This is a genomic window from Brucella intermedia LMG 3301 (assembly GCF_000182645.1).
In the GTDB taxonomy this organism is placed as follows: Bacteria; Pseudomonadota; Alphaproteobacteria; order Rhizobiales; family Rhizobiaceae; genus Brucella; species Brucella intermedia.
The window spans coordinates 1718213-1830554 of the sequence record NZ_ACQA01000001.1; the positions used below are offsets into that span (position 1 = coordinate 1718213).

The window sequence follows — 112342 nt, forward strand, 5'->3', positions numbered from 1 at the left end:
GCCTTCCGTCACGCGCAAAATGTCGAGCTGTCGATCTCGCATGTCGAAGGCTGGCTGAAAGTCGTTGTGGACGATGACGGACCCGGCATTCCGGAAGACCGGCGGGAAGATGTCTTCAAGCCATTCGTCCGGCTGGATGAAGCGCGAACGCAGGATTCAGGCGGCACGGGCGGGCTGGGGCTTGCCATTGCACGCGACATCGCGCGCAGTCACGGTGGCGACATTTCGCTGGAAGATTCGCCTCTGGGCGGCCTCCGCGCCATCATCCATATTCCGGCTTAGAGCGGTTCCTGTTCTAACGCAATCGCCGGAACTGCTCTAACTATTTGTTTTATCGCATTATCCAACGCATCGAAGCGGGATAAGAAATCAGTCCGGTGAACTGATTTCCCCGCCTAGACGTTACACACTTTTGCTGGAAATTCTCCAGGCGTTCTGGCTTGGGGCCGGGGAAAAAAACTTCAGAGCAAAGCGATAAGCAGGAGTTTTCACGCTTCTTTTCCCTCATCCTGAGGAGCCGTTGAAAACGGCGTCTCGAAGGGCTGAGGGAAAACGCCCAATGCCTGCCACAGTGCCTGCCCTCGTCCTTCGAGACGGCTCCTTCGCAAGCTCAGGAGCCTCCTCAGGATGAGGGGTTAAACGCGGTTGCAGAATGCTCTCAATAAAGCTTGCCGCCGTTCGGCACCGGCTTGTCGATTGCCGCGAGAACCACTTCGCCGTCCTCGTCCGGCATGCCGAGCGTCAGCACTTCCGACATGAAGGGGCCGATCTGCCGCGGCGGGAAATTCACCACAGCCATGACCTGCTTGCCGATGAGTTGCTCGGGCGTGTAGTGCTTCGTGATCTGGGCCGACGACTTCCTGACGCCGATCTTTTCGCCGAAATCGATCTTCAGCTTGTAGGCGGGCTTGCGCGCTTCGGGAAATGGCACGGCTTCCACGATGGTTCCGCTGCGGATATCGACCTTTTCGAAATCTGCCCAGCTGATGGTGGTTGCTTCGCTCATTCTTTCACTCCCCGGCCCGCGCTCCCGGCCTCGCAGAAAACCCGGCGCGAGCGCCGGGCCAAAATTAAACTGATTTATAGTCAGGCGCGACCGACTGTCTCGAACACCACACTTTCCAGCGCCTCGCGGGCCGTGACGCCCGACCAGACCACGAACTGGAAAGCCTGGAAATAGGCCTCGCAGGCTTCCAGCGCCGCCGACAGCAGCACTTCCACCTGACGGCTCGTCGGTTCCGCGCCGCCCGCCAGCAAAAGCGACTGGCGATACATGATCGCCCCTTCCTGCTGCCAGAGGTCGAAATGGCCCATCAGCAGTTTTTCGTTGATGAGCGAAAGCAGGCGCATCACTTCGTTGACGCGCGGCTCGGCCACCTTGATGTCGAATGCGCAGGCCAGATGCAGTGCCTCGAAATCCTCCATCCAGGAAAACGAGATGTGATAGTCAGTCCAGTTGCCCGCAACCGAGATTGCGATTTCGTCGTCGCCAGTCCGCTCGAACGTCCAGTCGTTTGAATGCGCGACCTGTTCGATCACATCCACCGGATGCGCCTCACGTGCGAATTCAAGCTCAAGAAGGCTCATGTCCGTTTCCTGTTCTGGGAACCATCTGCCCCCAGATGTTTCCTAATTCCCGGCGTGCAGATAACTGCCCGCCCGCGCCGGTCACCGCGCAAGAACAAGCGCAGGAAAACAGGCACGAATTGATCGGTCGAGGAACCGGCATGCACGGTGGCATGCAAGCGCCCCAATGGCACACGCACATACGCAACTGATACTGGAAAGCAGCCTGAAAGACGCGAAACCTGACACACAGCCCCTCGCCGCCGCCTACATGACCACATTACGAATCATGTAGTGTTTTCAGTCTATTGATGCTGAATCTGAACGCCAGCCCCTTTTCAAAAAAGAGACATGAAAGCATGTGGAAATATATGAAGGGCGGGCCGCACCCCTTGCCTTAACCGACTCTAAGACAAGGGTTTTTGCCACTTGCGGCCTGTTAATAAATATTCAGGGATTATTTTTGGATTTAGCCGAAGTTGAAGCCGATTTTGCCGATTTGGCATCGGAATCGACTTCGAATTTCGCAAGACGCGCTTCGAGAGCTTCGATTCTTGCCAGCAGGGCGCTGTTTTCGGCACGCGCCTTGATCGCCATTTCACGAACGGCTTCGAAGTCTTCGCGCTGCACCACGTCGAGCGTGTTCAGCACCCGTTCGCCCTGAGAACGCAACGCCGTTTCCACTTCGCGGCGCACGCCCTGCGCAGCGCCTGCCGCATCCGTCACAAGCTTGGCGAGTTCATCGAGAACCCGGTTCTGTCCGCTGGTCATGGCAATCATTCCTTACTTCCAGGAGAGACCTGTTGAAAACATAAATTTGAAATAGGGCCGTCTCGGGTCCGATGCAAGCTCGGCTATGGAAAGTGATCGGCTTCGGCGCAACGAAAGCAAAATCAGGGGCTCCTGCGGGATCGGAAAACCCGAGGCGAATGTACTTAAGGCTGCCTTAAGGGTAGATGAGCACCGCAAGCACCGCAAAACGCGATTTGCAGCACGGCGGGAACGGCTTGACCGGCAAGGGCTGGTCCAGCATGTTCCCTCACAAAACGGAGTGATTTCATGATTGAGACGTTGCTGCCCGTATCGGCGCTCGCCTTCCCCAATATCGATCCGGTGATTTTCCGGATCGGGCCGCTGGCAGTGCACTGGTACGGCCTCGGCTATGTGGTCGGCATCATGTTCGCCTGGTGGTATGGCAAGAAGCTCCTGCGAAGCCACCGCCTGTGGGCGAACAACCAGCCGCCCATGGCCCCGGAAGCGCTCGACGACTTCGTCATCTGGGCCGCGCTTGGCGTCGTGCTTGGCGGGCGCATCGGCTATGTGCTTTTCTATAATTTCTCCTTTTACATTTCCAACCCGCTCGCCATTCCGGCGGTCTGGGATGGCGGCATGTCGTTCCACGGCGGCATTCTGGGCACCACGCTCGCCATGATCCTGTTTGCCCGCTCACGCGGCATCAGGGTGTGGAGCATGTTCGACACGATTGCCGCCGGCGTGCCGGTCGGCCTCGGCGTCGTGCGCGTCGCCAATTTCATCAATTCGGAACTCTGGGGCCGGGTCAGCGAGGTGCCATGGGCGGTCTATTTCCCCAATGGCGGCCCGTTGCCGCGCCATCCAAGCCAGCTTTACGAAGCCTTGCTCGAGGGTCTCGTGCTCTTCTTCGTGCTGTTCCTGCTCGTCTGGGTCGGACGCAAGCTGAAGAAACCCGGCTTCATCGCTGGCGCATTCGTCACCGGCTACGGCCTCAGCCGCATCGTGGTGGAATTCTTCCGCGAGCCGGATGCCCAGCTCGGTTATCTCCTCGGCGGCTGGCTCACCATGGGCATGGTGCTTTCGGTGCCGATGGTGCTGATCGGCCTGTGGGCCATGTGGCGCGCCAACCGCGCAGCAGCCAAAGATGCCTGAGTCATCGCTGAAAGACCGGCTGAAACGCCTGATCGCCGCCTCCGGGCCGATCAGCGTCGCCGATTACATGGCCGCCTGCCTCGGCGACCGCGAGGCTGGCTATTACACCACGCGAGAACCTTTCGGACGTGACGGCGATTTCATCACCGCACCGGAAGTGAGCCAGATGTTCGGCGAGCTGATCGGCATCTGGTGCGTCAGCGAATGGGATGCGCTGGGACGCCCGGACAATGTGGTGCTGTGCGAGATCGGCCCCGGTCGCGGCACGCTGATGAGCGACATGCTGCGCACCATCGGCAGGCTTGCCCCTCAAATGCTTGGCGCTGCCCGCATCGCCATGGTCGAAACCAGCCCGCGCCTTGTCGAAAGGCAAAAGGAAAAGCTGGCCGGTGCAGGCGTAAAAATCGACTGGTTCGAGCGCTTCTCCGACATAGCTGACGGACCGCTGATCCTCGTCACCAATGAACTCTTCGACGCCATTCCTTTTCGCCAGTTCGTCAAGGTGGGTGGCCGCTTTGTCGAACGGATGATTGCGCTCGACGACAAGGACGAATTTCACTTCGTCAGCGGTCTGGGCGGCATAGATCCGGCTCTCCTTCCGCAAGATCACGCCACGGCGGAGGAAGGTGCCATCTTCGAAGCGGCCCCGGCGCGCACGGCCCTGATGCAGGAAATCGCCAGTCGTATCGCCACAACACGCGGCGCGGCGCTCAACATCGATTACGGCCATCTGGAATCCGGTTTCGGCGATACGCTGCAAGCCATGCTGAAACACAGCTTTGACGATGTGTTCGCCCATCCGGGGGAAGCCGATCTTACCAGCCATGTCGATTTCGACATGCTGGAGAAGGCAGCACGCGCCAGCAACTGCAAGACCGGAACGATGACGCAGGGCGAGTTTCTGCTCGCAATGGGCCTGATTGATCGCGCCGGACGGCTGGGCGCGGGCAAGGATGCGGCATTTCAGGAAAAAATCCGGCAGGATGTCGAAAGACTGGCCGCGCCCGATCAGATGGGAACCTTGTTCAAGGTGCTGGCCATCAGCGATTCCGACACAAAGCTCATTCCTTTTGCAGTTCCACGTTAGCGAAAGCTTCGATTGACAAGCCAACCGACCTCCCCCACCATCCCGCCGTTTAACGAAAGAATGCCATGACCGACATGCCGCAACCGCTCCGTTCGCCTCTCCTTGAAAAGCCCGTAGGACAGAACGGGAAGCGGATTGCGCACGGCTTCTTCACCCGCAAGGGCGGCGTTTCCGATGGCATCTATACGGGCCTCAACGTCGGAAGCGGATCGAACGATGTACCGGAAAAGGTCGCGGAGAATCGCCGCCGCGTAGCCGAAAGCCTCGGCGTTGCGCCCGATCATCTCATGACCGTGCATCAGGTTCATTCGCCCGATGTCCTCCACGTCACCGAACCGTTCGGCAGCCCGCGCCCGAAGGCCGACGCCATGGTGACCAATGTTCCCGGCATCGCCATCGGTGCGCTTTCCGCCGATTGCGGGCCAGTGCTGTTTGCCGATCACGAAGCAGGAATCATCGGCTCTGCTCATGCGGGATGGCGCGGCGCTTTTGGCGGCGTGCTGGAAAACACCATCGAAGCCATGATCGGGCTCGGCGCGAAGCGCGAGAATATCGTGGCTGTTCTCGGCCCCACCATCGGCCCCGACAATTATGAGGTCGGACCGGAATTCTATGCCGAATTCATCGGCAGGGACCCGGCCTATACCGCCTATTTCCGCCCATCCGACAAGGCGGACCACAAGCTGTTCGACCTGTGGACGTTCATCACCGACCGCCTGACGAAGGCAGGTGTGCAGGCGGAATCGCTGCGCCAGTGCACCTATGCCGATGAGGAGCGGTTCTATTCCTACCGGCGCACCACCCATCGCAATGAACCCGATTACGGGCGCCAGATCGCAGCCATTGCCATCATAGAAGACACCGCCACCCAGGAAGATTAGGAGAACCGCATGGCCCTTCACTTCGAGCCGGAAGAATTCGCCGCACGTCGCGACCGTCTGACCTTGAAGATGGAGGAGGAGAAGCTGGATGCCCTTCTGCTGTTCGCACAGGAGAGCATGTACTGGCTGACCGGCTATGACACGTTCGGCTTCTGCTTCTTCCAGTGCCTCGTCGTGAAAGCCGACGGGTCCATGGTGCTGATGACGCGCTCCGCCGATCTCCGGCAGGCGCGTCATACGTCGAATATCGAGAATATCGTGGTCTGGACCGACCGCGACAATGCCAATCCGGCCTCGGACCTGCGCAACATCCTGACGGAACTGGACCTTCTCGGCACCCGGATCGGTATCGAATACCAGACGCACGGCCTCACCGGGGCCAATGCCCGCAAGCTGGACGAACAGTTGCAGAGCTTTGCCAAGCTTTACGATGCGTCCGGCATGGTGGATCGCCTGCGCCTGCTGAAAAGCCCTGCCGAAATCGCCTATGCCAAGCGCGCCGCGGAACTCAGCGACGATGCGCTTGATGCGGCGATCAAGCTGACCAAAGGAGGCGCGAGCGAGGCCGATATTCTGGCTGCGATGATGAGCGCCAATTTCGCGGGCGACGGCGATTATCCGGCGAACGAATATATCATCGGCTCGGGCGACGACGCCCTGCTCTGCCGCTATAAATCCGGCCGGCGCAAGCTGAACAAGAACGACCAGCTCACGCTCGAATGGTCGGGCGTCTTCCGGCACTACCATGCGCCGATGATGCGCACGCTGATCGTCGGCAAGCCGACCACGCACCATCAGGAGCTTTACGCCGCCGCGCGCGAGGCGCTGGAAGCCGTGGAAGCGGCGATGACGCCCGCCTCGACATTCGGCGACGTGTTCGATGCCCATGCGCGGACCATGGAGGCGCATGGCCTCACCCGCCACCGCCTCAATGCCTGCGGCTATTCGGTGGGCGCGCGCTTCACGCCGTCATGGATGGACCCGCAGATGTTCTATGCCGGAAATCCGGAGAGCATCCAGCCGGACATGACGCTTTTCGCGCATATGATCATCATGGATTCCGATACGCAGACCGCCATGACGCTGGGACAGACATATCTCACAACAAATGGGGCTGCTCAGCCATTATCCCGCCATTCTCTTGATATGATTGTCAAATGAGGCGCAATCGGCGATAAAACGGCACGTCGGGAAAAGTCGACGGAATGAACTGAAATGCCCTATCGCAGGGAACCTGCGCCTTCAGGAGCATGAAGCCGAACATGAACAAGGCACATCTTTCAACGATGCTGTTTCTGGCCGGGATGCTGACAAGCGTCCTCGCTGCCTGCAACAGCACTGAATCCGCGCTGAACGTGCAAGGCAGCAATCAGGGTCCGGGCCAAGGCTCTGGTCAGAGTTCGGGCCAAACCGTTGCACCGGCCACGACGCCCGGCACCCCGACGACGGGCGCCGCGCAACCCGCCGGAACAACCGCAACCGGCACCACGCCCGCAACCACTGCGCCAGCGGCGCCGCAGCGCAGTGCAGGCCTCAAGCCGGGCAAGCTGCATATCGCCCCCATCGTCGGCGCGCCGGTCAATGTGGTGACGCCGCTGACCCCATCGCATCAACGATGACGCCAAGGCAAAGGGCATCGAGCTTGCGGGCAATAATGATACGGGCGCGGCCTATGTGATGAAGGGATATTTCTCCGTTCTTTCGGAAGATAACCAGACCACGGTTCTCTACGTCTGGGACGTTCTCGATGCGTCCGGCAACCGCCTTCACCGCATACAGGGTCAGGAGAAAGTTCCGGGCGCTGCGGCAGACTCATGGAGCGTCGTTCCGGCTTCCGCAATGCAGGCAATCGCCGACCGCACCATGCAGGAATATTCGACCTGGCTTGCGGCAAATCGCGCATAGAAACTTGCTTCGGCAGCAAAAGACTGAAATCTTTTGCTGAATCGGTCTGTCATACTGTGGGAAAGCCGCAATACCGGCCTTTTTGCAGCAATTGTGTCCCTTCGGGCCTTGCAATAACTGTGACTCTTTGCAATAGCCCCCGCATCCGAAAGAACCTTGCAAGCTGCTGTACTTGATCCCGTCAGATAAGTACGCAGCTTTAAAATTTTTGAGATTGTCCGTTACGGCGGACTTTTGCGACAACCAGACTGCAAACCGCGACCGCATCGGCGTCAGAGGCAAAAGAATGAAACTTTTCGCAGGCAACTCCAACCGGGTTCTTGCCGAATCCGTTGCTCAATATCTCAACATTCCGCTCGGTAAGGCCAGCGTCCGTCGCTTCGCCGATCAGGAAATCTTCGTAGAGATTCAGGAAAACGTGCGCGGCGAAGACGTATTCGTTCTGCAATCGACCTCCTACCCGGCAAACGATCACCTGATGGAACTGCTCATCATGATCGACGCCTTCCGCCGTTCCTCGGCCCGTCGCATCACCGCAGTCCTGCCCTATTTCGGCTATGCCCGCCAGGACCGCAAGCCCGGCCCGCGCACGCCGATCTCCGCCAAGCTCGTCGCCAACCTCATCACCGAAGCCGGCGCCAACCGCGTCCTGACGCTTGATCTTCACGCCGGTCAGATCCAGGGCTTCTTCGATATCCCGACCGACAACCTCTACGCCGTTCCGGTCATCGCCCGCGATGTGAAGGCCCATTATGCCACCGGCAACTGCATGGTCGTATCGCCGGATGTCGGCGGCGTGGTGCGCGCCCGTTCGCTCGCAAAGCGCATCGACGCGCAGCTCGCCATCGTCGACAAGCGTCGTGAGCGCCCGGGTGAATCGGAAGTCATGAACGTCATCGGCGATGTTTCCGGCAAGGACTGCCTGCTGTTCGACGATATCGTCGATTCCGGCGGCACGCTCTGCAATGCAGCCGAGGCCCTGCTCAACAAGGGCGCCAACAGCGTCACCGCCTATATCACGCACGGCGTTCTGTCCGGCGGCGCGGTTGCGCGTATCGCCTCGTCCAAGCTGAAGGAACTGGTCATCACCGATTCCATCCAGCCGACCACCGCCATCAACGACGCGCCGAACATCCGCGTGCTGTCGATCTCGGACCTCATCGGCGAAGCCATTGCCCGCACGGCAGCGGAAGAGTCGGTTTCGAGCCTGTTCGACTAAAACAACAGCCTGAGGGCGATCCCGAAACATGCCGCCAGCAACAGCACGAGCGGCATGTTCATCCTGAAGACGACAAGCAACAATGCCGCCGCGCCTGCGATCAGGACGGCGGCATTGTCTATTGTGCTCCAGACCGGAAGCGGCAGCGTGAAGGGACCGACCGCCTTCTCCACGACCTTTGAAAACAGGACATGCAGCGAGAACCACAGCGCCAGATTGGCAATTACGCCCACGACCGCAGCCGTGATCCCGCCCAGCATCGCCGACAGCCAGCGCACCTGACGCAGCCGCTCCACGAATGGCGCGCCTGCCAGTATCCATAGAAAGCAGGGCACGAAGGTAAACCACAGCGCGATCAATCCGCCGAAAAAGCCGCCGAGCAGCGGCGGCAGGCTCGAAAGGTTCGCCGCCCCCACGAAGCCGACGAATACCAGCACAAGGATCAGCGGTCCCGGCGTGGTTTCGGCAAGACCGAGCCCGGTCAGCATCTCGCCGGGCTTCATCCAGCCGAAATGCTCGACCGCCTGCTGCGCCGTATAGGAAAGGGCCGCATAAGCGCCACCGAACGTTACCGCCGCAAGCTTCGAGAAGAAGGCGGCTTCCTGCACGAAGACATGCCCGCCGCCAAAGGCGAGGAAGAGCCCGATCAGCGGCAAAAGCCACAGCCCGCCCCAGATCAGTGTCTGCTGCGTGAATTCCCGCAGCGCACCGGGTGTCGCCTGCCCCAGAACTGTTGCTGCACTATTTCCCTGAATGGCATGGCGCAGGCCACCGGCGACAGCCGCCAGCAGCACGACGAGCGGAAATGGCAGTTTCAAAAGCGCTATCGCAATGAATGCCGCGACCGCCACGCAATAGGAAAACCCAGACGCCAATGTCCGTCTGGCCATCCGATAGAGCGCCTCAAAGACCACGGCCAGCACCGCAGCCTTGAGGCCGAACAGCAATCCCGCCACAACATCGACATGCCCGAAGGCGACGTAAAGCGCCGACAATGCCAGCATGACGACCGCACCGGGCAGCACGAACAAAAGCCCGGCCAGCAAGCCGCCGCGCCAGCCTTTCACCGCCCAGCCGGAATAGGTCGCAAGCTGCATGGCTTCCGGCCCCGGCAGCAACATGCAGAAATTGAGCGCATGGATCAGCCGCTCCTGATCCATCCATTTCTTCTCATCCACGAGAACGCGCTGCAACATGGCGATCTGGGCTGCCGGCCCGCCGAAGGACAAAAGCCCGATCTTGCCGAATGTCGCGAAAAGTTCTTTGAAATCCGGCTGCTTTATTGGCTGTGTCACGCTGTCATCCTGAATGATCCGACCAAGCTCTTGCTGACAATCATTACAGGTTCATGACGGTTTTCACAGGCTTACTCGGCTGCGGCACCTTCTTCGGTCAGATCATCCGGCGCATTCGGATCGCCCGGCGCGGTCTCACAGGCAAGATCGGGGAAATTGACGATGCGCATTCCCTTGAAGTCGTTGCGCACGACCAGAAGCCCGCGCTCTTCGAAATAGGTCAGGAGACGCCGCGCACGACTGAACGAATGCGTGCCATAGGCCCGCGCCAGCGCCGCGTCGGACGGGCAAGGCGCACCCGTCACCGCTGCCTGCGCCACGATCAGGAACACGCCCTGCACATCGTCGGTGAGGCTTTCCGAAAGGATAAGCGCCTGCTGCCATGTCTCGCCATTGGCGACATCGCTTTCAATGCTGGCTTGCGCCACGGCCAGCCTGCGCCGGAAGGCAGGCAGGGCCAGCGGTTCGCCCGGAACGCGGTGAATGCGGCAGCGCACCAGAAAGTCCTGATAGAGAACGGCAACCGAGCGGAACGAGGCTTCCGGATCGTCCACGATCTCGCGCATCACCTTTTCCAGAAGCTCTTCGCGTTCGGCTTCCACGATGCCGGGGAAAAGCGGCGCTTCGACCGGTTCGGCTTCCGGCTTGGGTTTTGCCACCTGAGCCAGGATTTCCGCCGTCGATGGCGGCGGTGGCGGTGGCGGCGCCCTGCGAACCGCGGTGCGGATTTCCTGCGGCGCAGGCGTGAAAATAAGATCGAGCGCATCTTCGGGCGCATCGGGAAGCGGCATCAGTTTCGGCGAAGAAGACCGTGCCGATGTTTCCACCTTGCCGATCTTGATCGGCAATGGACGGCGCGACAGGGCGGGCCCAAGCGCCACAAAATGCCCGCGCTGCAAATCGCGGAACATTTCAGCTTGTTTGCGTTCCATGCCGAGAAGGTCGGCGGCACGCGCCATGTCGATATCGAGAAAAGTGCGCCCCATCAAAAAATTCGAGGCCTCGGCAGCGACGTTCTTGGCGAGCTTTGCCAGTCGCTGCGTCGCAATAACCCCGGCAAGACCGCGCTTTCGACCACGGCACATGAGGTTGGTCATCGCGCCCAGCGAAAGCTTGCGCGCTTCATCCGACACTTCACCGGCGGCGGCAGGCGCAAAAAGCTGCGCCTCATCCACCACGACCAGCATCGGATACCAATAATCGCGTTCGGCATCGAAAAGTCCGCCAAGAAAAGCCGCAGCCGAGCGCATCTGCTGCTCGACGTCCAGCCCTTCCAGATTGAGGACGACGGAAACACGATGCTGGCGGATGCGTCCGGCAATGCGGGTCAGTTCGGCTTCGGTGCGGGCGGCATCAACGACGACATGGCCGTAGAGATCGGCGAGCGTGACGAAATCCCCTTCGGGATCGACGATGCACTGCTGCACCCATTGCGCGCTCTGTTCCAGCAGGCGGCGCAGAAGATGCGACTTGCCCGAGCCGGAATTGCCCTGCACGAGCAGGCGCGTGGCGAGAAGCTCCTCAAGATCAAGCATGGCCTGCTTGCCGCCGCCAAGCGTCGCTGCCGAGGCAGAACCGCTTCCAGCAACAGAACCCATGTCGATACCGACCTGCATCTCGCCTCCTTGTTTCAACATTGCGGGAACAGACGACTCGCGTAGAAAACCCGCCAGTCGATCAGGCACCCGCTTAACACTTTTGCGGCTGTGATTGCCACCCGTTAAGACAAATGCCCACAGATGCCGGGCAGTAGATTTCAACCTGAAGTTTTGATAGCAATCCTGTCAGGGGGCAAAAGCAGCAAGCGTCCAGCCAGCGGGCGCGTCGGGGAGGATGAGCCGCTCCGACCGTGGCAAAGGCTTTGCCCTCTATTCGGAGGTGAATTGAATGTGGTTAATACCCATTAGATTCACGCTTAGAATAAAGAAAACCCGCACCGGCTGGCAAGCTACAGTGCGGGTACAGCTCTTTATCTGAGTACACGGTAGCTGGAGTTAGCGCTTCAGCTACCGATCCGAATATAGGCCATCGGGATCAGTTTTTCAACTATCGCCCGTCAGCCTCCGTGTGAGGCAAACCCAAAAAACTTGCACCGCCGCGCGCTATGCTCTATAGCACCGCCATCCGCGTAGACACCCTTGGAGGCAACGCGGAATGGAGCGGTCCGGTCTTTCACCTTGTGACAGACGATACGGGCTGTTTCATGTCGTTTGTTGAAGCATGGTCCCGAAAAGTGGAAACCGGTTTTCGGACAAGATCATGCGCAGATCATACAGCGGGCGACACTCCAGTAACATCGAAAGGAAATGCCATGAGCGAGACTTACGTGCTCAAGGCCGATCTGCGTACCCGGGTTGGTAAGGGGTCCTCCCGCGAACTGCGTCGCAACGGCCAGATTCCTGCAGTCATCTATGGCGACAAGCAGGAACCCCTCGCAATCGCCGTCTCCTACAAGGAGATCTTCTACAAGATTCATGGCGGTGGCTTTAAGACCACTGTTGCCACGATCGAAGTGGACGGCAAGAAGATTCAGGTCCTCCCGAAGGACTACCAGCTGGATCCGGTCCGTGACTTCCCGCAGCATGTCGACTTCCTGCGCGTTTCCGCGAAGTCGGTCGTCCATGTGAATGTTCCGGTCCACTTCAAGAACGAAGAAGCAGCTCCGGGCATCAAGCGCGGCGGCGTTCTCAACATCGTTCGTCACGACGTTGAACTGATCGTTCCGGCCAATGCAATTCCGGAAGCACTCGATGTCGACCTGACCGGCCTCGAAATCGGCGACTCCGTCCACATTTCGGCAATCAAGCTGCCGAAGGGCGTGACGCCTGCCATCCAGGATCGCGACTTCACCATCGCCACGATCGCTGCTCCTGCCGGCCTGAAGTCGGAAGAAGCTGCCTCGGAAGGCGCTGCGGAAGAAGCCAAGGACGCCGAGTAATTATTTAGGGGCTCAAACCATGCTGCTCATTGCAGGTCTTGGCAATCCGGGCCCCAAATATGCGCATAACCGGCACAATATCGGTTTTATGGCGGCGGATGAAATATTCCGCCGCCATCGCTTTTCCAACTGGCAGAAGAAGTTTCAGGCCGAGATCGCCGATGGCGTGATCGATGGCGAAAAGGTGCTGCTCATCAAGCCGCAGACCTTCATGAACCTTTCCGGCCAGTCTGTCGGCGAGGCCATGCGCTTCTACAAGCTTACGCCTGCCGATCTCGTCGTGATCTATGACGAACTCGATCTCAATCCCGGCAAGCTGCGCATCAAGACCGGCGGCGGCTCCGGTGGCCATAACGGCATCAAGTCCATCGACTCCCATATGCAGTCCTTCCCCGGCGGCCAGAATTATCGCCGCATGCGGCTTGGCATCGGCCATCCCGGCGCGAAGGAACTCGTGCATAACTATGTTCTCGGCGATTTCGCCAAGGCCGACAATGAATGGCTGGATACGCTTCTGGGCGCTGTCGCCGATAATGTCGCCATGCTCGCCCGCGGCGAGGACAACAGTTTCATGAACCGCGTTGCGCTCGCCATGGGCGACGGCAATCAGCGTCCCAACGGTTTCAAGGCCGACCCCGCGCAGCTTGAAAAAGCCCCGCCTGAAGCAAAGGCAAAGGCGCAGAGCCATATCCGCCAGGCGCGGCCAAACCAGAAAAAGCCGAATATTCCCGAAAGCGGCCCGATGGCCGACATGCTCAAGCGGCTTTTCGGGAAAAAGGATTGACGCTGTGCCGTCCTATGACGCATAGCCACACCAAGAAAATTCTAGTCTGATAGGTACGATCATGGGTTTCAAATGCGGCATCGTTGGCCTGCCAAACGTTGGCAAGTCGACGCTTTTCAACGCGCTGACCAAAACGGCCGCCGCACAGGCCGCGAACTATCCATTCTGCACCATCGAGCCGAATACCGGCGAAGTGGCCGTTCCGGACCCGCGCCAGAACGAAATCGCCGGGATCGCCGGCTCGAAGGAAATCATCCCGACCCGCATCAACTTCGTCGATATTGCGGGCCTCGTGCGCGGCGCCTCGAAGGGCGAAGGCCTCGGCAACCAGTTCCTCGCCAATATTCGCGAAGTCGACGCCATCGTGCATGTGCTACGCTGCTTCGAGGATGACGACATTACCCATGTCGAAGGCCGCATCGATCCCGTATCGGATGCCCAGACGGTCGAAACGGAACTGATGCTGTCGGACCTCGAAAGCATCGAGCGCCGCATCGTGCAGATCCGCAAGCGGGCGACGGGCAAGGACAAGGAAGCGCTCACCGTCCTGCCGGTGATGGAAGCCGCGCTTGAACTGCTTCAGAACGGCCAGCCTGTCCGCCTGATGCTGAAGGACATTTCTCCCGAGGACCTGCTGACGCTGAAGGGCCTGAACCTTCTGACCTCGAAGCCTGTGCTCTATGTCTGCAACGTCGCGGAAGGCGATGCTGCGAAGGGCAACGAATACAGCGCCGCCGTTGGCAAGATGGCCGAGGAACAGGGTGCCCAGACGGTCATCATTTCGGCTGCGATCGAGGCGGAAGTCGCACAGCTTCCCGATGAGGAAGCCAGGGAATATCTGGAAAGCATGGACCTTGAGGAGCCGGGCCTCGACCGCCTGATCCGCGCCGGTTACAAGCTGCTCGACCTTATCACCTATTTCACCGCTGGCCCCAAGGAAACCCGCGCCTGGACCATCAAGCGCGGCACGAAGGCCCCCGCTGCTGCCGGTGTCATCCACACCGATTTCGAGCGCGGCTTCATCCGCGCGCAGACCATCGCTTATGAAGACTACGTCAAATACAACGGCGAAGTCGGCGCGAAGGAAGCTGGCAAGGCAAGGGACGAAGGCAAGGAATACATCGTCCATGACGGCGATGTGATGCTGTTCCGCTTCAATACCTGATAGCAGGGCGCTGAAATGCTAGCGCATCACGCCCTGAAAATGCTCAATCACCGCACGGGCTCAACCAGGTCTCGATGAGTCAAGCTCAACGAGATCTAGAGCATTTCCAGCAAAAGTGTGAAACGTCTACGTGGGGAAATCAGTTCACCGGACTGATTTCCTATCCCGCTTCGATGCGTTGGATAATGCGATAAAACAAATAGTTAGAGCGGTTCCGCGATTCTGTCAGAACAGGAACCGCTCTGGTATAAAGTGCGCCTCCCAAAAGTGTGAACTGATTTCGCGTCTGGATAATGTGTAGTGAGGTGGGAGAGTTTTTGATTCCGGGAGGTGTCGCCTATACTCTCGACGCCTTTCTTTCCCTAACCCTGAGGAGCTGTTGAAAACGGCGTTCTCGAAGGGTCGGGGAAAACGCACAGTGCCTGCCCTCGTCCTTCGAGCGGCTCCCTCGCAAGCTCGCGAGCCTCCTCTGGATGAGGGAAAATCGTGGTACGATTCATTTTGAGTGCATCGCACTTTATGAGTATGGAGGAGATCGAGGGTGAGCAAGCCTCTGCCGAAATATGCCTACGAGGATATGGAACCGGGAATGACCCTTCCCTTTGGTCCTCGTACGATCAGCAAGGAAGAAATCATAGAATTTGCCAGCGCGTTCGATCCGCAGCCCTTCCATCTGGACGAGGAAGCGGGCAAGGCCAGCGTGCTGGGCGGGCTTGCCGCATCGGGATGGCACACCGTTTCCCTCATCATGCGGCTGGTCTGCGATGCCTATCTGACTGATTCCACCTCGCAAGGCGGTCCCGGCGTGGAATTTACGCGGTGGAAGCGTCCCGTGCTCGCAGGCGATACGCTGAACGGCGTGACGACCATCAAGGACAAGCGCATTTCCCGGTCGCGCCCGGCAATCGGGCTGGTGACGTTCCATCATGAACTGTTCAATCAGCGCGGCGAAAGCGTCTGTGAAATGCAGCATCCATGCATGATGTTGCGGCGTGACTACGATGCGGCTGCGGGAGATGCGTCATGAGTTTTCTGGAAGACAATCTCGGGCAGGCCGTCATCATCGGCAGCTATACGTTTACGGCCGAGGAAATCATCGATTTCGCGCGGAAATACGATCCGCAGCCGTTCCATCTCGATAGTGAAGCAGCAAAAAAGAGCGTCTTCGGCGGGCTGTGCGCTTCGGGCTGGCACACGACGGCAGTGTTCATGAAGCTCAACGTCGCCTCCATCGTGAAGGCAACGAAGGACGCCCTGAAGCGCGGCGAGACACCGCCGACATTCGGCCCCTCGCCCGGCTTTGAGAACCTGAAATGGCCGAAGCCGGTCTATGCCGGGGATACGATCACTTATAAGCGCGTGGTCCACACCATCAGGCCGCTCGCTTCCCGCCCCGGCTGGTCGATGCTGACGATGACGACGAACGCCCATAACCAGAGTGGCGAGGAAGTCCTGTCCTTCGACAATGCGGCAATGGTGAAACTGCCGGAACGGTAATCAGTCTCGCTTCCAGTTCGAAAAAATTGCCTCCCTCGCCGCTCTGGATGCGGCGAGACGTTCACGCCCCCGCTCCAAAACTTCTGCGCGAGCTTCGCCGGGTTTCCCTGACTTGAACGGCGGTGAGGGAGCATATTCGAGCGTCAATTGAACAGTTTCCGCTTCTGTTTGCCCAAACACCTCTTCGAGGATGGACAAACCGAAATCTATACCGGACGTTACGCCGCCCGCCGTAATGACATTCCCGTCTCGAACAACACGCGCCTCGGTTGCTATCGCCCCGAAGTGCTCCAGAAAATCCATGGCATTCCAGTGGGTTGTCGCCCTTCGCCCCTCAAGCAGCCCGGCTGCGCCGAGAACTAGTGCGCCGGTGCAGACAGAGGTTACATACCGTGCGCCTCGCGCTTGCTGCCTGACGAAATCCAGCACCACATCATCCGTCAGCAGCGGGTTCACCCCGCCGCCGGGAATGCAGATTACATCAAGTTGCGGACAATCATCAAAAGTGGCTGTCGGTATGAAAGTGAGTCCCGAGGAGGATTTGACCGGATTCCGATCTTTCCAGATCAGGTGAACGTCAGCCCCTTCCGCCGATGAAAAAACTTCATAAGGTCCTGTCAGATCGAGTTGCTGAATGGACGGGAAAACCAGAAATCCAAACGACAAAGCCACGACCGCTATCCCTTATGTTATATGTCTCAGTCGCCCTCGAAGGCGACAAGCGTGCGCACCGGAACGCCGAGCGCTTCGAGCTTCTTGCGGCCACCCAGATCCGGCAGATCGATGATGAAGCAGGCCGCGACGATTTCCGCGCCCATCTGAAGCAGGAGCTTCACCGCCGCTTCCGCGGTTCCGCCCGTGGCGATCAGGTCGTCCACCAGAATGATCCGCTCGCCCTTTTCAATCGCGTCGCGATGCATTTCCATTTCGTCGATGCCGTATTCGAGGCTGTAGGCGATGCGCACCGTGTCGCGCGGCAGCTTGCCCTTCTTGCGGATCGGCACGAAACCGGCGGAAAGCTGGTGCGCGATTGCGCCGCCCAGAATGAAGCCTCGCGCCTCGATACCGGCTACCTTGTCGACCTTGTTGCCTGCATAGGGATAGACCAGTTCGTCGACCGAGCGGCGGAATGCCTGCGCGTCGCCCATGAGCGTCGTCACGTCGCGGAACTGGACGCCCGGCTTCGGATAGTCCGGAATGGTGCGGATCGCATCCTTCAGGCTGGCTTTAAATCCGGATTCCATTTTCCATCCTTTCAGGCGGCCTGCAGGCCGGTAAACTAATCAAGGCAAAGTCGGGGCAAAGCTCCTTTACACCCGCAAACGAGCAAAATGCAAAAGAAACCGCCTATTTTTGCCAGGAATATTGCGGCGAAGCACGGACATTTTCATGGCTTAATTGTGGCAAAGCAGCCAGCACTCGTATCCACGGCCAAATTCCGGCTGGCTCCGGGACAAAAAAATGGGCGCCCGTGGCGCCCATTTTTCAACCTTGACTGACCTGTCAGTGCTTCACATCCGACCAGATCGAACGCTTGGCGACATAGACCAGACCCGCAAAGAGGATCAGGAACACCATGACCCGGAAGCCGGTCCGCTTGCGTTCTTCCAGATGCGGCTCGGCAGCCCACATCAGGAAAGCCGAAACGTCGCGTGCATACTGGTCCACTGTCTGCGGCGAACCGTCGTCATAGGTGACCTGGTCGTCGCTGAGCGGCTTCGCCATGGCGAGCGCCTTGGCCGAAATGAAGTACGGATTGTAATGCGTACCCTCGGCGATCTGCATGCCTGCCGGCGGCTGTTCGTCGAAACCGGTCAACAGGGAATGGATATAATCCGGGCCACCTTCGGCATATTGCGTGAATATATCGAAGATGAACTGCGGGAACCCACGCTCCACTGCGCGCGCCTTGGCAATCAGCGAGAAGTCCGGCGGAGCCGCACCGTTGTTTGCCGCAGCAGCCGCAGCCGCGTTCGGATATGGCGACGGGAAGTGGTCGGTCGGAAGCGCCTTGCGGGTGAACATTTCGCCATCCGCGTTCGGGCCGTCCTGCACTTCATATTCAGCGGCAAGCGCCTTGACCTGTTCAGGCGAGTAACCGAGGCCTTCCAGCGTGCGGAAGGCGACCAGGTTCATCGAATGGCAGGCCGAGCAGACTTCCTTGTAGACCTTCAGGCCGCGCTGCAGCTGGCCCTTGTCATAGGTTCCGAACGGGCCGGCGAAGCTCCACTTTTCCTGCTTGGGATGGTGGATCGGAAAATGTTCCGGCTCCGCGGCATTACCGCCTTCCTCAGCCGAGGCACCACCCACCGTACTGGCGAAGGCGATACCAAGCGCGACCAGCGGAGCAATACCGAAGGCAGCGAAATTCTTGAGGATGTTTTTCATTGTTACGTCCTTCATCTCTCTCGCTGGTTCAGCCCCGAGTTTCTACAGGGATTTCCACTGGGGTAATCTCGGCCTTGCCACTCTTCTCCAGAACCGCCTCGGTGATCGAGTTCGGCAAACGCTTGGGCGTTTCGATCAGGCCGATGACCGGCATGATGATGATGAAGAAGGCAAAGTAGTAGAGCGTACCCAGCTGCGCCATGAAGACGTAGGAACCTTCCGCAGGACGCGAACCGAGCCAGCCGAGGAAGATGGCGTTGATCACGAACAGCCAGAAGAACAGCTTGAACCAGGGACGATAGACAGCCGAACGAACCTTCGACGTATCGAGCCATGGCACGACGAAGAGGATTGCGATCGAACCGAACATGGTCAGAACGCCGCCGAGCTTCGAATCGATCGGGCCGATATTGAAGGTGATGGCGCGCAGCATCGCGTAGAACGGCAGGAAGTACCATTCCGGAACGATGTGGGCAGGCGTCTTCAGGGAATCGGCCGGGATGTAGTTATCCGGATGGCCGAGGAAGTTCGGCATGTAGAAGATGAAGTAGGCGAAGAACACGAAGAAGACGAGCGCGCCGAAAGCGTCCTTGATGGTCGCATATGGCGTGAACGGCAGCGTATCGGTCTTGGACTTGACTTCAATGCCGGTCGGGTTGGTCTGGCCCGTCACATGCAGCGCCCAGACGTGCAGGATGACGACGCCGGCGATCATGAACGGCAGCAGATAATGCAGCGAGAAGAAGCGGTTGAGCGTCGGATTGTCGACCGCGAAGCCGCCGAGCAGAAGCTGCTGGATCGGCTCGCCGATGATCGGGAAGGCCGTGAAGAAGCCCGTGATGACGGTCGCGCCCCAGAAGGACATCTGGCCCCATGGCAGCACGTAGCCCATGAAGGCGGTCGCCATCATGAGAAGGAAGATCACCACGCCCAAGATCCACAACAACTCGCGCGGCGCCTTGTAGGAACCGTAATAGAGGCCGCGAGCGATATGGAGATAAACGGCGATGAAGAAGAAGGATGCGCCGTTGGAGTGCATGTAGCGCAGCAGCCAACCGGAGTTGACGTCGCGCATGATCTTTTCGACGGAATTGAACGCAATGCCCGTATCCGCAGCATAATGCATTGCCAGCACGATGCCGGTAACGATCTGCGAAATGAGCATGAAGCTCAGAATGCCACCGAAGGTGTACATGTAGTTCAGGTTACGCGGCGTCGGATAGGCCACGAAAGAATCATAGACGAGACGCGGCAAGGGAAGCCGTTCGTCCACCCATTTTTCGATGCCGGTCTTCGGCGTGTATGTGGAGTGTCCACCACTCATGTCTTCTCTCCCCAAGACCTGTTAGCCGATCCTGATGACCGTATCGGAAGTGAACGCATATTGCGGGATGTGCATGTTTTCCGGCGCCGGACCGCTGCGGATACGACCGGCCGTGTCATAGGTCGAGCCATGGCATGGGCAGAACCAGCCACCGAAAGAACCGGATTCACCGAGCGGCACGCAACCCAGATGGGTGCAGACGCCGATCATCACCAGCCAGTTTTCCTTGCCCTCGCCTGCCGAGCGGGCGAGATCGGTCGCCTGCGCGTCCGAAGCAAGGTTGGCGTTACGCGCGATCGGATCCTTGAGATCACCAAGAGCGGTTGTCTTGGCATCCTCGACTTCCTTGGCGGAGCGGTTACGAATGAAAACCGGCTTACCACGCCATTTAACAGTTAATGATGCTCCTTCCGTCAGGGACGAAACATCAACCTCGATGGACGCAGCCGCGAGTGTCGAAGCGTCCGGACGCATCTGGTCGATAAACGGCCAGGCCAGTCCGGCAACTCCGACGACACCGGCCATTCCCGTCGCAATATACAAAAAATCACGCCGTGTCGGCTCAGCCGTGTCGTGTGCGCTCACGTGCCAATTCCTTTTCAACCTGCATGTTCAATTGAACTCTCCCCTCGTCCTCTTTTGCACTTGCGCAAAAGTAGTCCCGCAAGTGCTCACAGGACGAAATTCCCTCCATTTCACTATCCGGTTTATGCGTGTAAAAAACGCTTGTCCAGACACCAACCCCTTATGACGGCACGATGTCGCAGGCGGATTTGCCTGCTGAATTCAGGGAAAGCACGGCGAGGACGCAGCAGCCGAAAGCTTTCAACTTTCCCTGTTCCGCCCTATGAACCCGCCCGACTGGCGGGCCCAAAGTCCCGCATAGATGCCGCCGCGGGCGATAAGTTCGTCATGCGTCCCCTCCTCCACGATGCGGCCCTGGTCCATCACCACAAGCCTGTCCAGCGCCGCGATGGTGGAAAGCCGGTGGGCGATCGCGATAACCGTCTTCCCCTCCATCAGGCGCTTCAGATTCTCCTGAATGGAAGCTTCCACCTCCGAATCGAGTGCCGATGTCGCTTCATCGAGGATCAGGATCGGCGCGTCCTTGAGGATGGCGCGCGCGATGGCGATGCGCTGCCGCTGCCCGCCGGAAAGCTTGACGCCGCGCTCGCCCACGAAGGCATCGAAGGAGCGCCGCCCCTGAAAATCCTCCAGATTGGCGATGAACCCGTCGGCCTCGGCCTGACGCGCCGCCTGCAGCAGTTCCTCGTCGGTCGCATCGTCTCGCGCCAGCATAATATTGTCGCGCAGCGACCTGTGCAGCAACGCAGTCTCCTGACTGACGACCGCGACGGCCCGGCGCAGCGAGGTCTGGGTGACATCGCGAACATCCTGACCATCGACAAGGATAGAACCCTTCTCGACATCGTAGAGACGCAGGATGAGGTTCACGAGCGTGGACTTGCCCGCGCCGGAATGGCCGACGAGACCGACCCTTTCACCGCCGCGCACAGTCAGGTTGATATTGTCGAGAACGCCTGCAGCCTTGCCATAGTGAAAGGTGACGTTGCGGACATCGATGCGCGCCTCCGTCACCTGCAAGGGTCTGGCATCGGGCCGGTCTTCCAGACCGAGCGGGGCGGAAACCAGCCGCATGGAATTTTCGATCAGCCCGAGCTGGCGCAGCATGCCATTGAGCTGCATCATGAGACGGCCAAGCAGCATGTTGAGGCGCAGCACCAGACCGAGCGTGAACGACACCTGCCCGACAGTGATGGCATTGCGCGTCCACAGATCGATGGCTATCGCCGCAACCGTCACGATCATCAGTCCGGAGAGCGCCGTGAGCGAAACGCGGACGCCGGTGAGCGACCGCATGAACGGGAGAAGCGCGGCAATGTATCCTTTGAAACCTTCGCGCAAATACTGAACATCATCATTGACGGTGTTCAGCTTTATCGTCTGGATATTGGAATAGCTGTCGACCAGCCGCCCGTTTATCAGCGACCCCGCTTCGGCGGAAGCCTCGGCCTGACGGCGGATCTGCGGAAGATAATGACGTGCAATCAACACGAAAACAGCAATCCATGCCAGCACGACCGCCGCGAGCGTCCAATCCAGCCGCCCTATCAGGAACAATGTGCTGATGCTGTATATGAGCATGAACCAGACCACTTGGATCAGGCTCTGAATGAAGTCGCCCGCCGCCTGCCCGGCCTGCCAGACTTTTGTCGCTATGCGCCCCGCAAAGTCATTCTGGAAAAACCCGTAGGATTGCTGCAGCACATATGAATTGGCCTGCCACCGGATCAGGTTATAGAAATTGGGGCCCATCACCTGCTCTTCCAGCAGCGTGTTGATTGCCGTCACCACGAGGCGGATCACAAGGACAGTGACCCCCATGAAAAGCAGGTCGGGCCCTGCCACCTGCAAAAGCGCCGACCAGCTTCGCTCGACGCCGCCCTTGCCCGCCTGATCGAGAATATCGACCAGCCTGCCCGTGAAATAGAATAAACCTGCCTCGACCAGCGGCAGCAATCCGCCAACGACAAGGGAAGCCGCCAGCGGCCATTTCGCCTGTCGCGCATAATGCCACAGAAAGCCGAGCGTCGTTGAAGGCGGTCTCAGCCTGTCCGGTTCACGAAAGGGATCGACCCAACGTTCGAACAGGCTGTAAACCGCTTTCATCAATGGCTTGTGTCCTTATTTGACCAGCGTATCCTCGGTATTTTCATCGAAGCCGAGGAAGCCGCCGGACTGGCGGGCCCATAGACTTGCATAAATGCCGCCGAGCGCGACAAGTTCCTCATGCGTGCCGTCTTCCACGATGCGCCCCTTGTCCATCACCACGAGACGGTCCAGCGCCGCGATGGTGGAAAGGCGGTGCGCGATGGCGATCACGGTCTTGCCTTCCATCAGCGTGTTGAGGCTGTCCTGAATGGCCGCCTCCACCTCCGAATCGAGCGCTGAGGTGGCCTCGTCCAGAATGAGGATCGGCGCGTCCTTTAGCATCACACGCGCAATGGCGATGCGCTGGCGCTGTCCGCCGGAAAGCTTGACGCCGCGTTCGCCGACATGCGCATCCAGTCCCTGCCGCCCCTTGGGATCGGTCAGCAGCGGAATGAACTGGTCGGCCTGCGCGAGTCGGATCGCCTGCTGGAGCATCTCCTCCGTGGCATCCGGCCGCCCATACATGATGTTCTCGCGGACCGAGCGATGCAGAAGCGAGGTATCCTGCGTCACCATGCCGATATTGGCGCGCAGCGAATCCTGCGTGACCCTGGAAATGTCCTGCCCGTCGATCAGGATGCGGCCCTTCTCCAGATCGTAGAAGCGCAGCAGCAGATTGACCAGCGTGGATTTGCCAGCGCCGGAGCGTCCGACCAATCCCACTTTCTGGCCCGGCTGAATGGTGAGGGTGAGGTTGTCGATGACACCCTTGCCCTTGCCGTAGTGGAAGCCGATCCGGTCGAAGTCGAGCTCGCCTCTGGTCACCTGCAGCGCCGGCGCATTGGGAACGTCGACAACTTCATGGGAACGCGCAATCGTGGTGATGCCGTCTTCCACCGTGCCGATGTTCTCGAACAGGGCCGACATTTCCCACATGATCCACTGCGACATGCCGTTGAGGCGCAGCACCAGACCGATGCCGACGGCAAACGGCGCCCACGGTAATCGCTTCGTTCATCCAGAGCTGGATGCCGATTGCGCCCACCGCAAACAGCAGGATGCAGTTCGCCATATAGAGGGTGAAATGGAACATCGTGATGAGCCGCATCTGCCGATGCACGGTGCCGAGGAAGCCGTCGAGGCTTTCACGCACATAGGATTCCTCGCGGCTCGAATGCGAGAAAAGCTTCACGGTCGCGATATTCGTATAGCTGTCGACGATGCGGCCCGTCATCAGCGAGCGCGCATCGGCCTGCTGTTCCGAAACCACCCGCAGGCGCGGAATGAAGAAGCGCAGCAGCAGGATGTAGGCAACCAGCCAGACGGCAAACGGGACCATCAGAACCAGATCCGCAGACGCCGCAATGAACAGCGTGCCAGCGAAATAGACGATGACATAGTTGAGCACGTCCAGAAGCTTCATCACCGTTTCGCGAACGGCAAGAGCAGTCTGCATCAGCTTGGTGGAGATGCGTCCGGCGAATTCGTCCTGGAAGAACGACATCGACTGGCGGATCAGGTAACGGTGCATCAGCCAGCGAATGCGCATCGGATAATTGCCGAGCAATGTCTGGTGGATCAGCAGCGAATGGATCAGCACCACACCCGGCAGGCCGATCAGGACGACGCCTGCAATCAGCGCAAGCCGCCAGCCCTCATTGCTGAGGAAAGTCTCGCGCGACTGGTGCGACAGCCAGTCGACAATGTTGCCCATGAAGGCAAAGAGCGACACTTCGATCACGGCGATGAGCGTGGTGAAGATCGCCATGCCGATGATCCACGGCCATGCGCCGCGGGTATAATAAAGGCAAAAGGCTACCAGTCCGCGCGGGGGTTCGCGCGGCGGTTCTTCGGGATAAGCTTCGAGTCGTTTTTCAAACCATCTGAACATGGCGATCCTTTTACGGGCACCTTGCAGGATTTCCAAGACGGAATAGGAACAAAACAGGAATATTTTCGTGATGCAGGAACGATCCCCATCCTGCGGACACTCCCTCGCCAACGGATATGTTGATGCGGGAGGCGGGAACCGTTCTCGACGCTTGCAGCCGCCCGATTTGTCGGCTACCCGCATCATATGGAACTGCGCGTCGCACTTTACCAGCCCGACATTCCCGGCAATACGGGAACCATCCTGCGAATGGCCGCCTGCCTCGGCTTCGCGGTCGACCTGATCGAGCCTGCCGGATTCGATGTTTCGGACCGCTCGCTGAAGCGCGCAGGCATGGATTATCTGGAGCAGGCCGCCCTCACCCGCCATGCGGACTGGCGCCACTTCGAGGACTGGCGCCGGCAGGCCGGACGCCGCATCGTGTTGCTGTCCACCAGGGCGGCGGTTCCCTATACGGATTACCAGTTTCAGGAAAATGACATCCTGCTCTTCGGGCGTGAGTCGTCGGGCGTTCCCGACACCGTGCACGATGCCGCCGATGCGCGGCTTCTGATCCCGATGATGCCGGGCGCGCGCTCGCTAAATCTTGCGATTTCGGTTGCGATGACCGCAGGCGAAGCTCTGCGGCAAAGGAAAAACCTCGCGAAATGACCGGATTCGCAAGGCAGCATCTCCCCCTCCGGTCTGAAAGGCTCGCTTCTTCCATGAACCTGTCCACCCTCGCTCTCGCCGCTTCCACCCTGTCCCTGCTGGCAAGCGCCCCGGCCTTCGCCCAGGAAGCCACCCCCATCGCGCCGAAGGTGATGGTCATCACCATGTTCGGCGAAGAAGCCAAGCCATGGCTTGAAGGCGAAAAGTTCACCCAGAAAATCAAGCTGCCGGGCCTCAACCCCGAATATCCGACGGTCGACTGCACCGCCGAAGGCCTGTGCCACATGACGACGGCCATGGGCTTCGCCAATGCCGCAAGCGCGACGGCAGCCATGGCGCTGAGCGACAGGTTCGATCTGAGCCACACCTATTTCGTGATCGCGGGCATCGCCGGTGTCGATCCGAAGCACGGCACGCTCGGATCGGCGCATTGGGGCGAAATATTCCGTCGACGCCAATCTGAACCACCGCATCGACATTCGGGAAGCGCCGGAAGGCTCGCCCACGGACTTCTTCGGCCTCGGCGCGGCAAAGCCCGGCGAAAAGCCGAAATGGGCCGCAGGCACGGAAGTCTTCGAACTGAACGGCAAGCTTGCCGATTATGCTCTGGCAACGACCAGAGGCGTCGAACTTCTGGATAGCGACGCGGCGAAGGAATATCGCAAGCATTACACGGAAGAGGCTGCGACCGGCGCGCCAAAGGTCACGATCTGCGATACGGCTTCGGGCGATACCTACTGGCACGGCGCAAAGCTCGGCGAAGCCATGGCCGAATGGTCGAAGCTTCTGACCGACGGCAAGGCCGATTATTGCACCTCGCAGATGGAAGACAACGCCACGCTGACCGCGCTGAAGCGCGCCGCCGAAGCTGGCAAGCTCGATTTCGACCGCATCGCGCTGCTGCGCACCGCGTCGAATTTCGACCGCCAGGGCAAGGACCAGACGGCGGCGGAATCGCTTGCCGCGAATTCCGGCGGCTTCCCGCTTGCCACGACCAACGCCTATCGCGTCGGCAAGGCCTATGCCGAAAGCATCATCCGGAACTGGAACGCATGGGAAAAGGCCCCGCAGACGGCAGGCAAGTAGACCGCATCCCGAAAAGGGTGAAACGGCTTTCGGATGAAGCGCAATCCGATCCAATCGGATCGAAACTCCAAGCCGTAACGTAATAACGATTCAAAAAGCGAAGGCGCCCTCCGGGGCGCCTTTTCTGCCTGCTAATCTGAATCGCGTTTCAATGGCTTGACCGCCGCGATTGAAGCGCTGCTCAATCCGCGGTCGCCAGACGGCGCATGGTAAACTCGATCACATCGTCCGGCCTCTCGCACCAGCTTTCGATCTCGGTCCAGTAGGCGGCTTTCGGGAATGTCTCGAACCACTCGCGCGCCTTTTCGCGCGCCGCCAGCCTCGGCAGGGTGAACGTCTCGCGGACGAAACCATCGCGCGGCATCCTGCTTTTCGTGCTTTGCTTGGCGCTTTTCTGGGCGCGGCTTTTCTCAAGCTGCCTGCGCAGGCCTTCAAGCGGTGGACGGGGCGGTGTTGCTGCCATGCGTTTGCCTCCCGGCGAACCCGGAAATGAATGCCTTTCAAACCCTGAGTAGAGAAAGATAGGTTAGCGATACCCCAAAGACGAGTCTTTTCTTGGGGAGAGGGTCCGTACTGCCTTGCGATCACGCGCTTCACGCTTTGCGGTGAAGGCGGACTTTGCTAAGCCAAGCGATAATAGTTCATCCATTTAGAGCGCGCTTCGATCTGACTGAATCGGATCGGCGCTCTAGATATTCATTTTGAACCGCGCATCTTGTCCGAAAACGTCACGCACTTTTCGGGATGCGCTCCAACCCTGGCTGCGCGAGGTCTTCAAACACCACCAGGCCGCGCCGGAAGGACACGAAAATGCAACGCGACGAGATTCCGGCCATCATCCCGGCAGACATCGAAGAGAAGAAGCAGGCGGCACAGCGCTGGTTCGAGGAACTGCGCGACCGTATCTGCGCAAGCTATGAACAACTTGAAGATGAATTGCAGGGCCCGCTTTCGGATCGCGAACCCGGACGCTTCGTCCGCACGCCATGGCAGAAGGATGAAGGCCGCGGCGGCGGCGGGGTCATGTCGATCATGCATGGCCGCGTCTTCGAAAAGGTCGGCGTCCATGTCTCGACGGTCTATGGCGAGTTCTCGCCGGAGTTCCGCAAGCAGATTCCGGGCGCCGAGGAAGACCCGCGTTACTGGGCAAGCGGCATTTCGCTGATCGCGCATCCGCAAAACCCGAATGTGCCTGCCGTCCACATGAACACCCGCATGGTGGTGACCACGCGCCAGTGGTTCGGCGGCGGCGCCGACCTGACGCCGGTGCTCGATCGCCGCCGCACGCAGGACGACCCGGACACGCTTGCCTTCCACAAGGCCTTCCGCTTCATCTGCGACAAGCACAAGGAAATTGTCGACTACCAGCGCGTGAAGGAGTGGTGCGACGAATATTTCTTCCTGCCGCATCGCAACGAGGCGCGCGGCATTGGCGGCATCTTCTACGACTGGCTGCACTCGCCGGAAGAAAAAGGCGGCTGGGATGCGGATTTTGCCTATACGCGCGATGTGGGACGCGGCTTTTCGGTCGTCTATCCGCATCTGGTCCGCCAGAACTTCAACAAGGACTGGACCGACGCGGACCGCAACGAACAGCTCATCCGCCGTGGCCGTTACGTCGAGTTCAACCTGCTTTATGATCGCGGCACGATCTTCGGCCTCAAGACCGGCGGCAATGTGAATTCCATCCTGTCTTCCATGCCGCCCGTGGTGAAGTGGCCGTGAGGCATTGAAAAAGGGCCGGTTTCCCGGCCCTTCAATCATATTGCGAAGGCGGAATGATAGGCGACGTCGCCTTCCGGAATGTCCGGCCCGAAGGCCAGACACTGGAAATACTCCGCCGGCACGCCCGGCAGTTTCAGCCGCTCATCGGCCTTGAAGCCGAAGCGCCCGTAATAGCCGGGATCACCCAGAAGGACGCAGCCTTCAGCGCCGAGGCTGCGCAACCGCGCAAGGCCCTCGCGGATAAGCTTGCCGCCGATCCCCTCGCCCTGCCGGTCCGGGCGGACCGAAACGGGACCAAGCCCATGCCAGCCCTTGTCCTCGCCGCCGACCAGAACCGGCGAGAAAGCGACGTGACCCAGAACCTGCCCGTCCTCTTCCGCAACCAGCGACAGGGTGAGCGCATCTGCGGCGCGCAGCGCATCGATGATTTCCCCTTCCTTCCCGCTGCTATGGGCAGCGTTGCGGAATGCATCATCCGTCAGGCGACGGATGTCAGCGGCATCTTCGGGCGTTTCGTTGCGAATATGCATGTCCCTCTCCTTCACCGGTTGTTTGCCTGGGCGCGGACATTCTCGCGGCCCTTCAAGGAGATGCGATAAGGACTGCCCATGCGCGATTCGATCAGCCGCTTGCGGCGCAATTGCTGAAAAATCGCCATCGTGCAGTCGGAAAGCAGATAGCCTTCCCGGGTATAGCATTCGATATCGCAGATGCGTCCGTCTTCGCGCAGATGGCGGATGTAGCCGCCCTGCGCCAGCACGTGCAACACGCGCTGTTCCATGCGTGAGATATTCATTGTCGTTAATGCCTGGATGGAAACCATGACAAGCATCAGCCTTCGCGGATGGTGAACCATCCACGGCCAATGCCGTTTCCGCTCCTGGACCTGCATGTCAGGCGCTTTCAGCACCCGCTACTTGCAGTTTCGTCCGGAACGCTCAAAGGCTTCCGACTATCTCCAGCATCAACAATTCCTCTTCCAGAGGCCCAAAGGACAGGAGGGCAATAGCCCCTCCTGCTCATTTATAAGCGCCGCGCGCCGGTGTCAAACCGTTCAGGCTCCATGGCAGGCACCGGCATGCCGACGCATCGCGCCCTGAAATTGCTCAATCGCCGCACGGGCTTAACCAATTCCCGATGAGCTGGACTCAACGAGACTTGGTATTGGGCTGGTTGCGAAGCTTTTCGGCTTCCGCGTAGAACTTCTTTTCCCACTCATTGTGGTTATCGAGCCCTTCCTTGATGAAGGGCGTGAAGATGGCGAGATTCATCAGGCACCAGTTGACGAACCGGGCCGGGAACTTCAGCGGCTTCACGAAATCGACGAACAGCACGACCCGCGTCTTGTCCGTGTGGTTCCATGCCTCATGCTCATAGGCATCGTCGAAAATCAGCACCTTGCCTTCCTGCCAGTGACAGACCTGTTTGTCCACGCGGATGGCAAGCTTGTCGTTCGGCTCCGGCACGATGAGGCCGAGATGCAGGCGCAGCACGCCATTATAAGGGCCGCGATGCGGCGGCAGGTGCTTGCCCGGCTCGAAGATGGAGAACATCGCCGTCGTAAGGCCCGGAATCTTGTTGACGATGCGCCAGGTTTCCGGGCAGGCCTTGATGTTCTGTTCCGACTTCACGCCGAAACCGAGCAGGAAGAACGTCTTCCAGCGATTGTCGGTCGAGATCGTCTTCACGTCGGTCGAAATGTCCTGAAAGGAAGGCAGTTCGCTCTGGCGCAGTAGAATCGTGTCCAGTTCCTTGCGGATGGCCGGCCATTCCTTCTCGATCTCCGCAGCCCACGGAAAGGTCGCGTTGTCATAGACCGGCGGATTGCCAAGCCTGGCATATTTCAGGTTGAGACCTTCGGCCCAGGATACGATCCCCATGAAGAAACGGGTGATGCGGCTCGGCCGGTCCATGGCGGCGATGCCCTCGGTGCCAAACTTCTGCTTCGGATCGGCCGCTGCCTTGTCTTGTATCGATGTATCGGGATTGGACATCTCACGCTCTTTCAGAATGACGCTGAAAACTTCCCAGCCATAAATGAATGAAACTATAGCGAAAATTTGCCGACAAGAGGTCAGCTGTTCATTTTCGCGGCATTTCCAACAAAAGTGAGACACGGTTTTGTGTTCGGAAATGCCGTAGAAAGAATAGTCAGGGCAGAAGCACCCTAACTACGATCAAGTTTGTCCAGAAGCGCGGTGCGGTCAAGGCTAAAACCGGAGTCTATCCAGAAAGTTTCAAGCGACCGCAAGGCCTCGCCCAGCCCCGGGCCTTTCTGGATGCCGAGGGCCAGAAGATCGCCCCCCGTGACGGGAAAGACCGGCGCATCGTAACGTTCGGCAGTATCCAGAAGACGGGCGAAACCACCGGCGCGCACCATTGCTTCGTCGCTGCCTGCGGCCTCGGCCCGCGCCGCGGCATAGGCCAGACGAATGCGGTCGAGCACGGCCTGCTTGCTGCCGCGATAGATGGTCTTCTTCAACGCCTGTTCGGAAAGTTCCGGCTTGACTGCATCGGCGCGCGCCCAGGCTTCGAGCCGCGCCCTTTCGGCATTGGACATTTTCAGCCGCTTGCCCATCTCTTCCATCCGCACGCTGTCGGGCGGGATGATGCTTTCGAGCCGCAGCAGCGGATCGGCCTGCCAGCCAAGATCGGCCTCGGTGCGCACCAGCCCGTGAATGGCGTCGATGCCCCATTTCTCGCTTTCCGGCAAAATGAGGTTCAGCACGCCGCCCTGGCGCATCCACAAAAGCGCGCGCGAGGGATCGGGAGCAGACAGAAGCTTCTTCAGTTCCGACCAGACCCGTTCGGCGGAAAGCTGTGAAAGCCCGTCCTTCAGCCGCGCGCTGGCGCGCAATCCTTCAGCCTCGGGCCGACCTGAACCGTACCAGGCGAAGAAGCGGAAGAAGCGCAGGATGCGCAGGTAATCCTCGCGAATGCGCTGCTCCGCATCGCCGATGAAGCGCAGCGTCCGGCTCTCTATGTCGGCAAGGCCGCCGACATCATCGATGATCGTGCCGTCAGCGGTCGCATAGAGCGCGTTGATGGTGAAGTCGCGCCGCTCGGCATCGGCCTTCCAGTCGGTTCCAAACGCAACCTTGGCGTGACGGCCATTGGTTTCGATGTCCTGCCGCAGCGTCGTTACCTCGAACGGATGCCCCTGCACGACAACGGTTATCGTGCCGTGCTCGATGCCGGTCGGCACCGGCTTGAAACCGGCTTCGGTCGCCAGCCGGACAGTCTCGTCCGGCACATGCGTCGTCGCCAGATCCACATCGCTCACCCCGGTGCCAAGCAGCGTGTTGCGCACCGCGCCGCCGACGACGCGCACCTCGCCGCCATCACGGTTCAGCGCCTTGAACAGGGCCTGCAACGGCTTTGCCTTAAGCCAGTCCGCCTTGCCGGAAATATTGATACTCAAACGTAGAGCCTTTCATAAAGTCCGCGAATGATCCCGGCGGTTGCCCCCCAGATGAATCGCTCGTGATAGGGCATGGCGTAATAAAAGCGTTCCTTGCCGTTGAACATCCTGCTTTCCCGCCGGTGATTCTGCGGATTCATCAGGAAGGAAAGCGGAACCTCGAAAATATCGGCCACTTCGTCCGGGTTGGGATGCACGTCGAACGGCGTTTTCACCACCGCGAGGATGGGCGTGATCGAAAAGCCGCTGCCGGTGAGATAACGCGGCAGATTGCCGATGATCTCGGCGCGATCCGCCGCAAGCCCGATTTCTTCATTGGCCTCGCGCAGTGCCGCCCGTTCCGCCGTGCCGTCTTCCGGGTCGATTGCCCCGCCCGGAAAGGCGATCTGGCCCGAATGCTTGCGCAATGTGTCGGTGCGCTGCGTCAAAAGCAGCGTGGCTTCCGATCCGCGATCCACCACCGGCACCAGCACGGCCGCGTCGCGCATCTTCGCCGTCACCATGGCCTGCGTGAAATCGGGATTGAGCGAATGATCGCCCGTTACCGCATCGTGGTCCGGGTGCCACTGCCGGACCCGCTCGGCAAAATCACCGGCTGAAAAGTCAGAAAAGCTGTTCATTGCAATGCCGCCTCCAGCGCATCCACCGCCATGATCGGAAAGACCACGCCGCCGGAGCGGACCGCAAATGTCTGCACCCCGTCGATTTCGATTTCCTCGCCCAGCGCCACAAGATCATACATGACCGAACGGGCAATCAGCGCCTCCAGTCGTCCGCGAACCAGCACATAAGGCTTGAGGCCGCCGCTTTCCGGCTCGACCACGAAGCGCAAGGGATGCTGCGCATCGGCTGTAACCACATCGCCGACATTGGTGCGGAAGGTGAGCGCCTGCGTCGCTCCTTCGCCGGAGACCTCCATCTCGACGGCCATGAAATGCGCGTCCTCGACGCGGATGCCGACCTTTTCCACCGGCGTGACCAGATAGGTCTTTCCGTCCTCATCCTTGCGCAGCACGGTCGAGAACAGCCTGACGAGCTGCTTGCGGCCGATCGGCGTGCCCATGTAGAACCATGTGCCGTCCGCCTTTATTTCCATGTCGAGATCGCCGCAGAATTCCGGATTCCACCGCTCGACCGGCGGGATTCCGCGCTCCCTGGTCGAAGGACCGCTCTGCGCATCGGCATGGGCGCGTGCGATCAGGGCTTCCAGCCCGCCGGCGGTCCCGGTATTCCGCATGGATTCTTGCGGCGCGTCTTTGCCTTCAGGGGTGCTTTTTATCATCCGACTCGGTTATTCCTGCGCAAATAGACCCAAAGCCATGAAATAGTCACCCTTTCGCGGCTTGTCAGTATTATATAGCGATTTAAGAAGCAGTTCCGCCAGAGCATTGCGAGGTCCATATGAGCGTTGCCGTTACGCCTGAAACCGCCAATCCCGAACAAATCGTCGCGGAGGCCGAACGGGCGCTCGCAGATATCGCCCGCATCAAGGCAAGTGTCGGCACCGTGATCTTCGGTCAGGAAAACGTGATCGAGCGCACCCTCGTCGCCGTGCTTGCCGGTGGCCATGCGCTCCTCGTCGGCGTGCCGGGCCTCGCCAAGACCAAGCTGGTCGAAACGCTTGGAACCGTGCTTGGCCTTTCCGGCCAGCGCATCCAGTTCACGCCCGACCTGATGCCTTCCGACATCATCGGCTCGGAAGTCATGGAACAGGATGCCGACGGACGCCGCTCCTTCCGCTATCTCAAGGGGCCGATCTTCGCGCAGCTCCTGATGGCCGATGAAATCAACCGCGCCTCGCCCCGCACGCAGTCCGCCCTTTTGCAGGCCATGCAGGAATATCATGTGACGGTCGCGGGCCAGCGCTACGACCTGCCAGCGCCATTCCACGTTCTGGCGACGCAGAACCCGCTGGAGCAGGAAGGCACCTATCCGCTGCCGGAAGCCCAGCTCGACCGCTTCCTGATGCAGGTCGACATTCTCTATCCCGAACTAGATGCGGAACGCCGCATTCTCCTGGAGACGACCGGCGTTTCCGAAGCCAGGGCCTATGAAATCATCAATGCCGAGCGGCTGATCGAAATGCAGACCCTGGTGCGGCGCATGCCCGTGTCGGAAAGCGTCGTGGAAGCAATCCTCAAGCTGGTGCGCTCCGCAAGACCTGACGCCGACAACGACCATGCGAAGAAGCATATCGCCTGGGGTCCCGGCCCCCGCGCCAGCCAGGCGCTGATGCTCTGTGCAAGGGCGCGCGCGCTTTATGAAGGCCGCCTCGCCCCCTCGGTTGACGACGTGAAGGCACTGGCCGAGCCGGTATTACAGCACCGCATGGCGCTCAATTTCGCCGCGCGCGCCGATGGCATGCATATTCGTGACGTCATCGCCAATCTGGTAAAGGCTGCTGTCTGATGGTGATCGGCGCAGAAGTTTCCACCGCAGATCGCAAGGAGACGCTTGCCCGCGCCCGCGCGCGGGCCGCTGCTATCCCCGATCTGCTAGTGGAAGCGCAGCGCGTGGTCAATACCGTCATGAATGGCTGGCACGGACGGCGCAAACGCGGCCCGGGTGAAAATTTCTGGCAGTTCCGTCCCTACGTCGAGGGCGAATCCCTCGCCCGCATCGACTGGCGGCGCTCGGCCCGCGACGACCATACCTATGTCCGCGACCGCGAATGGGAATCCGCCCATACGGTCTGGCTGTGGTGCGATTTTTCGCCTTCGATGCTCTATCGCTCGCAGATGGCGCCGGTTTCCAAGGAAGCGCGTTCGCTGGTGCTGACGCTGGCGCTTGCCGAACTTCTGTCGCGTTCGGGCGAACGCATCGCCTTTCCGGAGCTGATCCAGCCCTTTTCGGCCCGCAATGGTGCAGAGAGGCTTGCAGCGGCGCTGATGCACGACGCGCCCGCTCCGGCGCTGCCGGATATCGGCCAGATACGCCGCTTTTCGGAAGTCGTGCTGGTCTCCGACTTCCTGCATCCATTCGATGAACTGAGCGATCTTCTCGACCGCCTCGCCAGACGCGGCGTCCGCGCGCATCTGGTGGAAGTGGCCGATCCGGCGGAAGAGACATTTCCCTATTCCGGCCGCACCGAGTTCCGTGATCCCGAAACCGGCGCGACGCTTGTCGCAGGTCGGGCCGAAACCTATGCTGAGGACTATCGCCGCCTCTACACCGCGCGGCGAGAAACTCTCATCGATTACTGCAAGCGGATTGGCTGGAGCTATACGGTTCACCGCACCGACAGGCCGACAGCCGAAGCGCTGGCGCGTCTTCACGATGCCCTGAGCGCAACAGGGAGCAGCACCAAGGGAAGCAGCACATGAATTTCCTGCCGCTCGCCTTCGGTTCGCCGCTCATCCTAGCAGGATTGATCGCCCTGCCGGTCATCTGGTGGCTTTTGCGCATGACGCCGCCGCGCCCGCAGGAAGAAACCTTTCCGCCGCTGCGCATTCTGGCGCAAGTCTTCAAGCGCGAGGAAGTGCCGTCGAAAAGCCCATGGTGGATGACGCTGCTGCGGCTGCTCATCGCCGCGCTCGTCATTCTCGCGCTTGCCTCGCCGGTCTGGAATCCGCGTCCGGTGGCGCTTGCGGGCAATGAGCCGCTCGCCATCGTCATCGATAATGGCTGGGCTTCCGCCGAAGACTGGCAACAGCGCGTCAATGCCGCCGAAAAGCTCATTTCCGATGCGGAAGGCACTGACGCGCCGATCTATATCGCAGGCACGGCGGAACCGGCCAATGCGGAAATCGGCCCCTATGACGGCAAGCGCGCCGCCGAACGCCTGCAGGCGCTGGAACCGCGCCCTATTCCCGTCGACCGCAAGGCGGCGCTGGAGCGGCTCTCATCCGCCCTGCCTGCCGGTGCCAAACTTCGCCTTGCCTTCATGAGCGACGGGCTGGCTACGCCGAATGACGCGCAAGCCTTCGCGGAACTGGACAAGTCCGGCCATCTCGCTTCCGTTCTCTGGTATGGTGCGGGCCTCAGCCGCATTTTCGCGCTGACCGGCATCGACAACAAGGCTGACAGTCTGGAAGCGATTGCCATCCGCCCGCAAGGCGTATCGGCCCCGCGCACGCTCACCGCAGCCGCCTATGACGACAAGGGACGCCGCATCGCCGAAGCGCCGCTTTCCTTCACGCCTGGAAGCGCGGAAGGCACGGCGCGGTTCAACCTGCCGGTGGAGCTTCGCAACGATTTCCGCCTGATCCGTGTCGATGGCATCGAACAGGCAGGCGCGACAAGGCTGATCGATGCGGGATCGGAACGGCGCACTGTCGGCCTGATCGCCAGCGGCGACGGCGATCTGGCGCAGCCGCTGCTCTCGCCGCTGCACTATATTTCCCGGGCGCTTTCGCCCTATGTCAATCTGATCGAACCGCGCTCGGCGGACCTGCTGCAATCCGTGCCGGAAGTGCTGGATGCAAAGCCGTCGATCCTCATCATGGCCGATATCGGCACGCTGCCGCAGCCGGTCACCGAGCAGCTTTCCAAGTGGATCGAGGACGGCGGCACGCTGGTGCGGTTCGCAGGCCCGCGCCTTGCCGGCGCCAGCGACAACGACCCGCTTCTGCCAGTGAAACTGCGCAAGGGCGAACGCGCACTGGGCGGCACGCTGTCCTGGTCGGAGCCGCAGAAATTGCGCGCTTTCCCTGACAAGGGGCCTTTTGCGGGTCTTGCCGTTCCCGACGACGTGACCGTCACAAGACAGGTCCTTGCCGAACCGTCATTCGATCTCAACGACAAGGCTTACGCCGTTCTTCAGGATGGAACGCCGCTTGTGACCGGCGAACAGCGCGGGCGCGGCAATATCGTCCTGTTCCACATCTCGCCGGATGCCAGCTGGTCGAGCCTGCCCATTTCAGGTTCGTTCGTGGAAATGCTGCGCCGCATCGTCTCGCTGTCGCAGAGAACCGGCGCGCAGGACATGCAGGCCTCGGTCTCGCTTCCGCCATACCAGCTCCTGTCGGCTTCCGGCGCGCTGACCCCGCCCACATCCGAAGCCAAGCCGCTGATCGTCGAGAAGAACAGGCAGGCGAGCGTCAGCATCAACACGCCGCCCGGTTTCTATGGCAATGAGGACGGATTGAAAGCGCTCAACATCTTTGAAGGTGCCGACATCAAGCTGCAACCGATAGCACAACCCGCATTTTCCGTCGGAATAGTGCCCGCTTCCTACACGTCCGACCAGTCGATTTCACTGGCGGGACCGTTCTTTGCGGTCGCCGCAATGCTGCTCGCGCTCGATACGCTTTTGATGCTGTGGCTGCGCGGTGCCTTCCGCCGCCGCATGAAAGTGCGCGCCAAGGCCGCAGGCATCGCCGTGCTGCTGGCTGGTTCGCTTGCCTTCAACCTTCTTCCGTCCGGAATGGGCGAAGCACAAGCCCAGACCCCATCCCCATCTCAATCTCAATCCCAGTCCAAGACACAGCAACAGGTGCATGACGACAGCAAGCCGGGAGACGAGGCGATCGTCAACTCGGTCTCGCAGACGCATCTTGCCTATGTCATCACCGGCAGCGCCCAGACCGACGACATCAGCAAGGCCGGGCTGCGCGGTTTAAGCTTCGCGCTGATGGACAAGACCGCGCTTGAACCGGGCGACCCTGTCGGCGTCGATCCCGCCAAGGATGAGCTGGCCTTTTATCCGTTGATCTACTGGCCTATCGACCCGCAAGCGCCGATGCCAAGCCCGGAAGCGATTGCCAGGGTCGATGCCTATATGCAGCAGGGCGGCACCGTGCTTTTCGACACGCGCGACCAGTTGCAGGCCGGAGCCAGCCTCGATGCGTCCGCCTCACCGGCCAACCAGCGCCTGCGCGCCATTCTCGACGGCATGAATGTACCGCCGCTGGAACCCGTGCCGGACGATCATGTGCTGACCAAATCCTTCTTCATCATGCCCGATTTTCCGGGCCGCTATGAAGGAAGCCCGCTCTGGGTCGAGGCGACAACGCCCAATGCTTCGCCGCAGAACCGCCCTGTGCGCACCGGTGACGGCGTGACCCCGATCATGATCACCGCCAATGATTTCGCCGGTGCATGGGCCGTGGACGAGCAAGGCAATCCGCTTCTGCCGACCGTGCCGAACGACCCGATGCAGCGCATCTATGCCATTCGCGGCGGCGTGAATATCGTGATGTATATGCTGACCGGCAACTACAAGTCCGATCAGGTCCACGCCAAGGACCTCATCGAGCGGCTGGGAAACTAGCATAATGCTTTGCAGCCACGTCATCGCCCAATCCCGCTTCTCTTTTCCCCTGATCGTGAACGCTAACGGCGGTAGGAGGTGAGAATGAACATCGAATTCGAACCGTTTCTCTCCACGCCCTGGCTGATTGCCGTTCTCGTGCCGCTGGCGTTGCTGGTTCTGGCCACGATTGCGTTGCGGATGCGTGGCGGGCTGATCCGCCTTCTGGCTGCGGCAGCGCTTGCACTCGCTCTTTTCAATCCTGTCATTATCAACGAAGAACGCGAACCGCTGAAAAGCGTGGTTTCGGTGGTGGTGGACCGCAGCCAGAGCCAGGAACTGGGAAGCCGCCGCGCCGACACGGATGCCGCATTGAAGGCTGTGCAGGACCAGCTTGCAACCATGCCGCAGTTTGAAACCCGCGTGGTGGAGGCAGGCAAGCCCGGCGAGAATGAAGACGGCTATGCCACCCGGCTTTTCGGGCCGCTGGCGCGTTCGCTTCTCGACGTTCCGCCTTCCCGCGTCGCGGGCGCTGTTCTGATTACCGACGGTCAGGTGCATGATATTCCCGCCAACAAGAATGCGCTCGGCTTCGATGCGCCGCTGCATGGGCTTGTGACCGGCAAGCCGGACGAGTTCGACCGCCGCATCCGCTTCAACAAGGCGCCGCGCTATGGCATCAGCGGCAAGCCGCTGGAAATGTCGTTTACGGTGATCGATGAGGGCAAGAGCCTCGGCAGCCCGGCTCCGGTTCAGGTCCGCGTCAATGGCGAAACCGTCAGCGAGGAGGAAGCGCGGGTCGGGCAGGAAACGCCCGTCACCATCACCCTGCCGCGCGCCGGTGTGAACATTGTCGAAATCGCCACGCCAGCCCTTGCCGGTGAAGTGACCGACGCCAACAATCGCGCCGTCGCAACCGTGGACGGCGTTCGCGAAAACCTGCGCGTGCTGCTCGTCTCCGGCGAGCCGCACAATGGCGAGCGCACATGGCGCAACCTGCTCAAATCCGATGCCGCCGTCGATCTCGTCCACTTCACCATTCTGCGCCCGCCCGAAAAGCAGGACGGCACTCCGATCAACGAATTATCGCTGATCGCTTTCCCGACGCGCGAACTCTTCGTGGATAAGGTCAATGAGTTCGATCTCATCATTCTCGACCGCTACCAGCACCGCGATGTGCTGCCGCTGCTCTATTACGATTACATCGCGCAATATGTGGAGAATGGCGGCGCGCTTCTGGTCGCCGCCGGGCCGGAATATGCAGGCGAAATGTCGATTGCCCGCACGCCGCTCTATAGCGCCCTGCCCGCCATGCCGACCGGCGCGGTGACGGAAAAGGCATTCTATCCCCGCCTTACCGATCTCGGCAAACGCCACCCGGTCACGCGCGACCTCGATGGCAGCGATCAGGAGCCACCGCACTGGAGCCGCTGGTTCCGCACCATCGACATTACCGCGCCGCAGGGCGAAACGGTGATGAGCGGCGCGGACAACAAGCCGCTGCTGGTGTTGAGCCGCGTCGGAAAGGGCCGCGTCGGCATGTTCCTCTCCGATCAGGGCTGGCTTTGGGCGCGCGGTTTCGAGGGCGGCGGCCCCTACGCCTCGCTCTACCGCCGTATCGCCCACTGGCTGATGCAGGAACCGGAACTGGAGGAAGAAGCGCTGACAGCTTCCGGCAACGGGCGCGCCCTTTCCATCCGTCGCCAGACCATGGGCGACAATCCCGGTGCGGCGACCGTCACAACCCCTTCCGGCAAGGAATTGCAGGTCAGTCTTGCGCAAAGCAAGCCGGGCCTGTTCGAAGGCTCGTTGCAGACGGACGAGATCGGGATTTTCCGGGTGAAGAATGGCGATCTGGAAGCGCTGGCCCATGTAGGGCCCATCGATGCGCCGGAATTTGCCGACAGCATTTCGACGGCGGATCACCTGAAACCGCTTGCCGAGGCGACGGGTGGCTCGGTTCATCGCCTCCATGCAAGCGGAGACAGTGCAGTCCGTGTGCCCGCGATCACGGCCATCAGCGGCAACCGCGCCGCCAGCGGCAATGACTGGATCGGCCTGCGGGAGACTTCGGACACGCAGTTGAAAAGCGTCAATCGCCTGCCGCTGTTCTCCGGCTTCCTGGCGCTGTCTGCCCTGCTTCTGGTCTTCGGCAGCATGTGGCATCGCGAAGGGCGGTAAACCGCCCCTCGCTTTCCCCTCTTTTTAACTAGAGCATGTCTCCCGAAAGTGGGAACCGGTTTCGGGTTAAAGACATGCGATAAAACAAACAGATAGAGCATTTCTAATGAAATGCTCTATTTCGCCCGGTTGGCGTGGCGCACGATGCCGCCGACGCCATTCACGGCGCCCGGCGCGAGTTCGCAGGCGAGCATCCGGCGCGGATCGACCGGTGCCGGCATGATCATGGAGCCCGGCGCGACCATCTTGAAGCCGAACGGACCGTAGTAAGGCTCATCGCCGACGAGAATGACGAGCTTGTGGCCTTCCTTTTCGGCGGCTTCCAGCGACATGCGCATCAGCCTGCCGCCGATGCCCCGCTTCTTCCATTCAGGCCTGACAGCAAGCGGTCCGAGCAGGAGCGCGGGCGTCTTGCCGACGACAACCGGCGTCTGCCGCACCGAGCCGACCACGATGCCGCCCATCAGCGCCACGAAGGAAAGATCGAGCGCGTGCGGACCACCCTCGCGGATGAAATGCGCGGCACGTGTGAAACGTCCCGGTCCGAAGGCTTCGGCATTGATGGCTTCGATTTCAATGTCGTGCGCCGGGCATTCCTGCGCATAGGTCAGTTCAAGCTGCTGCATGGGCTTAAGATCGCAATAGGAGAAGTCGGGGACCGTGAGGTCAATGGAATGCACTCCGCGCTTGGGCGCGGTCCAAGTTTCATCGTCGGATGAAAAGCATTTCCATTACATCGTTCTCCTGTGCGGCCGGAATTGAGATGACCGCAATTTGGAAGTTGCATTACACCAAAATGGACAGAGGTAAAACCATTTTTTTCAAAATGGCGGTTTCGACTGATCTTTTGGAACCGTTACGCACTGTTCACGGCTTGCAATGCTGCAAAACGGCGGCTCTCGCCCTATTCTCTTGCCAAAAGGAGAAATCGCATGGGACTTCTGGTCGATGGCAAGTGGCATGATGTCTGGTACGACACCGAGAGCACGAAAGGCCGCTTCGAACGTTCAAAATCGCAATTCCGCAACTGGGTGACCGCTGACGGCAGCCCCGGTCCGACCGGCGAAGGCGGCTTCAGGGCCGAACCGGGCCGTTATCACCTCTATGTGTCCTATGCCTGCCCATGGGCGCATCGCACGCTGATTTTCCGCGCGCTGAAACGGCTGGAAGACGTGATTTCGGTTTCCGTGGTGGATTTTCTGATGGCCGAAGAAGGCTGGACCTTCCACGGCACCACCGGCAGCACCGGCGACGCGCTCTATGGCGCGAAGCGTCTTTACGAAATCTACACCCGCGCCGATCCGAACTATTCCGGCCGCGTCACCGTGCCGGTCCTGTGGGACAAAGAGCGCCAGACTATCGTCTCCAACGAATCGTCGGAAATCATCCGCATGCTGAACACCGCCTTCAACGAATTCGGCGATGCCTCGCTCGACTTCTACCCGGAAGCGCTGCGCGGCGAGATCGATGCGCTCAACGATTTCATCTATCCCAACATCAATAACGGGGTTTATCGCGCCGGTTTCGCCACCACGCAGGAAGCCTATGAGGAAGCGTTCGGGCAGCTCTTCGCCGCACTGGATGCGCTTGAGGACCGTCTTTCCCGCCAGCGCTATCTGACCGGCGACCGCCTGACGGAAGCCGACTGGCGACTGTTCACCACGCTGTTGCGTTTCGATCCGGTCTATGTCGGCCATTTCAAGTGCAACCTGCGCCGCCTTGCCGATTATCCGAACCTCTGGAACTACACGCGCGAGCTTTATCAGGTGCCGGGCGTCGCCCCGACCGTGAACATGGAGCACATCAAGGGCCATTATTATCGCAGCCACAAGACGATCAATCCGACCGGCGTTGTGCCGCTTGGACCGGAAATCGACTTCGCTGCCCCGCATGACCGGGATCGCTTCCCCTCAGCACTTCCAGCAAAAGCGTGAAGCGGCTTTAAAGCCCGACCGGACCAACTGCGCTTTTCCTGCAACAGTGCCGGGAGAACATCAGCAATCTCTTAAATCTCTCGCGCCCCATTGATTTCGATCAATGGGGCGTTTCGTTGCGCGGTCCAGATTGCACGCATCACTACTACCTCCCCCAAGACTTCAAAGACTGACCACGACTTAAGGAGAGAGAGATGAACCGCTTCGCAAGAGGATTGCTGGCCGCTACCGCCCTGACCTTCGCCGCACCGGCGGCGTTTGCCGCAGATGCCATCGTAGCCCAGCCCGCGTCCGAAATTCAGGCCGTGCCGGAAGCCCTATCGCCATGGCAGATCCGTGTGCGCGCACTCGGCGTCGTTCCGCAGAATTCCGGCTATGTGAATGGCGTTTCAGGTTCGGATCTCGACTATTCCAAGTCGATCACGCCTGAACTCGACATCACCTACTACTTCACCGACAATTTCGCCGCCGAACTCATTCTCGGCACGACCTATGCCAATATCAACGGTGCCGGTTCGATCGACGGGCTGGGCAAGATCGGCAAGGCCTGGATTCTGCCGCCCACACTGACGCTGCAATATCACTTCACCAATTTCGGCGCCTTCAAGCCTTATGTCGGCGCAGGCGTGAACTATACCGTGTTCTACAATCAGGATGCGACCGGCGTCGAATATCTGAAGGTCAAGAACGCATTCGGCGGCGCGCTGCAGATCGGCTTCGACTACATGCTCAACGAGCATTGGGGCGTGAACTTCGACGTCAAGAAGCTGTTCCTGGAACCGAAATTCGACGCCACCCTGATCGGCGGCACGGAAGTGACCGGCAAGGCCAAGCTCAATCCATGGCTGATCGGCACGGGTATCACCTACCGCTTCTAAAACTCCACACGCCACGGTGAGGGTGCGGCGGATGCACCTTCACCAGATCGGCAGCGGCTCCAGGTCGTGAAGTGCTTCCTGCAGGCGCCGTTTCGTCGAGGGCGTGGTTCCCTCCGGCAGATTGTCGAGCGGAAAAAAACCGCATTCGGCAATTTCGCGGTCAGGCAAACGCGGCGCTGTCTGCTCGAATTGCCTGCACACATAGAGCGCCACATGATCGCGCGGCGATGCATGGGCGTTCTTGTAAAGCGCGAAAAGCCGGGGGGAGCCTTTCAGCACGATATTGCATTCCTCGCGCAGTTCCTTTTCCAGCGTCTCGATAAAAGTCTCGCCGCGCTCGACGCCTCCGCCCGGCAACTGCCATCCGGGCACATAGGTATGTTTTACCAGGAAAACCGAATTCTTTTTTTCATCGAAAACAATGGCCCTTACTCCTAATGTCATTGGGCGTCTTAATAAAAAATATGTATGAAATATAAAATGTCGAAAGCGCATGCCGTCTCTCCGCGAAGCAATCTACTTCGTATTAATGCATCAATGTCATCAACAAAAAGTCGCTAAACAGGTTTTGATTTTAAACATTATCCAGTAAACGGGGCCTTATGTTCCGTCTCGCCCACATATCCGATATTCACCTTTCACCGCTGCCGCGCGTGCGATACCGCGAATTGGCATCGAAGCGCATTACCGGTTACATAAACTGGCTGCGCAATCGCAAAAATGCGATGCACGGAACCGTACTCGACAGTCTCATTGCCGACATGCAGGCGCAATCCCCGGATCATATCGCGGTGACGGGCGATCTCGTCAATCTGGCGCTCAATCTCGAAATCGATATTGCCCATGACTGGCTCACCAGACTTGGCAACCCGAACGATGTCTCGGTCGTCCCCGGAAATCATGACGCCTATGTTCCCGGCGCGCTCGACAAGTCATGCCGGAAATGGGAACCGTGGATGCGCGGCGACGGCATCGACAACAGTGGCAACCGCCCGCAATTTCCCTATATGCGCGTGCGCGGCCCCGTGGCGCTGATCGGTGTTTCCTCGGCGCGTGCGACAGCCCCTTTCATGGCAAGCGGCGATTTCCGCTCTGCGCAAGGCAAGCGTCTGGCGGCGATGCTGGACGAAGCCGGTGCACGCGGGCTCTTTCGCATCGTGATGATCCATCACCCGCCGATCCATGGCGCGACGCCCGCGCACAAACGCCTTTACGGCATCCGCCGTTTCCAGAAGATCATACGCAAGCATGGTGCGGAGCTGGTTCTCCACGGCCACACGCATCTTGTCACGCATTACGAGATAGACGGGCCGAACGGCAAGGTCCCCGTGGTCAGCGTGCCGTCTGCAAGCCAGAACTTCGGCGGTCACAAACCCGCCGCCCGCTACAACATATTCGGCATCGACAGGCGGCCTGAGGGCGGCTGGTCCTGCCTCATGGAAGAACATGGCGTTTCCGACGCCAGCGAGAAAATAACGAAGCTCAACGAGCGTGTTCTTTATTGATTTCAAAACAAAACGGCGCCTTAGCGCCGTTTTGGAGCGCATCCCGAAAAGTCTGAAACGCCTACGCAGGGAAATCAGTCCACGGATTGATTTCTGATCCTGCTTCGATCGGAAAAGATGCGCGTCGAAACAAGGAGATAGAGCGCCCATCTGAATCAGACCGGCGCTCTAATCTATGTGTTTTGGCTTAACGACCAATCACCCGGTTGGCCGCCGAGACGATTGCTTCCAGTGAAGCACTGACGATATTGTCGTTGATACCGGCGCCGAACAGCTTGCCGCCCGGATGAGCCATTTCGACGTAGGAAATGGCCGAAGCGTCCGAACCCTGCTGTAGCGAATGTTCGGAATAGTCGACGACCGACATCTTTACGCCGAGATATTTGGACAGCGCATCGACAAAACCGTCGATCGGGCCGGTTCCCTTGCCCTCGATATTCCTGGTCACGCCGTTATCGGTGATTTCGGCGGTGAGAATGCGACGGCCCTTCTGCTCGGGATCGGGCATGGTGTGATGATCCACGAACTTGATGCGTGCGCCGGGCTGCGTCACGTAGAGCTTCTGGAACTCGTCGTGAATGCGCTTCGACGGCAGTTCCTTGCCTTCTTCATCGGTAATGTTCTGGATGATCTCGCGGAATTCGACCTGCAGGTTGCGCGGCAGGTTCAGGCCGTAATCCGCTTGCAGGATATAGGCGATGCCGCCCTTGCCCGACTGCGAATTGATGCGGATGATGGCTTCGTAGGAGCGGCCCACATCCTGCGGATCGATCGGCAGATAAGGCACTTCCCAGATAGGCGAATTCGCCGAACGGCGCGCCTTCATGCCCTTGTTGATCGCATCCTGATGCGAGCCTGAGAAAGCCGTATAGACCAGTTCGCCGACATAAGGGTGGCGCTCGGCGATCTTCAACTGGTTCGAATATTCATAGACTTCCTTCATCCGGTTGATGTCGGTGCAGTCCAGTTCCGGGTCCACGCCCTGCGTGTACATGTTGAGCGCCAGCGTCACCACATCCACATTGCCGGTGCGTTCGCCATTGCCGAACAGCGTACCTTCAACGCGGTCGGCGCCCGCCATCAGGCCGAGTTCAGTGGCGGCGATGCCCGTGCCGCGATCATTATGCGGGTGCAGCGAGACGATCAGGTTCTCGCGATTGTCGAGATTGCGGCACATCCATTCGATCTGATCGGCATAGACGTTCGGCGTGTTCATCTCGACCGTCGAGGGCAGATTGACGATCAGCTTGTTGTCCGCCGTCGGCTTCACGATCTCGATGACGGCATTGCAGATTTCCAGCGCCACATCCAGTTCGGTGCCGGTGAAGCTTTCCGGCGAATACTGGAAGCGATAGCCGCCATCTGTAGAATTGGCTGCCTTGGCAGCCATGTCCATGATCATCTTGGCGGCGTCGGTCGCGATCTGCTTGATACCGCCGACATCCTTGGCGAAGACCACGCGGCGCTGCAATTCACTGGTGGAATTGTAGAAATGGATGATCGGCGACTTCGCGCCTTCCAGCGCCTCGAAAGTGCGCGTGATCAGTTCGGGACGGCACTGAACCAGCACCTGCAACTCCACTTCGTCCGGCACATTGCCATGCTCAATGGCCCAACGGCAGAAGTCGAAATCCGTCTGCGAAGCGGACGGAAAGCCGATTTCGATTTCCGGAAAACCCATATCGACCAGCAGGCGGAACATGCGCTCCTTGCGGTCGTGGCCCATCGGGTCGATCAATGCCTGATTGCCGTCGCGCAGGTCGACCGAACACCAGATCGGGGCCTTTTCGATGCGTCTGGACGGCCAGGTGCGGTCATCGAGCTGCGGAACCGGGAAAGGTGAATATTTGCTGCCTGCAATCGGCATGCCTTTGCGCTCGGAGACGGACTTCGATTGCGGCGTGGTGACGGATTGATTCATGTTCGTTTCCTCCCGGCTGTCGACGGATTCAAGCCGTCAAGCGCGGATAATACTGATCAATTATAAGGGTTTTCTGGAAAGGAGCACAGGCCTGCGACCGGGGATCGACCGCCGGACGCTCCTTTCAGCGAGCCCGGCGATCGCCGCTAAGGCCGAGGGTAAGAAGCGAGTTTAGAACGCAAACATCAACGCGCGCGCCGAAGGCCGCTGCGGAATGTTCCATGGATGTTGCGTTTTTGATCGTCATGGGGAAAGCTTTTACACGCGCACTATCCGCCATGCAAGACAGTATTTCAGTCAGGCAAATGGCACAGCGCTGGTTCCCGGCGGCAGCTTTGCCTCGTCCTCCGGCTCCACATGGATCACCACGCGCGCGCTGTCGATCTCCTTCTTCAGGGCATCTTCGATACGGTCGCAAATCACATGGGCATCGCCGACGCTCATATCGGCGGCAACGACCAGGTGAAACTCGATGAAGGTGACCCGGCCGGCAATGCGCGTCTTGAGGTCGTGAACTTCGATGGCGCCCCCCGCATTGGCTGAAATCACGTCGCGGATGCGCATTTCCTCGGTCGGTTCGACGGCAATATCCATCAGCCCCTGCACCGAGGAATTGATGACATGCCAGCCCTGCCAGAGAATGTTTATGGCGACCAGTATGGCAAGCAGCGGATCGAGTATGGCCCAGCCCGTCACCACCGCACCGACAAGGCCGACCAGAACGCCAGCCGAGGTGAAAACATCGGTCATGATGTGCTTGCCGTCGGCTTCCAGCGCGGGCGAGCGGAACTTGCGGCCGGTGCGAATCAGCAAGGTCGCCCACAGGCCGTTTATGACGGCCGCAGCAGTGTTGATGGCAAGGCCCAGCCAGGGTTCATCGAGCTTGCGCGGGGTTTCCAGCGCAAACCACGCCTCGCGGAAGATCAGGAGCGCGGCGACCGTGATCAGGACGCCTTCCACGACAGCCGAAATATATTCGGCCTTGTGATGCCCGAAAGGGTGATTGCCATCCGCTGGCTTGTAGCTCATGCGGATTGCCCACCATGCGCCGACCGCCGCAATCACATTGACGATGGATTCCAGTGCATCCGAATAAAGCGCCACGGAACCGGTCAGCGCATAGGCCAGATATTTCAGGCCCATCACACCGAAAGCAATGGGGATAGACCAAGCGGCAAGCCGCCGAACCTTTGCACTCGCGTCCATGATGAACCTTTGATTATCTTGATCCAGAGCATTTCCAGCAAAAGTGCGAAGCGGCTTTGCGTAGGATAATGCGACTATAAAAACTCTTGGAGCGCGGTTCGATCCGGTTGAAACAGACCGGCGCTCCAACGGCTTGTCATGAACCGCACATCTTATCCGAAACCGTTTCACACTTTTCGGATGCGCGCCAGCGCGCGGGACACATCCACAACGCATCTGGCATATGCGGCAGCAATTCACCGCCGCTCTATACCCCAGAAAAGCAAAACTTCGTACCCTGTTTTTTCAGTTCCCGCATTTAATTTTCTCCTGCAAATGCAAGGCATTACAGTTGCAAATGAGTTGCCAGAGCAGGCAATGGGTAAGCGCCGGCAGGTCATAAAAAAACCAGCCGCGGCGCGGGTCGCGGCTGGCTTGAAATCACGACGCGAAGCGTTCGGTCAGTAGTTGGTGCGGCGCGCCTTGTTCTTGCCTGCCAGATGCGTCACCACATTCTCGATCATGCGCATTCCGGCATTGTGGCCAAGCGTCATGATCGATTCCGGATGGAACTGAACGGCGGCAACCGGTTCGTGCTTGTGCTCGAATGCCATGATGACACCATCTTCCGTTTCCGCCGTCACCAGAAAATCATCCGGCAGACGCTCCGGATCGGCGAAGATCGAATGATAGCGCCCAACCGTCACCTCCTTCGGCAGGCCCGAGAATATCCGCTCCGGCTTCGACACGCGGATGCGCGACGGCTTGCCGTGCATCGGAATGCGCAACTGGCGCAGCGTGCCGCCATAGGCTTCGGCGAGCGCCTGCAAACCAAGGCAGACACCGAAGATCGGCAGTTCGCGCTTGCGCGCCTTGGTGATGGTGGCCTTGCAATCGAAGTCCTGCGGCGTGCCCGGTCCGGGCGAAAGAACCACCAGGTCCGGCTTGATCCTGTCGAACACCTCTTCCGCCACCGGCGAGCGCACGGTGGAAACCGTCGCTCCCGTCTGGCGGAAATAGTTGGCGAGCGTATGCACGAAGGAATCCTCGTGATCCACGAGCAGAATGGAGATGCCCTCTCCCACCTTCGCCGCTACGCGCTCCTCGGTGACATGATTGCTCTTCTGCGCCTCGCGCACCGCAGCGATCATGGCCGAAGCCTTCAATTCGGTTTCGGCCTCTTCCTCTTCCGGATTGGAATCGAACAGAAGCGTTGCACCAGCGCGGATTTCAGCCACGCCATCCTTCACGCGGATGGTGCGCAGCGTCAGCCCGGTATTCATGTCGCCGTTGAAGTGCATCATGCCAATCGCGCCGCCATACCAAGCGCGCGGGCTGCGTTCGTTTTCCTCCAGAAAGCGCATCGCCCACAGCTTCGGCGCGCCGGTCACGGTCACGGCCCATGCATGGCTGAGGAAACCGTCAAAGGCATCCATGCCGTCGCGAAGCCGTCCTTCGATGTGATCGACCGTGTGGATCAGGCGTGAATACATCTCGATCTGGCGACGGCCGATGACGCGCACCGATCCCGGCTCGCAGACGCGGCTCTTGTCGTTGCGATCCACATCCGAGCACATGGTCAGCTCGGACTCGTCCTTCTTGGAGTTCAGCAGTTTCAGGATTTGTTCCGAATCCGAAATCGCGTCTTCGCCGCGCTTGATCGTGCCTGAAATCGGGCAGGTTTCGATACGCCTGCCGTTCACCCGCACGAACATTTCCGGCGACGCGCCGACCAGATATTCATTCTCGCCCAGATTGATGAAGAAGGAATAGGGCGACGGGTTGATCGTCTTCAACCGGCGGAAAATCTCCGATGGCGCAGTGTGGCAGCGCTCGTAGAAGGTCTGCCCCGGGACCACTTCAAACAGGTCGCCGCGCTTGAAGCTCTCCTTGGCGCGCTCGACCAGTTTCGCATATTCGCCCGGATTGTGGTCGCCACGCGCAAGCTTGGCGTCCGATGGCTTGAAGGCGCGTGCAGGCGTCGCACGTGCGAGGCCGTGCGTGGAAGAACCGCCGCAGGTGAATTCGTAACGATCCACCCAGGCGCGTGCCGCATAATGATCGGCCACGAAGATTTCGTCCGGGATGAACAGCACCAGATCGCGCTGATCGTCGGGGCGCTTCAGCTTGTACTGGATCGGATCGAACTGGAACGCCAGATCGTAACCGAAGGCGCCGTAAAGACCGAGATTGGCGTCTTCCTCGGAGAAGAACAGGCCGACAATGGCGCGCAGGACCGTGAAGACCGAAGGCATGCGCGAGCGCTCTTCCTCGGTAAAGGTGCCGCTCGGCTCGGCAATGTTCAGCTCGATGCGGTTTTCTTCCGCCTTGTCGACCGTCACTTCGGCCAGCGCCTTTACCGTGTTCAGAATGGGACGAAGCAGAATGACGCCGCGGGCATTCAGCGCTTCGATGCGCATGGTGCGGGCGCGCGAGGTGATGACCACCGGAGGATCGACGATGGCCGTATCCCATCGCGTATAGCGGCCCGGATATTCGTAGTTGGACGAGAACACCGCACCGCGCCGTTCGTTCAGCGCATCGATATAGGTCTCGATCGCGCCCTTATAGGCTGTGAGGTGGCGCACGCGCTCGACGACGATGCCGCCCGCCGTCTCGTGCTGGAATATCTCGCTATCCGCAATCTTCGCATTCATGATCGGCTATCCCAAAACGAGAGCATTTCCGGTTTAAAATGCTCTATCTATTTGTTTTTGACGCATGTCACGATCCCAAAAACGGCTCCCGCTTCCGGGGACATGCTCCAACTGTTCCCAAACATTCCCGGAAACCGGTTTCTCCCGCCGGTCTTATACAAACAGCCAAACAAAAAGGCCGCCCGGATAATCCCAGCGGCCTGTTTCCTGAACGCAAATGCACAAACGCCTGCGTGGCCGCTTTTAGCGGGCCCACCACCAACCGTTGATGACGATATTGCGCGAAATGTTCATGGAGCTACTGTTAGCGTTCAATCCGTTTCCTTGCAACCGGAAAATTCGGGCGCGCAATCCGGGCCGCAAAGCGCCGTCCAGCTCGCCGCCGACAGGGCCTTCGCCACGTTCAGCAATCACCACAAAGAAAGCCGGACAGTTTGGGGCTGTCCGGACTTCCTCAGAACCGGGGATGAACGGGACGGAAGGAAAGCAACGATTCCCCCAATCCGGCCCCCCTTACCCCATGCCAAAATTTCCAGGTGCAATATGACTTTCAGTATGCACATTTATCCTTATCACAGGCCGCGATTATTATGCAACCTGTGATTGTTATTTGCACGTATGCTTACATTTGAGGCCAATTCATCGAAACAGTTCGAAAATTTGTAGGACCACCCAACAAGTTTCGTCTTGCGTCGGGGATCGATTTCGGATTCATTTCCGTGGCAACTCAAACACATATGCAAAAATCAAGAATAGAGCCGTCACACATAAACGGCCATTGGGGACAACTGATGAAGAATCTCGATGCGATGGACAGGAGTATTTTGCGCGCCCTTCAGGAGAATGGACGCCTGACCAATACCGAACTGGCTGATCGCATAAATCTCTCGCAGACGGCCACCGCCGAACGCGTCAAGCGACTGACCCGCGAAGGGTATATTCTAGGCTATTCGGCGCGGCTTTCGCCCAAGATGCTCGACCGGGCCATGCTGGTCTTCATCGAGATCAAGCTCGACCGCACCACGCCGGAAGTCTTTGAAACCTTCTCGACCTTCACCCGCAACAATCCGGACATCCTGGAATGCCACATGGTTGCGGGTGGCTTCGACTATCTCGTCAAGGCCCGCGTATCCGACATGGATCACTACCGGCGTTTCCTTTCGGAAGCGCTTCTTTCCCTCCCCGGCGTGCGGGAATCGCACACCTATGCCGTGATGGAGGAAGTGAAGGAAACCGCCTATATCGCCGTCTGAGCAGGCGACAAGCCCTTCCTGAACACGTCGTTGCTGTCAGCAGCATGGGCAGCAACGAATTCCCTGTTCCGCACTTCGACCTTGCGCGCAATTATTTACGGGTATATACCCGCAATATGTCACATCCGTGTTTCTGCATTCTTCTGCGCCAGGCAGCCCGCAAGACGTCGAGCGTTTACGACAACGCGCTGGCTCCGCTTGGCATCAATGTCGCCCAGTTCAGCACGCTGCGGAAAATCCGGCGCGCGGGCTCCATCTCGGTGACGGAACTCGCCCATCTGTCGGAACTGGACCGCTCGACCATGGGCCGCAATGTGAAGGTTCTGCAGCGAATGGGCCTGATCGAGCCCGCCGCCAGCGACGACCATCGCGAGACCAGCGTCACGCTCACGGCTGATGGCCGCGATCTGGTTGAGCGCGGCGGCCCGCTCTGGGATCAGGCGCAGGAGGAAATCGAAACCCGGCTGGGAGAGGACGGCGTGGAGCAATTGCAGCATCTGCTCCGCGCGCTCGGCTAAGCCAGACGCCTTTTGACTGAAAACCAAACGCCTTTGACTGAAAACAATGACCTGAAGCCATGCGCCCGCTACAGCATCGGCCCGAAATCGGTGACGATTTTCGCAAAGCACGATGCGTGGAATCCAAAGATCAGGGCGAATGGCTTCGCCATCAAACGCAAGGCTGGTCGAGAGCCAGCTTGAACCCGAAAGCGCCAAAGATGATTTCTGCCCGCCTTGCCAGCTTTCTCGCCCAGAGAAACATCCATTACGGATGGATCGTCGCCGCCATTACCTTCCTGACCATGCTGGCGACGGCTGCCGCCATGGGATCAGCGGGCATATTGATCGAACCGCTCCAGCGTGAATTCGGCTGGACCAACGCGAATATCTCCTTCGCAATGGCGCTTCGCCTCGTTCTTTTCGGCCTCATGGGGCCATTCGCCGCTGCCTTCATGAACCAGTTCGGACTGCGCCGCGTGGTTGCCGCCGCTCTCATCATGATTTCGCTGGGGCTTGTCGGCTCCATTTTCATGACCGAGGAATGGCAGATGGTAGGGCTCTGGGGCATCGTGATCGGCCTCGGCACCGGCATGACCGCGCTTGTGCTTGGCGCAACCGTCGCGGCCCGCTGGTTCGAAAAGCGGCGCGGCCTCGTCGTCGGCCTCATGACCGCCAGCAACGCCACCGGCCAGCTGGTCTTCATGCCGATCCTTGCCAGCGTCAGCCAGACGATCGGCTGGCGCACATCGCTCACCATCGTCATCTGTTTCCTTGTTGCGGCCCTTGTGCTGGTTCTCGCCCTGATGCGGGACCACCCGGCGGATATCGGCCTGAAACCGTTCGGCCGCACCGCGCCGCTGCCAGCGCCTGAACCCCGCAAGAGCTTCGGCGCCATGCTGGCCTCGCCCCTCGTCACCTTGCGCGAAGCATCGTCGACCGCGACCTTCTGGGTCCTGTTTTTGACCTTCTTCGTCTGCGGCTTTTCCACCAACGGCCTGATCCAGACGCACTGGATCACGCTTTGCGGCGATTTTGGCATCGCTCCGGTGGGGGCTGCGGGCATCCTTGCCGTGATCGGCGCCTTCGACCTCATCGGCACGATCATGTCCGGCTGGCTCTCCGACCGGTTCGACAATCGCTGGCTTCTGTTCTGGTTCTATGCGCTGCGCGGCCTGTCGCTGATCTACCTGACCTTTACCGACTTCACCGTCTACGAACTGGCACTGTTCGCCGTCTTCTACGGGCTGGACTGGGTGGCGACCGTGCCGCCGACGGTCAAGCTTGCCGCCGAACGTTTCGGCCCGGAAAAGGCCGGGCTGGTCTTTGGCTGGGTGTTCACCGGCCATCAGATCGGTGCAGCGGCCGCAGCCGCCTTCGCGGGGCTCGTGCGCACCGACTATGACAGCTACACCCCAGCCCTGATCCTTGCCGGCGCCATGTGCTTTGCCGCCGCTGCCATGGTCTTCATCATCAACCGCCCTGCCGCAAGGCCCGCCTTGCAGGCATCATGAGGCGGCAGGTTTCTTGCCCTTCCTGTTCAGGGCCAGCACGCCGAGGCTGATCAGGAAGGCGGCGAGCGTGTCGGTCCAGCCCGGCACTTCGCCAAGCAGGACAAGCGCCAGAACCAGAGTAATGACGGGGATCAGCGCCGATAGCGCTGCCCCCGCAGCCGTTCCCAGCAGGACAACGGCACGGTTGAAGGCGAATACGCCGAAGGCCGAGGTCAGGACGCCCTGATAAAACCCCTGCAGGGCAATATCGCCCCAGGGTGTCGCGTCCATCCCCTTGGGCAGGAAGATCATGTAGATCGGCAGATAGACGATTGCCGAGGTGACGGCGGCGATGGCGGTCGCGTGCAGCCCGTCTATCCCTTTCTTGCGAAACACCATGACATAGATCGCCCAAACCAGTGCCGCGACGAAAAAGAACAGGTGCCCGAGCATTTCCGGCCCGCCCAGTTGCGACAGACCGGCGATCAGCATGGCCCCGATCACGATCAGCACGACCCCGGACCACCGCGATGGTGCAAGATGTTCCTTCAGAAGCGCCATTCCCATAATGGCGACCATCGCCGTCATCAGCCCCGGAATGAGCGCCGCCGCATGGGACGCCGGGGCATATTGCAGGCCGCAGGTGGTCAGCAGCGCATAGGGAACGCCTGCGCCGGAAGCCAGAAGCACGAAGCCGAGCGGGCCAAGCTGGCGAAGACCGAACCCTTTCATCAGAACGACCGGCAACAGCACCAGCCCTGCCACGCCGAAGCGCAGGGCAATGATGTCGAATGGCGTCAAGGCGGTCTTGAACCCGAACCGGGTCAGGACGAAGGAACCGGACCACACCAGCACCCCGGACAGCCCCCAGGCCAGACCGCGTATGGTATTGGAAGTCGAAGTCGTCGGATGGGTGTCGGTGATGGCCGTCATTTTCACTCGCAGCAGGAAAAAGGAATAGCGCCGGACTATTGCATTCCTGGCCGCGACGAGCGCCACGGATAAGCGAGATATGAGATATTAGAATTTCTTATGCCGCCCGGCTTCTGGCTTGCAGGGCCACATCGCAGAACCGGTCGATCAGATGCTTGACCGGGCTGTCGGCTCGAAAGACGATATAGACAGTGCGGAAAGTCGCCGGATTGAGGCGGCGCGCGCGCAATCCATGCAGATCGGCGTCCGGCAGGCTGATTTCCGACAGAAGCGTGGTGCCGATGCCATGCCGTACCATTTCCAGCACCGTGGCGACGTCCCGCGTGCGCACCTGCTCGCTGCGCGTTTCGCCATCGCCATGGATAATCCGGTCGATGATCATTTCGCAGCCCGCAGCCGCGATCAGCTGGCGGTTGCGCAGTTCCTCCGCGGCAACGGTGTCGTTGCGCATGAAGGGATCGTCCCGCCTGCCCACCACGACCAGTTCTTCGCGGCCAACCTCGCGAGCCTCAAGCTCAGGCGTGGGCAGCGAGGTGATGCCGAGATCAGCAATGCCGTCCCGCACCCACAGGCTGACATCATCGTGCCCACCCTCGAAAGCGCTGAACTCGATGCCGGGATAAAGCCGCTGAAACGTCTTTCGCAGACCGGGCAGGACATATTGGAGCTGGCTCGGGATTGCCGCAACGCGCAGCCGTTCAGGCGCGCCCGAAGCACGGCACCGTGCCTGCACCTCTATCCGGTCGATGGCCTGAAGCGCCGCCTTGGCGTCGGCAAGGATCGATTGTCCGAACGCCGTCAGCGCAGCCCCGTCGCGCTTACGCGCCAGCACTTCGACCCCGAGTATCTTTTCCAGTGTCGCAATCGCCTGACTTGCGCCCGATTGCGTCAGGCGCAGGCGGCGCGCGGCGGCGCCGACGCTGCCGGTTTCCGCAACAGCTTCAAGCAGACGTAACTGGACCAGACTGATCTTCATCGTTTTGGTTCCGGCTCACTCTTCAATCAAAGCATCGCCCCAGTCGGCGCGGCGCGCCCAACGGAACAGATCACCCTCGCGCTTGGTCAGGAGACGTTCTTCGGCCCTGCCGTCATCCTTGCACAGTTTAACCGAAACCTTGCCGCCGCCAACCCGGGTCGGCGCGATCACTCGCGCCTTCACATCATTGACCGTCTCGCGCACCGCAGCAAGATAGATGAATTTCTCATCCTCCCACGGCACTTCCGCGTCCTTGGTCAGACGATGAATGCGTGAGCGCGCAACCCGGCGCGAGAAATGGCACCAGTCAGGCGCGGCCAGCGGGCAATCGAGCTGGTGCGGACAGGGCGCCGCAATGATTGCGCCTTCGGCGATGAGCGTGTGGCGCGCATCGAGAATGCGCTGCCAGCCCGCCGGTGTACCCGGCTCCACGATAACCAGCATCTGCGTTGCCGCTGCCCACAGGCGCGAGATCAGCGTCTGCCGCTTTTCAGGCGCAAGCTCGTCCAGCACATAGGCAATGGTCACGAGATCGGCGTGGGGAAAATCGAGCTTTTCCCGCACCACATCCCCTGCCCGCCAATCGAGATCGGGCAATCCGCTATTTTGCGAAAGGCCGCTTCCCACTGCACGGATTGCAGGGCTTGCCTCGATCATCGTTGCCGATTGAAGCATGGGCCAGCACTGCCTGGCCGCCCAAAGGGCCGTTCCCGGCCCTGCCCCCACATCCAGCATGGATTGCGGCGCGAAATCGGGACAGACCTCGGCTGCACTGTCCATACTGGCGCGAACCGCCGCATAGGTCGCAGGCAGGCGCGCCGCCAGATAGGCTTTCGCGGCAAGATCGTCGGAAATATGCATCCGCCCGTCGCGCGTCTCGGCCCGGTAACGGCGCGAAAGCATTTCGGATGCGCGCTTCAGGTCGGCCAGAGCCACGCCCTCAAGCGCAGCATCCACCGCCTGTCGCAAGGAAGCTGGCAGTTCCATTGCCCGTCAGCGCTCCAGAACCTGCTTCACATCGACCAGATTCGAACGGACACGCAGGATGTAGAAGCCCATCGTGGTCAGATGCGACGGCGTGAACCAGGCATCGGGGCTGCCGTTGGAAACGATGAAAGGCTGCATGTCGAGCGCGGCGCGCATCTGCTTTTCCATCTCGTCCCACACACCGTCGAGGTGCTTTTCGGCCAGAACGCCCCGGAAATCCGAATGTGCTGCACGCAGCAGGCCGTAATAGGCATAAAGCTGGCCATAAGCGAACCAGAAACGATCATCCGCGCGCGTGTCGAACCAGCCGGCATGGTAGTTCTCGGCACGGTCCTTGAGGATGGCCGAAGTCGAACCGAGGTCGCTCGCGATACGGTCAACGAACTGGATCAGATTGTCGGCGCGCGCATCGAATGTTGCCTGACAGTTTTCCAGCCGCCCGTTGAAGGCACGCAGATCCTTGATCGCCGAACGGTAATAGCTCGGCGTCGGCGTTTTAGGGCCAAAGGGGCTCAGGCCGAAATACCAGGAATCTTCGGCAAATTGCAGATTGCCGCGCGCCTTTTGCAGATCGCCATCAATCTGCGATGTGCCTCTGAGGCGTCCGATATTGTCAACGAGTTCAATCGCCGTGCGGCGCACGGCTGCATTGATGCCCCGCTGGAACGAAGCCTTGTTGTCGAGGAACGGTGTGCGGTCCCAATCCAGCCCGAAAAAGCCGAGCTTGTAGAGCAGCATGGAAGAAATCCATGCATTCTGGTTGACGTTGAAATCGGTGAGATCGGCAGCAACTTCGGCAATGGCCGAACGCGAACATTTGCGCGCCGACGACGGCAATTGCGCCGCCTGAACCGGTTGATTCGCCGTTGCGGCATCGCTGTTCTGGCCGGTTGATGGCGCGGTAGCGGGCTGTTCTGCCGGTGCGGCAGTGGACGGAACCTCGGCTGGCGCGGCCTCCGCTTTCACCTCTTCGCCGGGCGTCGTCGCATTCTGATAGCTGTACTTGGCCGGATAGTCGGGATCGAAATTCGTCCAGGCTTGAGTCTGCCAGATGAAATAGAGGTAAAGCCCGCCAAGACCGATCACGAGGACCGCGCTCACAACTTTCCACAAAATTCCGAGCCGCAGGAAAAGCCGCCACAAACCGCCAAGCGGAATGGCAATCAGGCGGGCAAGCGCCGCGATGAAACGTCCGAGGAAGGAAAAAACGCCCTTTACTGCATTCCACACTGTAAAATATCCTTCCTTTTGCCCCATAAACCGGGGCTTCGCACCGCGTCTGCACCCGCACGCGGACCTATGCATCGCAAGTCCCGTTCGCAAGCAGCCAAGCCTGAAAAAGCCACTGGTTCTCAAATAGAGTGTGCTCATCTTTTCGACAACCCAATGGTCTGATTCCGACATTTGCGTCCCGCGGATATGAGCGCTGAGCAAATGTCGGAATCAGACCACTGGCAACTTTATGAATCGCGTGGATTTTTCGAATTTGACGATTGAAACGAGATTTATATCGGACGGATATCAAACGTCAAATTCAATCCACTCGAACGCTCATCCAACTGATTTTATCCGTCATTTTCCGCTGACAGGGTTGAATCCCGGGAGCCGATCCGTAACATGGCGCCAACCCGCTTCGGCCAAGTGCGTGGCAATCCTGCCCGCCTCCCCTGGCCGACGGTTCCGGAAAATGATGAGCGACAAACAGCTTCAAGGCGGTTTCAAATCAGGTGCGAAACGGTTTTTCGCCGGAAACTGCGGTCAACGTCGCAATCAAGAACATTTTCGCCGCTATGGTACTTGAATGGCGAAATCTTTGGTGTTTGCTAAAGCTGGAACCGGAAAAACAATCAATCCGTAAAAACGGCCCGGTAAATGGAGAGAACAATGAAGTCCGTATCGACCCTTATGCTTACGCTTGCCTTGGGTGGGCTTGCCACGGGAACGGCAATGCTGAGCGCCCCTGCAAACGCCGTCGCCGCCGAACCCGAAAGCTGCTCGACCGTCCGCTTCTCGGATGTCGGCTGGACCGACATCACCTCCACGACGGCGGTGGCGACGGAAATCCTCAAAGGTCTCGGCTACAAGACCGACATCAAGGTTCTCTCCGTGCCGGTGACCTATGCGTCGCTGAGCAAGAAGGACATCGACGTCTTCCTCGGCTACTGGAACCCGTCCATGAGCGCCGACCTCCAGCCCTATCTGGACGACAAGACCGTCGAGACGCTGCGCACCAATCTGACGGGCGCGAAATATACGCTTGCCGTACCTAAATACGCCTATGACGAAGGCCTCAAGGACTTCAAGGACATTGCAAAGTTCAAGGACAAGCTGGGCGGCAAGATCTATGGCATCGAACCGGGCAATGACGGCAACCGCCTGATCCTCGACATGATCAACAAGGACGCCTTCGGTCTCAAGTCGTTCGAACTGGCGGAATCCTCCGAGCAGGGAATGCTGGCGCAGGTCGCGCGCAGCATCAAGAGCAAGGACCCGGTCGTGTTCCTGGCATGGGAGCCGCATCCCATGAACAAGCGTTTCGAAATCGCCTACCTCACCGGCGGCGACGATTTCTTCGGCCCCAATCTCGGCGGCGCCAAGGTCGAAACCAATGTGCGCACCGGCTACACGCAGGAATGCCCGAACGTCGGCAAGTTCCTCACCAATCTGGAATTCAAGCTCGATATCGAAAACGAGATCATGGGCAAGATTCTCGATGACGGCCAGGAACCGTCGAAAGCCGCACAGGACTGGCTCAAGGCCAATCCCGGCGTTCTCGACCAGTGGCTCGCAGGCGTGACGACCGTCGACGGCAAGGAAGGCCTGCCGGCCGTCAAGGCGGCGCTCGGCCTTTGATTCTCCTATGCCGCCGGGCTGCGACAAACGCGGCCCGGCACATTCCAGCACCTTCATCACAAGCACGCAGCAGGAGACTTGATCGTTGAACTGGCTGACGGACTACAAGATTCCTGTCGGACCAACCGCCAAATCTGTGGTGGACTGGCTGACGACCCATCTGGGGCTTTTCTTCGACACTTTGGCGGCGATCATGCAGGGCCTGATTGACGGCTTGTTGTATCTCTTGCAACTGCCGCATCCACTGCTTCTGATCGCCATCTTCGCAATCATTGCCTGGCTGATCCAGCGTCGTATCTCAGTCGTCCTGCTCACCGTTCTGGGTTTCCTCTTCATCATCAATCAGGGCTATTGGGAACCAACCCTCAAGACGCTGACGCTCGTCCTGTCATCGTGTTTTGTCTGCATGGCGATCGGCGTGCCGCTCGGCATTGCTGCGGCCCATCGTCCGGCACTTTACGCCGCGATGCGTCCGGTTCTCGACCTGATGCAGACCTTGCCGACATTCGTCTACCTGATCCCGGCGATTGTTTTCTTCGGCATCGGCATGGTGCCGGGCCTGCTTGCCACCGTCATCTTCGTGATCCCCGCCCCCATCCGCCTGACGCAGCTCGGCATTTCCTCCACACCGTCCTCGCTCATCGAGGCGGGTGAAGCCTTTGGCGCGTCACGCTCGCAACTTCTCTGGAAGGTCGAACTGCCCTATGCGATGCCGCAAATCCTCGCGGGCCTGACCCAGACGATCATGCTTTCGCTGTCGATGGTGGTCATCGCCGCGCTTGTCGGCGCCGACGGCCTGGGCGTGCCGGTGGTGCGCGGGCTGAACTCCGTAAACATTTCTCTCGGCTTCGAAGCAGGTTTTATCATCGTCGTGGTTGCAATCATACTTGATCGCATCTTCCGCGCTGGGAACGAGAAATAGGAACAAGCGGATGACCATCATCGCACTCGAAGACGTCTGCATCATTTTCGGCAGCAATGTCGGCGACGCGCTGGCGCTGGCGGATCGCGGCGCAACCCGCTCGCAGATTCAGGCGGAAACCAATCTCGTCCTGGGCGTCCACAATTGCACGCTCAACATCGAGGAAGGCGAAATCCTCGTTCTCATGGGGCTGTCCGGCTCGGGCAAATCGACCCTTCTTCGCGCAATCAACCGGCTTAATCCGATTTCACGCGGCCGCGTTCTCGTTCGTGAAGGCGACCGTGCCATCGATGTCGGCAAGGCTGACCGGGCGACACTCCGCCATCTGCGCACCGAGCTGGTTTCCATGGTGTTCCAGCAGTTCGGCCTGCTGCCATGGCGCACGGTCGAGGAAAACGTCGCCTTCGGACTGGAAATTTCAGGGATGGGCAAGGAAGAGCGTCTCGCCAAGGCCCGCGACCAGCTCGAACTCGTCGGCTTGCAGGATTGGGCCAAGCGCAAGGTCGGGGAGCTTTCCGGCGGCATGCAGCAGCGCGTCGGACTTGCCCGCGCCTTTGCGACCGGCGCGCCGATCCTGCTGATGGACGAGCCTTTCTCAGCCCTCGATCCGCTGATCCGCACGCGGTTGCAGGACGAATTGCTGGCTTTCCAGTCGCGCCTGAAAAAGACCATCGTCTTCGTCAGCCACGATCTCGATGAAGCCATGAAGATCGGCAATCGCATCGCCATCATGGAAGGCGGGCGTATCGTCCAGTGCGGCACGCCGCAGGAAATTCTCCTGCAGCCCGCCGATGCATATGTCGCCGACTTCGTTGCGCATATGAACCCGCTCGGCGTGCTTCGCGCCGGAGACATCATGGTGCCTTTCGATCGCAATGCGGCACCGCGTCCTTTTGCGGCTACCGCACGGCGCGAAACGCTGGTGCGCGAACTGATGAATGCCGTGGCGGACAGCAGCGGCGATGTCGGCATCGTCGAGAACGGCGCCGTGGTCGGCAAGATTGCGGCAGACGACATTGTGCGTGCGCTGGCCTGGCATCAGCAGCGCGGAACCTCTTCGTGAACAAAAAAGCCGCACATTCTCATGTGCGGCTTTCGAATTTCAGGCTGCGCAGTATGCGTGTCAGCTATGGGCGGCCTGTCTTGCAGCAGCGCGCGCTTCCACGCGTGCCTTGATGGCATCCACATCCGCACGCGGCGTCGCGGCGAAGAGCTTCTTCGTATAATCGTGCTGCGGATTGTTGAACACGTCGTCGCGCGAACCGTATTCAACCACCTCACCGAAATACATCACCATCACCTCATCGGCGATATAGCGCACGACCGAAAGGTCATGGCTGATGAAGACATAGGTAAGGCCGAACTCTTCCTGCAGATCGGCCAGCAGGTTGAGGACCTGTGCCTGCACCGAAAGGTCGAGTGCGGAAACCGGCTCATCCAGAATGAGCAGCTTCGGGTTGAGCATCAGCGCGCGCGCAATGGCGATACGCTGGCGCTGACCGCCGGAGAACATATGCGGATAGCGGTTGAAGTGCTCGCGGCCGAGGCCGACCTTCAACAGCATCTGCATGGCCTTGGAGCGGCGCTCTTCCGCAGACATATTGGTGTTCAGCAACAGCGGTTCAGCCAGAACGTCGCCGATCTTCTGGCGCGGATTGAGCGAACCATAGGGGTTCTGGAACACGATCTGCACCTTCTGGCGCATTTCGGGCGTCAGGCCATCGCGAGCGATGTTCACATCCTTGCCGCCGATCTTCAGTTCGCCGGAGGTCTGTGGATCGATCATGGTGAGAATGCGGGCCAGCGTGGACTTGCCGCAACCCGATTCACCGACGATCGCCAGCGTCTTGCCCTTCTCGACCTTGAAGCTTACGCCCTTGACGGCATGAACCACTTTTGGCTTGCCGAACAGCCCGCCGCCGACATGATAATCGCGCTTGATATCGCGCGCCTCGAGAACAATCTCGCTCATCACGCTTCTCCCGCACCATTATTTTCAAAGACGAAATCGGACACCGTCGGAAGACGGTCGCCGGTCGCATTCTCCGGCAGGGCAGACAGCAGCGCACGGGTATAAGGATGCTTGGGCGCGGAGAACAGCGACAGCACGTCGGCATCCTCCATCTTGTGGCCCTTGTACTGCACGATCACGCGGTCCGCCGTTTCGGCAACCACACCCATGTCGTGGGTGATCATGATCAGACCCATGCCGTGCTCCACCTGAAGCCGCATCAGCAGATCGAGAATCTGCTTCTGGATCGTCACGTCGAGAGCCGTCGTCGGTTCGTCTGCGATGAGGAGCTTGGGATTGCACGCAATCGCAATCGCGATCATGACGCGCTGGCACTGGCCGCCCGACATCTGATGCGGAAAGCTTTTCAGGCGTTCCGCCGCATCGCGAATGCCGACGAGTTCCAGAAGCTCGATGGCGCGGGCACGGCTTGCCGAGCCGTTCATGCCCATATGCTGCTTCAGCACTTCCTCAAGCTGATACCCGACCGTGAAGCAGGGATTGAGGCTTGCGACCGGTTCCTGGAAAATCATCGAAATGTCGCGGCCGATGATCTTGCGGCGTTCCTTGTCGGACATCGCCTGCAAGTCCTGACCGTCGAAGGTCATGACATCTGCGGTAACGGTCGCTGACTTGGGGAGGAGGCCCATGACGGCGAGCATTCCGACAGACTTGCCCGAACCGGATTCGCCGACAATCGCCAGCACTTCGCCCTTGTCCACCGTAATGTCGATCCCGTCGACCGCCTTGAAGGGACCGGTCGAGGTGTCGAAAGAAACCGATAGATTCTTGATTTCTAACAGCGCCATCGGTCAGCTCCTCTTGAGCTTCGGGTCAAGCGCATCGCGCAGACCGTCGCCGATCAGATTGATGGCGAGAACAGTAATCAGGATCGCAAGGCCGGGGAACGTAACGATCCACCAGGCGCTCGTGATAAACTCACGTGCGGATGCAAGCATCGTGCCCCATTCGGGTGTAGGTGGCTGCGCGCCCATGCCCAGAAAGCCCAGAGCCGCAACGTCGAGAATGGCGTTGGAGAACGACATCGTCGCCTGCACCACGAGCGGGGCAAGACAGTTCGGCAAAATGGTCTTGAACATGAGGCGCAGCTTGCTTGCACCGGCAAGCTTGGCCGCGGTCACATATTCGCGTTCCTTTTCCGCCATCACGGCAGCGCGGGTGAGACGCGAGAAGTGCGGCAGCAGAACCAGCGTGATCGCCAGAACGGCATTGATCAGGCCCGGCCCAAGGATCGCCACCAGAACCAGCGCCAGCAGCAGCGACGGGAATGCCAGGATAACGTCCATGATGCGCATGAACACCGTATCGACGCCGCCACCAAAATAGCCGGTGATAAGGCCAATCGTGATGCCGAGGCACATCGAAATGATGACGATGACGAAGCCGACAAGCAGCGAATATTGCGCGCCGTAGATCAGGCGGGAAAGAATGTCCCGCCCAACTTCGTCAGTACCGAGAAGAAACTGCGTCGTGCCACCATCTTCCCAGAACGGCGGAGTCTTTAGGAATTCACGGAACTGATCCGTAGGGCCATGCGGCGCAATAAGCGGAGCAAGGATTGCGACCAGAATGATCGCGAGAAATACGAAAAGACCGATCACAGCGCCGCGATTGACGCTGAAATAGAACCAGAAATCCCTCAACGCGCGCATCTTGCCGACGTCGTTCACGGCTTCCGGCTGAATAGCTGAGTGTGTCATTATACCCTCACTTGTGCCGGATACGCGGATTGATGAGGCCGTACAGCAGATCGACGACCAGATTCACCAGCATGATGATGAATGCGATCAGCAGCAATCCGCTTTGCACGACTGGATAGTCGCGACGGAAAATGGAATCGAGCATCCATTTGCCGATACCGGGCCATGAGAAGATCGTCTCCGTGAGGATCGCACCGGCCATCAGAACGCCGACCTGAAGGCCGATCGTCGTGATAACGGGTATCATCGCATTGCGAAGCGCATGCAGACCGACGACGCGACGAACCGGCAGGCCCTTGGCGCGCGCGGTACGCACATAATCTTCACCCAGGACTTCCAGCATCGCAGAGCGCGTCTGGCGGGCGATAACGGCGAGCGGAATGGTCGCAAGCACGATGGTCGGCAGGATGAGATGCGAGACCGCGGAGGCGAAAGCGCCCTTCTGGTCCGACATCAGGCTGTCGATCAGCATGAAACCGGTGACGGGCGGGAAGAAATAGAGCAGCGAGATGCGGCCGGAGACCGGCGTCCATTGCAGCACGCCTGAGAACAGGATGATGAGCAGGAGCGCCCACCAGAAGATCGGCATCGAATAACCGACCAGCGAAATGCCCATCAGGCCCTGATCGAACCATGAGCCGCGCTTGACAGCCGCGATGACGCCGGCGGGGATGCCGAGGAGAATAGCCACGATGATCGCGCAGATCGACAACTCGACAGTTGCAGGAAACAGCGCGAAGAATTCGACGAGAACAGGCTTTTTGGTCACCAGGGACTGACCGAAATCGCCGTGCAGCAGGTTCCAGACATAGTCGAGATATTGCTGCCAGATCGGGCGGTCGAAGCCCAGTTGCGCCATCAGTTCGGCATGGCGCTCGGGGCTTACGCCGCGTTCGCCGGCCATCAACAGCACGGGATCGCCCGGAAGAACCCGGACGAAGGCAAAAGCCACGATTGTGATGCCTATGAAGGTCGGAACCAGATAGACGAGTTTGTTCAATATGAAGCGGAACATACAAAAACTCCGACCGGGTGCAGGGGATCACCCTACACCCGGCCGCTCGTGTTGTCAGATTTTACTCGGAGATATCAACGTCTTCGAAGCGATAGTCGCCGAGCGGGCTCTGCTTGAAGCCCGTGACCTTGGCCGACATCGGCACGAAGACCGTCGAGTGAGCAATGGTGTTCCAAGGAGCCTGTTCCTTGAAGATCACCTGTGCGTCTTCGTAAAGCTTGGTGCGCTCTTCCTGGCTGGTCGAGACCTTGGCCTTCTGGATCAGGTCTTCGAACGGCTTGTAGCACCACTGGGCGCGGTTGTTGGAACCGACGCCGGCGCAGCCGAGAAGCGTGCCGAGGAAGTTGTCCGGATCGCCATTGTCACCGGTCCAGCCGAGGATCACGGCGCCGTCACGGTCCTTGTCGGACGACTTCTTGAGGTATTCGCCCCATTCCATCGAAACGATTTCGGCGTTGACGCCAACCTTGGCCAGATCGGACTGCATGAGTTCGGCGGTACGGCGGGCATTCGGCATGTAAGGACGGCTGACAGGCATCGCCCACAGCTTCATCTTCAGATCCTTCACGCCAGCGGCTTCAAGAGCCTTCTTGGCGGCTTCCGGATCATACTTGTCGTCCTCGACCTTGTCGTTATAGCCCCACATCGTCGGCGGGATCGGGTTCTTGGCAACCTGGCCCTGCCCCTGGAACACGGCATCGACGATGGCCTGCTTGTTGACGGCCTGGTTCAGCGCCTTGCGGACTTCCGGCTTGTCATAAGGCGCCTTCAGCGTGTTGTACGCGAAGTAGGCGACGTTGAGGCCAGCCTGTTCGTCAACCTTGAGGTTGGAATCGGCCTGGAGGCCCTTGATATCTGCCGGAGCAGGATAGGACATCAGGTGGCATTCGCCAGCCTTGAGCTTCTGCGCGCGAACAGCCGGATCGGTCGTGATCGCGAAGACGAGATCGTCGATCTTCGGCTTTCCGCCCCAATAGTTTTCGTTGGCCTTGAAGCGCACGACGGCGTCCTTCTGATAGGCGACGAACTGGAACGGGCCGGTGCCGACCGGAACCTGGTTCAGATCGTCCTTCTTGCCATCGGCGGCGAGCTTGTCCGTGTATTCCTTCGAAATGATCGAAGCGAAAGGCATCGAGATATTTGCGAGGAACGGCGCTTCCGGACGGTTCAGCACAAACTTGACGGTGTAATCGTCAACCTTGACGATGTCCTTGATCAGCGCACCCATTTCCATGCTGTCGAAATATTCGTAGGTGATGCCAGCGGTGTACTGGTGCCAAGGATTGTCCTTGTTGCGCATGCGATCATAGGAGAAGATCACGTCGTCGGCGTTGAAATCACGGGTCGGCGTGAAATAGTCGTTCGAATGGAACTTGACGCCCTTGCGCAGGTGGAAGGTGTATTCCAGACCGTCGTCGGTAACGTCCCAGCTTTCTGCGAGACCGGGCACGACTTTCGTCGTTCCGTTTTCGAATTCGGCAAGGCGGTTGTAAACCGGATGGGCCGAGGCGTCGAACGTATCGCCGCCGGTATAGGCAGCCGGATCGAAGCCTTCAGGCGAAGCCGGCGAGCAATACACAAAGGTCTTCGCCGATGCAGCACCGCTCATCAGAGCCACCAGCGCGGTTGCTGCCAGGAGTTTTTGGTAGAATTTCATTATTGTCCGCCTCCACGGAAAAGCATGCCGCGCGCACCCCATTGCCCGCAGCTTGCGCTTATCGAAACGTGTGGATCGTCACTTTGCAAGCGCAATTTTTAGAACCACTTCATATTCTCAACCGATTATGGGACCAATCGTTAGATTTTTATTCTATGAAAGGGTATGATTTCGGAAAATTGCGCTAAAGCACACTGAATTATAATATTATTCGCACGCATTTTGCATGGGGTAATGCAAGCTGCGCATCACCGACTCGAGGCGCCAGATCCATAATTCGATCAACTGAAAGTGTGTCCCGCATCAGCCCTGTCAGGCCCCCGCCGAATTGACTGGCGCTTTGGGAAAAGGCGTCGTATTAAGTGGACAATAACAGTCATATTTGAGTCCTGCAGACCATGCCCGAAGCCAATCCTATTCGTCCGACCACGCCCGAAGCCATCCAGCTTGCCAAGTCGTTGCTGCGCACGTCGCGCTACGGTGCAATTGCCGTTTTTGACGCGGCAACCGGCAGGCCGCTGGCAAGCCGCGTTGCCGTTGCGACAGACGTGGATGGCACACCGCTTGTTCTGGTCTCCGGACTGGCCGCGCATACGCCGGGCCTGCTGGCAAACCCTGCCTGCTCGCTTCTGCTCGGCGAAGTCGGCAAGGGAGACCCCCTCGCCCATGCCCGTGTCACCCTCCACTGTCAGGCGCGAAAGGTTGAGAAAACCGACGCCGACTATCCGCGCATCCGCAGGCGCTATCTCAATCATAATCCGAAGGGGGCGCTCTATGTGGATCTTGGAGATTTCGCCTTCTTCCGTCTCGAACTGGAAAGCGCCAGCCTTAACGGCGGTTTCGGCAAGGCATTCAATCTGACGCGGGACGATTTGCTATGCGCAGCTTCCGTCAGCGCCAGCTTTGCCGAAGGCGAACAGAAGGCGCTTGACGATCTGAATGAAAATCACGCGTTGGAAATCGCACATATTGCGCGCGGGCTTTGGAAATCAGACGCCCTTCGGGAACAGTTCAAAATTGTGGGTATCGACCCCGATGGTGCCGATATTACCAGTGGCGACCTGGTTCTTCGTCACGTATTTTCAGCGCAGCCCGATTCTCTGGGGGAAGCTGTTAGAACACTGACAAAACGGTAAAATAAAGCCCCCTGAAACAAAACCGCATTTTTTTTGGGACGAAATTGCACGTCTTTATACTGGATTGAATATAAGCAAGGGCTTTTCAAATGCAGCTTATAGCACTATTTTGAATATGCATGCTTATGGAAATTCGCATGTATATTTTTAACTTTGTCCAGTCTTACGGGGGTATGACGGCAAATGAGCAATCAAGATACTTTTTTTGATTTGATTGAAAATGTAGACCAGGCCGCCGATTTCCTTTCGGCACTTGCTAACAATAAGCGATTACTAATTTTGTGTAAGTTGCTTCATAACGAAATGTCCGTCGGTGCGCTTGCCAAGGCGATTGACCTTAGCCAATCCGCTTTGTCTCAGCACCTGGCAAAACTACGAGCTCTTGATCTCGTTTCAACCCGTCGCGACGCACAGACCATCTACTACATGGTCTCTTCGCCGCATATCGAGTTGATGTTGTCGACACTCTCGAGTCTGTATATGAGTCCAACACCGCGCAGACATAATCTGGCGGCAGTCGCTCACGCATAACATCATGAGGTCACAGCCGTGCGATGAAAGAAAGTTCTCATTCGCACGGCTGCGTCCATCCTTGCGTCCATCCAATTGACGATCCGGACGACATACGCCTTTCCCCTTATCGCAGCATTCGCGAGAAAGACCTCGTGGGGCGCCAGCAGCGTTTCATCGCTGAAGGCAAGGTGGTTCTGAACGTCCTGTTTTCCTCTTCCGCACGATTCGAAACGGAATCGCTGCTCGTTCTGGAAAACCGGCTCGCAGGTCTCGGAGAACAACTGGGGCAACTCCCACCCGATGTTCCCGTCTATTCCGTCCCGCAGGCTGTCATGGATGCAGTTGCGGGATTTCATGTTCACCGGGGCATTCTCGCTGTGGGCCGTCGCAAACCACAGCCCGGTCTGGAAGCGATGCTCGGAGCCCTCCCCGCCAAATCGCTCGTCGTGGTATTGTGCGGCATTTCCAATCACGACAATGTCGGTTCGATTTTTCGCAATGCCGCAGCCTTCGAGGCAGACTGCGTGCTGATGGATGAAACCTGCTGCGATCCGCTTTATCGCAAGGCCATCCGTGTATCGGTCGGCGCGACGCTGAAAGTCCCCTATTTCCACGGTGGCAACATTGATGAAATCATCGCCGCGCTCGGCGATGCCAACTTCAATCTGCTTGCGCTCAGCCCGTCATCAACGCTCAGCATCTATGATGCGGCGAAGCAAGACCGCCACGCACTCCTGCTCGGGACCGAAGGGGAAGGATTGCCACCAAGGTTACTTGGGAAGCTTCAGACGGCGCGGATTCCCATGTCCACAGCGTTCGACAGCCTGAATGTCGCAACCGCATCGGGCATCGCCCTCTCGCGGTTCAGCAAATTTACTTGAGCGGCTTCCGAGCAATTCCTGTTTTGATTGGATCACCGGAAATTGCCCTGGCCGGTTCTCGCTTCGGGGCGACATGCTCCAGGGCGTTTTCGATTAAGACGGAAACGGCGGAACCGCTCTAACTATTCGTATTGCCGCATTATCAAACGCATCGAAGCGGGATAAGAAATCAGTCCAGTAAACTGATTTCCCCGCGTAGACGCTCCGCACTTTTGCTGGAAATGCTCTCAACAAAAAACCTCCGGCTTCGAACCGGAGGTTTTTGATGCAGCAGGAAAGTTTTATCAGGCTGCCGAGGCGCTTGCCGTATTGGCAACAAGACGACGCAGCATTTCTTCCGCCTGCGGTTCACGCTCCGAACGGCCAATAAAGCCGCCGCCAAAGACGCGCGCCGTATTGCTTTCATCCGAATAGAGCACGCAGGCCTGTCCCGGAGCGATGCCGCTTTCGCCATCGACCAGTTCGACCCAGGTCTGGCCATCGGCATGGCGCAGCACGGCGGGGCGCGGCGGGCGCGTCGAGCGGACCTTGGCGAACACTTCGATTCCGCCTTCGGGCAGATCGCCAATCGGCGCATCGCCCAGCCAGTTGATGTCGCGCAGGAAAACTTTATGCGTTTCCAGCGCTTCACGCGGACCGACGATAACCCGCGCATTGGCGGCATCGAGATGAACGACATAGAGCGGCTCGCCCGTAGCGACGCCGATACCGCGCCGCTGGCCGACCGTGTAATGCACGATGCCATCATGGCGGCCGAGCGTGCGCCCATCGATATGGACAATATCGCCCGGATTGGCCGCTTCCGGCTTCAATTTGGAGATAATGTCGGAATATTTGCCCTGCGGCACGAAGCAGATGTCCTGGCTGTCCTGCTTCTTGGCCACAGTCAGGCCCATTTCCTCAGCAATCTCGCGCACCTGCGCCTTTGGCAGATGACCGAGCGGGAACCGCAGATAGTCGATCTGCTCCTGCGTCGTGGCAAAGAGGAAATAGCTCTGGTCGCGATCGGTATCGACCGGACGATAGAGCGCGCGATGCGCACCATTGGCGCGGCTGCGGATATAGTGCCCTGTCGCCAGTGCATCGGCGCCGAGATCACGCGCGGTTTGCAGGAGATCGGCGAACTTTACCGTCTGATTGCACGAAACGCACGGAATGGGCGTTTCGCCGCTGACATAGGAATTCGCAAAAGGATCGATCACAGCCTCGCGGAAGCGTGCTTCGTAATCGAGAACATAATGCGGAATGCCGAGACTTTCCGAAACGCGGCGGGCATCTTCGATGTCCTGTCCCGCGCAGCAGGAACCGGCGCGATGAACGGCTGCGCCATGATCATAAAGCTGCAGCGTCACGCCAACGACATCGTAACCTTCACGTTTGAGAATCCCGGCCACAACAGATGAATCGACGCCGCCCGACATGGCGACGACAACGCGCGTGTCTTCCGGCTTTCCCGGCAGATCGAGGCTGTTCAGGCTCATGATTGATTCCAGCTTCCGGGCAATTGCCCTGCTTCTCAAAATTTAGGTTTCTGCGCCCTATATAGGCTAAACTGCGGCAATTTGCCAAGGGTCAGGGAACAATCATTGTCCGGATTGCGACAGGCAGCGGACACTTCACCGTGAAGTTTTCCCATCCCACGCCCCAAAAATGCCCGCAAAAGCGCCATAACGAGTATTTTTTCAAGTCTTACCAGAGAGTTACCAGCTGCTTAGGTAATTTTTAAAGCTGTCGCGTTAGTCTCCTACTCGATTAGGTCCTTGAGTGTTGTGTAGAGAGTACAATGACCGATCTGGTAAGACCGCGTATAAAATATGTTATCGGTCCTGATGGCAGCCCGCTGACCATCGCGGACCTCCCCCCCGCCAATACAAGGCGCTGGGTCATTCGCCGCAAGGCTGAAGTCGTCGCCGCGGTGCGGGGCGGACTTCTGAGCCTTGAGGAGGCATGCCAGCGTTACACATTGACGGTGGAGGAATTCCTTTCCTGGCAATCCTCAATCGATGAGCATGGTCTCGCCGGCCTCAGGACCACCAGAATTCAACAGTATCGTCACTAAAACCGCTCCTCGAAACCGGGACCGGTTTTGGAAGGGCGAGGATCGGGCCTCCGGCGGAACAAGTCTTCCGTGAAAGGGGCATTGATCGACAAATCGAAAACCGGCCCTCGTGGCCGGTTTTTATTTGCACATTCCGTTCCTATGTTGTGAACTTGGCGCGTTGATCCAGACACACAATGTTCAGGAGGATGGCATGAGCGGGACGATCGAGATTCGCAAGGAAGACAGTTCCGACGGCGGGCGCTATGCGGCTGTTCTCGACGGCAGTGAAGCCGAAATGACCTATACGAAGCTTGGCCCCTCGCTGATATCCATCGACCATACTTTCGTGCCGGACACGATGCGCGGCAAAGGCGTCGCGCAGGCGCTTGCCAAGAACGCTGTTCTGGACGCCCGGCGAAGCGGATGGAAGATCATCCCGCGTTGCAGCTTCATGCATGCGCAGGCGATGCGCCATCCCGATTGGTCGGATGTTCTGGGCAAGGAATAGTCGCTGAACGTTGGCCTATTGCAGGTCGCGGATGCGGCGCGCCAGACTCTTGGGGCTGGCCTTCCTGCCTTTTCCTGCATCCGCCTTTTCGGCTACTTCGAGAATCGAATGGATCGGCGAGCCCGGTCCTTCCTTTTCGGCGGTCGCCGCTACCACGCGGGCGGCAAGTGCAGCCATTTCTTCGCGAAGGACTGCATTCTCGCGCTCGATTTCCGTCAAATCGGGACTGTCGTCCACGCCAGCTTTCCGGCGGCTGTAGCGCTCGATTTTTTCCTGTGCATCTGAAAGCTCGGAAATCAGCTTCTCAAGCTTCTGCTGCAACTCGCTGTTGCGCCGCTTCTCGCTTTTCAGCTCCGTCTGCGCCGAGGTCAACTGGGTGGAAACTTCGTTGTAACGGGCTGCGGCTTCCTTGCGATCTCGACGCATTTCGGTCATCTCGTTTGTCAGACGGCTGTATTCCGTCTCGCTTCCACTTATCTCGATACGCAATGTATCGGCCAATCCCTCAAGCGCGGCGTAATGGCTTTGCATCCGTTCCAGTTCAGCCTGGAGGATTTGCGCCTTTTCCAGCGCTGTATCGCGCGCGCTACCGACTTCTTTCGCCATCCGCTCGTGTTCTGCAAGCTGCTTCTCGATATCAGCCTGACTTGCCTCAAGCAACGGAATGCGTTTCAGCTCTTCGTATTGCCGGGCGAGCAACACCTTCTGCTCGGCATTCTTCTGGCGTTCAAGCTTCAGCAATTGTTCCTGCCTGCTGACCGCAACGGCATATTCTGCGCGCAGCCCGTCACGGTCGGCGCGAATTTCGGCGAGTGTGATCGGCAGTTCCGCCTGGACCTGCCGCCGCGCCAGAAAGAAGGCACGCCGCCAGATCGAAGGGCCGAGCAGCACCACGACGAAAACCGTCACAAGAACGCCGAATATGAAAAAGAGAGCGGACTGGATCACGGTTTCACATGGGCCCGAGCGGTTTCAGACAAGCATTTACTATTCATAGTGCGCAGCCGACCGTCTTTCCAGCCAGCAAAACAATCACCGGCTGAAAAGGCACTCATTGGCAACCTGGCCCTAGAACGGGTTCCAGGTGGGAGCACCAGACAGCTTCAGGTAACCGATATTCACGCCCAGCCTCGCGCCCACGCCGGTGCGGATCGGCACAAGCATGATGTTCTCGCGCTTGAGGACGTTGAAGCCGACACCGGCAACGACATAGGCGGAGCCTGCAACACCGGCGTAACGACCGTAAAGGTTCTGGATGTCATCGAGGTTATAGACGAGCATCATCACGCGCGAACCCTGCCCGCCGAAATCCCAGCCAAGCGATGGGCCTTGCCAGAACGTCTTATGGTCGCCCGCATTCTTGGTATAGAGCGTGCCTTCGCCATAGGTCAGGCCGCCAATGAAGGCACCGGAACCTTCCTCACCAAGAATATAGCCGTTGGGCAGACCAAAACTCTGGAACGCCTTCTCGACCGCGCTTGCGATTCCACCCGAAGCCGACCCGAAGAACCTGTGACCAGATTCGACGATTTCCTCGGCAGTGTATGTGTTCTGTGCCCTGGCCTGGTTTGGCAGGGCGATGAAAGAAACAAACAGCGCCGCAAAAAACGCAACGAAGCACGCCGCATTGCGGAACCTGATTTGCGACAGGGATTGTGTGGCCATGTAAAATTCCTTTTGGCTCTCCGCTCCTCTGTCTGACGGCCCTGTTAAAAAGCCAGACCACGTCTCTTACGGACATTTTGGTCGAATCGCGCCTATTTTAGACCCGAATTTATTGTCCAAACCTTTAAGCACTGAAATTGACTTTACGAAGGCACGGAATTTCTCCCATGGTGTGAAGCTGTGGGGGAAGGCCGACGGATCAAAAAGAGAGCTTTGTTGCGGCGGTCCGGTGGCGCGTGTATCCAGTTAAATCGATATTCAGGGCGATTCGCCCATCTTCATGCAGCGCGCAAACACAGGCTTTGCGGGCTGTCTCGTTAACCGATAACGATCCTGTTATCCGACCCGCTCGGAGGCCGGGATCAATCCGCGTTCCGGAGAAAACGCCATGCCAATGCCCGTTACCCTTTCCGCACTCGACCTCGGTGCGCTTCTGTGCAGCAGGATCTGTCATGACATCATTTCGCCGGTCGGCGCGATCAACAACGGTCTGGAACTGCTGGAAGAAGGCGGAGCCGACGAAGACGCAATGGCGCTCATCAAGTCGAGCGCCCGCAACGCCTCTGCCCGGCTTCAGTTTGCCCGCATCGCTTTCGGCGCGGCAGGCTCGGCAGGCGTACAGATCGACACCGGCGACGCGCAGAACGTTGCCACAGAATACTTCAAGAATGAAAAGCCGGAATTCACCTGGGAAGGCACCCGCGTCCTTCTGCCCAAGAACAAGGTCAAGCTGCTCCTCAACATGCTGCTGATCGGCAACGCAGCCATTCCACGCGGCGGTTCGCTGGCCGTTCGGCTTGAAGGCGGCGACACCGAACCGCGCTTCGTTATCACCGTGAAGGGCCGCATGCTGCGCGTTCCGCCCAAATTCCTTGAGCTTCATTCCGGCGCCGCTCCGGAAGAGCCGATCGACGCCCATTCCGTCCAGCCTTACTATACCCTTCTGCTGGCCGAAGAGGCCGGCATGAAGATTTCAATCCACGCAACCGCGGAAGACATCGTATTTTCTGCTGAATAAGCGTTTGCGAGCGCGGGACCAGCCCTCGCTCGCACTGGCAAACCATCATAAAACCCTCTATCAGACAAACATGCATTTCCGATGAGGATTTGCCTCGAATGTCGTCGAAGGCGCGGCGATCATCACATATCTGCAAGGGGGGTCTGAATGGCGAATGAACCAATGGCAGCTTGTTGCCTGCTGGTCGATGACTCATCGGTCATTCGCAAGGTCGCCCGCCGCATCCTTTCCGAAACCATAGCCGAATTTGCTGAAGCTTCGACCGGCCGGGAAGCGCTCGAAACCTGTTTTTCGCGCATGCCCGACGTCATGCTGCTCGACTACGACCTGCCGGACATGACGGCATTGGAAGTCGTGACCGAACTGCGCGCCATGCCGGGCGGCGACAAACTGCGGATCATCCTCTGTCTTTATGAACTCGACGTCACCCGCATCATGCGGGCGAAGCGGGCAGGCGCCAATGGCTATATTCTCAAGCCATTCGACCGCGCCTATCTCACCGAACAGTTTGCAGGCGTTCTGTCCGCCTGAAAGCCGGGGCAAACGGTCACTCCAAAAAGCAAAAGCTCCGCCGAAGCGGAGCTTTTTACATTTCGTAAGCCTGTTGCCGATCAGGCGCTTTCGCGCATTTCCGCATCCGGCTCACGCAGCACATAACCGCGACCCCAGACCGTCTCGATGTAGCTCTGGCTACCGGAAACAGCATCGAGCTTCTTGCGCAGCTTGCAGATGAAGACGTCGATAATCTTCAGTTCCGGCTCGTCCATCCCACCATAAAGATGGTTGAGGAACATTTCCTTGGTGAGCGTCGTGCCCTTGCGGAGCGAAAGAAGCTCCAGCATCTGGTATTCCTTGCCAGTCAGGTGAACGCGCTGGCCGGCGACTTCCACCGTCTTCGCATCCAGATTGACCACGAGGTCGCCCGTCGTGATGACCGACTGCGCATGACCCTTCGAACGGCGCACGATCGCATGAATACGTGCGATCAACTCGTCCTTGTGGAACGGCTTGGTCATGTAGTCGTCGGCACCGAAGCCCAGACCACGAACCTTGTCCTCGATGCCGGCCATGCCGGAAAGGATAAGGATCGGCGTCTTCACCTTGGACAGACGCAAGGTGCGAAGAACTTCATAACCAGACATATCCGGCAGGTTCAGGTCCAGCAGGATGATGTCGTAATCATATAGTTTGCCGAGATCGATGCCTTCTTCGCCCAGATCGGTCGTGTAGACATTGAAACTCTCGGACTTGAGCATCAACTCGATGCTCTGTGCGATAGCACTGTCGTCTTCAATCAAAAGGACGCGCATCTCTTATCCCCTTTCCGCAGCCGACCCGATGTCCCTCACGGCAGCACACGGAACTATCGTTGCCTTTGCATGAAGGTGCCAGCAAATGGTTAACAAAATATGATTCTGCTTGGCAAGCATATTTCTGCCCTGTTTAGAAAATTCTCTTACGCGCCTGAATCATAAAGACATTCTCTTCCTCACGACTCTAAAGCTTCGCATTAAGAATCTTCGCTAAGCGATTCATCTGACTCTAGCTTTCGCCTGTTGCCGAAAAACCACATGAGGTTTACCGAGCCTTAAGTCCTAACGCGTATGATTAACTTCGCCGGTAAAGGAATGGTTACCAAACGAGCGAATTCTTAACTTTTTGTTTCGCTTGTTGAGCCATTTCGGAAGAACGGCTGCGATGATTTCCCCTTCAGGGGCTTGAATTCGCAAGGAGATTCGGGTGCAGGCCGGGTGCGTTTTGCTCGTTCACACCTGTTAATAAAGTCGGGGGGAACGCCCCAACACATGAAAGCTGGTTGGTGTTCAAGGAGTATTGCGTATGAAGCCACGTGAAAGCCTAGTCAGGCTGAAACTGTTCCAGGTGAAGGAAAAACGCCGTCAACTGGGCCAGCTCGACCTGATGATCGGCGAGTTCGAACGGATGGCCGGAGAACTCGACGCCCAGATTCTATCGGAAGAGAAAAAAGCTGGCATCACTGACATTAATCATTTCGCTTATCCGACCTTCGCCAAGGCGGCTCGCCAGCGGCGCGATAATCTTTTCGTATCGATTCGCGACCTGATGTCCCAGAAGGAAGCGGCCGAAGCCGAATTGTCGGCGGCGGAAACCGAACTGACGAAGGCCGAAGCGCTTGAAGAACGCGACGGCGGCAAGGCTCCGAGGGAAGTGATCGAGCGTCCGGTAAATCAGCGCCGCGCCATGATCGGTTGATCGACGTTTCGTTTCTCAACCTTGCCCAACGATGAAAAACACCGCCTCGCAGGCGGTGTTTTCGTGTTCTCTCGATCAAACCGGCCTCCGGTCAATTCAGCTTGCGCGCTTGATCCGCAACTGGAAACAGTTGTTGCGCGCAGATCGGACGTCGACGAAACTGATTTCCGGGCGACCCAGCAGGTCGGCGGCATAATCTGCCAGATCATCGCGCTCGACGACTTTCCCCGTTCCATATTTGATGCGGTGATTTTCGGTATAGCCTTTCAGCAGATAATCCTTGCTCGATTCCAAAATGGGCGGAACACCTCCCCCAGTCCAGGCCTCGCAGGGGTCGGCACACAAAAAGACCGGCCCGGTTTCAGCATAGGGCTGAACATCGGGAAAAGGGCGATAGGCGAGAATGAGCATGCCCGCCCCCTTCGGTACGAAGTCAAGGCAATGGCGGCAGGGGTTGCCCTCTCCATCGGAAACCGTTCGCTCCGGCGCACAGCCATAAGCATCCTTGCCACCGGCTTGCAAAGCACGCACCTCCTCGCTCGGCATTGGAAGATATTTTAGTTTCATCACCCTTCTTCTCCATTGACTGGCAATTGGCGCGAACGCCCCATGGACAGCCGCCCGTGCTTCACGCCCACCTCTCAAACTGCCGATGGAGAAGCTGACGAACCATCCGTTTCTTCGGATCAAATACGACAATTGCCAAAATCTTTTGCGGTTAGCTGGAGGGAGCGTGGAGATTTGGGCAAAGCCGTGCAAATCTTGGTTTGCATCGCACCCGGGCCGGATGTAGTGAAAAGACATAATGCAGAAATCCTCCCCCTCCGGGCCGAATTCGGCCTCCACCAAATTCAGCGTCAGGACCTTGCCGAGACCAGTCCAATTGGGTCTTCTGGTCGCATTCTCCGCCATCCTGATCTTTGCAGGGGAAAAGCTGCAACTGCCTGCCGCGATGCTTCTGGGCGCTATGCTTGGTGCAATCCTGATGGCTGCTGGCGAAAGCACATTGCGGGTCCACCGCTGGCTGTCACTCGCAGCACAAGGCGTCGTCGGCTGCCTCATCGCGCGTTCGATCACTGCCGAGTTCTTCACGAGCATGGGGCAGCACCTGCCCGTCATCCTGCTATCCGTGGGCTACGTGCTTTTTGCCAGCACCTTCATCGGCTATCTGCTGGCGCGGTTTCGCATTCTGCCGGGAACAACCGCCGTATGGGGTTCTTCCCCCGGGGCGGCCACGGCAATGACGCTGATGGCGGAATCCCACGGCGCGGATGCCCGCCTCGTCGCGTTCATGCAATATCTGCGCGTGGTGCTGGTTGCCACAGCCGCTTCGCTGGTCCTGCGCCTCAGCACAGGTGTGGAAACCGTTGCGCCTGCCGAAATCATATGGTTTCCACCTGTCGATTGGTCCATACTAGGACCTACGCTGCTGCTGATCGTCGTCGGCGCGTTCCTCGGCGAACTCCTCCGCATTCCGACCGGCGCCATGCTCGTGCCGCTCATATTGGGCGCATTGCTTCAAGACACCGGCTTCATCACCATCGACCTGCCGCCATGGCTGCTCGCGGTCAGCTATCTGCTCATCGGCTGGCGCATCGGCCTCGGCTTCTCGCGCGCCATCATCGCCCATGCGGCGCGGGCGTTTCCGGCGGTGCTGACATCCACGTTGCTCCTCATCGCCGTCTGCGGGCTGTTCGGCATGGCGCTCGGCCATGTGCTGGGCCTCGATCCGTTGACAGCCTATCTCGCCACCAGTCCCGGTGGCGCGGATACGGTTGCAATCATCGCAGCATCGAGCAATGTCGACCTGCCTTTCATCATTGCCATGCAGACAAGCCGCTTCTTCATCGTGCTTCTAGCAGGTCCGGCCCTCGCCCGCTTCGTGGCCGCGCGCATCGACAAGCGGTTGAAGAAAAAGAACCTTTAAAGCGGCTCCTGTTTTCCCGGTATCGTCAGGACCGCTCTTACCGGTTTCGGGCATTTTCAGACACAAATGCCCTGGCAACCTGATTGCCGAAAACGGCGGGGCCGTGTTACGTTTCCGCCATGACACAGGTTTGCACCCATCTCATGTTTCAGGGCAGTGCAGGCGCGGCGCTGGAAACATATCGTTCGATCTTTCCGGACTTCCTGATCGAGTCGATCAAAACCTATGACGAAGCAAGCGGCAGCCCCGGCAAGGTGCAGATTGCCCGCGTGACCTTTGCCGAACACCGGCTGATCGTGATCGACAGCCCCATCCCGCATCAGTTCGATTTCAATCCGTCCGTATCCCTGTTCGTCGACTTTCATGATGAGGAAAGCCTGACCGGCGTTTTCGAAAAGCTTTCGGAAGGCGGCGAGACGCTGATGCCGCTCGACAATTATGGTTTCAGCAAGCTTTTCGCCTGGATCAAGGATAAATACGGTGTTTCCTGGCAATTGAACTTGCAAGCCTGAAACATAAAAAACCCGGCTTTCGCCGGGTTTTCGTTAGACAGGCAAAAAAGATCAAGCCTTTTTGCCGTGGAAACCACGAATGGCGCCGATGATCTTGTCCTGATCGGCTTCCGACAGATAGGGGTGCATCGGCAGGCTCAGAATGCGGTTCGGCAGGCTTTCCGAAACTGGAAGGCCTCCCGGCGCAACTGAATAGTGCTTGTATGCGGTCTGCTGGTGCAGCGGCTTCACATAATAGATGACCGAAGGAACGCCTTCCGTCTGAAGATGCGCCTTCAGGCCGTCGCGGTTATCGCTCTCGATGGAATACTGCGCCCAAGCCGAGCGATTGCCAGCCGGGAGCGCCGGAACCTTGACGACATCCTTCAGCGCTTCGTTGTAGCGCTTGGCGATGCGGTCACGTGCTTCCATTTCGTCTTCGAGGATTGCAAGCTTTTCCAGAAGAACGGCTGCCTGAATGGTGTCCAGACGCGAATTGAGCCCGATACGAACGTTGTCGTACTGGGTTTCGCCCTTGCCATGGAACAGGACCGAACGCAGCGTGTCGGCCAGTTCGGCATCGTTGGTGAACATCGCGCCGCCGTCGCCATAGCAGCCGAGCGGCTTGGCGGGATAGAAGCTCGTCGCACCGACATGGCCGAAAGCGCCGCACATGACGTTATCGCGCTTGCCGCCGATCGACTGCGCAGCGTCTTCGATGACGAACAGGTCTTCGCGATCCGCGATGGCGCTGATGCGGTTATAGTCGGCAGCCAGGCCGAACAGATCGACCGGGATGATCGCCTTTGGCTGCAGGCGGCCTTCCTTGCGGATGGCGGCGATAGCAGCTTCGAGCTGCTCGACATTCAGATTGTAGCTTTGCGCATCCACGTCGATAAAGACCGGCTCGGCGCCCACCAGTGCAACAACTTCCGCCGTGGCAGCGAAGGTGAAGGACGGAACGAACACGGCGTCGCCCGGTCCGATGCCGCGCGCCATCAAAGGCATCTGCAAGGCGTCGGTGCCATTGGCGCAGGCGATGACGTGTTCCACGCCCAGATATTCGCCAAGCTTCTTTTCAAACTCGGCTACTTCCGGTCCAAGAATATAACGGCCTTCCGCAACAACCTTGGAAATGGCGGCATTGAGACGGTCTTCGATACGCGCGCGCTGCGCTCCAAGATCAATAAACTGCATGTTGGCTCCAATATATCTGGCCCGCACAAGTCGATATGCGAATCCTCGGCAACCTATTTATTCGCTTGCGCCCTGCCCCGCTATGGCCAGAGCGTTCAAAGTTTTGCGATTCCTGTAACACCGCTTGACGCAGGTTACCGGGCCCGCACGCCCCCACATTTTACTGCGGGTGCCTGACAGTACCTTCTGTGAGAATGCGCAGCACGCTGATTGCTTCCTTGCCGTCGGTGCGCGGATTTTCGCGCGTCTCGATGCAATGCATGAAATGCTGCAATTCGCGTGTCAGCGGCATGCCTTCTTCAACAGGGATGCAGACCGGCTCGACGGATTTGAAAGACCACTGGTCGTTTTCCCGCCAGACTTCATGATTGTAGAGCGCAAGCTTGCGATCCCACGGCTCGCCATCGTCGAACACCGCCATGCCTTTCGTGCCGGTGACCGTCAGGCGGCGTTCGCGATAGGCATTCAGGCGCGACGCAAACAGATGGCCGCGGATGCCATTGGGAAAATCGAGATGAAGATGGGCTATATCGGTGAGATGATCGAGCGTCGCCACGCCTTCTCCCCGTACCGCGCTCGGCTCTTCTCCGGTGATAGCCAGGATCATCGAAAGATCGTGCGGCGCAAGATCCCACAAAGCATCGAACGTGTTGTGGAACTTGCCGAAACCGACGCGATGCGAATGCACATAGCGAATATCGCCAAGCTCGCCGCTTTTCACCATGTCGAGCAGTTTCTCGAAAGCCGGGTGGAAACGCAGCACATGGCCGACCATGAACACGCGACCGTTTTCACGGGCGGCCTCGACTTCGGCTTCCGCAGCCGGAATGTCGAGCGCGATCGGCTTTTCGACCAGTACGTCCTTGCCGTTCTTCACAGCCTGGATGGCGTATTGTGAATGGAACTGTGCCGGCAATGCCAGGACGATGCCGTCAATGTCTGAACGCGTGAACAATTCATCGACGGGAATGTTGGGAACATTGAACTCGGCCGCGAAGCGTTCTGCCTGTTCTGTTCTTGCGTCGGAAACTGCCTGAAGGGCACCGAGGCTCTTCAGGGTACGAATGTGATTGCCGCCCCAATAGCCACAACCCAAAACCGCAATACGAGGTGCCATAAAACCATGCCTTTGCTGATGCCAAGTTCCTTATCGGTGCAAATGATAGAAAACAAGACGAAAGCTATGCGAAGAGTGCTTGACAGCTTTTCATTCCGCACATATACCGCCGCCATTCCTTGCAGGAACAACGATTTGCCCCACCGGAAACGGCGATCATGAAGTTGTCTCTGTAAAGCGACGCGTGGCGGAGTAGCTCAGTAGGTTAGAGCAGAGGAATCATAATCCTTGTGTCGGGGGTTCGAATCCCTCCTCCGCTACCATTCTCTTTCTCCAGCGATAATCCGAGTTTGGCGGCGTCACCGGTTAACGGTGGGTTTTGCGTGTAGCGTGTCGCTCGTTCCTGACATTTTGACGCTGGTTTTTAGACAAAATCAAAATTTCTAAGCAGGCTTTTAGTGAACGTTTGAGGGGCATTTAAGCCCCGTCAAATCAGTCATCATGATTTCAGGAAATTGTCTGCCCTACTCTTATCGTTCTGACAGCGCTCTTGGGTAGGCGACGGCTCAACGGTCAATCCGTATCGGCTTCCGCGCAGACAACATCACGTTAGCCGTCAAATCCAATCTCTGCAATGGGCAGCTTTAAGAGTGCGCCACGCATACGCCGCAGCTGTAGCGTGACGCGCGGTTTGGCATTTTTGTCACAACAATTGGCAGCAAATCAAAATTTCTAAGCGGGTCTTTAGGGATCGTTTGAGGGGCTTTTAAGCCCCTCTTATCATTCCATGGGCAAGGTTCGGTGCATTGCCCGGACAGCCGCCGCCAGTGCAGCCAAACGCTCTAGCTTTTCATCAATCGGGACCAGAGCGCCGATAGCACCATTCCGCCGCCCTTCGCTCATGTCACCTGCGGCCAAATCGATCTGATCCATTAGGTCCATCGCATCCTGCTGCATAGCCTTGAGCACTCCGGTGAAAGCGTCGTTCTTGGTGGTAGCCATTTTATTGTCTCCGTTGTTAATGGCTGCACCTTCGCTCTGGTCGGCCCCGGAGTGGAGCAATCCGATTGCGTTGATCTGCGGGTGCAAAACTACTTTTGCTCGGAATGCCGCTATTGGCCGGGAGCGAGCAATCGTTTTGCTCACCCGGAAATTATGACCTCCTTGACGGCCTTTCCCTTTCCGCCTCCCGCTGTATAGCTGAGCGACACGGTGTCGATTTGGAACGCGGAAAAGATCGAGCGGATTTCAGGCACATCGTTGATCGACAGTATGAACCGGCCCGTTAGACAGCCAAGGCGCTCTGCCATGACTTCATACTGCCCTCGGTCAAATAGGGCCTTTCCGTAATAGTCCTCGGTTCCCCAATAGGGCGGATCGAAGTAGAAAAGCGTTTCCGGTCGATCGTAGCGATCCACGAAGGCCAGCCAGTCAAGGTTCTCGATAACAACACCCGCAAGCCGCTCGTGCACGTCCTGCAACAATGGTGCGAGCGTCGTCAGATTGAAACGGGAGCCACGTTCCCGATCCACACCGAACGAACGGCCTGCAACCTTGCCGCCGAAGGTGAGCCTCTGGAGATAGAGAAAGCGTGCTGCCCGCTCCAGGTCGGTCAGGGTAGCTGGATCGCTGGCCTTCAAACGCTCAAATTCATGGCGGCTCGTGATCTGGAAGCGCAGGGTATCCATAAACTGCGGATAGTGCCGCTGGAGGATACGAAAGAGGTTCGCCACGTCGCCCGATCGATCATTGATGAACTCGGCACGAGGCACCAAGGTTCGCCGGAAGAAAACACCACCCATGCCGACAAATGGCTCGGCATAGAGCTTATGCGGCACGGTATTAATCTGCTCGCAGATACGGCGGGCGAGCTGGCGCTTGCCACCGATGTAAGCTGCGGGCGGCGAAACCGGATCAACTGCGGTGAAGGCTGTTTGGAAGTTCATGTGTACGGATATCCAAGAATCAGTCACAAGCCGCTTGCCCGAAAGGGCGCGGATGCGACGGTTATCTGATTGGGCTGTCGGGCGGGTTTCTATCTTGGCGGATTGGCCCGCCGCCACGAATTGACGTGGCCGTCCCTACTTCGGCTTTGTGCCGAGAAGTCCTAATTCTGCGCGTAGCAGCAAATCACGATCCCGCAGGCTCAAATCCCCCACCGGCTTCGTGCCGGTCAGATCGGGCCAGTAATCGCCCGCGCCAAGCTTCCAAAGGTGACGCATGGGCAGGCTGTTCACGACATCGCTATCGGGCGGATAGACTTCCATCGCTGCGGCCTCCGGCCCGAAATGCTCATTCTTGAGCGCCTGAAGCTCGTCCCATGTGATGGTGCCGTCATGCTCGACCGATAGCAGACCTCGACTTTCATCTAACGTGACGGAGATCACAGAGCTTACGCAAATAGACAACGTGTCGCTCATCACTCTTTCCCCTTTTCAGGCGCTTCAAGCTCAATGCTGGTGGTGTAGGTGTCTTCAAAACGATGCTCGACGCTGGCAGCGCGCCATTCGCCATCGAACTCCTTACGAAAACCAACTGCGTTGATCGGTGCGTCTGCCATGACTTCTGGCGTACCGGCCATGGTCAGAGAACCCTGTCCGGTCGCCCGCGCCAGCCGCGCGCCTTCAGCTTCAGCCGCTTTCTTCGCCTCCGCCTGCGAGGCATAAACCGTGCGCAAACGGCGCGTCGGTCCCTCCATGCCGGTTGCATGTTCCTCATAAATCGTCTTGTTGCGACGGCGATCGTACCAACCTGCCGCTGCCTTCCCGTATTTTGGGCGTGGCTCAACCGAGAACTCGCCTTCGGAACAATCGCCCTTCGTAATGGTGATTGGCGGCAAGCTGCCGCGCTTCAGGAACAGGAAAGTATTGTCCTTGATGGAGAACAGCGCGCCGGTGCGATCGGCAAGGCGGGTCAGAAAATCGACTGCGGATTGATTGGCGCGGGCAATATAGTCCAGCTTGGTGTTCGCAAGCTCTGGACTGACCTTCGCCTTGTAGCCATGGCGCTTGGCAAGCTGCTCAACGATCTGCCCGATCGTCGCGCCGTCGAAGTGCTCCGAAAGCGGTTCCTTGACATCAGCGCGCAACTCCGCTGACTTGCAGGAAAAGGTCAGGCGCTCGCCATCACTTCCAAAATTGTAGCTGGCACGTTCAAAAACAAATGTGCCCATCTTCCACGTGCCGACACCCTTGAAACCGAACCGGACTTCAATCTTCGCCCCCTTCTGCGGGATATCGATCTCATTGCCGGTATCGTCAAAAACCAGTTCCAGCGTATCGGCGCTCTGGCCCGGTTCATCCCGAATGGTTGCGGAGACAAGGCGCTGATAAAAGGCATCGTGGACGGTTTTGCCCTCGATGCTGACTTCGATAAAGGGATGCGATCGCTCCATCAGCTCCAAAGCCTCACGGTCTTGATTTCGGTGGAAATGGTCATTTCCGGCATGGCAATGACGGTGCCGCGTGGCAGGACGATACCAAGCCGCGCCAGCCCCGGATTGGCCGAATAGGTGGCTTCCAGATATCCCTTCAGCTTGGCGACCTCGACGCGGTCACTGGTCCACCGCATGAGATAATCGTAGCAGGCAAGATCAAGCGTCACGTCTTCCAGTTCGACCGTGACGGTTCCGGCAGGGATCAGGCGCACAGTCATCCGAACAGCCCCACTGGTTTGCCGTCGCCGGAAAACGGCGCAACCTCTATCGAGAACTCGATCTTGCGACCGAAGCCTTGCCGGTTGATCATCGATTGCGTGTCCTGGACATTGAGAATGACGACGCGGCCAAACAATGTCGCAGCCATGGAAAGGCCGGTCGCCCAACCCAACATGAGAACGGGCCGCGCTGCGGCCTGCGTGACGCGGATCGCCTCATATTCGGCGCGGCCTCCCATTTCATCGGGGAACAGCAGGCCGGTAATCGTCAGCCGATCGTCACCGTAGCCGGTGAACTGGCGACCTGGACGCCCACCAAAACGGCTGATCGACGGCCATAGCGCCTCGGTGCTCCGTTCGATCTGCTGGAAATTCAACGGCGCGATCTCGAAAATATGCGGTCCAAGCCCGAGCAGTGGCGTTCCCATTATTCGGTTCCTCCATGCAGAGCGCCGGATTTGCCGCTCATAAGTTGCGCGCCGCGTCGTCCGAACTCGGCCCCTGCGGCTTTCACGGCAGCATGAGGATCGGAAACGCCGGTGATGTGGATCGGACCAACATTTAGATTTGGCGTCTGTCCGTTGACCACTGTAATCGTCTGATCGACCTTGGCGTCACCAAGTGGATTGCTAACGTTTGAAAGCGGGGTCTCGCCACTGCCAACTCCGGGCGGAACAAGCGCACCCGCACTGGAGTTCACTGCATCCTTGACCACATTGACGCCCTTACCGGCTATGCCCATGAGGTAGGTCAGCCACTCCGGGGGCGTCGGCCAATTGATATTCAGATCGAAGTTCAACAGCCCTTTCAACCATGCAATCTGCTCGTTAAACCAGCCGGAAACAGCATCCCAAAGAGACTTTAGCCCGTCCCACAAGGAGTTCATCCAGCTTACGCCGACATCATAGAACTGCTTCGCCTTGGCCTTCCCCCAGGCCGAAAGTGCTTCGGCGGGCACCACACCTTGCTCAAGCCCCATCAGGCTGTTGGCCCGATCCTTCACGCCCTGCCACATCTGACCGAACCAGCTCTTTTCGACATCCTGTTCGAACTTGCTCCAGCCCTCGGCATTCTTGCGGAGCTGTTCGAGGCGTTCTTCCGGCGTCCGCCCGATGTCATCAAGGATTTCAAACCCCATCGACAGCATCCACGAACCGGCCATGATGCGGCGAAGGCCGGTCGCCATGGTGCGCGCACGGCCCTGCGTAGCGATAATCTGACGGCTGGCTTGAGCCGCACCCGAACCGATCCCACGCATTCCAGCAGCGACAACGCGCGAGGCGGCAGCAAACAGGCCGAACGTTCGAAGCGCAGCAGCGGCACCCAACCGCATCAGAAGCCAGCCCTTGGCGACGTTGCGGCCTGCGCTGTTGAATTTCAGGAAGAAGCCAAGCAGCGGCAGAATACCCGCTCGCATACCGGCGAAGACAACGCCCAGAACCTTGCCCGCGATCGAAAGCCCCATGAGCGCGGCAATTGCAGTTACGAGATACTTGGTCAATTCGGGATTGACCGCTGCCCATTCCGCAAACCGATCAATGATCGAGCCGACCTGTGTCGCCAGTTCAAGCAGCGTCGGCAATAGCGCGTCGCCGATAACGATAGCGCCACGGTTCAGCTTGTTAACCAGTAACTCCCATTGTTTGACTGCGCCTTCTGCCTGTTTCGCGGCTTCCTCGGTTGCCGAACCGGCATAGTCGCTTTGGTTGGCGACCAGTTGCAGGGCCTGCGCCAGAAGCTGCGGGTTGTCGATAAGCTTGGCGAAATCCTTGACGTAGTCCTGTCCGACGATGTCCTTGAGTGCGGCCTTGCCGTCATCGCCCTTCGATGCCAGCAATTCAAAGAATTTCAGGATCGCGCTTGCGCCGTCCGTCTGGATGTCCTTGAGCAGCTTTTCGCGCGAAACGCCGATATCCTCAAACGCGGCGTCGATCCTCTTGCCGCCCGCCAGAATGCGGGTCGCAAAGGCGTTGAAGCCACGCGCAGCGGTTTCCGGCACAGCACCGGCAGCGACCATGGCCGTGCCGAATGCCGCCGCTTCGACGGCGCTGACCTTCAGAATACCGGCAGCGCTGGCAGCGCGGTTGGTGAAATTGGTGATCTCTTCGGCCTTCGCGGCCATATTGTTCGAAAGGTGGTTCGTCGCATCGCCGAGATCTTCGATGCCTTCCTGATTGAGCCTGTAGACGTTTCGAAGCTTGGCAAAGCGCTCGCCGATTTCCTGCCCGGCCATGTCAAAGGCCACCGAAGCCTTGGCCACATAGGTCGAAAAAGCTTCCAGTTCCTCTTGCGGGACGCCGCCCTGCGCGGCTTCAGACATGAGTTCAAGTAGGTCTTTTGCTGCGACCGGAATAAGCGCGCTCGTGTCGAGAGCGAACTTGCGCAACTGTTGGACGCGCTCGACCGGAAGATCGTTGAGGACTTTTTCCAGCCCCTTCATGGACTGGTCAAACTGCGCTGCCTTGATGACAGGCGCGCCGATGGCAAGCGCCTGACCGAATGCGCCGAGGAGCTTACCGCGCGCCTGGGAAAGCTTGGCTTCCGCATTCTTGGTTGCAGCTTCGATATTGTCGATCGAGAAGCCGTTCTTCAGTGCGTCGGACGCGCCGCCTTTGAAATTGTTGATGCCGGAACCGATCTTTTCCAGCGCCCCGCGCACTTTCTGCGCGGGGCCGCTCACCTGATCGATCAACCGGATTAGAAGTGAAACATCCATATCATTCGTCCGGTTTCGCCTCACGGCCCGTCAGCCGCGGGATTTCCGCTCGATAGGCAAGCATTTCAGCCCAGGGGAGCTGGTCTATGTCGTCTGGTCGCCATCGGAAGCAGGCAGCGCAGTCTGCTCCGAATTCGAAGACGCGAAAGAGCGGAGTGCCGGAAAAAAATCGAGGAAACCTTCCGCAAACTTCATCAGGTCGAGCGGGTCGATCTCATCGATGAATTCGGGTTTTTCATCGCACATGCTGGCAATGATGGACGTCAGCTCATCCAGCGTTGACTGAACGAACAAGGCGCTGATGACATCAACGGCGAGCTTGGCAACGTCCACGTTGTCCTTGCCGATCTTGACCGCCGAAGGCTCCTGATCGCCGATAATGCCCTTCAGGACATCGGCGCCGAGCAAGACAGCAAGCCGCTTGACGTGAACCGTGCGGGGGCGGCGCATCGTGACGGTATCGCGGGCAGCGCCCTTGCCGTCCTCACCTTTCACCGGCACCGGGAAATCGAGCTTGATTTTTACTTCAAGTTTTGGCGTTGGCTTGGTCAACTCGTTTCTCCATCAACCGAACAGAATGCGGCGGCGCGCGGTGTTGTACGGCTGGAAATTCCAGATATCCCAACCGCCCTTCTTGAATGCGAAACGGTGCATGATCTGGTTGTCCCAATACTCGGTATAGGTCCAGATACCGTTGATCTCGTGGTCGTAGCCGGTGGCCTTGCCGCCCGACATTTCTTCACCTTCGATCTTGGAAAGACGGCCCTGCACATCGATGGCGTGCTCATGTTCCTTTCCGTCTTCCTCGGAAATGACGAGCTTGCGAGCGGTGAAGGGATAGCGGATGCCCGGAGCGCCGCCGAACAAGCCAATGGTTTCGGGTGTGTGGCTCTTGATCTTGAAGGGCATGGTGAATGCCTTGACGCCCAGGCCGGTGATATTGATCGCCATGTCGCTGCCGCCCGGCTGGAATTCTTCGGTGTTTTCTTCCAGCGTCGGCAGCTTCATGGTCTCGATATCGAGCGCCAGATTGGTGTTGTCGTTCACATAGAGCGTAAAGCCCCGGATGATGCGCAAAGTCATGGGTAGCTCCCGTTAGGCCGCGACCACGTCGCTGATATTGACGGAGAAAGAGACCGAGGTCCGGCGCTGGATTTCGGCAGCGAGGTTGTCGAAATACTGCTCATTGCGGCGCGAACCGAAGATCAGGTCTTCAAGCGGCGGAGCTTCTTCGGCATCGAACTCGACGCGCAGCTTGCCGTCCCGCAAGCTGGCATTCGTATTCGTGGCCCGCTCCCAAAATGCGCGCCCGCCAAGGATCGCCCCGGCCACGGTCAACTCGTCAAGGAACTCCTGAAGCGTGCGGATGACAGACATCACCAGTTGCACCGACAGATTGTCATCGTTCGCCCAGCGGAAGGACCGGATGATGGTTTTCTCGATCGTGGCGCGGGTGCGGACAACGTTGATGAATTTCCAAAGCGGATCATCGGACGTGGTGCGGTTGCCCCACAGAATGCGGCCATTGGCGGCGAACTGCCCGCCGACGCCCTGGACCAGACGCGCCGGAATGAAGGTGGCGATGCCCGCTTCGTTCAAAAGATTGGCTTCGTGATCGGTCTCGCCGTCAAAATAGGTGATCGGACGCGCCGTGCCGAGGATGCCGAGCGTTTCTTGATTGGATGGCGACCAATATGGCCCGCCCTTCTGCTTGTCGCGCTTGACGATCAGGCCAGCCGCAAAGGGTGAAGCGGGCTTAGTGACGATATCCGTGCCGCTGGAAACGCGGACGAACGGATCAAGCAGGTAGCAATAGCGCGATGCGAAATCGGCCCGATATTCGAGGCTCTTTTCCCGTGTCGGCCCGCCCGTATCCAGTATCGCAACGGCGCGCAGCTTTTCGGCTACCTGTTGCAACGCATCGGCAAGCGGGTTCTTGGCGTTGTCCACGCGACCGGCTGAATGGCCCGGTGCAAGCAGAATATCAGGCTCAACCCCGACATGGCCGAGAGCATATGAAAGCGCATGAACGCCCGTCATGCTCGCAGCAGAGCCGATCAGGTTCGCCATCGTGGCTTCAGGCGTTGCACCTTCCTCGACGCGGCTGAATACCAGCATCGCTTCCACGCCCTGGGCGCGGACCGCATTGACGATATCGATTGCGGTGCCAGTCGTTCCGAGGGCAGCAATCTTATCGGCCTCGTGGGTATAGAACGCCACCGGCTCGCTGATAGGGAAAACCTTCGGATCGGCATCCGGTGCGATCACGGCAGCGCCGATGGTCGAAACATCCGCAACTTCCATCGATCGGGCTTCGCTGCCGACCTGAATGACGCGGGTGCCATGGTTGAATGGTGAAATGGCCATTAAGTGTCTCCAAAACCCGTTCTAAAGGGCGCTTAAAACCGTCTTGGAGAGAATAATCAGGCCGCAAAACAAAACGCCCCTGACAGTGTCAGGGGCGAGTAAGACTGATCGGTCTGAAGAATGGAGGCATATTACGCAGAAGATTTGCGTTCGCCAAGATGTCTTGGCAGATCAGGCCAAAACGGCTTCTTCCCACATGGCATCTACTTGTTCTTCAGACAGGTTTAGAGCCTGCGCGACGAGCAAGAGTGTCGGATGAAGTCGGCGGAACTCCGAAGCATCGGCCCATTCGATTTCCGCTTCCTGCTTTGGCAAGCCCTCGGGCATCGCCGCGATCGCTGCTTCGACCTGTGCAAGCGAAATACCGTTCCTAACGAGTGTCAAGCGCAGTTGCCGCTTGGTGATGACTGGCATCAGTTCCCGCTTTTCTTCCGGCGTCGGTTCAAAGGCAGGGTTGAGGACCCACTCATTCAATGCGGGATCAAAACGGCAATCGCCGTCCGGTTTATCGGGGATCAGGCGGGCGTCCGGCTCCAAACCCACTAAGGCATCCTCGGCAGCACAGAGCCGCCCGAAAACACCCATGCTTTCCGAGTAAATCCAGAAAGTCGAATAAAGCTTCTCTTCCATGTCTTCACCAAACCAAAATTACGCTTGCATTGTAAGAGCCGGAGCCGCGAATTAGTCGCATCCACCAGCCGGGAGGCAAGCAGCCTGCGCTAAATTCTGTCTTGTTAGTTGAACCTTCTATAGTGGTCGCAACGGTCCAATAGGTGCCATTATCCGGGCTTATTTGCAGCATTACTGTGTCAGCATATGTGCCGGTCATTTTGGCCGTATAGTAGATGTTCTCGCCAGTCTGGTTCTGCATCCGCTGATCGTGGAACGTGAAATTCCACTGATCCCACGAGCCGCATTTACGTGCCCGATAACCAGCTTCCTGACGCGCCCATGCCGCAGAACGTTCTTCCATCTTGTTCAGGAAACCTTGGACGTCCCAGCCTTGCAGGCGTTCGGAATTCCAAGCGCTGTCAGCATAGCTGACCCTTAAACCGGCGATCGCGTAAACGTACATATTCACGCCATCTGTGCCGCCCCACATATAGGTGGGTTGTCCACCCGGATCATGCCAAGCGAAGTTGATTGGCGTACCATCCGTTCGCCGAGGATATGCCCTCCCCGCCATATTGCCAGCGACAATGGCTCCCACTTCGTCTTTTGTGTAAAAGAGCACCCGAAAAGCAGCTTTGATATTCCCCCATGTCGTTTTGAACATGGTTGAGCTACCAGCAAGAACGCCGCCGAAGAAATCGCCATCGGCAGGTGTTTCTTTGCCATTGGCTCCGGCCATGGCAGCGCCAACCGTTGCGGTCGTCGTGAGAGCGGGCAAATAGGTGGAAGCAACCTTGCCGTCAGTACCAAGGGGCGCGACACCACCGGCAGCGCCCTTATCGACAACACCAACCGCCTCGATGTTGTCTCGTGCGCGCTTCTTCTGCGCGAGGCTGAATTCCTGTGCTTCATCGACGCGGACGCGCAGGCCAAGCGCCTTGGTGATCGTGTCGGACAAGCTGGAAAGCGCCTGGGCGAACGACTGGCTGAGGGTGTTGCCCGAATCCGAAATTGCGCTCCCGACCTGTTCGGTGGTCATCGCATCCGTGATGCCGTAACCTTCAAGCGTCGTCGGCAGTTCCTCAATATCGCGGAACTTGTGCTTGTGGGCGTTATAGGCGTCCACGAACGTCTTGAACGAGGCATCGATGTCGCTGATCGTGTCGCCGATCTGCTTGATCTCGACAATCTGATTGCCCTGCGGCAATGGCAGCGCCCAATTGTAGTTTGGCGAATATTTGCGTTGTTCTGCCATGTCATGCCACCTTCGAAATCCACATGCGCAAGTTCGATATTTCCGGTCGCGCTGCTGGCGTGCCGTTCAAAACAATGCGGGTGCGGGCATCCAGATTTGCTTCAGGATAGTCGGGCCGCTCATAGGTCTGCTCGGCCACACCGTCGCCGAGCGGGGTCGCCTCTATCGGTGCGACCTGGACGAAATCGCCCTGCACGCCGATCGATATTTGCGCTGAAGAACCGCTTGGAAGCTTCGCCTCTATCGTGGTGACAACCTTGCTCGCGTCCTTGAACTCGACGGAGCGGGTTTCATAATTGGCGGTCGGTTGAAGCTCGCCCTCGCGCACCTGGACGCCCGGAAACACGAACGGCGTCACGCGGTCTGACCCGCGCAAATGGGCGAACACCTGAATATCCTCGTTGACGATATATTCGGTGAGCATATGCGCCTGCGTAGGCGACGATACGATTTCGCTGCCATCCGGGCGCTTCAGGATAATCGCGACATCGGTGCCCGTTTCTGGATATTCCACACCGGCTGACACCAGAATATCGGACATCTTCGCCGCCTTGAACGTGCCGACATAGGCGCGCTTTTCGGTTTCGGTGAAGCGAGCGCCGCGCAGCTTGCAGACCAGATAGGTGCCGTCGAGCGTGGTCACGGTCGCGCCGTTGGACGATATCTGAAGCGAGCCGACCGTGAACGGCTGTTGGCTGATAAGCTGGCCGGTCTTGTCCACATCGCCCAGCCTGCCAACCGCGACGGTGCGCGTCGGATCGTCGGTCATCAGGACGATTGCAAGATTGCGGGCTTTCTCGGCGTAAACCGGATAGCGGAAATTGGCGTCAAAGAACTCGCCTTCCTTCAGCGCCGAGCCGGGAACGTAGGCTTCAGCCAGAACCGTCTTTGGATCGGCCATGCCGTATTCCATGGGCCTGATCTGCACCAGGACCGGCTTTGCAGGATCACCGACGCGAGCGCATTTGACGGACACGCCAGTAAGGCAACGCGATTCCGTCAGCACGAAGGGTTGCGAGATCGGGTTAGTCATGGTGTGCACTCCGGGGTTCACGCGGCTGGATCACGCGGGAATTGTTCTGATTGCCGGTCTGTTGGGTGACATTGGTCACGTTGGTGACATTGTTGATAACGGTGTTGTTGACGACCGGCTGCGGCATGGTTGCGGTCGTCGTTTGCACCGAAGTTGCAAGCCGGTATTCTTCCGTGGTGATCTCGCCGCGCGCCGCATAGGTGCATGACGCCTCGGTGAATGCGCCTTGAAACACAACGATCTTTGTGCCGGTCGGCACCTTGGCCGGAATGTCGAGCGTTCCGGTGATGACGCCATCATTGCCGGCAGGACCGGAGACCGTGGCCGGCGCGATCTCGATTTCATCGAAGTAGATCTTGTCGAGTGTTTCGTTGGGCCGGAAACCTTCGATGCGGAAGGCAAGCGGACGCTGCCGGATGAACTCTGCAGCCTTCACATCGGTCCGGACTTTTTCAACATTGGCCGTGATGTCGATCCCGGTGATGTAATCGGGCAGATATTCGCCCATCGAGGAATCGAAACTCTGCGTTTCGCTCGATGACCAGACGGTGTTCTTATCGGTCCACGTGTCCGTTGCCGGATTAAGCGTTGCGCGGCCCGGCACGGCGGTAAAGACGGCGTTCGGGTTGATCTCGATCTCGCCGCTTTCGCGCAATTGGCTCAGAACAATTTCCTCGGTGAATGGCAGCATCAAAGGCTCGGTCATCGCCGGGAACTCATGCGCCGTGGTCTTGATCGGCAGGCGCAGCTTGCCGCCATAGCTCGCAGCGGTCTGCGCCACGCCCTGGTCGCGCATGGCATCATTGACAAAGGAATCGACAAACATGCCGCGCCGGGCCGAAACGTCCCGCGCGTTGACATCAAAGCGCAAGCGCAGCTGCGCCACCAGATCGGCCAGATTGACCACCGTTTCCTTCAGGTTGCGCATTTCCGAATAATCCATATTCGGAACGGCCGTCTGCTCGATGCTCGGCAGCAAGCCCCAATTATTGGTGACGCGGGCAAGCTCCAGATGCGTTGAAGGAACGGACGGCGCACGTGGCCGAGTGGCCGAAGACGTACCCTTGATGTGCGCCAGATAGCCGCCTGGGATCAGAGCAATCACATCGATGCGCGGCAGCTTGTAGTCATAGTCAAGAAATACGTCTGTATCCTTGGCCGCGCCGCTGATCTTGAGTGAACCGCGCCCGATCGCTTCAGGCGCAAGGATGATGTTTTCATAATATTGGTAGTGGATATCATAGGAGGCACCCGGCGCGGGTTCCGGGCCGGACGGCGACCAGTCGAGCGAACCTCCCGAATTGATCCATGACGTGGTTGCCGGATATTCGCGCGTCGTATCCCACACCTTGAAAATCTGTTTGATGGACGAATGCGGCAGCTGATCGGTAACGCCGGTATAAGAACCGTGCACGACCGTCTGCGTTGTCTCTTTCACGATGGTGACGCGCCGAACCTTGGCGATAGGCGACTTGGTGAGCTGGATCGTCTGCTCGCCGCCTGTCGCGGCGGTGAAACGGTGCGTTTCATTGTCGACGGGCGCAAGGTCCGGTTCTTCAGGAATGACAAACCGCAATGCCTGGGAACGCGCCGTGCGCCAGCCGTTGAGCCATGCCACACCTTCGGAAACCGAAAACACCTGGTTGCCCTGGGCGTCGATCTCGACAGCTGTCACGTGATAGCCGGAATTGACAAAGCTGCCGTTGCTTTCGTCCGACTGGCGAGCGAGCGCCTTGTAGATTTCCGAGAATTCGGTGTTGGTGTCCGACATCAATATCGTGCCGTCGAGAACGGTATAGACATTGACGAGCGGGATTTCATTGTCGAGACGCGAATGCGACCACGCGACGGTAATTTCAATCCGGCTCGCGCCCGGCTGCATGAAAGCCTGCGTGTCGGGAATGCTGCCCTTGAGCGACGGATCGGCCACATCGTCCACTGTGTTTTCGGTGACGATCACGCCGATATAGGCCGTTCCCGCTTTGGCAAGCACGAACTCGGCGGCAGGAACATCATGGAAATAGCCGCCGACATAGACGGTGCAATCGCCGAGCTTAACGCGGATATGATCGTCGTCAACTTCCTCGACCACCGGGGCCGGGCCAGCCGTAACACGACCGTCCTGAAACAACGCGTCAAACCCGCGCCGCATCTTGTCATCGGCCATGGACTGGAGTTCGTTCAGGTCCGTCGATTGCAGATAGAGCTTTTTCTTGAAGGCAAGGGCAAACCGCTTCGCGCTTCGGCTATAGCGGTCAAGAAAGCCGTGGCGGATGAAAATACTCATGAGAGCTTAGACCTCAAGAACAGGCGTCATCGACTGGCTTAGCGAACCGTCGCGAACAATCGGGGGAAAGCGGGTGAGCTGGATCAGCGTGCCGAGCGAAGTCACGTCCGCAAGCGGCACGTACATTTGACCGGCTGGAACGCTGGCCGCGAACTGCGTGCCGACATAAACGCCGCTTTCGCGCAAGGAGACGCCGGTCGCCTCCTCCAGTTCCAGCAGATATTCGAGCATGAAAGCCGGACCCGGATCGTTGGTTTTCGACCACTTGGAGCCGTCCAGCATGACGATCGTTCCGGCTTCATCCGGCACAACGAAGGATTTTGAGCGAAGGCGGGTAAAGCCGACACAGTTTTTGAGTGCGGTTTCTCGCGATAACGCCGCCATTTCGAGCGATTCTTCCTCTGGCGTGGCAGGCGGCGGAATATCATCCCAGGCGGGATCGCCACTTCCAACGGCCAGAAAAAGCGGCTGTTGCATCAGCAACTGTGCGACAATGGTGCGGGAACCGACGGTAAAAACTGGAGTAGCCATCTATGAAAGCCCTAAATGCGCCCGGAAAGCTGGCTTCCCGAACGGTGCGGAGACGAAAGGCGCGTTCCGGAACGGCTGGATAGCCGGTTCGCTATAGCGCGTGAGGCGAGTTGATAGTGCTGCGAACATGCCCTGCCGCTGCCGCAACGGCAGATCGTAGCGGACACGATAGGGCTGGGTCAGGTGTGTAGCGTACCGCACCGTGACGACATTCTGCGGCCAGAAGCGAACACGGTCACGGTGATGGAAACGCAACGACAAAACGGGTTCGTCCGGTCTCCGGCGAATGCCCGACCAATCATCGAGATAAGCGCCGCCGTCGAGCTGGTGCGTGTCGAGCCGGAAAGCCCGAACATCCCATCCAGCCGTCACACGAATGAAATTCGATCGCAGCGGCTTTGAAGCCTTGGCGAGCCGCGTCATCGGTTTCACAAAGTCGGTGTTGCGGACCTCAAACGGCAGGTGGATTTGAAACTGCCACCACTTTGCATCATCGAACGCGGCTTCCTCGATATCGCCGTCATGACGTATCCACCGCAATGCCTTGTGCATGGCGGCGGGCGTGCCGATCAGGCGTTGCCACTGGATGCCTTCCTTGAGGATTTCGCGCGGGTCACGAATGAAGTCCTCAATTTCCGTCAAACCGTATTCCGCGATCAGATAAGGGACTATCTGGTCGGGCGGATTGAACTTGAAGGCGTGCAGCGCCTCGATCGACGGAACAAGCTCCGATCTCCGATCCAGAGACTCGGACATGGCCCGTTCGTATCGGTTGGCGTTCTGCGGCTGGTGGTGATGGCGCTCGATCAATAGTCACGCCCCATGTACTGAAGCTCAATCTTATCGAGCGCAATGGCGGTGCCAGGCGCGGCAATCACCGACATGGCCGGTTCGATCAGTTCGATCCTCTTGACGCCCGGCGCATGTAACTTGCCTTCGATCCATGAGCATTCAAGGTCGAAACCAATCCCTGTCTCCTTTGCCCAGGCATCGCGCAGGCTGTTTTCCAGATAGGTTTCATTGACGACCGACGATGCAGCCGGAAGCAGCCAGTAATTGGCCTTGATGGAAACGATCTGCGTCACGGCAGGCTCAACAATCAGCGTGTCGTTGAGAAGGCGCACCGTGTCGCTCTGCACCTCGGCGCTGACAGCATCGAGCATGGCCCGATCGGGTATGCCGCCGTTTTCGCTGGATAGAATCGCAATATGGATAATGGGCCAGAAGTCTTCGCGATATACGGCAACGTCGCGGATGCGCACATCGGTGCGGCGCGCAGCAGCTGCGTACCAATATGCCGAGCCACCGGGCGAGCGGGCCTTGATCGAAAGCGCCGTCCGCTCACGCAAGGCATCGTCCAGTTCGCCGGGCAGACGGAACACATCATAGAAAGCTGCAACGTGGTCGAGGTCTGCGCCCATCGCAAAGGGCAACAGATTGGAGGCGGCGGCATCGTTTATGGCGGCGCGCACGCCGGTTTCGCGAGCGGCACTAATCTCGTGCTGGATGACAGCTGGGTCATAGGCTGTCCTTTCAACATCGTAATCGACGCCATAAGCCGCCGAGCGCTCCTTGAAATCCAGCAACGTGGTTTCAACGATCGCCTCCGCATCGAGCGGCTTGATCATTTCCGGCTTTGGCAAGCCTTCAAACACGCTGATGGCGCTCATAGGATAGCTCCTGTCTGGTCGAGCCGCGCCGATTTGCGTTCCTGAAGGGAATAATCGCCGAGGTGGCCGCGCGGGTAAAAAATGCCATCGAGGAGGAACACGAACCGGCCCGAAGGACCGTATTCCACCATCTCGATTGTCTGGAGGCTGAAGCCGGGTTCCCCGCTGATCGGATCGTTTAACGCTTCCGCGATCGACATATAGACCTTGAAGATCGTCATGGCGTCGGCGTTCTGATCCTGCATTTCAGGGACGAGCGAGCCGATATAGGCGCGCAGCATACGGGTACGAAAACGCGTGGTCAGGCATTTGCCGATCGACTGGACGCAATGCGCCCAGCCGGTCAGAAGCTTGCCTGTTTGAGCGTCGATACCCGTTCGCATGGTCAAGCCTTCTTCGGCTTGCCCGCTGCAGGGTCCGCTTCCACGACCGTGCCGGGCCGTCTGATCTCTCCCGCGATAAGCGGATAATACGCCTGATCCTCGGTCAAGCTGATCGGCTTGCCAGCGCCGGGATTGCGCTCACCGGCCACGAACGTTCCGGCCTTTTCGGTCACTTCAAATCTGCTCTTAACGGCCATTTAGATGCCCTTTCATTCGTTGGGTTCTTTGGTGTTGCTACCACCACGCTCGACGCCGCCGTGAGTGTGGGTGTCACCGACATTCTTTTCGTTGTGCTTGAGCTTTTTGCTTTTGAAGATGATCTCGTCGGCTTCAATGATCGCATTGCCGCCTTCAAAACGGAGCGCGCAGCCGCCGTGCGCAATCGCCAGTTCGCCATTCTTGGCCGGGTTTTTCGCTTCATCGGTGTAGCCGTCGCGGATGGCGATCGACTGACTGCCAAGCTCGCCATTGGGCGAAAACAGGCGGATCGGGTCACCGATCGCGACCGGAAAATGTGTGCCGGTCGATCCTGCGGCTTCCTGCACCTGGACCCATGGCGACAGGAACGGCTTGCCGGTGCGGCCGTCTTCGGATTGCAGCTCCAGCCGCACGCGGTCGCCATCGATTTCGACAACCTTGCCGGTCATGTGCGAAGCCGCAAGGCGGCGCTCCAGATCATCGATCGACTTGCGAAGGGACAAAAGCTCTCGGACGATGATGTCAGTCATCGGCGCGCACCTCGATCAGCTCGTCATTGATGTAGAGTTCGGAAGGGACAACGCCGTCCTGGTCGAAAATATTCTGGCCGAGCTGGCGCAGCTCTTGCGTCCACTCGACGGCGATAATCGACACGCCCCGCGCCTTAATCGCCGCCGAAATAACGGGCTGAATGGAAACAGCCTGCGGGGTGCCGACCTGGACAAGCCCGAACATCTGGCTTGTGTGCAGCGACACGGCGATGGCTTCCGCGATCGCCCAGGCTTGTTCGTCGCGGTCCTTGCCATCCGTGACAGCGAAGGCCGCGCAAGACATTGTCCCTTCGGCTTGACCGGACGGGGTATGCTTGAGCTTCCCTTGCAACAGTCCGACACGGACGGCGGGCGGGCGAATGCTGGTCGTTTCCAGTTCGTCGAGGTTGAAGCGACCGAACTGCGATTCACATTCGCGCAATTCCGGCAACGCCTTCTTGATGGTGTCCACAACGGCAGCGCGGAATTCATTGATACGAGACTGGCGCTTGCTCATTGGACAAGCCTTTTCAGCCAGTCTTCAGCTGCCTCGACAATGTCGGTCTGGTTCGCTGGCGACAGACCAAGATATCGGCGGGCCGGGATGGTGACGCTTTGAACCAGGCGCATCATATTGCCGATCATGAAGGCGAGCGCCTTGGCGGTCTTGGGCCGGATCGTGCCGCCCAACTGGTGGATGCGCGCATAAACGAGCGCCGAGCCGATCATCACGCTATCGGGTGTCGCAACATAGTCGATCGAGCGGGACAGCGTGCCAGTCCGATAAAGGATGCTGGTCCGCGTGATGTTCGGTTTCCATGCCGCACCTTCGGGCGAGCGCTTTTCTTCCTCGATGCGCTGCCGGGTCTGCTCCTGGACGAGCCTGCCAATGCCCTCCGAAAGCTCCTGCCTCGGTGCATGGGCGATCCCATCGACCAAGCTCAACGCGGCTTCAAGGCCGGTCTCGCGGATTTCAAGCGCAACGCCGCTCATGGCAATGTCCTCCGGGAGAACACGCGGGAATTGGCCGAGAACGCAGCGCCGCCCGCCGAGCTGCCGGGATCGGTGGAAACACGCGGCTCGTCAGCGCCAAGGCCAGCCTTGCCGTCTGCGATGCGCTGCAGCAGCTCGCGCGCCCACTTGTAGCGATCCTCAATTGTGTTGGTGAGTGCGGAATGCCTATTCGCCAGCTTGTAGACGGCGATATCGGCGGTAGGCGACTTCAGGACGCCGGGCGCGGAAGGAAGCGGCAGCGGATAGCGCGCCGAGAGATAGACATCGACTTCCTTGCTGGCGATATCGAGCGCGGACAAGATCGACGCATCGGCATCCACACCTTCGGGCAGGATGTCGCCGACGAACTCGACGCCCCAAAGCTCCTCGATGTCTGCCCGTGTTGCGTAAATCATGATCCTGCCTTCGAAATTGGTGGGGGTGTTCGCACTTCGCTGACGCTGGCCGCCCCCTGCGGCCCATCCTGGGAGGATGAAACTTAAATCGCGCCGATGGCTTCCAGTTCGTCGAAAACGTCGTCGTCTTCGTCAATCGGCAGGCGGGCACCCGGCTTGTAAATCTTGCCGTCCAGACGGATTTCACAGCGGGCAATGGGCCCGTTTGCTTCCAACCGTGCCAATGCTTCCGCATCCGCTTTCGCCTGTGCTTCCGCCTCGGCTTTGGCCCGGTCGGCTTCCTGCAAGGCTTGTGCCTCGGCTTCAGCTTTCGCCTTGGCCTTCGCCTTTTCTTCCGCCTCGGCCTTCGCCTTCTCTGCTTCCTGCAGGGCTTTTGCTTCCGCTTCTGCTTTCGCCTTGGCGGCGGCGTCATTGTCGCCGGTCACGCCCTTGTTCTGGTTTTCGTTAGGCTTGGACATTGTGTCTTTCCCTCAAACAGATGGTCGGCCTGAATGGCCGACCGGTTGAAACGACCGGCTGGCCGATCAGATGGGATTGGTGATGATGACGCCTACGTCCTTGGCGCAGATCAGTTCCTTGACGCGTTCGCCCACGCGGACGCGCTCACCGCCTTCAAGGCCGATATCGGGATCTTCGATCGAACCGGAAATGCGGTTGCCGTATTCGGCGGTAAAGCCGAAGGTGACGTTGTAATCCGTGGTGGCGCGCTTGGCGGTGTCCACGAAATTAAGCTGGATGGAGTTGCCCCAGACACGTTCAAGACGCGCTTCCTGACCCTTGCGGGTCGTGTTGAGAAACGCTTCGCCGATCAGCACATTTTCAGCCGAAAGCTCGAACAGCTCCGCGAACTGCGCCTTGGTAATCGCACCGTCTTCAGTCAACCCACCCTTGACGGCTTTAATCAGACGCGGGTGCTTCTTCAGCTTGCTCCAGACCGCGAAGCCCATGGAGATGCGGTTCGGACGATAAACAAGCGTCTTTCCCATCGCGTCATCAATGACGCCGTATGGGTCGGAATTGGCAAAGTCCGAGAATTTGGCCGTGCCCGCGAGCGCGATGCGTTTGTCGGCAGCATAATTGTTCGGGTTCTGCATCAGGCGCGCCACGCGCACTTCGCGGTCAAGCTCGATCAGATTGGTCAAGCCTTCGACAGCCGAGGCGCGCGGGTCGTAAGTGGAACGCTTTTCAGCCCGGGCGCGGGCCGCAGCCTTCACGTCCGAATGCGGGATTGCATCGTCCAGACCATAATCTTCGACAGCCGAGCTTTCTTCGTCTGCCGTGAACTCCACCTGATTGACTTGGCCCTTGCGACCGACGCGGGTTTCAGGAACGGTGAAACCTTCCGCAAGCGGGAACTTCATCCACTGGAACTGTTCGGACAGAACTTGCACAGGCGGGAGAACGCGCCGCCCGATCAGGGTGTGCGCCGGATTGCGATAGCCGATCGCAATAGCGGTCAGCGTTGGGTCAATTGGAAATGGGCGCTTCATGGGTTTTCCTCGAAACGGTTATGATCGGCCAGCGCCCTAGGACGCTGGCGCGGTTACGGTCAGGCCGCAGCTATGCAGCCGGGCGCGAAGAGGTACGGCACGATGTCGTTTTCGTCGGCATCCTGCATGGCAAAGCCGATGATGCGGACGAGCTTGCCAGCAGCAGGCACGGCCTTGACGGCGCGGCCCTGTGCGTCGGCAGTCAGGGGATCGCCAAACGCGAAAGTTCCACCTGCACGCACTTCACCGTGTCCGCCCTGGATAACGTCAAGCATGCCATCGGCAGGCGCGCCCATGCTGTCGGCGGCACCGATCAGCGGATCGGTTTCGGACGTGGCAACCGCAACACCGTCCACGCCAGCCTTGACGATCAGATAGCCCGCAACGGCGGCAAGGGCGCGAAAGCTCTTGATAAAGGTCGGGGTCACTGGCGCTTCTCCTTTACATGAGCCACGGCGTCCGTGATCGAAACCGTGATGCCCTGCGCCGCCTTTTCGTTGACATAGGCGCGGGCCTCACTGGCAAGCGCGACCGGATCGAGATCGGCTTCCGCCGTGGTCTCCGGCTGCTTGCCGTCGAGCTTGGACGGTGCTGCGATGACGGGCAGTGTGGCGACAAGGGCATTGAACTTGTCGAGACCGCCTTCAAGCGAGCACATGGCGCGATAGGTTTCGCGAGTGGCGGGCGTGATCTTGCCCGCTAACGCTGCCGCATCGAGCGCAAGATCGATTTCGCGCTCGGCGTTCTTTTCCTGAAGCTGCGCAAGCGCCGTCTTCGTTTCGTTCAGTTCGGTACGAAGCGACGACACTTCCGCCGCGCCGCCATTCTGAACGGCAGCAAGTGCGGTCGCCGTATCTTCCTGCAGCTTGGTAATGGCGGCGGTGATTTCCGCCTGACCGCCCTTGTCATCGATCTTGAGCGCCTGGCATAGCGCCTTGCGCTCGCCGTCACGCGTGGCGATCGCGGAAAGAATGGCGGCTTCGTCTGCCGTCTCCGCGAGACCGAGCGCCTTGGCAATGGCCTTCAGCATAGGTGTCTCCTGTTGTGAATGTTGGTCTGGCTGTTCGTGAGCAAGCGCCGTCATGACGAGCGCAGGTCGGTTGACGAGACCGGCACCGTTCAGGCGCGTAATGACGCCCTCGCGGGTGTGGTTGAAATCGGGAGAAATGAATCTGTATTCCCTGGCGACGATCTGACGGGCGGCTTTGGCCACCCATTCTACGCGGCCCCACACGCCGCCGTCCCGTTCCTGCAGCTCGACAATCCAGCCAGCGGCAGGCGCTTCCTCGCCCTTCGGGGCCTTGTGAGCCTGGGCATGTTCATAGTCGATTGCGAGCGGACCCTTGTTCGCGGCGAAGGCAGCAAGCACCCGGCTCGGCTCAAGCGTCCATGCGCGACCGTCGCGGGCCTTGATCTGCGGGCCAGCCGGAAAAAGCTCGATCCACTCCGGCGCGGTCTTGCCAGAGCTTGCGAGATCGGTTTGAAAAATAGCTGTTGCGGTCGCGTTCATCATGGGCGACAAAGTGACGTGTTCGCCGCTCGATAACGCCCCTGACAGTGTCAGGCGAAATGACTACCGGCCCGAAGCCGCAATCACACTGTCACATATAAACATAGAACCGTTTTTGAGGCACCTTAAAAGCCGCTGTGCGCGCATTTTATCTTGGGAGCAAGAATGTTGCATCCGGGGTGCTCGCGCGCGTCAGTGGCGCGATTTTCCGCCCGGTTGTTTTTTCTGCGGATATGGCCCATATTGGTGACGGGTGCGAGCCATTCACGTTTAACCGGGACGGCGAGCAGCTGGCCCCGTGAGGAATTGACGGTCCTCCGCACCCGATCACTCTATAAGCGTTCCCTTCTTCGTTGCCGCCCGTATGAACGAACGGGCGTCCTTCTCGCTTTTGCGGTGGAAACTCACGAGCCACCATTCAAGCCCGTCATTGGCTGACTTCACTACAGTGCGCCACCACGTACCAGCAACCGCGCCCACGAAAGCGGCAGACTGGCCACGACGAATGACGGCGGCAGGATCGCGCAGCACGCCGATCGCCGCCCGGAAATCATCGGTGGCAAGATTGCGCGCAGCGTGTTCCTCAATGATATGCCGCACGCTATCGTCGGAAAGCTTCACAAGCGCCGTCCTGGCACCGAAAGCTTCGACAACCGATCTACCGATTTGCGCGACCGGCAAAGCCGCGCCTTTCTGCAGGTGGCCTTTCGCAAGCGCATCCATGAGGGGCGAACCGACAACATCGGCCACGGCAATGCTCTGGCGCTCGGACGGCATGGCGTCTACCTTGCCATAAAGAAATTCGCTCACATTGCGCCCGCGCGTCTTGCCGGGGTTGGTCTCCCAACCGGGATCGATCCCATCCGGCACCATGGATATCTTGCCGGTGCGCTTGTTGCGCCATTCCTTCATGACGACAACGGGCGGTTCCTGACCTTCCTTCCAGCCAAGCCGCTCGGCCTCGCGTTGGGTAATCTGGCGGATGCGGCATTTGCAGCCCCAACCGTTGGGCGGATAGTGCGTATCCCAAAATGGATGATCGACGGGCAGCACAATGCCAACCCATGTTTCATGTTCGGGCCGACGCTCTGCCGACACCGAAAGCAAATAGATCAGGAATGGCAGAAAGCGCTTGTTGCGCACTGTCTTTTCCCATTCGCCCGCCGCATGGGCCGACCGGATATTTGACCAATAGATGGTGCGGAGCCGTCGCGGACTGCCAAGCTGGACAATTTTGGGGACGCCATCTTGCGGATCGACCGCGATCTTTCGGCCCCACCAGCCCTTCTGCTGAAGAATCGGCGTGAGCTGGTCGCGGAAATGTTCGAACGGCAACTGATTGCGGATCGAGTCGACCATGGCAGCGCGAATATCGTCCAGTATGTCGAAGCCAGCAGACTTGGCGACCGTCCATGAATAGGCGTGTTCTTCCGGCGCTATGTCGCGCCAATCGAATGTCGGCTTCGATTTCTTGGCATCGAAATAGCGGACAACCTCGGCGGGCGCGGTCTTGAACAGATCGAAGTTATCCGCCACGGATCAAATCTCCGCACCGCTATCGCCCAGGCCGCGTGCGATCATGGTGAGCTTTGCCAGCCGGTCGGCCATCGGCCCGGCGTCCATCTTGGCGGCAAGATCATCAAGCCCGGCCTCGATATCGGCATAGGATTGGGCCCGCGCAAACAGCGCCTTAACGGGCTTCAAAAGCGGGTCGAGCTGCGCTTCCCAATTCTCAAGGCCGGTGTCGGCGAGGATGTCCAGCTCGTCGCGCTCGTCGGCGGCAAGCGCGTGATAGCCGCCGCAATGCGGACAGGCCGGGCGCAAGGCTCGCGCCTTGGCGGGCATATCTTCGCTATCGTCCGCATTATTCGGGTCCGGCTTCGGTTCCGGTGATGGCTTCTCGCTCGGCGTTTTGACCACATACAGGAGTTTTTCGCCGTCTTCCGGTTCATCGAAACCGATGCGCTGGCGAACCTTCGGCATGCTGACTTCCAGCCCAAGCGGCACCAGCTTGTTGATGACTTCGGCCAGCGCCTTGATGTCCTCGCTCTCCGCGAAGGGCAGTACCACAGTTGGATAAGCTTCCTGCGGCCCGAAATTAAGGTCCACGAACGGACGCACCAGATCGCGGTTGATCGTAACCGAAATCTGTCGGGCATCGGCCTTGCCGATATCGTGGCGCACATTCTCATGCACCTTGGCCTGCGCCATGGACGAGCCGTCATCGCTGCTCATGGTCTGGCCGAGGACGCCCTTGGAAATCTGCTTGTCGAGATATTCCGCCTTGCCGGAAAACAGGCCATTGCCCGACGAACCGTTTACCTCGATAAACTCGATCTCCATTTCCTTCGGGATGATCGCGGCGGCATCGGTGGAAATATCGCGCACGGCCTGAAGAAGCACACGCCGATCGTCAATGCTCGCACCCTTGCCGAAGCGCCCGACACGCAGCGGCATACCGTAGACTTCCAGAAACGCCATCCAGTCCTTCAGCGCATATGACTTGAACATGAATGCCCAGGAGGCGAGCCGCGCAAGGCCGTTACGGATCGGAAGTCCGGACTTGAGCTTCGGACGATGGATTGAGAACTTGTATGGCGGCAGATCGGTGCCGTTGAGGTTTTCCGGGGACTTCAGGCGCAACGTCCGCCCGTTTACCCGGTCGATGACGAAGAAGCGCGGATCGCGCCATTCAAAGCGTTCCGGCCACCATTCGCGCGCCTGCTGGTCCCACATGGTTTCGACAACCGAATAGCCTTTGCCGAGACCGTCCTGCAGATCGTCAATATAGTCGTCCACGAATTCCGGCTGTTTGATGATCTTGCGCACGGCGTCCGCAATAAACTCGTCCCGATTGTCCTTCGAGGCCGGAACAACAATCGGCTCAATGCTCGTGATGGCAAGCTTGCGAGTGCCGAGGACCGACCGATAATGGAGGTCGCGCTCCTCCATTTCTTCAGCCAGGACAAAGAAGCGATCAGGATAGCCATTCGCTGCCTGCCGCAAAATCTCGGCCATCGAAATAGGATCGAGACCGGATAGAATGGTTTCCGTCCAGATGTTGCGGACGCTGCCGGTCGTTGGCCCGGCGACCTCCTGTTTCAACATGCTGGTGGAAATGGGGTTGCCCCACTGGTCGATGAGCTTTGGCGTCTGTGCCATCAGAACAGACCTCCTCTAACGCTTGGCAACAGACCGCCACCAGCTGGCCGCGCAAACATACCGCCGCCACTCAATTCCTCGTCTGTTGCTTTCTGATACCCAAATTCTTCCAGATCGGCCCGGCTGACATAGTAGGCGAGCGCGCCCGCAATGGCGCTATCGCCGTGGCGATCGAAACCGTCCGCGCCCTTGCTCGTGTGACCTTCCGGGACTTTGACGATGCCGTTTACATAGGCGAGTGACTGGTGATCGGCCAGAATGTCGGCATCCATGGGCAGAATGATCGTCTTGTCCGAAAACGCCATCGTGTAAGCTGGCATTTCGGTGCGATACCAGCTTTCCGAAAGCTTCACTTCTATGAAGCTGGCGCCATAGCGCTGCGCTGCCTTTTCCGCCAGATAGGCACCGTTGCCGGTCGCATCGAGCGCGCCGCCGGTGAAGCGCGGCAGTCGATCGACAATGTAGAAAAGAATCTCGCGCTGCTGATCGAAAGGCACGTTGCGCAGCTCGATCGCAATGACAGCACGGCGAACCAGATCAAGCCCGACCTCCATGGGCATGAATATGGAAGCATCGCCCGTGCGACCAAAGTCACCGCCGAAGACATGCTGGCGGCGTGGATCAAGCTTCATCAGATGCGGCAGAAGCTTGGTTTCGCAAAATTCCAGCGTGACTTCGGTGCGCACATGGTCGGGTTCATTCTTGAACTCATCCTTGCAGGCCCAGCGAATGACTGGAATGCCTTTTTCCATGCAATTTTCGATCATGATGCGGGTGAGCGCGGCACCTTCCTGCTCGGCAGGAATAGCGTCCAGCTCCTGTTTCATGGCGGCAGTACGCGGTCCATAGGCGGCGCGGATTTTGCGTTCCCATTCCGCTTCCTTTTCCGGCGTCCATTCCTCGCCCTTCATGTAGCAGACGCGCTTGTAAAGCCCGTTCTTCACCGCATCCCCGAAGGTGATCTCGTGCACCTTGAACGGGTTCTTGCCTGCGTAAGCCTCTTTGATCAGCTCGTTAAAGGGATTCAAAACGCCGTTATGGGTCGAGATAACCCGGATTTTGCCGCCCCAGATCAGAAGTGCATTGACGGCATCGAGGACGGCACGCACGTCCTTGTGATAGGCTGCTTCGTCAATGACAACGACGCCCTGCAGGCCGCGAATGTTTTCCGGTCGCGATGAAAGGGCTTCCACGCGAAAGCCTGATGCAAACCGGATCAGATAGCCGGAAATATGCTTGGTGGTGCCGTCATCGCGATGATCGAGGTAGATAAATTCCTCGATCGCGCAAAGTTCCTTCGCCACGACCTGGGCGAAGTGCTTCACGTAGCCGATGAACTCGCGGCCCTTGTCCTTGGTGTCACCGATATAGAAAACATTCTGTCCGCCCGCCGAGCGCTTGGCGGCTGCGATCAGCGTGCAGTCCAGCGCCTCGGCGAAGGTGATGCCGGTGCGGCGGCCTTTGGAAGCAACCTTCAGGTCGGATGGATCGGCAATCCATTCGGCCTGATGCTTCATGAGAACTCCTTCGGCCAGCGGATCGAGATCGTCGGGAATGTCCGCACCACGCGGCAATTCTTCCGGCAGCATGTCCGGTGATTGCGGCAATACCGGATCGGTCCAGTTCATGTCCGGCAGTTGGTTGCTCATGCCTCACCTGCAGGCTTCTTTTCCTCAGGTGTTTTCACACCGAGGAAGTCACGGCGCAGCTGCGAAACTGCCGCTGCCGACAGACCGGCTTCCTTGGCAACCTTTTCCAGAACCTTTTCCGTCTTGGCCTCAAATTCGGCCTCGACCTTTTGGCGGCGGGCAGTCGATACACTTTGCGCAGCCGATGCAGCACGTAACGCGTTCGCCAGTTCCATTGCACCCTTCGTGTTGATCCCTGCATCGCCAGCACTTTCAAGCAGCTCATAGATCAGCGCCTTGATCGCCTCTGCCGCGACCAAAGTGAGGTCATCGGAAGCCTCCGCGTCGAACCGTTCTGACATCGTGGCGGCAATCTCGCGGGTTTGCTCCAGGCGACGGGTCATTTGCGCAAGCCGCACCGAGTGCCGGTGGAACGATGAGAATGCAGGAATATCGAAAGCCACGCCCTGTTCGCCCTGAACAGCGATCAGCTTGTTTTTAAACTCGGCATAAATGTCGACAAGCGTGCGGTCGCGGTCTGCAAACTGTTGCGCGGCCCACGTGATGACGTGATCGCACTCAGGCGGCAAAAGGTCTATGGATGAAAGGCGGCCCCTGCCGCGCTGGCGCGTCATGATCAGGCCCCCACACGCGAAGGACGCTTCACGCCCTCGATGGCGATATGGCGATCGACATGTCGGCGACCATGTTCGGTAAGCGTGGCGATCTTGACCGAACCGGCGTCAACAATGCTGACCGCTTCCATATTCCGCAGATATTCCAGCTGCTGGTGTATCCAGGCGCGCTCCTGGTGAATCGCAAAACGGGCCAGAACAGGTTCCAGCAAAGAGGACGACAGGCTTTCATTCGTCTGTTCCGACAACGCCTTCAGGATAATGAGGCGTGCTTCCTCCCGAATGATCTTGGCGTAATCCATTTCAATACTCATTTCCTCGCCCCGGACATCAATACTTCGTTCATGCGTTCTGTTGCCGCCTGGATGGGTTTGAGCTTTTCATCGACCGTGTCGAAACGGCCATCGATGGAATCGAGCCGACCGCTCAATTTCTCCATGAAAAGTTCCAGCTTATGGATCGTGCCGCTGTCAGGCATATGCTTGATTTCGGCTTCGACGGCCTGAATGCGTCGATCGTGTGCGGCCTGGTCGGACTTGATCTTGCCGATCTCCTCCGCATTGCGACGTGCCGGTGATGTCGCCCAGGAGTAAACGCCAGCAATCGCGTGACTGATCGAAACGGCGGCGGCAAGCCACGGCATCAACGGGGTCAAATCCATCACAGTCGTTTCCTTGTCGCCTGCCATCGTTCAAAACTTTCCTGACAATCCACACAGCGCCGCGCTGACGGCAGCGCCGCCCGCCGTTCCGCCTCAATCTCATCCCCGCACCGGATACAATCCAGCGTGCCGGTTTGCTTCAGCGGAGCGCGAGCGGCGGCAATCCCGGCGTCACGCTCCTGCTCGGCGCGCATGTCGGCCAGCTCGTGCGCAAAATTGCCGATCTTCATTTCTTGGGGCGCTCCTGCGGAACCGGAACCGCATCAATCGCCGCAATGGCTGCGCCGCGCCGTTGCTCGCAGACGGCAAGTGCAGCGCGATCCTTGCCCCATAGCGGCGTCAGTTCCTTTGCCGACAGCGCACGATCTGGAAGCGTGACGGGCGGATCGCAAGGCTTTCGCGCTTCTGACGGAACCTGCGCTCTGTTGAATTCAGTACGGAGGATTGGCGCGTCCACCGAGGAACTGGTTGTTGAGCAGCCGTGAACGATCGACATCGATGCCACTGCCAGGAGTGTCAGAAAGAGCCGCATTGGCATCCTCCAATTCATAAACCTTGTTGTTGAGACGGATGATTTCGGCCTGCGCCTTTTCTTGCGCGGCCTGGGCAGCTTTCATCTGTTCGATGATATTTTTCGCAGCCACTTCATTGGCCGTGGCGATCTGTTCGCGCCAATGGGCGTCACGGGCTTTTTCCGCGACTGCAACAGCATCGCCGATGATGCCGCGAAACGTTCGCACTGCTGCGAACGCCAGAAGTGCCGCCAATAGAAGCAGGAGAGCTAAAATAAGCAGCTGCGAAGCCCGCTTGCCAAACCATGTAGAGATCATGCCGATCATGGCCGGTCCTCGCGCCGATCGACGAACAGAGCCTTTGCCTGCGCCCAATAATCGACAGACCCGAAACCGCGATGGACGCCGAGAACACCGACGATAAGGGCAACCATGGACGGCACCACAATGGGAGCGATCGCCACGGCCTGCTCGGAGCCAAAGGAGGCGGCAGCAACAAGAATGATGATGACGGCCCAAGCGAGATAAAAGCTGCCCCAGAGATAGCGACGGCTTGACGTATAGCCCGGCTCCTTGATCGGCTCGCTCATTCCACGTCCTCCGGCACGAAGCGCTCAAGCGCGGCAAACGTCTTGCGTCCTACCAGACCATCCGAAACGAGGCGGTGTTCGCGCTGGAAGGAGCGCACGGCCTGTTCGGTGCCCGCGCCAAAAACCCCGTCGATCGACATATGATAGAAACCGGCAGCGCGCAGCGCGCGCTGTACATTGGCAACGGACGGCCCGCGCATGCCACGGCGCAGGATCGAATAATCCTGATCGCGACCGAGGATTTCACCCTGAATTTCGGCGATGATCGTCTTCGCCTTCTTCAGATAGGCTGCGCGATCAGTAAGGCCGTTCGTGCCACCATTGATGCGCTTGGTGGCGGCAAGAAGATCGTCACGGTCTGCGATTGCGTTCAGTCCCTTGGTGGACCAGAAAAAGAACACCGCCCACGCGGCCCACGGCCATGTCGCGACCAGTTCGGGATTTCGCTCAAAATCGGGCGCATCGGGAACAAACTGGCGTATCCATCGCGTGAAATCGCGGTAGTTGGCCCGGCCCGTCAATTGGATCGGGCTACGGCCCTTGAAACGCCTGCCGTCGCCGGGCTGTGTATTGCCAAGATCGGCGCGCCCTTCATAGGCAGCGCCGCTCGCATATTCCTCTATGGCGCAAAAACCGTCGCTTTCGTGTGCAAGCTGCGCAAGAAAGTGAGCGATGCGCAGCGGCGTCGTGACTTCAAAGCGGTCCAGAAACTCCGGCAGCAACGGACCGAAGGCGGCAATAATTGCCTGCTGGTCGGCAACCTTCTTGGCAGACACGCGCGGCGCGAGTGCTGCCAGAACCGTATGATTGATATGGGATGCGAGATTGTTGCGAGCGGCGAGCTGGTTCACATTTTTTATCCCGGTGGCTTGATCCTGGAGCAAAACTTGGATCAAATGTGCCAGCCGGAACCCGAAACCGGACGCCTGACAGTGTCAGGCAAATGTTAGAATAAGCTTCCCTGTTTCTGTTTTCGAATACGCTTGCGCGCCCTGTAGGCTGAGCGCTCATGCATGCCTGCAGCAAGCGCCGCCTGGGGAGCTGTCATGCCAGCTTCCAGCGCCTTCACCAGCCGTTCGCGCGAGGTGGCATATTTCCCCATGGGAATAGTCAAACGGACGCCGCTATTGCCGACACAGAAATGTGCGCAGATTTTCTCGGCGGCTTCCTGCCCAACCAGTTCGACCAGCCAGTGGCCTTCTTTCGGCTGCGACGGCAAGTAGACCGTGATGCCGCCCTGCGCACGCACAATTGCCCAGGCAGCTTCCGTTCCGGCTACCTGGGCAATTTCTGCTAAAACTTCTGGCAGGCTGGTTCTGGTCATGATCTCCGGTCCGATGGCCAGTTTCGTTTCAAAACGGTGACGACAGTTTCGCCACACAGCAAAAGCTTCACCCTTTCGACCTTGACGCTGATTGCCTCCAGCTGAACGCCAGTGGCGGCAAGGCCAGCGATATGATTGCGGACTGCGTCCACGTCGAGACCGTGTTCACGCTCCAGATAGCGGAGCACAGCATGGTCAGTGACGCGGACGCTGTTCGTCATGGCCGGTCAGCCTTCCTGATACGTCTGCCGAGTTCGTTCATGGCGGTCTGCCATTCTTTCGGCTTCAAATTGTTCAGGGCTGGCTTGCCGTCATATCCGCAGATCGACCAGACCGTTTCCGACATCGATGCTCCGTTGGTGCGACCTGCTTTCGTCAGCATCTGCCATTGCGCCAAAACGATCTGGCCGTGCGGCTGGTTCGCCCAATCCGGGACAAGCGCGTCTTTCGCCCATTTGACCCCCGCCGCACGGTTGAGCCAGCGTTTCAGGCTTTCGATAGCCTTATAGCCATCTGCGGGATCGTGCAGAAACCGCACATGGTCAAGCTTGGTCTGGCGTTTAACAAAGGCAATCAGCGCCTCGTCAGAACCGTTAGTGACAACGCCGAGATTGTACCCGGCGATCCAGAGCGCCTGGAGCTTCGCCGCAAACTTCCCTTCAAGGCGCTTTCGCTTGCCTTTTGAGGGGCTTTTAACGGCAGGGTCAAAGCCCTTTTGTTTCAGGTCATCTATCACCTTCAGCTTTTCCGCCTCGGACATTTCCCGCAGCGAAACCTTGCCGGTGACGCGGTGCAACATGCCGCGATAAGTGTCTTCGTCCAGTCCGAGCTGGTTTTTGGCGATGTTGATCATGGCGGTCGCGCTCATGCTGCACCGCCTATCGCCAACGGCTTTTCCGATCCGCTCACCCCTTGGGAAAGGTTCACGTTATCGCCAGCATCCCATCCATTCCATAATGCATCGTCGTAACGGGTCCGATGCTTCTTTCGTTCGATGCTGGATGCGGCAGGGTATCGCTCCGCGAGAGCGTCATGAGCCGCCGCACGGATATCGTCGGATACGGCAGGAGCGAAAATCTTAAGCAAACGTTCCCGCAACCGCCACACCAAACCAACCGTAAAATCAGCAACCGCTTTCCGTTTTGTCGAAAGCGAGCGGCGACGGCGATAGAACGTCGAAGCTTTGAACTTCTTTACCTCGAAAGCAATTGCGCGGTTCAACACCACCAACAGATAGGTAGCTATCTGCGGTCCCGGAGCCTTGCCGACAAAAGTCACTTCCGTTTTCGGTGGAACCACGTAACTGACGATGATCGACGCGGTGTTCGTGCAATGAGCAATCACCGGCC

The 112342-nt window shown here is 58.9% G+C and carries 117 protein-coding genes, 1 tRNA gene and 3 pseudogenes (2 of these 121 cut by a window edge); 39 read left to right on the forward strand and 82 right to left on the reverse strand.

Annotated features, from left to right (window positions below; genetic code table 11):
• A protein-coding gene (locus OINT_RS08185) for an ATP-binding protein (RefSeq protein ID WP_006471914.1) crosses the window boundary here: on the forward strand, positions 1-282 show its 3' end. 1062 nt of this gene lie to the left of the window's left edge; only the last 282 of its 1344 coding nucleotides appear in the window; its start codon lies off the left edge, out of view; the stop codon is at positions 280-282.
• A 376-nt stretch (positions 283-658) separates the two neighbouring features.
• Here OINT_RS08185 and OINT_RS08190 read toward each other — a convergent pair whose 3' ends face one another.
• From OINT_RS08190 to OINT_RS08200, 3 genes are all read right to left on the reverse strand, one after another.
• Positions 659-1006 carry a tRNA-binding protein gene (locus OINT_RS08190; protein WP_006467318.1) on the reverse strand — a complete coding sequence of 116 codons (348 nt, stop codon included), beginning with the start codon at positions 1004-1006 and terminating at the stop codon, positions 659-661.
• An 80-nt stretch (positions 1007-1086) separates the two neighbouring features.
• Positions 1087-1587: a type III secretion system chaperone family protein gene (locus OINT_RS08195; protein WP_006467319.1), complete on the reverse strand. Its 501-nt coding sequence runs from the start codon at positions 1585-1587 to the stop codon at positions 1087-1089.
• Positions 1588-2016: 429 nt separating this feature from the next.
• A complete protein-coding gene (locus tag OINT_RS08200) occupies positions 2017-2337 on the reverse strand; it encodes an accessory factor UbiK family protein (protein WP_006471915.1) in 321 nt (106 codons plus the stop codon).
• 288 nt (positions 2338-2625) lie between these two features.
• Here OINT_RS08200 and lgt point away from each other — a divergent pair, with 288 nt between their 5' ends.
• From lgt to OINT_RS08230, 6 genes and pseudogenes are all read left to right on the forward strand, one after another.
• Positions 2626-3471 (forward strand): prolipoprotein diacylglyceryl transferase, encoded by an 846-nt coding sequence (gene lgt / locus OINT_RS08205; protein WP_006467321.1) that lies wholly within the window; start codon positions 2626-2628, stop codon positions 3469-3471.
• Positions 3464-4558 (forward strand): class I SAM-dependent methyltransferase, encoded by a 1095-nt coding sequence (locus OINT_RS08210; RefSeq protein ID WP_006467322.1) that lies wholly within the window; start codon positions 3464-3466, stop codon positions 4556-4558. Before lgt ends, OINT_RS08210 begins: the two co-directional genes overlap by 8 nt.
• 65 nt (positions 4559-4623) lie before the next feature.
• The gene (pgeF, locus tag OINT_RS08215; RefSeq protein ID WP_006467323.1) at positions 4624-5439 is read left to right on the forward strand and encodes a peptidoglycan editing factor PgeF; all 816 of its coding nucleotides are present in this window, start codon (positions 4624-4626) and stop codon (positions 5437-5439) included.
• A gap of 9 nt (positions 5440-5448) precedes the next feature.
• Positions 5449-6600: a M24 family metallopeptidase gene (locus OINT_RS08220; RefSeq protein ID WP_006467324.1), complete on the forward strand. Its 1152-nt coding sequence runs from the start codon at positions 5449-5451 to the stop codon at positions 6598-6600.
• 89 nt (positions 6601-6689) lie between these two features.
• Positions 6690-7344 (forward strand): annotated as a pseudogene (locus tag OINT_RS08225) (hypothetical protein).
• A 286-nt stretch (positions 7345-7630) separates the two neighbouring features.
• Positions 7631-8563 carry a ribose-phosphate pyrophosphokinase gene (locus tag OINT_RS08230; RefSeq protein ID WP_021586965.1) on the forward strand — a complete coding sequence of 311 codons (933 nt, stop codon included), beginning with the start codon at positions 7631-7633 and terminating at the stop codon, positions 8561-8563.
• Here OINT_RS08230 and chrA read toward each other — a convergent pair.
• A complete protein-coding gene (chrA, locus tag OINT_RS08235) occupies positions 8560-9858 on the reverse strand; it encodes a chromate efflux transporter (RefSeq protein WP_006467328.1) in 1299 nt (432 codons plus the stop codon). The genes OINT_RS08230 and chrA overlap by 4 nt on opposite strands.
• Before the next feature lie 71 nt (positions 9859-9929).
• Complete coding sequence (locus OINT_RS08240; protein ID WP_006472731.1) at positions 9930-11474, reverse strand: ATP-binding protein; 1545 nt, start codon at positions 11472-11474, stop codon at positions 9930-9932.
• A 695-nt stretch (positions 11475-12169) separates the two neighbouring features.
• Between OINT_RS08240 and OINT_RS08245 the strand changes: the two genes are divergently transcribed.
• From OINT_RS08245 to OINT_RS08265, 5 genes are all read left to right on the forward strand, one after another.
• Positions 12170-12796 (forward strand): 50S ribosomal protein L25/general stress protein Ctc, encoded by a 627-nt coding sequence (locus OINT_RS08245; RefSeq protein ID WP_006472730.1) that lies wholly within the window; start codon positions 12170-12172, stop codon positions 12794-12796.
• Between the two features lie 19 nt (positions 12797-12815).
• Entirely contained in the window at positions 12816-13580 is a 765-nt protein-coding gene (pth, locus tag OINT_RS08250; protein ID WP_006467331.1) for an aminoacyl-tRNA hydrolase, read from the forward strand.
• A 61-nt stretch (positions 13581-13641) separates the two neighbouring features.
• On the forward strand, positions 13642-14745 hold the full coding sequence (ychF, locus tag OINT_RS08255) for a redox-regulated ATPase YchF (RefSeq protein WP_006467332.1): 1104 nt from the start codon (positions 13642-13644) through the stop codon (positions 14743-14745).
• Positions 14746-15286: 541 nt separating this feature from the next.
• The gene (locus OINT_RS08260) at positions 15287-15772 is read left to right on the forward strand and encodes a MaoC family dehydratase (RefSeq protein ID WP_006467333.1); all 486 of its coding nucleotides are present in this window, start codon (positions 15287-15289) and stop codon (positions 15770-15772) included.
• Positions 15769-16242: a MaoC family dehydratase gene (locus OINT_RS08265; RefSeq protein WP_006467334.1), complete on the forward strand. Its 474-nt coding sequence runs from the start codon at positions 15769-15771 to the stop codon at positions 16240-16242. Before OINT_RS08260 ends, OINT_RS08265 begins: the two co-directional genes overlap by 4 nt.
• On the opposite strand, the gene OINT_RS08270 is transcribed toward OINT_RS08265, so the two are convergent.
• The 7 genes and pseudogenes from OINT_RS08270 to OINT_RS08300 all read right to left on the reverse strand — a co-directional run bounded on the left by OINT_RS08270 (position 16243) and on the right by OINT_RS08300 (position 24518).
• Positions 16243-16914 carry a DJ-1/PfpI family protein gene (locus tag OINT_RS08270; RefSeq protein ID WP_006467335.1) on the reverse strand — a complete coding sequence of 224 codons (672 nt, stop codon included), beginning with the start codon at positions 16912-16914 and terminating at the stop codon, positions 16243-16245.
• Positions 16915-16940: 26 nt separating this feature from the next.
• Positions 16941-17486, reverse strand: coding sequence for an adenine phosphoribosyltransferase (locus tag OINT_RS08275; protein WP_006467336.1), 546 nt, complete (start codon positions 17484-17486; stop codon positions 16941-16943).
• Between the two features lie 259 nt (positions 17487-17745).
• Positions 17746-18630, reverse strand: coding sequence for a cytochrome c1 (locus tag OINT_RS08280; RefSeq protein WP_172491099.1), 885 nt, complete (start codon positions 18628-18630; stop codon positions 17746-17748).
• Between the two features lie 28 nt (positions 18631-18658).
• The gene (locus OINT_RS08285) at positions 18659-19954 is read right to left on the reverse strand and encodes a cytochrome b (RefSeq protein WP_006472729.1); all 1296 of its coding nucleotides are present in this window, start codon (positions 19952-19954) and stop codon (positions 18659-18661) included.
• Between the two features lie 21 nt (positions 19955-19975).
• Complete coding sequence (gene petA / locus OINT_RS08290) at positions 19976-20539, reverse strand: ubiquinol-cytochrome c reductase iron-sulfur subunit (protein ID WP_022569054.1); 564 nt, start codon at positions 20537-20539, stop codon at positions 19976-19978.
• A 240-nt stretch (positions 20540-20779) separates the two neighbouring features.
• On the reverse strand, positions 20780-22645 hold the full coding sequence (locus OINT_RS08295; protein WP_036565712.1) for an ABC transporter ATP-binding protein: 1866 nt from the start codon (positions 22643-22645) through the stop codon (positions 20780-20782).
• A gap of 15 nt (positions 22646-22660) precedes the next feature.
• A pseudogene (locus OINT_RS08300) lies at positions 22661-24518 on the reverse strand (ABC transporter ATP-binding protein).
• Between the two features lie 186 nt (positions 24519-24704).
• Between OINT_RS08300 and OINT_RS08305 the strand changes: the two are divergent.
• Positions 24705-25169, forward strand: coding sequence for a tRNA (cytidine(34)-2'-O)-methyltransferase (locus OINT_RS08305; protein WP_006467341.1), 465 nt, complete (start codon positions 24705-24707; stop codon positions 25167-25169).
• Positions 25170-25222: 53 nt separating this feature from the next.
• Positions 25223-26255 (forward strand): annotated as a pseudogene (locus OINT_RS08310) (purine-nucleoside phosphorylase).
• 181 nt (positions 26256-26436) lie between these two features.
• On the opposite strand, the gene OINT_RS08315 reads toward OINT_RS08310, so the two are convergent.
• Entirely contained in the window at positions 26437-26718 is a 282-nt protein-coding gene (locus tag OINT_RS08315) for a hypothetical protein (RefSeq protein WP_006467342.1), read from the reverse strand.
• A gap of 347 nt (positions 26719-27065) precedes the next feature.
• Here OINT_RS08315 and hemF point away from each other — a divergent pair, with 347 nt between their 5' ends.
• The gene (gene hemF / locus OINT_RS08320; protein ID WP_006467344.1) at positions 27066-27980 is read left to right on the forward strand and encodes an oxygen-dependent coproporphyrinogen oxidase; all 915 of its coding nucleotides are present in this window, start codon (positions 27066-27068) and stop codon (positions 27978-27980) included.
• A gap of 35 nt (positions 27981-28015) precedes the next feature.
• Here hemF and OINT_RS08325 read toward each other — a convergent pair whose 3' ends face one another.
• The 6 genes from OINT_RS08325 to OINT_RS08350 all read right to left on the reverse strand — a co-directional run bounded on the left by OINT_RS08325 (position 28016) and on the right by OINT_RS08350 (position 32683).
• The gene (locus OINT_RS08325; protein ID WP_006472725.1) at positions 28016-28510 is read right to left on the reverse strand and encodes a GNAT family N-acetyltransferase; all 495 of its coding nucleotides are present in this window, start codon (positions 28508-28510) and stop codon (positions 28016-28018) included.
• 11 nt (positions 28511-28521) lie between these two features.
• On the reverse strand, positions 28522-28776 hold the full coding sequence (locus OINT_RS08330) for a YjhX family toxin (protein WP_006472724.1): 255 nt from the start codon (positions 28774-28776) through the stop codon (positions 28522-28524).
• A gap of 352 nt (positions 28777-29128) precedes the next feature.
• Positions 29129-29974 (reverse strand): ornithine lipid ester-linked acyl 2-hydroxylase OlsC, encoded by an 846-nt coding sequence (olsC, locus tag OINT_RS08335; protein WP_006472723.1) that lies wholly within the window; start codon positions 29972-29974, stop codon positions 29129-29131.
• Between the two features lie 173 nt (positions 29975-30147).
• A complete protein-coding gene (locus OINT_RS08340; protein ID WP_006467348.1) occupies positions 30148-31401 on the reverse strand; it encodes a CCA tRNA nucleotidyltransferase in 1254 nt (417 codons plus the stop codon).
• On the reverse strand, positions 31398-32021 hold the full coding sequence (locus OINT_RS08345) for a CoA pyrophosphatase (RefSeq protein ID WP_006467349.1): 624 nt from the start codon (positions 32019-32021) through the stop codon (positions 31398-31400). The genes OINT_RS08340 and OINT_RS08345 overlap by 4 nt, the downstream gene beginning before the upstream one ends.
• Positions 32018-32683, reverse strand: coding sequence for a DUF1285 domain-containing protein (locus OINT_RS08350; protein ID WP_006467350.1), 666 nt, complete (start codon positions 32681-32683; stop codon positions 32018-32020). The genes OINT_RS08345 and OINT_RS08350 overlap by 4 nt, the downstream gene beginning before the upstream one ends.
• Before the next feature lie 119 nt (positions 32684-32802).
• Here OINT_RS08350 and OINT_RS08355 point away from each other — a divergent pair, with 119 nt between their 5' ends.
• From OINT_RS08355 to OINT_RS08370, 4 genes are all read left to right on the forward strand, one after another.
• A complete protein-coding gene (locus tag OINT_RS08355; RefSeq protein WP_006467351.1) occupies positions 32803-33810 on the forward strand; it encodes an AAA family ATPase in 1008 nt (335 codons plus the stop codon).
• A complete protein-coding gene (locus tag OINT_RS08360) occupies positions 33810-34724 on the forward strand; it encodes a DUF58 domain-containing protein (protein WP_006467352.1) in 915 nt (304 codons plus the stop codon). The genes OINT_RS08355 and OINT_RS08360 overlap by 1 nt, the downstream gene beginning before the upstream one ends.
• Complete coding sequence (locus tag OINT_RS08365) at positions 34721-37612, forward strand: DUF4159 domain-containing protein (RefSeq protein WP_006467353.1); 2892 nt, start codon at positions 34721-34723, stop codon at positions 37610-37612. Before OINT_RS08360 ends, OINT_RS08365 begins: the two co-directional genes overlap by 4 nt.
• An 84-nt stretch (positions 37613-37696) precedes the next feature.
• Entirely contained in the window at positions 37697-39772 is a 2076-nt protein-coding gene (locus OINT_RS08370; RefSeq protein WP_006472722.1) for a hypothetical protein, read from the forward strand.
• A 116-nt stretch (positions 39773-39888) separates the two neighbouring features.
• Here the strand turns inward: OINT_RS08370 and OINT_RS08375 are convergent, their stop codons facing one another.
• Positions 39889-40398, reverse strand: coding sequence for a GNAT family N-acetyltransferase (locus OINT_RS08375; protein ID WP_006472721.1), 510 nt, complete (start codon positions 40396-40398; stop codon positions 39889-39891).
• A 306-nt stretch (positions 40399-40704) separates the two neighbouring features.
• On the opposite strand from OINT_RS08375, the gene OINT_RS08380 reads away from it, so the two are divergent.
• Positions 40705-41706, forward strand: coding sequence for a glutathione S-transferase family protein (locus OINT_RS08380; RefSeq protein ID WP_006467356.1), 1002 nt, complete (start codon positions 40705-40707; stop codon positions 41704-41706).
• A 194-nt stretch (positions 41707-41900) separates the two neighbouring features.
• The gene (locus OINT_RS08385; RefSeq protein ID WP_006467357.1) at positions 41901-42584 is read left to right on the forward strand and encodes an OmpW/AlkL family protein; all 684 of its coding nucleotides are present in this window, start codon (positions 41901-41903) and stop codon (positions 42582-42584) included.
• Positions 42585-42623: 39 nt separating this feature from the next.
• On the opposite strand, the gene OINT_RS08390 is transcribed toward OINT_RS08385, so the two are convergent.
• Entirely contained in the window at positions 42624-43079 is a 456-nt protein-coding gene (locus OINT_RS08390; protein ID WP_006467358.1) for an NUDIX domain-containing protein, read from the reverse strand.
• 107 nt (positions 43080-43186) lie between these two features.
• Between OINT_RS08390 and OINT_RS08395 the strand changes: the two genes are divergently transcribed.
• Positions 43187-44089, forward strand: coding sequence for a metallophosphoesterase family protein (locus OINT_RS08395; RefSeq protein WP_006467359.1), 903 nt, complete (start codon positions 43187-43189; stop codon positions 44087-44089).
• Between the two features lie 187 nt (positions 44090-44276).
• Here the strand turns inward: OINT_RS08395 and leuA are convergent, their stop codons facing one another.
• From leuA to OINT_RS08410, 3 genes are all read right to left on the reverse strand, one after another.
• Positions 44277-46010 (reverse strand): 2-isopropylmalate synthase, encoded by a 1734-nt coding sequence (gene leuA, locus OINT_RS08400; protein WP_006467360.1) that lies wholly within the window; start codon positions 46008-46010, stop codon positions 44277-44279.
• Positions 46011-46307: 297 nt separating this feature from the next.
• Positions 46308-47216 (reverse strand): cation diffusion facilitator family transporter, encoded by a 909-nt coding sequence (locus OINT_RS08405; protein ID WP_006472720.1) that lies wholly within the window; start codon positions 47214-47216, stop codon positions 46308-46310.
• A gap of 440 nt (positions 47217-47656) precedes the next feature.
• Positions 47657-49852, reverse strand: coding sequence for an anthranilate synthase component I (locus OINT_RS08410; protein ID WP_006467362.1), 2196 nt, complete (start codon positions 49850-49852; stop codon positions 47657-47659).
• Between the two features lie 791 nt (positions 49853-50643).
• Here OINT_RS08410 and OINT_RS08415 point away from each other — a divergent pair.
• The 3 genes from OINT_RS08415 (at position 50644) to OINT_RS08425 (ending at position 53116) form a co-directional block, all read left to right on the forward strand.
• Positions 50644-51105 (forward strand): Lrp/AsnC ligand binding domain-containing protein, encoded by a 462-nt coding sequence (locus OINT_RS08415; protein WP_006472719.1) that lies wholly within the window; start codon positions 50644-50646, stop codon positions 51103-51105.
• 116 nt (positions 51106-51221) lie between these two features.
• Positions 51222-51623: a MarR family winged helix-turn-helix transcriptional regulator gene (locus tag OINT_RS08420; protein ID WP_006472718.1), complete on the forward strand. Its 402-nt coding sequence runs from the start codon at positions 51222-51224 to the stop codon at positions 51621-51623.
• A gap of 200 nt (positions 51624-51823) precedes the next feature.
• Positions 51824-53116 carry an MFS transporter gene (locus OINT_RS08425; RefSeq protein WP_006472717.1) on the forward strand — a complete coding sequence of 431 codons (1293 nt, stop codon included), beginning with the start codon at positions 51824-51826 and terminating at the stop codon, positions 53114-53116.
• Here the strand turns inward: OINT_RS08425 and OINT_RS08430 are convergent.
• The 4 genes from OINT_RS08430 to OINT_RS08445 all read right to left on the reverse strand — a co-directional run bounded on the left by OINT_RS08430 (position 53111) and on the right by OINT_RS08445 (position 57248).
• On the reverse strand, positions 53111-54028 hold the full coding sequence (locus tag OINT_RS08430; RefSeq protein WP_039852957.1) for a DMT family transporter: 918 nt from the start codon (positions 54026-54028) through the stop codon (positions 53111-53113). The genes OINT_RS08425 and OINT_RS08430 overlap by 6 nt on opposite strands.
• 97 nt (positions 54029-54125) lie before the next feature.
• The gene (locus OINT_RS08435) at positions 54126-55004 is read right to left on the reverse strand and encodes a LysR family transcriptional regulator (RefSeq protein WP_006467368.1); all 879 of its coding nucleotides are present in this window, start codon (positions 55002-55004) and stop codon (positions 54126-54128) included.
• A gap of 15 nt (positions 55005-55019) precedes the next feature.
• A complete protein-coding gene (locus tag OINT_RS08440; protein WP_006467369.1) occupies positions 55020-55991 on the reverse strand; it encodes a small ribosomal subunit Rsm22 family protein in 972 nt (323 codons plus the stop codon).
• 6 nt (positions 55992-55997) lie between these two features.
• Entirely contained in the window at positions 55998-57248 is a 1251-nt protein-coding gene (locus OINT_RS08445; RefSeq protein ID WP_006472715.1) for a DUF2333 family protein, read from the reverse strand.
• Between the two features lie 627 nt (positions 57249-57875).
• On the opposite strand from OINT_RS08445, the gene OINT_RS08450 reads away from it, so the two are divergent.
• From OINT_RS08450 to choV, 3 genes are all read left to right on the forward strand, one after another.
• Entirely contained in the window at positions 57876-58844 is a 969-nt protein-coding gene (locus OINT_RS08450; protein ID WP_006472714.1) for a choline ABC transporter substrate-binding protein, read from the forward strand.
• Between the two features lie 85 nt (positions 58845-58929).
• Positions 58930-59766, forward strand: a complete 837-nt coding sequence (gene choW, locus OINT_RS08455; protein WP_006467372.1) for a choline ABC transporter permease subunit — start codon at positions 58930-58932, stop codon at positions 59764-59766.
• 10 nt (positions 59767-59776) lie between these two features.
• On the forward strand, positions 59777-60829 hold the full coding sequence (gene choV / locus OINT_RS08460) for a choline ABC transporter ATP-binding protein (protein ID WP_006472713.1): 1053 nt from the start codon (positions 59777-59779) through the stop codon (positions 60827-60829).
• 60 nt (positions 60830-60889) lie between these two features.
• Here the strand turns inward: choV and OINT_RS08465 are convergent, their stop codons facing one another.
• From OINT_RS08465 to OINT_RS08485, 5 genes are all read right to left on the reverse strand, one after another.
• Entirely contained in the window at positions 60890-61738 is an 849-nt protein-coding gene (locus tag OINT_RS08465; protein WP_006472712.1) for a dipeptide ABC transporter ATP-binding protein, read from the reverse strand.
• The gene (locus OINT_RS08470; RefSeq protein ID WP_006467375.1) at positions 61738-62586 is read right to left on the reverse strand and encodes an ABC transporter ATP-binding protein; all 849 of its coding nucleotides are present in this window, start codon (positions 62584-62586) and stop codon (positions 61738-61740) included. Before OINT_RS08470 ends, OINT_RS08465 begins: the two co-directional genes overlap by 1 nt.
• A 3-nt stretch (positions 62587-62589) precedes the next feature.
• Positions 62590-63498, reverse strand: a complete 909-nt coding sequence (locus OINT_RS08475; RefSeq protein WP_006467376.1) for an ABC transporter permease subunit — start codon at positions 63496-63498, stop codon at positions 62590-62592.
• Between the two features lie 7 nt (positions 63499-63505).
• On the reverse strand, positions 63506-64513 hold the full coding sequence (locus OINT_RS08480) for an ABC transporter permease subunit (protein ID WP_006467377.1): 1008 nt from the start codon (positions 64511-64513) through the stop codon (positions 63506-63508).
• A gap of 61 nt (positions 64514-64574) precedes the next feature.
• Positions 64575-66170: an ABC transporter substrate-binding protein gene (locus OINT_RS08485; RefSeq protein WP_006472623.1), complete on the reverse strand. Its 1596-nt coding sequence runs from the start codon at positions 66168-66170 to the stop codon at positions 64575-64577.
• Between the two features lie 398 nt (positions 66171-66568).
• Here OINT_RS08485 and OINT_RS08490 point away from each other — a divergent pair, with 398 nt between their 5' ends.
• From OINT_RS08490 to OINT_RS08500, 3 genes are all read left to right on the forward strand, one after another.
• Complete coding sequence (locus OINT_RS08490; RefSeq protein ID WP_006467379.1) at positions 66569-67306, forward strand: HugZ family pyridoxamine 5'-phosphate oxidase; 738 nt, start codon at positions 66569-66571, stop codon at positions 67304-67306.
• A 183-nt stretch (positions 67307-67489) separates the two neighbouring features.
• A complete protein-coding gene (locus OINT_RS08495; protein WP_006467382.1) occupies positions 67490-67837 on the forward strand; it encodes an ArsR/SmtB family transcription factor in 348 nt (115 codons plus the stop codon).
• 23 nt (positions 67838-67860) lie between these two features.
• Positions 67861-68700, forward strand: coding sequence for a TrmH family RNA methyltransferase (locus OINT_RS08500; RefSeq protein ID WP_006467384.1), 840 nt, complete (start codon positions 67861-67863; stop codon positions 68698-68700).
• 284 nt (positions 68701-68984) lie between these two features.
• Here OINT_RS08500 and mnmA read toward each other — a convergent pair whose 3' ends face one another.
• On the reverse strand, positions 68985-70181 hold the full coding sequence (mnmA, locus tag OINT_RS08505) for a tRNA 2-thiouridine(34) synthase MnmA (RefSeq protein WP_006472624.1): 1197 nt from the start codon (positions 70179-70181) through the stop codon (positions 68985-68987).
• Positions 70182-70483: 302 nt separating this feature from the next.
• Between mnmA and sciP the strand changes: the two genes are divergently transcribed.
• Together sciP and OINT_RS08515 are read left to right on the forward strand one after the other, a co-directional pair.
• Positions 70484-70759 (forward strand): CtrA inhibitor SciP, encoded by a 276-nt coding sequence (sciP, locus tag OINT_RS08510; RefSeq protein WP_002964694.1) that lies wholly within the window; start codon positions 70484-70486, stop codon positions 70757-70759.
• A gap of 193 nt (positions 70760-70952) precedes the next feature.
• Positions 70953-71249 carry a GNAT family N-acetyltransferase gene (locus OINT_RS08515; RefSeq protein WP_006472625.1) on the forward strand — a complete coding sequence of 99 codons (297 nt, stop codon included), beginning with the start codon at positions 70953-70955 and terminating at the stop codon, positions 71247-71249.
• 15 nt (positions 71250-71264) lie between these two features.
• Here the strand turns inward: OINT_RS08515 and OINT_RS08520 are convergent, their stop codons facing one another.
• Both OINT_RS08520 and OINT_RS08525 read right to left on the reverse strand, forming a co-directional pair.
• Positions 71265-72173 (reverse strand): coiled-coil domain-containing protein, encoded by a 909-nt coding sequence (locus OINT_RS08520; protein WP_031352882.1) that lies wholly within the window; start codon positions 72171-72173, stop codon positions 71265-71267.
• A gap of 144 nt (positions 72174-72317) precedes the next feature.
• Positions 72318-72914 (reverse strand): DUF1134 domain-containing protein, encoded by a 597-nt coding sequence (locus OINT_RS08525; RefSeq protein ID WP_006467392.1) that lies wholly within the window; start codon positions 72912-72914, stop codon positions 72318-72320.
• A gap of 388 nt (positions 72915-73302) precedes the next feature.
• Between OINT_RS08525 and chpT the strand changes: the two genes are divergently transcribed.
• Entirely contained in the window at positions 73303-73932 is a 630-nt protein-coding gene (gene chpT / locus OINT_RS08530; RefSeq protein ID WP_006467394.1) for a histidine phosphotransferase ChpT, read from the forward strand.
• A gap of 147 nt (positions 73933-74079) precedes the next feature.
• Positions 74080-74463 carry a response regulator gene (locus tag OINT_RS08535; RefSeq protein WP_006467395.1) on the forward strand — a complete coding sequence of 128 codons (384 nt, stop codon included), beginning with the start codon at positions 74080-74082 and terminating at the stop codon, positions 74461-74463.
• An 80-nt stretch (positions 74464-74543) separates the two neighbouring features.
• Here OINT_RS08535 and ctrA read toward each other — a convergent pair whose 3' ends face one another.
• Positions 74544-75242: a response regulator transcription factor CtrA gene (gene ctrA / locus OINT_RS08540; RefSeq protein ID WP_006467396.1), complete on the reverse strand. Its 699-nt coding sequence runs from the start codon at positions 75240-75242 to the stop codon at positions 74544-74546.
• Between the two features lie 529 nt (positions 75243-75771).
• On the opposite strand from ctrA, the gene OINT_RS08545 reads away from it, so the two are divergent.
• A complete protein-coding gene (locus OINT_RS08545) occupies positions 75772-76164 on the forward strand; it encodes a hypothetical protein (protein ID WP_006472627.1) in 393 nt (130 codons plus the stop codon).
• A 96-nt stretch (positions 76165-76260) separates the two neighbouring features.
• On the opposite strand, the gene OINT_RS24435 is transcribed toward OINT_RS08545, so the two are convergent.
• On the reverse strand, positions 76261-77076 hold the full coding sequence (locus OINT_RS24435) for a DUF1203 domain-containing protein (RefSeq protein ID WP_404990515.1): 816 nt from the start codon (positions 77074-77076) through the stop codon (positions 76261-76263).
• Between OINT_RS24435 and OINT_RS08555 the strand changes: the two genes are divergently transcribed.
• Positions 76970-78091, forward strand: a complete 1122-nt coding sequence (locus OINT_RS08555) for an AbrB family transcriptional regulator (RefSeq protein ID WP_036565681.1) — start codon at positions 76970-76972, stop codon at positions 78089-78091. The two genes, OINT_RS24435 and OINT_RS08555, sit on opposite strands and share 107 nt — an antisense overlap.
• Before the next feature lie 119 nt (positions 78092-78210).
• Positions 78211-78603 (forward strand): VOC family protein, encoded by a 393-nt coding sequence (locus tag OINT_RS08560; protein WP_006472630.1) that lies wholly within the window; start codon positions 78211-78213, stop codon positions 78601-78603.
• A gap of 51 nt (positions 78604-78654) precedes the next feature.
• Here the strand turns inward: OINT_RS08560 and OINT_RS08565 are convergent, their stop codons facing one another.
• On the reverse strand, positions 78655-79779 hold the full coding sequence (locus OINT_RS08565) for a DegT/DnrJ/EryC1/StrS family aminotransferase (protein ID WP_039852721.1): 1125 nt from the start codon (positions 79777-79779) through the stop codon (positions 78655-78657).
• Between the two features lie 160 nt (positions 79780-79939).
• Positions 79940-80896, reverse strand: a complete 957-nt coding sequence (locus OINT_RS08570; RefSeq protein WP_006467402.1) for a Gfo/Idh/MocA family protein — start codon at positions 80894-80896, stop codon at positions 79940-79942.
• Between the two features lie 186 nt (positions 80897-81082).
• On the opposite strand from OINT_RS08570, the gene OINT_RS08575 reads away from it, so the two are divergent.
• Positions 81083-81159, forward strand: a tRNA-Met gene (locus OINT_RS08575).
• A gap of 457 nt (positions 81160-81616) precedes the next feature.
• Here the strand turns inward: OINT_RS08575 and OINT_RS23805 are convergent.
• The 42 genes from OINT_RS23805 to OINT_RS08780 form a co-directional block, all read right to left on the reverse strand.
• A complete protein-coding gene (locus OINT_RS23805; RefSeq protein ID WP_172491100.1) occupies positions 81617-81838 on the reverse strand; it encodes a hypothetical protein in 222 nt (73 codons plus the stop codon).
• Between the two features lie 140 nt (positions 81839-81978).
• Positions 81979-82782 (reverse strand): DNA adenine methylase, encoded by an 804-nt coding sequence (locus OINT_RS08585; RefSeq protein WP_039852724.1) that lies wholly within the window; start codon positions 82780-82782, stop codon positions 81979-81981.
• A gap of 135 nt (positions 82783-82917) precedes the next feature.
• The gene (locus OINT_RS08590; protein ID WP_050790998.1) at positions 82918-83256 is read right to left on the reverse strand and encodes a DUF7694 domain-containing protein; all 339 of its coding nucleotides are present in this window, start codon (positions 83254-83256) and stop codon (positions 82918-82920) included.
• Positions 83256-84230 carry a phage late control D family protein gene (locus tag OINT_RS08595; protein WP_039852964.1) on the reverse strand — a complete coding sequence of 325 codons (975 nt, stop codon included), beginning with the start codon at positions 84228-84230 and terminating at the stop codon, positions 83256-83258. Before OINT_RS08595 ends, OINT_RS08590 begins: the two co-directional genes overlap by 1 nt.
• Positions 84230-84490 carry a tail protein X gene (locus OINT_RS08600; RefSeq protein WP_006467407.1) on the reverse strand — a complete coding sequence of 87 codons (261 nt, stop codon included), beginning with the start codon at positions 84488-84490 and terminating at the stop codon, positions 84230-84232. Before OINT_RS08600 ends, OINT_RS08595 begins: the two co-directional genes overlap by 1 nt.
• Positions 84487-84918, reverse strand: coding sequence for a phage tail protein (locus OINT_RS08605; protein ID WP_006467408.1), 432 nt, complete (start codon positions 84916-84918; stop codon positions 84487-84489). The genes OINT_RS08600 and OINT_RS08605 overlap by 4 nt, the downstream gene beginning before the upstream one ends.
• Positions 84918-87206, reverse strand: a complete 2289-nt coding sequence (locus OINT_RS08610) for a phage tail tape measure protein (protein WP_039852727.1) — start codon at positions 87204-87206, stop codon at positions 84918-84920. The genes OINT_RS08605 and OINT_RS08610 overlap by 1 nt, the downstream gene beginning before the upstream one ends.
• An 84-nt stretch (positions 87207-87290) precedes the next feature.
• On the reverse strand, positions 87291-87758 hold the full coding sequence (locus tag OINT_RS08615; protein ID WP_006467410.1) for a hypothetical protein: 468 nt from the start codon (positions 87756-87758) through the stop codon (positions 87291-87293).
• A 12-nt stretch (positions 87759-87770) separates the two neighbouring features.
• Positions 87771-88289 carry a phage major tail tube protein gene (locus tag OINT_RS08620; protein WP_006467411.1) on the reverse strand — a complete coding sequence of 173 codons (519 nt, stop codon included), beginning with the start codon at positions 88287-88289 and terminating at the stop codon, positions 87771-87773.
• Positions 88290-88301: 12 nt separating this feature from the next.
• Positions 88302-89573: a phage tail sheath subtilisin-like domain-containing protein gene (locus tag OINT_RS08625; RefSeq protein WP_006467412.1), complete on the reverse strand. Its 1272-nt coding sequence runs from the start codon at positions 89571-89573 to the stop codon at positions 88302-88304.
• A gap of 171 nt (positions 89574-89744) precedes the next feature.
• On the reverse strand, positions 89745-90203 hold the full coding sequence (locus tag OINT_RS08630; RefSeq protein ID WP_006467413.1) for a hypothetical protein: 459 nt from the start codon (positions 90201-90203) through the stop codon (positions 89745-89747).
• A 4-nt stretch (positions 90204-90207) separates the two neighbouring features.
• Entirely contained in the window at positions 90208-91440 is a 1233-nt protein-coding gene (locus OINT_RS08635) for a hypothetical protein (RefSeq protein WP_006467414.1), read from the reverse strand.
• Between the two features lies 1 nt (position 91441).
• Positions 91442-92473 (reverse strand): hypothetical protein, encoded by a 1032-nt coding sequence (locus tag OINT_RS24075; protein WP_235691662.1) that lies wholly within the window; start codon positions 92471-92473, stop codon positions 91442-91444.
• Positions 92466-94760, reverse strand: a complete 2295-nt coding sequence (locus tag OINT_RS08640) for a DUF4815 domain-containing protein (protein ID WP_006467416.1) — start codon at positions 94758-94760, stop codon at positions 92466-92468. The genes OINT_RS24075 and OINT_RS08640 overlap by 8 nt, the downstream gene beginning before the upstream one ends.
• 6 nt (positions 94761-94766) lie before the next feature.
• Entirely contained in the window at positions 94767-95291 is a 525-nt protein-coding gene (locus OINT_RS08645) for a hypothetical protein (RefSeq protein ID WP_006467417.1), read from the reverse strand.
• A complete protein-coding gene (locus tag OINT_RS08650) occupies positions 95292-96101 on the reverse strand; it encodes a phage tail protein (protein WP_006467418.1) in 810 nt (269 codons plus the stop codon).
• Complete coding sequence (locus OINT_RS08655) at positions 96098-96961, reverse strand: baseplate J/gp47 family protein (RefSeq protein WP_006467419.1); 864 nt, start codon at positions 96959-96961, stop codon at positions 96098-96100. Before OINT_RS08655 ends, OINT_RS08650 begins: the two co-directional genes overlap by 4 nt.
• The gene (locus OINT_RS08660; protein WP_039852730.1) at positions 96958-97344 is read right to left on the reverse strand and encodes a GPW/gp25 family protein; all 387 of its coding nucleotides are present in this window, start codon (positions 97342-97344) and stop codon (positions 96958-96960) included. Before OINT_RS08660 ends, OINT_RS08655 begins: the two co-directional genes overlap by 4 nt.
• Before the next feature lie 2 nt (positions 97345-97346).
• Positions 97347-97541: a hypothetical protein gene (locus tag OINT_RS08665; protein ID WP_006467421.1), complete on the reverse strand. Its 195-nt coding sequence runs from the start codon at positions 97539-97541 to the stop codon at positions 97347-97349.
• Between the two features lie 12 nt (positions 97542-97553).
• A complete protein-coding gene (locus OINT_RS08670) occupies positions 97554-98072 on the reverse strand; it encodes a hypothetical protein (RefSeq protein WP_006467422.1) in 519 nt (172 codons plus the stop codon).
• Complete coding sequence (locus tag OINT_RS08675) at positions 98065-98589, reverse strand: hypothetical protein (protein WP_006467423.1); 525 nt, start codon at positions 98587-98589, stop codon at positions 98065-98067. The genes OINT_RS08670 and OINT_RS08675 overlap by 8 nt, the downstream gene beginning before the upstream one ends.
• A complete protein-coding gene (locus tag OINT_RS08680) occupies positions 98586-99065 on the reverse strand; it encodes a phage virion morphogenesis protein (protein WP_006467424.1) in 480 nt (159 codons plus the stop codon). Before OINT_RS08680 ends, OINT_RS08675 begins: the two co-directional genes overlap by 4 nt.
• On the reverse strand, positions 99062-99481 hold the full coding sequence (locus OINT_RS08685; protein ID WP_006467425.1) for a gp436 family protein: 420 nt from the start codon (positions 99479-99481) through the stop codon (positions 99062-99064). The genes OINT_RS08680 and OINT_RS08685 overlap by 4 nt, the downstream gene beginning before the upstream one ends.
• An 83-nt stretch (positions 99482-99564) precedes the next feature.
• Positions 99565-99939 carry a hypothetical protein gene (locus OINT_RS23810; protein WP_050790999.1) on the reverse strand — a complete coding sequence of 125 codons (375 nt, stop codon included), beginning with the start codon at positions 99937-99939 and terminating at the stop codon, positions 99565-99567.
• A gap of 66 nt (positions 99940-100005) precedes the next feature.
• Entirely contained in the window at positions 100006-100971 is a 966-nt protein-coding gene (locus OINT_RS08695) for a major capsid protein (protein ID WP_006467426.1), read from the reverse strand.
• Positions 100972-101030: 59 nt separating this feature from the next.
• Positions 101031-101399, reverse strand: coding sequence for a capsid cement protein (locus OINT_RS08700; protein WP_006467427.1), 369 nt, complete (start codon positions 101397-101399; stop codon positions 101031-101033).
• Positions 101396-102484, reverse strand: a complete 1089-nt coding sequence (locus OINT_RS08705; protein WP_235691663.1) for a phage protease — start codon at positions 102482-102484, stop codon at positions 101396-101398. The genes OINT_RS08700 and OINT_RS08705 overlap by 4 nt, the downstream gene beginning before the upstream one ends.
• Before the next feature lie 324 nt (positions 102485-102808).
• Complete coding sequence (locus OINT_RS08710) at positions 102809-104017, reverse strand: phage head morphogenesis protein (RefSeq protein ID WP_006467429.1); 1209 nt, start codon at positions 104015-104017, stop codon at positions 102809-102811.
• A 3-nt stretch (positions 104018-104020) separates the two neighbouring features.
• Positions 104021-105643 (reverse strand): DUF935 domain-containing protein, encoded by a 1623-nt coding sequence (locus OINT_RS08715; protein ID WP_006467430.1) that lies wholly within the window; start codon positions 105641-105643, stop codon positions 104021-104023.
• Entirely contained in the window at positions 105643-107292 is a 1650-nt protein-coding gene (locus OINT_RS08720; protein ID WP_006467431.1) for a hypothetical protein, read from the reverse strand. Before OINT_RS08720 ends, OINT_RS08715 begins: the two co-directional genes overlap by 1 nt.
• Positions 107289-107906: a DUF3486 family protein gene (locus tag OINT_RS08725; protein ID WP_006467432.1), complete on the reverse strand. Its 618-nt coding sequence runs from the start codon at positions 107904-107906 to the stop codon at positions 107289-107291. Before OINT_RS08725 ends, OINT_RS08720 begins: the two co-directional genes overlap by 4 nt.
• 2 nt (positions 107907-107908) lie before the next feature.
• Positions 107909-108220, reverse strand: coding sequence for a VpaChn25_0724 family phage protein (locus OINT_RS08730; RefSeq protein ID WP_006467433.1), 312 nt, complete (start codon positions 108218-108220; stop codon positions 107909-107911).
• Positions 108217-108567, reverse strand: coding sequence for a DUF2730 family protein (locus OINT_RS08735; RefSeq protein ID WP_115168632.1), 351 nt, complete (start codon positions 108565-108567; stop codon positions 108217-108219). The genes OINT_RS08730 and OINT_RS08735 overlap by 4 nt, the downstream gene beginning before the upstream one ends.
• Positions 108567-108797, reverse strand: coding sequence for a TraR/DksA C4-type zinc finger protein (locus OINT_RS08740; protein WP_006467435.1), 231 nt, complete (start codon positions 108795-108797; stop codon positions 108567-108569). The genes OINT_RS08735 and OINT_RS08740 overlap by 1 nt, the downstream gene beginning before the upstream one ends.
• Entirely contained in the window at positions 108794-109024 is a 231-nt protein-coding gene (locus OINT_RS08745; protein ID WP_006467436.1) for a hypothetical protein, read from the reverse strand. Before OINT_RS08745 ends, OINT_RS08740 begins: the two co-directional genes overlap by 4 nt.
• Positions 108999-109406 (reverse strand): hypothetical protein, encoded by a 408-nt coding sequence (locus OINT_RS08750; RefSeq protein ID WP_050791000.1) that lies wholly within the window; start codon positions 109404-109406, stop codon positions 108999-109001. The genes OINT_RS08745 and OINT_RS08750 overlap by 26 nt, the downstream gene beginning before the upstream one ends.
• Entirely contained in the window at positions 109403-109669 is a 267-nt protein-coding gene (locus tag OINT_RS08755) for a hypothetical protein (protein WP_039852736.1), read from the reverse strand. Before OINT_RS08755 ends, OINT_RS08750 begins: the two co-directional genes overlap by 4 nt.
• Entirely contained in the window at positions 109666-110520 is an 855-nt protein-coding gene (locus OINT_RS08760; protein ID WP_050791001.1) for a peptidoglycan-binding protein, read from the reverse strand. The genes OINT_RS08755 and OINT_RS08760 overlap by 4 nt, the downstream gene beginning before the upstream one ends.
• A gap of 95 nt (positions 110521-110615) precedes the next feature.
• A complete protein-coding gene (locus OINT_RS08765) occupies positions 110616-110993 on the reverse strand; it encodes a hypothetical protein (RefSeq protein WP_006467439.1) in 378 nt (125 codons plus the stop codon).
• A complete protein-coding gene (locus OINT_RS08770) occupies positions 110990-111214 on the reverse strand; it encodes a hypothetical protein (RefSeq protein ID WP_006467440.1) in 225 nt (74 codons plus the stop codon). Before OINT_RS08770 ends, OINT_RS08765 begins: the two co-directional genes overlap by 4 nt.
• On the reverse strand, positions 111211-111861 hold the full coding sequence (locus OINT_RS08775) for a gp16 family protein (protein ID WP_006467441.1): 651 nt from the start codon (positions 111859-111861) through the stop codon (positions 111211-111213). The genes OINT_RS08770 and OINT_RS08775 overlap by 4 nt, the downstream gene beginning before the upstream one ends.
• Positions 111858-112342, reverse strand: partial view of a DUF7168 domain-containing protein gene (locus OINT_RS08780; protein ID WP_006467442.1) — the 3' portion only. 205 nt of this gene lie beyond the right edge of the window; 485 of the gene's 690 nt are visible here — the last part of the coding sequence; the start codon falls outside the window, past its right edge; its stop codon occupies positions 111858-111860. Before OINT_RS08780 ends, OINT_RS08775 begins: the two co-directional genes overlap by 4 nt.

Bases quoted from the DNA above. Each gene is read 5' to 3' on its own strand.
- OINT_RS08190 (WP_006467318.1), bottom strand. From the start codon at position 1,006: ATGAGCGAAGCAACCACCATCAGCTGGGCAGATTTCGAAAAGGTCGAT.
- OINT_RS08195 (WP_006467319.1), bottom strand. From the start codon at position 1,587: ATGAGCCTTCTTGAGCTTGAATTCGCACGTGAGGCGCATCCGGTGGAT.
- OINT_RS08200 (WP_006471915.1), bottom strand. From the start codon at position 2,337: ATGACCAGCGGACAGAACCGGGTTCTCGATGAACTCGCCAAGCTTGTG.
- lgt (WP_006467321.1), top strand. From the start codon at position 2,626: ATGATTGAGACGTTGCTGCCCGTATCGGCGCTCGCCTTCCCCAATATC.
- OINT_RS08210 (WP_006467322.1), top strand. From the start codon at position 3,464: ATGCCTGAGTCATCGCTGAAAGACCGGCTGAAACGCCTGATCGCCGCC.
- pgeF (WP_006467323.1), top strand. From the start codon at position 4,624: ATGACCGACATGCCGCAACCGCTCCGTTCGCCTCTCCTTGAAAAGCCC.
- OINT_RS08220 (WP_006467324.1), top strand. From the start codon at position 5,449: ATGGCCCTTCACTTCGAGCCGGAAGAATTCGCCGCACGTCGCGACCGT.
- OINT_RS08230 (WP_021586965.1), top strand. From the start codon at position 7,631: ATGAAACTTTTCGCAGGCAACTCCAACCGGGTTCTTGCCGAATCCGTT.
- OINT_RS08240 (WP_006472731.1), bottom strand. From the start codon at position 11,474: ATGCAGGTCGGTATCGACATGGGTTCTGTTGCTGGAAGCGGTTCTGCC.
- OINT_RS08245 (WP_006472730.1), top strand. From the start codon at position 12,170: ATGAGCGAGACTTACGTGCTCAAGGCCGATCTGCGTACCCGGGTTGGT.
- pth (WP_006467331.1), top strand. From the start codon at position 12,816: ATGCTGCTCATTGCAGGTCTTGGCAATCCGGGCCCCAAATATGCGCAT.
- ychF (WP_006467332.1), top strand. From the start codon at position 13,642: ATGGGTTTCAAATGCGGCATCGTTGGCCTGCCAAACGTTGGCAAGTCG.
- OINT_RS08265 (WP_006467334.1), top strand. From the start codon at position 15,769: ATGAGTTTTCTGGAAGACAATCTCGGGCAGGCCGTCATCATCGGCAGC.
- OINT_RS08275 (WP_006467336.1), bottom strand. From the start codon at position 17,486: ATGGAATCCGGATTTAAAGCCAGCCTGAAGGATGCGATCCGCACCATT.
- OINT_RS08280 (WP_172491099.1), bottom strand. From the start codon at position 18,630: ATGAAAAACATCCTCAAGAATTTCGCTGCCTTCGGTATTGCTCCGCTG.
- OINT_RS08285 (WP_006472729.1), bottom strand. From the start codon at position 19,954: ATGAGTGGTGGACACTCCACATACACGCCGAAGACCGGCATCGAAAAA.
- OINT_RS08295 (WP_036565712.1), bottom strand. From the start codon at position 22,645: ATGAAAGCGGTTTACAGCCTGTTCGAACGTTGGGTCGATCCCTTTCGT.
- OINT_RS08305 (WP_006467341.1), top strand. From the start codon at position 24,705: ATGGAACTGCGCGTCGCACTTTACCAGCCCGACATTCCCGGCAATACG.
- OINT_RS08315 (WP_006467342.1), bottom strand. From the start codon at position 26,718: ATGGCAGCAACACCGCCCCGTCCACCGCTTGAAGGCCTGCGCAGGCAG.
- hemF (WP_006467344.1), top strand. From the start codon at position 27,066: ATGCAACGCGACGAGATTCCGGCCATCATCCCGGCAGACATCGAAGAG.
- OINT_RS08325 (WP_006472725.1), bottom strand. From the start codon at position 28,510: ATGCATATTCGCAACGAAACGCCCGAAGATGCCGCTGACATCCGTCGC.
- OINT_RS08330 (WP_006472724.1), bottom strand. From the start codon at position 28,776: ATGAATATCTCACGCATGGAACAGCGCGTGTTGCACGTGCTGGCGCAG.
- olsC (WP_006472723.1), bottom strand. From the start codon at position 29,974: ATGTCCAATCCCGATACATCGATACAAGACAAGGCAGCGGCCGATCCG.
- OINT_RS08345 (WP_006467349.1), bottom strand. From the start codon at position 32,021: ATGAACAGCTTTTCTGACTTTTCAGCCGGTGATTTTGCCGAGCGGGTC.
- OINT_RS08350 (WP_006467350.1), bottom strand. From the start codon at position 32,683: ATGATAAAAAGCACCCCTGAAGGCAAAGACGCGCCGCAAGAATCCATG.
- OINT_RS08355 (WP_006467351.1), top strand. From the start codon at position 32,803: ATGAGCGTTGCCGTTACGCCTGAAACCGCCAATCCCGAACAAATCGTC.
- OINT_RS08360 (WP_006467352.1), top strand. From the start codon at position 33,810: ATGGTGATCGGCGCAGAAGTTTCCACCGCAGATCGCAAGGAGACGCTT.
- OINT_RS08365 (WP_006467353.1), top strand. From the start codon at position 34,721: ATGAATTTCCTGCCGCTCGCCTTCGGTTCGCCGCTCATCCTAGCAGGA.
- OINT_RS08370 (WP_006472722.1), top strand. From the start codon at position 37,697: ATGAACATCGAATTCGAACCGTTTCTCTCCACGCCCTGGCTGATTGCC.
- OINT_RS08375 (WP_006472721.1), bottom strand. From the start codon at position 40,398: ATGCAGCAGCTTGAACTGACCTATGCGCAGGAATGCCCGGCGCACGAC.
- OINT_RS08380 (WP_006467356.1), top strand. From the start codon at position 40,705: ATGGGACTTCTGGTCGATGGCAAGTGGCATGATGTCTGGTACGACACC.
- OINT_RS08385 (WP_006467357.1), top strand. From the start codon at position 41,901: ATGAACCGCTTCGCAAGAGGATTGCTGGCCGCTACCGCCCTGACCTTC.
- OINT_RS08390 (WP_006467358.1), bottom strand. From the start codon at position 43,079: ATGCGCTTTCGACATTTTATATTTCATACATATTTTTTATTAAGACGC.
- OINT_RS08395 (WP_006467359.1), top strand. From the start codon at position 43,187: ATGTTCCGTCTCGCCCACATATCCGATATTCACCTTTCACCGCTGCCG.
- leuA (WP_006467360.1), bottom strand. From the start codon at position 46,010: ATGAATCAATCCGTCACCACGCCGCAATCGAAGTCCGTCTCCGAGCGC.
- OINT_RS08405 (WP_006472720.1), bottom strand. From the start codon at position 47,216: ATGGACGCGAGTGCAAAGGTTCGGCGGCTTGCCGCTTGGTCTATCCCC.
- OINT_RS08410 (WP_006467362.1), bottom strand. From the start codon at position 49,852: ATGAATGCGAAGATTGCGGATAGCGAGATATTCCAGCACGAGACGGCG.
- OINT_RS08415 (WP_006472719.1), top strand. From the start codon at position 50,644: ATGAAGAATCTCGATGCGATGGACAGGAGTATTTTGCGCGCCCTTCAG.
- OINT_RS08420 (WP_006472718.1), top strand. From the start codon at position 51,222: ATGTCACATCCGTGTTTCTGCATTCTTCTGCGCCAGGCAGCCCGCAAG.
- OINT_RS08425 (WP_006472717.1), top strand. From the start codon at position 51,824: ATGATTTCTGCCCGCCTTGCCAGCTTTCTCGCCCAGAGAAACATCCAT.
- OINT_RS08430 (WP_039852957.1), bottom strand. From the start codon at position 54,028: ATGACGGCCATCACCGACACCCATCCGACGACTTCGACTTCCAATACC.
- OINT_RS08435 (WP_006467368.1), bottom strand. From the start codon at position 55,004: ATGAAGATCAGTCTGGTCCAGTTACGTCTGCTTGAAGCTGTTGCGGAA.
- OINT_RS08440 (WP_006467369.1), bottom strand. From the start codon at position 55,991: ATGGAACTGCCAGCTTCCTTGCGACAGGCGGTGGATGCTGCGCTTGAG.
- OINT_RS08445 (WP_006472715.1), bottom strand. From the start codon at position 57,248: ATGGGGCAAAAGGAAGGATATTTTACAGTGTGGAATGCAGTAAAGGGC.
- OINT_RS08450 (WP_006472714.1), top strand. From the start codon at position 57,876: ATGAAGTCCGTATCGACCCTTATGCTTACGCTTGCCTTGGGTGGGCTT.
- choV (WP_006472713.1), top strand. From the start codon at position 59,777: ATGACCATCATCGCACTCGAAGACGTCTGCATCATTTTCGGCAGCAAT.
- OINT_RS08465 (WP_006472712.1), bottom strand. From the start codon at position 61,738: ATGAGCGAGATTGTTCTCGAGGCGCGCGATATCAAGCGCGATTATCAT.
- OINT_RS08470 (WP_006467375.1), bottom strand. From the start codon at position 62,586: ATGGCGCTGTTAGAAATCAAGAATCTATCGGTTTCTTTCGACACCTCG.
- OINT_RS08475 (WP_006467376.1), bottom strand. From the start codon at position 63,498: ATGACACACTCAGCTATTCAGCCGGAAGCCGTGAACGACGTCGGCAAG.
- OINT_RS08480 (WP_006467377.1), bottom strand. From the start codon at position 64,513: ATGTTCCGCTTCATATTGAACAAACTCGTCTATCTGGTTCCGACCTTC.
- OINT_RS08485 (WP_006472623.1), bottom strand. From the start codon at position 66,170: ATGAAATTCTACCAAAAACTCCTGGCAGCAACCGCGCTGGTGGCTCTG.
- OINT_RS08490 (WP_006467379.1), top strand. From the start codon at position 66,569: ATGCCCGAAGCCAATCCTATTCGTCCGACCACGCCCGAAGCCATCCAG.
- OINT_RS08495 (WP_006467382.1), top strand. From the start codon at position 67,490: ATGAGCAATCAAGATACTTTTTTTGATTTGATTGAAAATGTAGACCAG.
- OINT_RS08500 (WP_006467384.1), top strand. From the start codon at position 67,861: ATGAAAGAAAGTTCTCATTCGCACGGCTGCGTCCATCCTTGCGTCCAT.
- mnmA (WP_006472624.1), bottom strand. From the start codon at position 70,181: ATGAGCCTGAACAGCCTCGATCTGCCGGGAAAGCCGGAAGACACGCGC.
- sciP (WP_002964694.1), top strand. From the start codon at position 70,484: ATGACCGATCTGGTAAGACCGCGTATAAAATATGTTATCGGTCCTGAT.
- OINT_RS08515 (WP_006472625.1), top strand. From the start codon at position 70,953: ATGAGCGGGACGATCGAGATTCGCAAGGAAGACAGTTCCGACGGCGGG.
- OINT_RS08525 (WP_006467392.1), bottom strand. From the start codon at position 72,914: ATGGCCACACAATCCCTGTCGCAAATCAGGTTCCGCAATGCGGCGTGC.
- chpT (WP_006467394.1), top strand. From the start codon at position 73,303: ATGCCAATGCCCGTTACCCTTTCCGCACTCGACCTCGGTGCGCTTCTG.
- OINT_RS08535 (WP_006467395.1), top strand. From the start codon at position 74,080: ATGGCGAATGAACCAATGGCAGCTTGTTGCCTGCTGGTCGATGACTCA.
- ctrA (WP_006467396.1), bottom strand. From the start codon at position 75,242: ATGCGCGTCCTTTTGATTGAAGACGACAGTGCTATCGCACAGAGCATC.
- OINT_RS08545 (WP_006472627.1), top strand. From the start codon at position 75,772: ATGAAGCCACGTGAAAGCCTAGTCAGGCTGAAACTGTTCCAGGTGAAG.
- OINT_RS08555 (WP_036565681.1), top strand. From the start codon at position 76,970: ATGCAGAAATCCTCCCCCTCCGGGCCGAATTCGGCCTCCACCAAATTC.
- OINT_RS24435 (WP_404990515.1), bottom strand. From the start codon at position 77,076: ATGGCGGAGAATGCGACCAGAAGACCCAATTGGACTGGTCTCGGCAAG.
- OINT_RS08560 (WP_006472630.1), top strand. From the start codon at position 78,211: ATGACACAGGTTTGCACCCATCTCATGTTTCAGGGCAGTGCAGGCGCG.
- OINT_RS08565 (WP_039852721.1), bottom strand. From the start codon at position 79,779: ATGCAGTTTATTGATCTTGGAGCGCAGCGCGCGCGTATCGAAGACCGT.
- OINT_RS08570 (WP_006467402.1), bottom strand. From the start codon at position 80,896: ATGGCACCTCGTATTGCGGTTTTGGGTTGTGGCTATTGGGGCGGCAAT.
- OINT_RS23805 (WP_172491100.1), bottom strand. From the start codon at position 81,838: ATGGCTACCACCAAGAACGACGCTTTCACCGGAGTGCTCAAGGCTATG.
- OINT_RS08585 (WP_039852724.1), bottom strand. From the start codon at position 82,782: ATGAACTTCCAAACAGCCTTCACCGCAGTTGATCCGGTTTCGCCGCCC.
- OINT_RS08590 (WP_050790998.1), bottom strand. From the start codon at position 83,256: ATGAGCGACACGTTGTCTATTTGCGTAAGCTCTGTGATCTCCGTCACG.
- OINT_RS08595 (WP_039852964.1), bottom strand. From the start codon at position 84,230: ATGGAGCGATCGCATCCCTTTATCGAAGTCAGCATCGAGGGCAAAACC.
- OINT_RS08600 (WP_006467407.1), bottom strand. From the start codon at position 84,490: ATGACTGTGCGCCTGATCCCTGCCGGAACCGTCACGGTCGAACTGGAA.
- OINT_RS08605 (WP_006467408.1), bottom strand. From the start codon at position 84,918: ATGGGAACGCCACTGCTCGGGCTTGGACCGCATATTTTCGAGATCGCG.
- OINT_RS08610 (WP_039852727.1), bottom strand. From the start codon at position 87,206: ATGGATGTTTCACTTCTAATCCGGTTGATCGATCAGGTGAGCGGCCCC.
- OINT_RS08620 (WP_006467411.1), bottom strand. From the start codon at position 88,289: ATGACTTTGCGCATCATCCGGGGCTTTACGCTCTATGTGAACGACAAC.
- OINT_RS08625 (WP_006467412.1), bottom strand. From the start codon at position 89,573: ATGGCCATTTCACCATTCAACCATGGCACCCGCGTCATTCAGGTCGGC.
- OINT_RS08630 (WP_006467413.1), bottom strand. From the start codon at position 90,203: ATGGAAGAGAAGCTTTATTCGACTTTCTGGATTTACTCGGAAAGCATG.
- OINT_RS08635 (WP_006467414.1), bottom strand. From the start codon at position 91,440: ATGGCAGAACAACGCAAATATTCGCCAAACTACAATTGGGCGCTGCCA.
- OINT_RS24075 (WP_235691662.1), bottom strand. From the start codon at position 92,473: ATGACTAACCCGATCTCGCAACCCTTCGTGCTGACGGAATCGCGTTGC.
- OINT_RS08640 (WP_006467416.1), bottom strand. From the start codon at position 94,760: ATGAGTATTTTCATCCGCCACGGCTTTCTTGACCGCTATAGCCGAAGC.
- OINT_RS08645 (WP_006467417.1), bottom strand. From the start codon at position 95,291: ATGGCTACTCCAGTTTTTACCGTCGGTTCCCGCACCATTGTCGCACAG.
- OINT_RS08655 (WP_006467419.1), bottom strand. From the start codon at position 96,961: ATGAGCGCCATCAGCGTGTTTGAAGGCTTGCCAAAGCCGGAAATGATC.
- OINT_RS08660 (WP_039852730.1), bottom strand. From the start codon at position 97,344: ATGCGAACGGGTATCGACGCTCAAACAGGCAAGCTTCTGACCGGCTGG.
- OINT_RS08665 (WP_006467421.1), bottom strand. From the start codon at position 97,541: ATGGCCGTTAAGAGCAGATTTGAAGTGACCGAAAAGGCCGGAACGTTC.
- OINT_RS08670 (WP_006467422.1), bottom strand. From the start codon at position 98,072: ATGACTGACATCATCGTCCGAGAGCTTTTGTCCCTTCGCAAGTCGATC.
- OINT_RS08675 (WP_006467423.1), bottom strand. From the start codon at position 98,589: ATGAGCAAGCGCCAGTCTCGTATCAATGAATTCCGCGCTGCCGTTGTG.
- OINT_RS08680 (WP_006467424.1), bottom strand. From the start codon at position 99,065: ATGAGCGGCGTTGCGCTTGAAATCCGCGAGACCGGCCTTGAAGCCGCG.
- OINT_RS08685 (WP_006467425.1), bottom strand. From the start codon at position 99,481: ATGATTTACGCAACACGGGCAGACATCGAGGAGCTTTGGGGCGTCGAG.
- OINT_RS23810 (WP_050790999.1), bottom strand. From the start codon at position 99,939: ATGTCCAAGCCTAACGAAAACCAGAACAAGGGCGTGACCGGCGACAAT.
- OINT_RS08695 (WP_006467426.1), bottom strand. From the start codon at position 100,971: ATGAAGCGCCCATTTCCAATTGACCCAACGCTGACCGCTATTGCGATC.
- OINT_RS08705 (WP_235691663.1), bottom strand. From the start codon at position 102,484: ATGATGAACGCGACCGCAACAGCTATTTTTCAAACCGATCTCGCAAGC.
- OINT_RS08715 (WP_006467430.1), bottom strand. From the start codon at position 105,643: ATGGCACAGACGCCAAAGCTCATCGACCAGTGGGGCAACCCCATTTCC.
- OINT_RS08720 (WP_006467431.1), bottom strand. From the start codon at position 107,292: ATGAGCAACCAACTGCCGGACATGAACTGGACCGATCCGGTATTGCCG.
- OINT_RS08725 (WP_006467432.1), bottom strand. From the start codon at position 107,906: ATGACGCGCCAGCGCGGCAGGGGCCGCCTTTCATCCATAGACCTTTTG.
- OINT_RS08730 (WP_006467433.1), bottom strand. From the start codon at position 108,220: ATGAGTATTGAAATGGATTACGCCAAGATCATTCGGGAGGAAGCACGC.
- OINT_RS08735 (WP_115168632.1), bottom strand. From the start codon at position 108,567: ATGGATTTGACCCCGTTGATGCCGTGGCTTGCCGCCGCCGTTTCGATC.
- OINT_RS08740 (WP_006467435.1), bottom strand. From the start codon at position 108,797: ATGAAGATCGGCAATTTTGCGCACGAGCTGGCCGACATGCGCGCCGAG.
- OINT_RS08750 (WP_050791000.1), bottom strand. From the start codon at position 109,406: ATGATCGGCATGATCTCTACATGGTTTGGCAAGCGGGCTTCGCAGCTG.
- OINT_RS08755 (WP_039852736.1), bottom strand. From the start codon at position 109,669: ATGAGCGAGCCGATCAAGGAGCCGGGCTATACGTCAAGCCGTCGCTAT.
- OINT_RS08765 (WP_006467439.1), bottom strand. From the start codon at position 110,993: ATGACCAGAACCAGCCTGCCAGAAGTTTTAGCAGAAATTGCCCAGGTA.
- OINT_RS08770 (WP_006467440.1), bottom strand. From the start codon at position 111,214: ATGACGAACAGCGTCCGCGTCACTGACCATGCTGTGCTCCGCTATCTG.
- OINT_RS08775 (WP_006467441.1), bottom strand. From the start codon at position 111,861: ATGAGCGCGACCGCCATGATCAACATCGCCAAAAACCAGCTCGGACTG.